This window comes from Vibrio echinoideorum, assembly GCF_024347455.1.
In the GTDB taxonomy this organism is placed as follows: domain Bacteria; phylum Pseudomonadota; class Gammaproteobacteria; order Enterobacterales; family Vibrionaceae; genus Vibrio; species Vibrio echinoideorum.
Genome location: NZ_AP025484.1, coordinates 1383748 through 1499090 on the forward strand (window position 1 = coordinate 1383748; position 115343 = coordinate 1499090).

General features: G+C 43.5%; 98 protein-coding genes (1 of these 98 running past the window's edge). 43 read left to right on the forward strand and 55 right to left on the reverse strand.

What is annotated here, in order from left to right:
- Nucleotides 1-233: 233 nt before the first annotated feature.
- Both OCV36_RS22285 and OCV36_RS22290 read right to left on the reverse strand, forming a co-directional pair.
- Nucleotides 234-3386, reverse strand: a complete 3153-nt coding sequence (locus OCV36_RS22285; RefSeq protein WP_135457325.1) for an efflux RND transporter permease subunit — start codon at nucleotides 3384-3386, stop codon at nucleotides 234-236.
- Nucleotides 3387-3397: 11 nt separating this feature from the next.
- Entirely contained in the window at nucleotides 3398-4537 is a 1140-nt protein-coding gene (locus OCV36_RS22290) for an efflux RND transporter periplasmic adaptor subunit (RefSeq protein ID WP_029225033.1), read from the reverse strand.
- 259 nt (nucleotides 4538-4796) lie between these two features.
- On the opposite strand from OCV36_RS22290, the gene OCV36_RS22295 reads away from it, so the two are divergent.
- Complete coding sequence (locus OCV36_RS22295; protein WP_135457327.1) at nucleotides 4797-5240, forward strand: dCMP deaminase family protein; 444 nt, start codon at nucleotides 4797-4799, stop codon at nucleotides 5238-5240.
- Between the two features lie 172 nt (nucleotides 5241-5412).
- On the opposite strand, the gene OCV36_RS22300 is transcribed toward OCV36_RS22295, so the two are convergent.
- The 3 genes from OCV36_RS22300 to pepT all read right to left on the reverse strand — a co-directional run bounded on the left by OCV36_RS22300 (nucleotide 5413) and on the right by pepT (nucleotide 8198).
- Nucleotides 5413-6255: a mechanosensitive ion channel family protein gene (locus OCV36_RS22300; RefSeq protein ID WP_017074833.1), complete on the reverse strand. Its 843-nt coding sequence runs from the start codon at nucleotides 6253-6255 to the stop codon at nucleotides 5413-5415.
- Nucleotides 6256-6420: 165 nt separating this feature from the next.
- Nucleotides 6421-6888, reverse strand: a complete 468-nt coding sequence (locus OCV36_RS22305) for a DM13 domain-containing protein (RefSeq protein WP_135457329.1) — start codon at nucleotides 6886-6888, stop codon at nucleotides 6421-6423.
- Between the two features lie 77 nt (nucleotides 6889-6965).
- Complete coding sequence (pepT, locus tag OCV36_RS22310) at nucleotides 6966-8198, reverse strand: peptidase T (protein WP_135457331.1); 1233 nt, start codon at nucleotides 8196-8198, stop codon at nucleotides 6966-6968.
- Between the two features lie 348 nt (nucleotides 8199-8546).
- Between pepT and OCV36_RS22315 the strand changes: the two genes are divergently transcribed.
- The 3 genes from OCV36_RS22315 to OCV36_RS22325 all read left to right on the forward strand — a co-directional run bounded on the left by OCV36_RS22315 (nucleotide 8547) and on the right by OCV36_RS22325 (nucleotide 11006).
- On the forward strand, nucleotides 8547-8693 hold the full coding sequence (locus OCV36_RS22315; RefSeq protein WP_017074830.1) for a hypothetical protein: 147 nt from the start codon (nucleotides 8547-8549) through the stop codon (nucleotides 8691-8693).
- Between the two features lie 410 nt (nucleotides 8694-9103).
- Nucleotides 9104-10096 (forward strand): aldo/keto reductase, encoded by a 993-nt coding sequence (locus OCV36_RS22320; protein ID WP_245300934.1) that lies wholly within the window; start codon nucleotides 9104-9106, stop codon nucleotides 10094-10096.
- Between the two features lie 175 nt (nucleotides 10097-10271).
- Entirely contained in the window at nucleotides 10272-11006 is a 735-nt protein-coding gene (locus OCV36_RS22325) for a TrmH family RNA methyltransferase (protein WP_135457336.1), read from the forward strand.
- Nucleotides 11007-11103: 97 nt separating this feature from the next.
- Here the strand turns inward: OCV36_RS22325 and fdxA are convergent, their stop codons facing one another.
- Nucleotides 11104-11427 (reverse strand): ferredoxin FdxA, encoded by a 324-nt coding sequence (fdxA, locus tag OCV36_RS22330; RefSeq protein ID WP_017074827.1) that lies wholly within the window; start codon nucleotides 11425-11427, stop codon nucleotides 11104-11106.
- Between the two features lie 255 nt (nucleotides 11428-11682).
- On the opposite strand from fdxA, the gene OCV36_RS22335 reads away from it, so the two are divergent.
- Nucleotides 11683-13314 (forward strand): NAD(P)/FAD-dependent oxidoreductase, encoded by a 1632-nt coding sequence (locus OCV36_RS22335; protein ID WP_135457338.1) that lies wholly within the window; start codon nucleotides 11683-11685, stop codon nucleotides 13312-13314.
- Between the two features lie 132 nt (nucleotides 13315-13446).
- On the opposite strand, the gene bluB is transcribed toward OCV36_RS22335, so the two are convergent.
- The gene (bluB, locus tag OCV36_RS22340) at nucleotides 13447-14115 is read right to left on the reverse strand and encodes a 5,6-dimethylbenzimidazole synthase (protein ID WP_135457340.1); all 669 of its coding nucleotides are present in this window, start codon (nucleotides 14113-14115) and stop codon (nucleotides 13447-13449) included.
- A gap of 167 nt (nucleotides 14116-14282) precedes the next feature.
- Between bluB and OCV36_RS22345 the strand changes: the two genes are divergently transcribed.
- The 3 genes from OCV36_RS22345 (at nucleotide 14283) to OCV36_RS22355 (ending at nucleotide 16691) form a co-directional block, all read left to right on the forward strand.
- Nucleotides 14283-15482 carry a DEAD/DEAH box helicase gene (locus OCV36_RS22345; RefSeq protein WP_135457342.1) on the forward strand — a complete coding sequence of 400 codons (1200 nt, stop codon included), beginning with the start codon at nucleotides 14283-14285 and terminating at the stop codon, nucleotides 15480-15482.
- Nucleotides 15483-15591: 109 nt separating this feature from the next.
- On the forward strand, nucleotides 15592-15996 hold the full coding sequence (locus OCV36_RS22350; RefSeq protein WP_135457344.1) for a PPC domain-containing DNA-binding protein: 405 nt from the start codon (nucleotides 15592-15594) through the stop codon (nucleotides 15994-15996).
- 71 nt (nucleotides 15997-16067) lie between these two features.
- On the forward strand, nucleotides 16068-16691 hold the full coding sequence (locus OCV36_RS22355; RefSeq protein WP_135457346.1) for a 3'-5' exonuclease: 624 nt from the start codon (nucleotides 16068-16070) through the stop codon (nucleotides 16689-16691).
- Between the two features lie 89 nt (nucleotides 16692-16780).
- Here OCV36_RS22355 and OCV36_RS22360 read toward each other — a convergent pair whose 3' ends face one another.
- Nucleotides 16781-17617, reverse strand: a complete 837-nt coding sequence (locus OCV36_RS22360) for a DUF6279 family lipoprotein (RefSeq protein ID WP_135457348.1) — start codon at nucleotides 17615-17617, stop codon at nucleotides 16781-16783.
- A 303-nt stretch (nucleotides 17618-17920) separates the two neighbouring features.
- Here OCV36_RS22360 and OCV36_RS22365 point away from each other — a divergent pair, with 303 nt between their 5' ends.
- Complete coding sequence (locus OCV36_RS22365) at nucleotides 17921-18094, forward strand: RNA helicase (RefSeq protein ID WP_065207028.1); 174 nt, start codon at nucleotides 17921-17923, stop codon at nucleotides 18092-18094.
- A gap of 122 nt (nucleotides 18095-18216) precedes the next feature.
- On the opposite strand, the gene dbpA is transcribed toward OCV36_RS22365, so the two are convergent.
- The 9 genes from dbpA to OCV36_RS22410 form a co-directional block, all read right to left on the reverse strand.
- Nucleotides 18217-19596: an ATP-dependent RNA helicase DbpA gene (gene dbpA, locus OCV36_RS22370; RefSeq protein WP_017074818.1), complete on the reverse strand. Its 1380-nt coding sequence runs from the start codon at nucleotides 19594-19596 to the stop codon at nucleotides 18217-18219.
- A 176-nt stretch (nucleotides 19597-19772) separates the two neighbouring features.
- Nucleotides 19773-20681 (reverse strand): aldo/keto reductase, encoded by a 909-nt coding sequence (locus OCV36_RS22375; RefSeq protein ID WP_108118039.1) that lies wholly within the window; start codon nucleotides 20679-20681, stop codon nucleotides 19773-19775.
- A gap of 217 nt (nucleotides 20682-20898) precedes the next feature.
- On the reverse strand, nucleotides 20899-21483 hold the full coding sequence (locus OCV36_RS22380; protein ID WP_135457350.1) for a hypothetical protein: 585 nt from the start codon (nucleotides 21481-21483) through the stop codon (nucleotides 20899-20901).
- A gap of 210 nt (nucleotides 21484-21693) precedes the next feature.
- The gene (locus OCV36_RS22385; RefSeq protein WP_135457352.1) at nucleotides 21694-22638 is read right to left on the reverse strand and encodes a PstS family phosphate ABC transporter substrate-binding protein; all 945 of its coding nucleotides are present in this window, start codon (nucleotides 22636-22638) and stop codon (nucleotides 21694-21696) included.
- On the reverse strand, nucleotides 22638-23276 hold the full coding sequence (locus tag OCV36_RS22390) for an OmpA family protein (RefSeq protein WP_065207025.1): 639 nt from the start codon (nucleotides 23274-23276) through the stop codon (nucleotides 22638-22640). The genes OCV36_RS22385 and OCV36_RS22390 overlap by 1 nt, the downstream gene beginning before the upstream one ends.
- Nucleotides 23276-24589 (reverse strand): TolC family outer membrane protein, encoded by a 1314-nt coding sequence (locus tag OCV36_RS22395; protein WP_135457354.1) that lies wholly within the window; start codon nucleotides 24587-24589, stop codon nucleotides 23276-23278. Before OCV36_RS22395 ends, OCV36_RS22390 begins: the two co-directional genes overlap by 1 nt.
- A gap of 34 nt (nucleotides 24590-24623) precedes the next feature.
- Nucleotides 24624-25949: an HlyD family type I secretion periplasmic adaptor subunit gene (locus OCV36_RS22400; protein WP_135457356.1), complete on the reverse strand. Its 1326-nt coding sequence runs from the start codon at nucleotides 25947-25949 to the stop codon at nucleotides 24624-24626.
- A complete protein-coding gene (locus tag OCV36_RS22405) occupies nucleotides 25942-28101 on the reverse strand; it encodes a type I secretion system permease/ATPase (RefSeq protein WP_135457358.1) in 2160 nt (719 codons plus the stop codon). The genes OCV36_RS22400 and OCV36_RS22405 overlap by 8 nt, the downstream gene beginning before the upstream one ends.
- A gap of 33 nt (nucleotides 28102-28134) precedes the next feature.
- Complete coding sequence (locus OCV36_RS22410) at nucleotides 28135-39438, reverse strand: T1SS-143 repeat domain-containing protein (protein ID WP_135457360.1); 11304 nt, start codon at nucleotides 39436-39438, stop codon at nucleotides 28135-28137.
- Nucleotides 39439-39691: 253 nt separating this feature from the next.
- Here OCV36_RS22410 and OCV36_RS22415 point away from each other — a divergent pair, with 253 nt between their 5' ends.
- Complete coding sequence (locus OCV36_RS22415) at nucleotides 39692-41539, forward strand: M3 family metallopeptidase (RefSeq protein ID WP_135457362.1); 1848 nt, start codon at nucleotides 39692-39694, stop codon at nucleotides 41537-41539.
- Between the two features lie 94 nt (nucleotides 41540-41633).
- On the opposite strand, the gene OCV36_RS22420 is transcribed toward OCV36_RS22415, so the two are convergent.
- The 3 genes from OCV36_RS22420 to OCV36_RS22430 form a co-directional block, all read right to left on the reverse strand.
- The gene (locus tag OCV36_RS22420; protein ID WP_135457364.1) at nucleotides 41634-41945 is read right to left on the reverse strand and encodes a hypothetical protein; all 312 of its coding nucleotides are present in this window, start codon (nucleotides 41943-41945) and stop codon (nucleotides 41634-41636) included.
- A 151-nt stretch (nucleotides 41946-42096) separates the two neighbouring features.
- Complete coding sequence (locus OCV36_RS22425; RefSeq protein WP_135457366.1) at nucleotides 42097-43131, reverse strand: porin; 1035 nt, start codon at nucleotides 43129-43131, stop codon at nucleotides 42097-42099.
- Between the two features lie 155 nt (nucleotides 43132-43286).
- Nucleotides 43287-44207: a DUF3187 family protein gene (locus OCV36_RS22430; protein ID WP_135457465.1), complete on the reverse strand. Its 921-nt coding sequence runs from the start codon at nucleotides 44205-44207 to the stop codon at nucleotides 43287-43289.
- A gap of 261 nt (nucleotides 44208-44468) precedes the next feature.
- On the opposite strand from OCV36_RS22430, the gene OCV36_RS22435 reads away from it, so the two are divergent.
- Nucleotides 44469-45263, forward strand: coding sequence for a response regulator transcription factor (locus OCV36_RS22435; RefSeq protein ID WP_102551455.1), 795 nt, complete (start codon nucleotides 44469-44471; stop codon nucleotides 45261-45263).
- 71 nt (nucleotides 45264-45334) lie between these two features.
- On the opposite strand, the gene OCV36_RS22440 is transcribed toward OCV36_RS22435, so the two are convergent.
- Both OCV36_RS22440 and OCV36_RS22445 read right to left on the reverse strand, forming a co-directional pair.
- A complete protein-coding gene (locus OCV36_RS22440) occupies nucleotides 45335-46168 on the reverse strand; it encodes a regulatory protein RecX (RefSeq protein WP_102551454.1) in 834 nt (277 codons plus the stop codon).
- Nucleotides 46169-46377: 209 nt separating this feature from the next.
- Nucleotides 46378-47982 carry a mechanosensitive ion channel family protein gene (locus OCV36_RS22445; protein ID WP_017074804.1) on the reverse strand — a complete coding sequence of 535 codons (1605 nt, stop codon included), beginning with the start codon at nucleotides 47980-47982 and terminating at the stop codon, nucleotides 46378-46380.
- A gap of 253 nt (nucleotides 47983-48235) precedes the next feature.
- Between OCV36_RS22445 and OCV36_RS22450 the strand changes: the two genes are divergently transcribed.
- The 5 genes from OCV36_RS22450 to OCV36_RS22470 all read left to right on the forward strand — a co-directional run bounded on the left by OCV36_RS22450 (nucleotide 48236) and on the right by OCV36_RS22470 (nucleotide 52918).
- Nucleotides 48236-48484: a hypothetical protein gene (locus OCV36_RS22450; protein ID WP_017074803.1), complete on the forward strand. Its 249-nt coding sequence runs from the start codon at nucleotides 48236-48238 to the stop codon at nucleotides 48482-48484.
- A gap of 390 nt (nucleotides 48485-48874) precedes the next feature.
- Entirely contained in the window at nucleotides 48875-49351 is a 477-nt protein-coding gene (locus OCV36_RS22455; protein WP_167853043.1) for a hypothetical protein, read from the forward strand.
- Between the two features lie 95 nt (nucleotides 49352-49446).
- Nucleotides 49447-51510 carry a protein-disulfide reductase DsbD family protein gene (locus OCV36_RS22460; protein ID WP_135457467.1) on the forward strand — a complete coding sequence of 688 codons (2064 nt, stop codon included), beginning with the start codon at nucleotides 49447-49449 and terminating at the stop codon, nucleotides 51508-51510.
- Nucleotides 51511-51513: 3 nt separating this feature from the next.
- Entirely contained in the window at nucleotides 51514-52110 is a 597-nt protein-coding gene (locus OCV36_RS22465) for a protein disulfide oxidoreductase (protein ID WP_017074801.1), read from the forward strand.
- Between the two features lie 88 nt (nucleotides 52111-52198).
- Nucleotides 52199-52918 carry a DsbA family protein gene (locus OCV36_RS22470; RefSeq protein ID WP_135457368.1) on the forward strand — a complete coding sequence of 240 codons (720 nt, stop codon included), beginning with the start codon at nucleotides 52199-52201 and terminating at the stop codon, nucleotides 52916-52918.
- Nucleotides 52919-53301: 383 nt separating this feature from the next.
- Here OCV36_RS22470 and OCV36_RS22475 read toward each other — a convergent pair whose 3' ends face one another.
- Nucleotides 53302-54321, reverse strand: a complete 1020-nt coding sequence (locus tag OCV36_RS22475) for a succinylglutamate desuccinylase/aspartoacylase family protein (protein WP_017074799.1) — start codon at nucleotides 54319-54321, stop codon at nucleotides 53302-53304.
- A gap of 374 nt (nucleotides 54322-54695) precedes the next feature.
- Here OCV36_RS22475 and OCV36_RS22480 point away from each other — a divergent pair, with 374 nt between their 5' ends.
- The 3 genes from OCV36_RS22480 (at nucleotide 54696) to OCV36_RS22490 (ending at nucleotide 57424) form a co-directional block, all read left to right on the forward strand.
- Nucleotides 54696-55694, forward strand: coding sequence for a porin (locus tag OCV36_RS22480; RefSeq protein ID WP_135457370.1), 999 nt, complete (start codon nucleotides 54696-54698; stop codon nucleotides 55692-55694).
- A 153-nt stretch (nucleotides 55695-55847) separates the two neighbouring features.
- On the forward strand, nucleotides 55848-56738 hold the full coding sequence (locus OCV36_RS22485) for a DMT family transporter (protein ID WP_017074797.1): 891 nt from the start codon (nucleotides 55848-55850) through the stop codon (nucleotides 56736-56738).
- A gap of 68 nt (nucleotides 56739-56806) precedes the next feature.
- Nucleotides 56807-57424, forward strand: a complete 618-nt coding sequence (locus OCV36_RS22490) for a glutaredoxin domain-containing protein (RefSeq protein WP_135457372.1) — start codon at nucleotides 56807-56809, stop codon at nucleotides 57422-57424.
- Between the two features lie 157 nt (nucleotides 57425-57581).
- On the opposite strand, the gene OCV36_RS22495 is transcribed toward OCV36_RS22490, so the two are convergent.
- From OCV36_RS22495 to OCV36_RS22505, 3 genes are all read right to left on the reverse strand, one after another.
- Nucleotides 57582-57716 carry a hypothetical protein gene (locus tag OCV36_RS22495; RefSeq protein ID WP_017074795.1) on the reverse strand — a complete coding sequence of 45 codons (135 nt, stop codon included), beginning with the start codon at nucleotides 57714-57716 and terminating at the stop codon, nucleotides 57582-57584.
- Between the two features lie 303 nt (nucleotides 57717-58019).
- Entirely contained in the window at nucleotides 58020-58370 is a 351-nt protein-coding gene (locus OCV36_RS22500; RefSeq protein WP_135457374.1) for a hypothetical protein, read from the reverse strand.
- Between the two features lie 99 nt (nucleotides 58371-58469).
- Nucleotides 58470-59675 (reverse strand): multidrug effflux MFS transporter, encoded by a 1206-nt coding sequence (locus OCV36_RS22505; protein WP_102551450.1) that lies wholly within the window; start codon nucleotides 59673-59675, stop codon nucleotides 58470-58472.
- A 108-nt stretch (nucleotides 59676-59783) separates the two neighbouring features.
- Here OCV36_RS22505 and OCV36_RS22510 point away from each other — a divergent pair, with 108 nt between their 5' ends.
- Nucleotides 59784-60698, forward strand: coding sequence for a LysR family transcriptional regulator (locus tag OCV36_RS22510; RefSeq protein WP_102551449.1), 915 nt, complete (start codon nucleotides 59784-59786; stop codon nucleotides 60696-60698).
- 156 nt (nucleotides 60699-60854) lie between these two features.
- On the forward strand, nucleotides 60855-62699 hold the full coding sequence (locus tag OCV36_RS22515; RefSeq protein ID WP_135457377.1) for a putative bifunctional diguanylate cyclase/phosphodiesterase: 1845 nt from the start codon (nucleotides 60855-60857) through the stop codon (nucleotides 62697-62699).
- A gap of 167 nt (nucleotides 62700-62866) precedes the next feature.
- Here OCV36_RS22515 and OCV36_RS22520 read toward each other — a convergent pair whose 3' ends face one another.
- The 3 genes from OCV36_RS22520 to OCV36_RS22530 all read right to left on the reverse strand — a co-directional run bounded on the left by OCV36_RS22520 (nucleotide 62867) and on the right by OCV36_RS22530 (nucleotide 65608).
- Nucleotides 62867-64159: a peptidoglycan DD-metalloendopeptidase family protein gene (locus OCV36_RS22520; RefSeq protein ID WP_029225025.1), complete on the reverse strand. Its 1293-nt coding sequence runs from the start codon at nucleotides 64157-64159 to the stop codon at nucleotides 62867-62869.
- A 371-nt stretch (nucleotides 64160-64530) separates the two neighbouring features.
- A complete protein-coding gene (locus OCV36_RS22525) occupies nucleotides 64531-64830 on the reverse strand; it encodes an isoamylase early set domain-containing protein (protein ID WP_017074789.1) in 300 nt (99 codons plus the stop codon).
- A 124-nt stretch (nucleotides 64831-64954) separates the two neighbouring features.
- The gene (locus OCV36_RS22530) at nucleotides 64955-65608 is read right to left on the reverse strand and encodes a hypothetical protein (RefSeq protein WP_135457379.1); all 654 of its coding nucleotides are present in this window, start codon (nucleotides 65606-65608) and stop codon (nucleotides 64955-64957) included.
- Between the two features lie 32 nt (nucleotides 65609-65640).
- Between OCV36_RS22530 and OCV36_RS22535 the strand changes: the two genes are divergently transcribed.
- From OCV36_RS22535 to OCV36_RS22550, 4 genes are all read left to right on the forward strand, one after another.
- Entirely contained in the window at nucleotides 65641-66123 is a 483-nt protein-coding gene (locus OCV36_RS22535; RefSeq protein WP_210114727.1) for a GFA family protein, read from the forward strand.
- A 152-nt stretch (nucleotides 66124-66275) separates the two neighbouring features.
- On the forward strand, nucleotides 66276-66950 hold the full coding sequence (locus OCV36_RS22540; RefSeq protein WP_135457383.1) for a YoaK family protein: 675 nt from the start codon (nucleotides 66276-66278) through the stop codon (nucleotides 66948-66950).
- A gap of 229 nt (nucleotides 66951-67179) precedes the next feature.
- Nucleotides 67180-68550: a YjiH family protein gene (locus OCV36_RS22545; protein WP_017074785.1), complete on the forward strand. Its 1371-nt coding sequence runs from the start codon at nucleotides 67180-67182 to the stop codon at nucleotides 68548-68550.
- Nucleotides 68551-68985: 435 nt separating this feature from the next.
- Nucleotides 68986-70857 (forward strand): methyl-accepting chemotaxis protein, encoded by a 1872-nt coding sequence (locus OCV36_RS22550; protein WP_135457385.1) that lies wholly within the window; start codon nucleotides 68986-68988, stop codon nucleotides 70855-70857.
- Nucleotides 70858-70987: 130 nt separating this feature from the next.
- Here the strand turns inward: OCV36_RS22550 and OCV36_RS22555 are convergent, their stop codons facing one another.
- Both OCV36_RS22555 and OCV36_RS22560 read right to left on the reverse strand, forming a co-directional pair.
- Nucleotides 70988-72394: an alpha-amylase family glycosyl hydrolase gene (locus tag OCV36_RS22555; RefSeq protein ID WP_102503633.1), complete on the reverse strand. Its 1407-nt coding sequence runs from the start codon at nucleotides 72392-72394 to the stop codon at nucleotides 70988-70990.
- Between the two features lie 408 nt (nucleotides 72395-72802).
- Complete coding sequence (locus OCV36_RS22560; protein ID WP_017094865.1) at nucleotides 72803-73702, reverse strand: LysR family transcriptional regulator; 900 nt, start codon at nucleotides 73700-73702, stop codon at nucleotides 72803-72805.
- 108 nt (nucleotides 73703-73810) lie between these two features.
- On the opposite strand from OCV36_RS22560, the gene OCV36_RS22565 reads away from it, so the two are divergent.
- Nucleotides 73811-74638, forward strand: a complete 828-nt coding sequence (locus tag OCV36_RS22565) for a pirin family protein (protein ID WP_065681654.1) — start codon at nucleotides 73811-73813, stop codon at nucleotides 74636-74638.
- Nucleotides 74639-74657: 19 nt separating this feature from the next.
- Nucleotides 74658-75251 (forward strand): isochorismatase family protein, encoded by a 594-nt coding sequence (locus tag OCV36_RS22570; protein WP_017095634.1) that lies wholly within the window; start codon nucleotides 74658-74660, stop codon nucleotides 75249-75251.
- A 134-nt stretch (nucleotides 75252-75385) separates the two neighbouring features.
- Here OCV36_RS22570 and ppiC read toward each other — a convergent pair whose 3' ends face one another.
- Entirely contained in the window at nucleotides 75386-75664 is a 279-nt protein-coding gene (gene ppiC / locus OCV36_RS22575) for a peptidylprolyl isomerase PpiC (protein WP_004731852.1), read from the reverse strand.
- Nucleotides 75665-75943: 279 nt separating this feature from the next.
- Here ppiC and OCV36_RS22580 point away from each other — a divergent pair, with 279 nt between their 5' ends.
- Nucleotides 75944-76858 (forward strand): chemotaxis protein, encoded by a 915-nt coding sequence (locus OCV36_RS22580; RefSeq protein WP_135457387.1) that lies wholly within the window; start codon nucleotides 75944-75946, stop codon nucleotides 76856-76858.
- A gap of 93 nt (nucleotides 76859-76951) precedes the next feature.
- Here OCV36_RS22580 and OCV36_RS22585 read toward each other — a convergent pair whose 3' ends face one another.
- The 4 genes from OCV36_RS22585 to hutW form a co-directional block, all read right to left on the reverse strand.
- The gene (locus OCV36_RS22585; RefSeq protein WP_135457389.1) at nucleotides 76952-77494 is read right to left on the reverse strand and encodes an ATP:cob(I)alamin adenosyltransferase; all 543 of its coding nucleotides are present in this window, start codon (nucleotides 77492-77494) and stop codon (nucleotides 76952-76954) included.
- 178 nt (nucleotides 77495-77672) lie between these two features.
- On the reverse strand, nucleotides 77673-78203 hold the full coding sequence (gene hutZ / locus OCV36_RS22590) for a heme utilization protein HutZ (protein WP_017074765.1): 531 nt from the start codon (nucleotides 78201-78203) through the stop codon (nucleotides 77673-77675).
- A gap of 142 nt (nucleotides 78204-78345) precedes the next feature.
- Entirely contained in the window at nucleotides 78346-78867 is a 522-nt protein-coding gene (gene hutX / locus OCV36_RS22595) for a heme utilization cystosolic carrier protein HutX (protein ID WP_016784265.1), read from the reverse strand.
- Between the two features lie 57 nt (nucleotides 78868-78924).
- Nucleotides 78925-80334, reverse strand: coding sequence for a heme anaerobic degradation radical SAM methyltransferase ChuW/HutW (gene hutW, locus OCV36_RS22600; protein WP_135457391.1), 1410 nt, complete (start codon nucleotides 80332-80334; stop codon nucleotides 78925-78927).
- A gap of 161 nt (nucleotides 80335-80495) precedes the next feature.
- Here hutW and OCV36_RS22605 point away from each other — a divergent pair, with 161 nt between their 5' ends.
- From OCV36_RS22605 to OCV36_RS22630, 6 genes are all read left to right on the forward strand, one after another.
- Nucleotides 80496-81299 carry an energy transducer TonB gene (locus OCV36_RS22605; protein WP_135457393.1) on the forward strand — a complete coding sequence of 268 codons (804 nt, stop codon included), beginning with the start codon at nucleotides 80496-80498 and terminating at the stop codon, nucleotides 81297-81299.
- Nucleotides 81300-81301: 2 nt separating this feature from the next.
- The gene (locus OCV36_RS22610) at nucleotides 81302-82003 is read left to right on the forward strand and encodes a MotA/TolQ/ExbB proton channel family protein (RefSeq protein WP_135457395.1); all 702 of its coding nucleotides are present in this window, start codon (nucleotides 81302-81304) and stop codon (nucleotides 82001-82003) included.
- Entirely contained in the window at nucleotides 82000-82413 is a 414-nt protein-coding gene (locus OCV36_RS22615) for an ExbD/TolR family protein (protein ID WP_017074760.1), read from the forward strand. Before OCV36_RS22610 ends, OCV36_RS22615 begins: the two co-directional genes overlap by 4 nt.
- Nucleotides 82414-82591: 178 nt before the next feature.
- Entirely contained in the window at nucleotides 82592-83488 is an 897-nt protein-coding gene (locus OCV36_RS22620) for a heme/hemin ABC transporter substrate-binding protein (protein WP_135457397.1), read from the forward strand.
- A 125-nt stretch (nucleotides 83489-83613) separates the two neighbouring features.
- The gene (locus OCV36_RS22625) at nucleotides 83614-84651 is read left to right on the forward strand and encodes a FecCD family ABC transporter permease (protein WP_029225022.1); all 1038 of its coding nucleotides are present in this window, start codon (nucleotides 83614-83616) and stop codon (nucleotides 84649-84651) included.
- Entirely contained in the window at nucleotides 84651-85433 is a 783-nt protein-coding gene (locus OCV36_RS22630) for a heme ABC transporter ATP-binding protein (RefSeq protein ID WP_017074757.1), read from the forward strand. Before OCV36_RS22625 ends, OCV36_RS22630 begins: the two co-directional genes overlap by 1 nt.
- A gap of 408 nt (nucleotides 85434-85841) precedes the next feature.
- On the opposite strand, the gene OCV36_RS22635 is transcribed toward OCV36_RS22630, so the two are convergent.
- Entirely contained in the window at nucleotides 85842-86303 is a 462-nt protein-coding gene (locus OCV36_RS22635; RefSeq protein ID WP_017074756.1) for a TetR/AcrR family transcriptional regulator, read from the reverse strand.
- Nucleotides 86304-86834: 531 nt separating this feature from the next.
- Here OCV36_RS22635 and OCV36_RS22640 point away from each other — a divergent pair.
- Entirely contained in the window at nucleotides 86835-87134 is a 300-nt protein-coding gene (locus tag OCV36_RS22640) for a YfcZ/YiiS family protein (protein ID WP_102551528.1), read from the forward strand.
- A 36-nt stretch (nucleotides 87135-87170) separates the two neighbouring features.
- Here the strand turns inward: OCV36_RS22640 and OCV36_RS22645 are convergent, their stop codons facing one another.
- Entirely contained in the window at nucleotides 87171-87473 is a 303-nt protein-coding gene (locus OCV36_RS22645) for a YnjH family protein (RefSeq protein WP_017074754.1), read from the reverse strand.
- 103 nt (nucleotides 87474-87576) lie between these two features.
- On the opposite strand from OCV36_RS22645, the gene OCV36_RS22650 reads away from it, so the two are divergent.
- Complete coding sequence (locus OCV36_RS22650) at nucleotides 87577-88176, forward strand: hypothetical protein (protein ID WP_102551526.1); 600 nt, start codon at nucleotides 87577-87579, stop codon at nucleotides 88174-88176.
- A 177-nt stretch (nucleotides 88177-88353) separates the two neighbouring features.
- Here the strand turns inward: OCV36_RS22650 and OCV36_RS22655 are convergent, their stop codons facing one another.
- Nucleotides 88354-89460, reverse strand: coding sequence for a 1-acyl-sn-glycerol-3-phosphate acyltransferase (locus tag OCV36_RS22655; RefSeq protein WP_029225020.1), 1107 nt, complete (start codon nucleotides 89458-89460; stop codon nucleotides 88354-88356).
- A gap of 175 nt (nucleotides 89461-89635) precedes the next feature.
- Here OCV36_RS22655 and OCV36_RS22660 point away from each other — a divergent pair, with 175 nt between their 5' ends.
- Nucleotides 89636-90262 carry an AraC family transcriptional regulator gene (locus tag OCV36_RS22660; protein ID WP_135457399.1) on the forward strand — a complete coding sequence of 209 codons (627 nt, stop codon included), beginning with the start codon at nucleotides 89636-89638 and terminating at the stop codon, nucleotides 90260-90262.
- A gap of 193 nt (nucleotides 90263-90455) precedes the next feature.
- On the opposite strand, the gene OCV36_RS22665 is transcribed toward OCV36_RS22660, so the two are convergent.
- Together OCV36_RS22665 and OCV36_RS22670 are read right to left on the reverse strand one after the other, a co-directional pair.
- Nucleotides 90456-90947 (reverse strand): hypothetical protein, encoded by a 492-nt coding sequence (locus tag OCV36_RS22665; protein WP_017074751.1) that lies wholly within the window; start codon nucleotides 90945-90947, stop codon nucleotides 90456-90458.
- Between the two features lie 22 nt (nucleotides 90948-90969).
- Nucleotides 90970-91491, reverse strand: a complete 522-nt coding sequence (locus OCV36_RS22670) for a nicotinate-nicotinamide nucleotide adenylyltransferase (protein WP_135457400.1) — start codon at nucleotides 91489-91491, stop codon at nucleotides 90970-90972.
- A gap of 109 nt (nucleotides 91492-91600) precedes the next feature.
- On the opposite strand from OCV36_RS22670, the gene nadE reads away from it, so the two are divergent.
- Nucleotides 91601-92431: an ammonia-dependent NAD(+) synthetase gene (gene nadE / locus OCV36_RS22675; protein WP_135457403.1), complete on the forward strand. Its 831-nt coding sequence runs from the start codon at nucleotides 91601-91603 to the stop codon at nucleotides 92429-92431.
- A 101-nt stretch (nucleotides 92432-92532) separates the two neighbouring features.
- On the opposite strand, the gene OCV36_RS22680 is transcribed toward nadE, so the two are convergent.
- Complete coding sequence (locus tag OCV36_RS22680; RefSeq protein WP_017074748.1) at nucleotides 92533-94404, reverse strand: hybrid-cluster NAD(P)-dependent oxidoreductase; 1872 nt, start codon at nucleotides 94402-94404, stop codon at nucleotides 92533-92535.
- 218 nt (nucleotides 94405-94622) lie between these two features.
- Here OCV36_RS22680 and OCV36_RS22685 point away from each other — a divergent pair, with 218 nt between their 5' ends.
- Together OCV36_RS22685 and pyrC are read left to right on the forward strand one after the other, a co-directional pair.
- Nucleotides 94623-94781, forward strand: coding sequence for a YqaE/Pmp3 family membrane protein (locus OCV36_RS22685; protein ID WP_135457405.1), 159 nt, complete (start codon nucleotides 94623-94625; stop codon nucleotides 94779-94781).
- 197 nt (nucleotides 94782-94978) lie between these two features.
- Nucleotides 94979-96007: a dihydroorotase gene (gene pyrC / locus OCV36_RS22690; protein WP_135457408.1), complete on the forward strand. Its 1029-nt coding sequence runs from the start codon at nucleotides 94979-94981 to the stop codon at nucleotides 96005-96007.
- 156 nt (nucleotides 96008-96163) lie between these two features.
- Here the strand turns inward: pyrC and OCV36_RS22695 are convergent, their stop codons facing one another.
- The gene (locus OCV36_RS22695) at nucleotides 96164-97069 is read right to left on the reverse strand and encodes a DUF808 domain-containing protein (RefSeq protein ID WP_135457410.1); all 906 of its coding nucleotides are present in this window, start codon (nucleotides 97067-97069) and stop codon (nucleotides 96164-96166) included.
- A 175-nt stretch (nucleotides 97070-97244) separates the two neighbouring features.
- Here OCV36_RS22695 and OCV36_RS22700 point away from each other — a divergent pair, with 175 nt between their 5' ends.
- On the forward strand, nucleotides 97245-98171 hold the full coding sequence (locus OCV36_RS22700; protein ID WP_135457412.1) for a M14 family metallopeptidase: 927 nt from the start codon (nucleotides 97245-97247) through the stop codon (nucleotides 98169-98171).
- A gap of 181 nt (nucleotides 98172-98352) precedes the next feature.
- On the opposite strand, the gene OCV36_RS22705 is transcribed toward OCV36_RS22700, so the two are convergent.
- The 10 genes from OCV36_RS22705 to xsc all read right to left on the reverse strand — a co-directional run bounded on the left by OCV36_RS22705 (nucleotide 98353) and on the right by xsc (nucleotide 110662).
- Nucleotides 98353-99960, reverse strand: a complete 1608-nt coding sequence (locus OCV36_RS22705; RefSeq protein ID WP_135457414.1) for a BCCT family transporter — start codon at nucleotides 99958-99960, stop codon at nucleotides 98353-98355.
- A 534-nt stretch (nucleotides 99961-100494) separates the two neighbouring features.
- Nucleotides 100495-101067, reverse strand: coding sequence for an aldolase/citrate lyase/malate synthase family protein (locus tag OCV36_RS22710; protein ID WP_135457416.1), 573 nt, complete (start codon nucleotides 101065-101067; stop codon nucleotides 100495-100497).
- 236 nt (nucleotides 101068-101303) lie between these two features.
- Nucleotides 101304-102224 carry a cache domain-containing protein gene (locus OCV36_RS22715; RefSeq protein WP_135457418.1) on the reverse strand — a complete coding sequence of 307 codons (921 nt, stop codon included), beginning with the start codon at nucleotides 102222-102224 and terminating at the stop codon, nucleotides 101304-101306.
- An 11-nt stretch (nucleotides 102225-102235) separates the two neighbouring features.
- On the reverse strand, nucleotides 102236-103576 hold the full coding sequence (locus OCV36_RS22720) for a TRAP transporter large permease (protein WP_017074741.1): 1341 nt from the start codon (nucleotides 103574-103576) through the stop codon (nucleotides 102236-102238).
- 37 nt (nucleotides 103577-103613) lie between these two features.
- On the reverse strand, nucleotides 103614-104156 hold the full coding sequence (locus OCV36_RS22725; RefSeq protein ID WP_017074740.1) for a TRAP transporter small permease: 543 nt from the start codon (nucleotides 104154-104156) through the stop codon (nucleotides 103614-103616).
- Between the two features lie 164 nt (nucleotides 104157-104320).
- Nucleotides 104321-105322 carry a TRAP transporter substrate-binding protein gene (locus tag OCV36_RS22730; protein WP_065100043.1) on the reverse strand — a complete coding sequence of 334 codons (1002 nt, stop codon included), beginning with the start codon at nucleotides 105320-105322 and terminating at the stop codon, nucleotides 104321-104323.
- Nucleotides 105323-105439: 117 nt separating this feature from the next.
- A complete protein-coding gene (locus tag OCV36_RS22735) occupies nucleotides 105440-106906 on the reverse strand; it encodes an NAD(P)/FAD-dependent oxidoreductase (protein ID WP_135457420.1) in 1467 nt (488 codons plus the stop codon).
- 48 nt (nucleotides 106907-106954) lie between these two features.
- Nucleotides 106955-107392: a nuclear transport factor 2 family protein gene (locus OCV36_RS22740; RefSeq protein WP_135457422.1), complete on the reverse strand. Its 438-nt coding sequence runs from the start codon at nucleotides 107390-107392 to the stop codon at nucleotides 106955-106957.
- 271 nt (nucleotides 107393-107663) lie between these two features.
- Nucleotides 107664-108479 (reverse strand): FRG domain-containing protein, encoded by an 816-nt coding sequence (locus OCV36_RS22745; protein WP_135457424.1) that lies wholly within the window; start codon nucleotides 108477-108479, stop codon nucleotides 107664-107666.
- A 371-nt stretch (nucleotides 108480-108850) separates the two neighbouring features.
- Nucleotides 108851-110662: a sulfoacetaldehyde acetyltransferase gene (xsc, locus tag OCV36_RS22750; RefSeq protein WP_135457426.1), complete on the reverse strand. Its 1812-nt coding sequence runs from the start codon at nucleotides 110660-110662 to the stop codon at nucleotides 108851-108853.
- A 262-nt stretch (nucleotides 110663-110924) separates the two neighbouring features.
- On the opposite strand from xsc, the gene OCV36_RS22755 reads away from it, so the two are divergent.
- Together OCV36_RS22755 and OCV36_RS22760 are read left to right on the forward strand one after the other, a co-directional pair.
- The gene (locus OCV36_RS22755; protein WP_167853044.1) at nucleotides 110925-111908 is read left to right on the forward strand and encodes an AAA family ATPase; all 984 of its coding nucleotides are present in this window, start codon (nucleotides 110925-110927) and stop codon (nucleotides 111906-111908) included.
- 3 nt (nucleotides 111909-111911) lie between these two features.
- Nucleotides 111912-113630, forward strand: coding sequence for a cobaltochelatase CobT-related protein (locus tag OCV36_RS22760; protein WP_135457428.1), 1719 nt, complete (start codon nucleotides 111912-111914; stop codon nucleotides 113628-113630).
- 166 nt (nucleotides 113631-113796) lie between these two features.
- On the opposite strand, the gene OCV36_RS22765 is transcribed toward OCV36_RS22760, so the two are convergent.
- Entirely contained in the window at nucleotides 113797-114564 is a 768-nt protein-coding gene (locus OCV36_RS22765; RefSeq protein WP_102363544.1) for a TSUP family transporter, read from the reverse strand.
- 73 nt (nucleotides 114565-114637) lie between these two features.
- A protein-coding gene (pta, locus tag OCV36_RS22770) for a phosphate acetyltransferase (protein WP_135457430.1) crosses the window boundary here: on the reverse strand, nucleotides 114638-115343 show its 3' portion. It continues 374 nt past the right edge of the window; the window shows 706 of its 1080 coding nt (coding positions 375-1080); the start codon falls outside the window, past its right edge — the gene reads right to left on this strand; the stop codon is at nucleotides 114638-114640.

Genomic DNA, 115343 nt, shown 5'->3' on the forward strand with positions numbered 1-115343 from the left:
CACTCGTTCGCTGAACCATGATATTTCATTAATAAACAGTAGCTTAATAATAAAACATCATTTTATTACAAAACCCAAATTAGAGTGTTAGCTCCATCACATAATAAAGATCTGAGTATATAAAAAGCGTTTTTATTCCACTTGTGAATAAAAAAAGGCTTAGCACAATGCTAAGCCTTCGTTTTTATGAGGGGCTAGTTTACGAAAAATAAGTTTACAGGGAATTAAATTCTCTATTCATCATCAAGCGGAACTAACTTGGTATTACCACCGTGTGCCTTCTCTCGCTTACTTTGTATGAATGCATAGAAGCCTGGAATTAGGAACGTACCAGCCAATAACACACATAACAGACCGCCGATTAGGGAAATACCCAACGAGTTCTGACTCACGTGACCTGCACCCGCAGCGAAGATTAGCGGGAAGATACCGAGTATGAATGACCAAGACGTCATGTTCACAGCACGGAAACGCAACGTACCTCCCTTCACAGCTGCATCTTCGATTGATGTATTTTTCTCTTCACGCTCAACTTTCGCGAACTCCACAATCAAAATTGCGTTCTTCGCGGCCAAGGCTATCAAGAGCACCAAACCAATTTGTGCATAAAGGTTCAGCGGTGTACCAGTTAAGTTCAGAGCTAAGAAGGAACCTAAGGTTGCGACCGGTACTACTAAGATAATTGCTATAGGTATTGTCCAACTCTCGTACTGAGCCACCATAAACAAGTAGATGAAGATCAGTGCCAGTGCGAACGCAAAGATAGCTTGGTTGCCTGCCAGTACTTCTTGGTAAGCCATGCCTGTCCATTCGTACTGATAACCCTGAGGTAAGACGTCAGCGGCTACACGCTCCATTGCTGCAATCGCATCACCACTTGAATAGCCCGGTGCAGGTTGCCCTTGAATCACCGCACTGCGGTACATGTTGTAACGCCATGCTACATCAGGTTCAAAGATTTGATCGTAAGTCACCAAAGTACTTAGCGGAATCATTTCATCGTTAGAAGAGCGTACGTGGAATCGTTGTAAGTCATCCATGCTGCTACGGTGTTCACTATCAGCTTGCATAGTTACACGGAAGTTCTTACCAAACATGGTGAAATCGTTCACGTAAAGCGAACCCAGATTACCTTGTAAAGTCTGGAAGATTTCCGATAGTGGGATACCTAATTGTTGCGCCTTCTCACGGTCAATATCGACATAGTAGTGAGGCACGTTCGCACGGAATGTACTGAATGTATGTGAAATCTCAGGCTGTTTAGTCGCCTCAGCAATCACATCATTCATTACTATTGCAAGATCAGTACGGCTACGACCTAGCGTATCTTCTAGAACAAATTCAAAGCCTGATGCTGCACCCATGCCAGGTACTGCAGGTGGGCCCATCGCAAACACAATCGCTTGAGGCAGTTCAGTTGCCGCTCGGCCATTGATACGACGAGAAATCGCAGAGGCAGAATGTTCACCATCTAACGCGTTACGCATATCCCAATCGTGGAGCTTGATAAATAGCGACGCACCATTTGACGCGGAAGCGCCAGTCATGAACGCGTAGCCATTAACCAATGTCACTCCATCAACACCCGGTTCCTGCTCTACCATCTCTAACAGTTGCCCTGTCACGTCTTCTGTACGAGATAGCGATGCCGCATCCGGTAGTTGTACGTTGACCAGCAAAATACCTTTATCTTCTTGAGGTACGAACGCTGTAGACGTCGTCTTCGCAAAGTAAGTAACGGCAGCCAGTGCTACTACAAAGAAGGTAAATAGCAAAACGCCTTTCTTCACAAGGAAGCCAGCGATTTGACCATATTTGTTAGTAACGTTTTCTAGACCGCGGTTAAACGCTTGATACCAACGCGACGTATTACCACCGCCCTGTTTAAGAACCAATGAACACAACGCAGGAGAAAGCGTTAATGCGTTAATCGAAGAGATAACAACCGCAATACAGATGGTCAGAGCGAACTGACGGTACATGATGCCGGTAATACCGGGTAACATGGCTACAGGTATGAAAACGGCTAACAGAACTAAAGTTGAAGTAACGATCGGGCCAGTTACTTCTTTCATTGCGATTAATGTTGCTTTACGTGGGGAGATCGTTGGATCTTTGGCCATGGTGGTATCAACGTTCTCGATAACCAAGATCGCATCATCTACTACGATACCAATCGCCAATATCAAACCAAACAGCGTCACCGTGTTGATGGTGAAACCCGTCATCTGCATGATCGCAAAGGTACCAATCAAAGATACCGGAATCGCAACCACAGGAATCAAGGTTGCACGCGCACTGCCCAAGAACAAGTACGTAACCGCGATAACCAGCAAGATAGCTTCGATGAGTGTTTTGACTACGCCTTTAATCGATTCAGCAACGAATACCGTGGTGTCATAACTCGCCTCGTAAGCCACACCTTCAGGGAAGTTAGTGCTTAGATTGTCGAGCATAGCCATGACCGCTTTACCACTTTCCAACGCGTTTGCGTCTGACTGAAGTGACAGCGTTACGATTGAAGCGTCTTGTCCTCGGTATTTACCATTGCCATCGTAGAACTTTTTACCCAGTTCAACACGTGCAATATCTTTTAGATAAACCGTTGAACCGTCTTGATTTGCTCGAAGTACAACATTTTCAAACTCATCAGCCGTTTCTAGTCGGCCTTTTGTTACCAAGTTGAACTGTACTTCTTGCGGGTTACTGTAAGGTGCAGCACCAATACGACCAGCAGCCACTTGAACGTTCTGTTCAGCCAATGCGCCATACACATCTGATGTCGTTAAGTTCAGGTTAGCCATTTTTTCAGGATCTAACCAAACACGCATCGAGTACTCGCCGCCGCCTAAAACGTTAACTTCACTAATGCCTGACACACGTGCCAATTGGTCTTTAATGTTTAAGTTTACGTAGTTGATCAAGAACTGGTCATCATACTCACCGTTTGGCGAGTAGAAGTTCAATACCATCAAAAGGTCAGGCGAGCGTTTCTTCACCGTCACACCCACCATTCTTACTTCTTGTGGTAGCTTCGATTCGATTTGAGCAACTCGATTCTGAACGTTGACTTGAGCCATATCAGCATCAGTACCAACGTCAAAAGTTACGTTAAGATTGTATGAACCATCGTTAGCACTTTTAGAAGACATGTAGATCATATCTTCTACACCGTTAACCGATGTCTCTATGGGGTCAGCTATCGCTTGTTCTACAACTTCAGCACTTGCACCTGTGTAGTATGCCGACACGCTAACAGAAGGAGGGCTAATTTTTGGATATTCAGCCACTGGTAAGATAGCGAGAGAGATCGCACCTGCCAGCGTTAATATTATGGATATTACAAGGGCAAACTTAGGCCTTTGAATAAAGAAACGACTTAACATAATTACGCCCCTTACTCGGCTTGTTCAGCAGCAGAAGGTTGAATGCGAACAGACATACCATTACGCACACGCTGTAAGCCTTGAGTGATGACCGCGTCGCCCTTCTCTAATCCAGAGTGAACGATCACGCCGCCTTCAACCTGTCGACCCATCTCGATATTTCTGCGCTCAGCTATTGGTGTTGCGTCGCCTTCTACTAGCACCATCACAAAGTCACCCTCTAAATCGGTTTGAACCGCACGACGGGGAATCGTCACGACATCAATAGATTGTTTATCTCGAAGATCGATACGAACATGTTGGCCTGGTAACAATTGTTGCATTGGGTTATCAGCAATGGCGCGCATCGCGATCGTGCCAGTATTTAAGTTAATGCGGTTGCCTAAAAAGTCGAGTTGGCCTAGGTGTTCGAATGCTTCACCATTTTCCAACACGATCTCTACTTCAACACGAGCAGAATCACTGCTGCCATCACCTTCAATACGATCCATACCTAACTCAATGCGTTCGCGCTCACTAATACTGAACGAAGCATGGATTGGGTCTAAGCTAACCAATGTAGTCAGTACACCTGAAGACGGTGAAACTAGATCACCTTTACTTACTTTAGTGTCACTGATTCTTCCAGAGAAAGGCGCAACGATTTTAGTATGAGAAAGCTGAACATTCGCGGCGTTTAACTGAGCATGGCTTGCTTCAAGTTGTGCTTGAGAACCGAGTAATGAAGCTGTCAATGCGTCAAATTCCGATTGAGAAATACTGCCTTTTGGAAGTAGGTTCTTACCACGGTTGAAATCAAGCTCGGCTTTTTTAAGGTTGGCATTCGCTTGAGCAACAGATGCTTTCGCACTCGCAACTTCAGCTTCAAATGAGGATGGCTCAATTGAGTAAAGCAATTGACCCTTTTCGACCATTTGACCTTCTTTGAAATGACGGCTTTGTAAATAACCTGAAACCTGCGCAGTGATCGCAGTGTCTTCAACGGCTTCAATACGACCGATGTATGACTTACTTTGCTGGTGAGAAATAACACTAACATCCTGTACAGCTACGAGAGGTAAAGGCGCTTGTTTGGCATTTTGGGCATCTTGCCCGCATCCAGCAAGAAAAAGAGAGCTTGCAAGAGCCGTAAGGATTAACTTTTTACGCATGGTTATACCGTCACTTATGAGAAATTGAACAGCATAAAAGTTACGTAACACATCCGTCACCATTGTCCGAGGAATATCAATTATAACTAGCCAAAGTGTATCAATATGTTAATTGAAACTAAGTGCTTATAAAGTGATTACAAACGCGTTACAATTCCTAGGTAAATCAACCCCTCAGCTTTTGTTCTCTATGGATATTGTCTAACATCATGTATTGTCGGACAGATAAGCATTCACATTTAATTGTTAAGGAATTCTCATGATTTCAAAATGGGCTAAACGTTTCTATCAAATGGCGGAATTGGTCGGTTCTTGGAGTAAAGATCCTTCAACTCAAGTCGGCGCCGTAATCACTAAGCACAACCGAATCGTATCAGTAGGTTTTAATGGCTATCCTCATGGTGTATCTGATAGCGCTGATACTGATGATCGTGAAATGAAATACCTCAAAACACTGCATGCTGAAGAGAACGCAATTCTATTCGCCAAGCGTGATTTAGATGGCTGTGAAGTTTGGGTAACTCACTTCCCTTGTCCAAATTGCGCAGCAAAGATCATTCAAACTGGTATCTCCGCTGTACACTGCCCAGAGCAAAGTGAAGACTTCCTTTCTCGTTGGGGAGATAAGATCAAGATAAGCCAAGATATGTTTGAACAGGCTGGAGTAACCGTTGATTGGCTACCACTCACCGATCTAGACTAATTTCAGTAGGTTAACCTAAGAAAATGAACTTCTAGGATATAGCTCGATTTCAAATACAAAAAAGCCGAGAGTGATATTATCGCTCTCGGCTTTCTTTTTATTCTCTATATCTAGTATCTAGTATCTAGTATCTAGTATCTAGTAAGCATAACACGCATAACGCCTAAAGGTATTAAGCGTTGGTCGGGAATTCTATAGCGTAGGCTTCCATAAAATCCTTACGAATGTCTTGTTCCAAGTGAATCGCTTTTTCTGTTGGGCAGAAAATCATAAAATGTACTTCTTGCTCACCCGTTGAACTGCTTGTGATATGGATGTGAGGCTCAGAACCTGGAAGGTCAACACCAGCGTGCTTTTCAATCACCCCATTATAACGGCGCGCAACATCAATAAATTCTTCACAATGCTCTTCAATTTTTTCGATAAGACCCGGCACCATTGGATATAGGTTGACGAAATCTTTTACCGTCACAAAGAAGTTGTGATAAACATAGCGCTTCATGAAGTTAAGATTTTTCACTGGATAAGTGAAGAACATACTGTTTGGTAATGTCGCAGTCTTACCAGTAAAGTGATATTGCCCGTGATAGAGATCGATTTCCTGAATCACAGTCGCCATCAAGTTGTGCTCAATCACCTCACCACTAATTTTACCCACTTCAATCCAGTCACCAATTCTAAATGAACGTGAACTCGCACGTTGAATAGAACCGGTAAAACACAAAATGATCTCTTTCGATGCAACGACTATAGCAACTGCAATTGCCGTCACAGACAGTGCAAACTCGCTGATTTCAGATTTCCACAGCACAAATAAAGTGACCATAATAATGGCAAAAGTACCGTTCTTGGTGCGTGACATCCAGTTACGTTGATCTTCACTGAGAAAAGCGACATCACCACGGATTCGAGACAAAGTGATTCGTCGGATTATTAATATAATGCAGATGATCAGCACACTAAAAATAAACTTATTAGCGAGTAAGAAATCGATCACTTGCCACAACTTTTCCATTACGTATTCCTTTGTATTACAACAATTAATCTTTATAACGACGAACTTTACAGCAACGAGCTTTACAACAATTAGCATTTGAAGAACTGGCTGAGAAAGCATTATAAAAAAGCGCTCAAAAATAGAGCGCTTTTTTGCGTGCCTAAATCAGCTTAGCTAAGGCTATCATTTTATTTTGGCAGAAGTAATAAATTGGCCAAAAGTTTCACACCAAATCACAACCGTATTAAATCGATTAAGATCAGTACCTTCAGGCAGCTCAACCATAAATCGGTCGAATGTTTTTACATCTCCGACTCTCAGTAAATCGCTTTTACTATCATTGAAGGCCTGTTCGGTTTCAATGAACTTAGGTGATAGGTAAACTTTATAATCCGGTCCCGGTGCCAGTTCACCTTCAAAAGCGATCGTACTTTCAGTGACTGATACTTTCCCTTCTCCCCAATGCAAAAAGTCACTGTCTTGTCGGTCTTTGCTAAACTCACCGGTATAAATCGCCTGCTGGCTGATCACTTCAACAGAATTTATTGAAGGTGAATCTGGCTCTATCAAGATAGGCAGAGCATAAACACCAAGCCCAAAACCAAAAGCACCCACGGCTAAGTGGGTGCAAAGTAAAACTAACTTTTTCATCGCGTACTCCCTTATGCTTAAGGAGAGTATTATTGAATACTCTCAAAAATACAAAGAGATATCGCGTTTTAAAATGGCTATTCTTGGTAGTGCGTAGCCGTACGTTGGGAAAGCGCAACAATCACTTTTGCTGCTTGTTCCATCCCTTGAATCGTAATGAACTCATGAATACCGTGGAAGTTATAGCCACCAGTGAAGATATTCGGACATGGCAGTCCCATGAATGACAAACGCGCTCCATCAGTACCACCACGGATAGGCTTGATCATTGGCTCAACATCGCATTCAATCATTGCTTGCTTCGCTAGCTCGATAATATGTTGATGTGGTTCCACCATCTCTTTCATATTGAAATAGCTGTCTGTTAGCACCAATTCAACACGTCCTTTTTCTAGACGTTCGTTCAACTCATCCACTTTTTGCTGCATGAAAGTCTTGCGTGCTTCTACGCCCTCACGCTCAAAATCACGAATGATGTAACCTAGTTCGGAACGAGCCACACCCATTTCTGCTGATTTCAAATGATAGAAACCTTCATAACCTTCGGTACATTCTGGTGTTTCTTGCGTTGGCATCATCAATTGGAATTGAGCAGCGATGTTCATCGAGTTCACCATCTTACCTTTTGCGGTACCTGGGTGAACGTTTACACCATGACAGATAACATCAGCACTCGTGGCATTAAAGTTCTCAAATTCCAACTCCCCTACTGGACCACCATCTATGGTGTATGCCCACTCGGCGCCAAATTTTTCAACGTCAAACAGGTTCGCACCACGGCCGATCTCTTCGTCTGGCGTGAAGCCAATACAAATATCGCCGTGTTTGATGTCTGGATTCGCTTTAAGGTAAGCAATCGCACTGATGATTTCAGCGATACCCGCCTTATTATCTGCCCCAAGCAGTGTCGTGCCATCGGTAGTGATGAGGTCATGACCATGCAGGCTATCAAGATCTGGGTATTGGCTTGGATTCAGGCATTCGCCGCTTGCACCTAATTCAATCGTGCCACCTTGGTAATCTTTAATCACTTGAGGTTTTACGTTCGCACCTGAAGCATCAGGAGCGGTATCCATATGTGCGACAAAGCCAATGGCAGGCACATCGTAATCGACATTCGACGGCAGTTTCGCCATCAGATAACCATTTTCGTCTAAAGAGACATCAGTTAACTCTAATGCGATCAATTCTGATTTTAAGGCTTCAGCAAATGTTATTTGACCCGGTGAACTTGGGCACTGCTGATTAGAAGGATCGGATTTAGTATCAAAAGTAACGTAATTCAGGAAGCGTTCTACAAGCTTTTCCATAATTCATCTCACCATGGATTAAGTAATTGATTTACTGACCTAATTATTATGTCGATAAGCGATGCATCGTTAAACAAATACGAACACAGAGTCAGTAACGAGGTTTTTCATCTTACGCCCCTGACCATCTATGTAATTGCTCTACATCATTATTGTGCGAAATTAGACGAGCTTCCTATACTTGAAATCAGAGGGTTTCGTCAGTTCAATATTGCATACGGATGATAAACGATGACTTTGTACACATTCTACGCCCTTCGCTCTCAGCCTAAAAAAAGTACAAAGTGGATGATGATCACTATTTATCCTTGATGCAGAATCTGTCATACGTTACACGGAGACACAGTTATGACGATTAATAAATATTTCATTTTATCTCCTCAAGCCTTTGAGGAAACGCTTCAACCAGTATTGACTGAGAAAGAAGTTCAAAGGCAGGAAGCTCTAAAACAGGCGCAATCTCAAGGTGGGTTTGACACCAACGCGACCTCGTAACTTAATCAATACTCAGACAGTATTTATAGAACCCCTAATAAAAGAGCTCTACTTCTCGTTGATGTAGAGCTCTTTTGTCTTTGACTCTTTATCCTCTATTTCTATAACGCCCTATTCAGGCGTCGAACCCATTCACGTGTTGTAACTCCGCTGCTTTATATCTATAGCTCCACGACTATGCAGCTAGCTCACTCGCTACGCTGAGAAATGACTCATTAAACTTCCCCCAGCCATACCTTGTCGTGCCATTTTGTGCTAATAATTCATATTCGTTTTCATTCCTCACTCGCCCCTTTTCAAAAACTATAATGCGAGTACCAGAGAACTTAACCACAGGAATCCCGAATTCAATGGAATATTCAAAACTAGGAAGTAGTCAAATTCCCGTTTCCCGAATCTGTCTTGGTAGCATGACTTGGGGGCTGCAAAATACTCAACAACAAGCCGACCAACAAATCGAATACGCCCTGAGCCAAAGTGTTAATTTTGTTGATACCGCAGAGATGTATGCTGTGCCACCTTCTCCTGATACCTACGGCAAAACAGAAGCGATTATCGGCAACTGGTTATCACGCAACCCTCAACGCCGCCAAGAATTAATCATCGCAAGTAAAATTGCAGGCCCGGGGCTACCTTGGGTTCGAGATGGCGGCCCTATAACCGGTGAAGCAGTGATAGCAGCTGTTGATGCATCACTAAAACGTCTACAGACTGACTATATTGATCTTTACCAGCTTCACTGGCCAAATCGTACAACACCTCACTTTGGTAAACATTTCCCCAATCATATTCGATTCAGTGACATTGACCGAAAGCAGCATGAAGCGGAGATGTTGGAGATCCTCCAAGCACTGGCGAGCTGTATTAAAGCAGGTAAGATTCGCTATGTAGGACTATCAGATGACACAACATGGGGCATTAACACTTACCTTAAGCTCAGTGAGAAGCATGATTTACCGCGAATGGTCTCTATTCAGAATGAATTTAGCCTGCTGCACGCGAAAGATTGGCCTTATTTGATTGAAAACTGTGTGCATGAAGACGTCGCTTACCTACCATGGTCGCCTTTGGCTGCTGGTATGTTAAGTGGCAAATACATTGATGGTGCAAGACCAGAAGGCAGCCGTTGGACTTACATGCAACGTAAAGGTATTTTCCGCGACACAGAATCTGCCAATGAAGCCGTAAAAGGATATGTTGAAGTAGCGAATGCTCACGGATTTACTCCGAGCCAACTGGCTTTGGCATGGTGTAATCAGGTCGATGGCGTGACTTCTACAATTATTGGAGCAACGACCATGGAACAACTGAAAGAGAACGTGGTCGCTTTCAGTAAGCCGCTATCACAAGAGATTCTCACCGATATCAACACCGTCTTTAAGCGCTACCCTGCTCCGTATTAAATAATAGGGCTAGCCTAGTCTTAGGCAGTAATTCACGCAAGAGCGCACTATTTAGTGCGCTTTTCTTTGTTAAGTGGGTCGCTTTTGCTTTTTATGTGGATCGCATTGAGCTATCACGCTTTTGGTTCTCCAACCTTTGCTCTATAATGCGCGGGCTTATATCTAGGATAAAAACATGATTTCAAAAAACCAATTAAAACTCCTTCGTGCTTTGGGCCAAAAGAAACAACGTAAAGCCCACGGCTTGTTTCTAGTTCAAGGTGAAAAGAACGTTCTTGAGCTGTTCAATAGTGACTTAGTCGTGAAGAACGTCTTTGCTACCGCTGATTTCTTATCTGAAAATCACGCTTCACTGTTTGAGTTTGATTGTGTTGAAGCCTCGCTGGATGACCTAACCAAAGCGAGTACTTTGGTGAGTAACAATGCGGCGATTGCTGTCGTTGAGATCCCAACATTTGAACTGCCAGAAGCAACTGGGCTGATGATTGCACTGGATGGCGTTTCAGACCCGGGCAACCTAGGTACGATTATTCGTGTAGCAGACTGGTATGGCATTAAGCATATCGTTGCGAGCAACGATTGTGCAGACCCATACAACCCTAAAACGATCAGTGCAACCATGGGTAGCTTTGGCCGAGTACACGTAAGCCAAACAGACTTACCTGAATACTTAGAGCAAGCGAACCTGCCTGTTTACGGCGCGTTTTTAGAAGGCGTAAGCGTTCATCAGACGGAATTTACTGCCAACGGTATTTTATTGATGGGCAGTGAGTCTCACGGCATTCGTGAACATGCGGCTAAATACGTAACTGATAAGATTACGATTCCAGCATTCGGTGGCGCAGAATCTTTGAACGTGGCAATGGCGACAGGCATCATTCTCGACAACATGCGTCGTCAGCATAGCTAGATCTCATAAGCTAACGAGCCAGTCGACAGTGTTCAGACATTAAAAAAGGCGTATTGATTAAATCAGTACGCCTTTTTATTTGAGTTCGTTTTAATCGTTACTTTTCTAGCATTGCCAACTTATCAGACACACCATTCCACTTTTCAGCGTCATCCATCGGTGCTTTTACTTCTGTTTGTACAGGCCAGATTTCTGCAAGCTCGGCATTCACTTCAATAAAAATCTTTTGGTCTTCTGGAAGATCATCTTCTTGGAAGATCGCTTGAGCGTCACATTCAGGTACACACAACCCACAATCAATGCATTCGATTGGGTTGATTACCATGAAATTCGGGCCTTCATGGAACGCATCTGCGGGGCATACCGCCACACAGTCTGTGTATTTACATTGGATACAATTATCGCCTACGACAAATGCCATGATGCTCTGCTCTATAAGTTAGTCAAAATTGAAGAATGGGGGATAATACTCATCCCAAAGCAAAATTCAACATCATAAGGCTCTAATATCGAGTCTATTTGCCCCATGTTTCCAAATTAGTATGACAGATAAATCAATTTCTCGTAAAATGCGCGCCATTGTGAGCTTATCGCTTCTTTCAACATCAGCGTTTTCATCAAACTCTGTATTAAGAATACGATCGAGCTAAGACACCTATAAAAACGAGACATCAAAATGATACGTTTAACCGAAATTAAACTCCCACTAGACCATGAAGAGTCAGCCATTCAAGACGCGATTGAAGCGAAGCTTGGCATTAACGCTGATCAGGTACTTTCTTTTAATATCTTTAAACGTGGCTACGATGCTCGTAAGAAATCAAAAATCTTACTTATCTACACGCTTGACGTTCTCGTTGAAAACGAAGCTAAGCTGCTAGAGCCATTCATCAGCGACCCACACGTAAAAGTGACTCCTGACATGGAGTACAAATTTGTGGCGAAAGCGGTTGAGAACCAAACCGAGCGCCCTGTCGTTATCGGCTTTGGCCCCTGTGGTTTGTTCGCTGGCCTAGTGCTTGCTCAAATGGGCTTCAACCCGATCATCGTTGAGCGCGGTAAAGAAGTTCGTGAACGTACTAAAGATACCTTTGGTTTCTGGCGTAAGCGTACACTGAACACTGAATCAAACGTACAATTTGGTGAAGGCGGTGCTGGTACCTTCTCTGACGGTAAGCTTTACAGCCAAGTAAAGGATCCAAAGCACTACGGCCGTAAAGTAATCGAAGAATTCGTTGCAGCTGGCGCACCAGAAGAGATTCTATACGTAAGTAAGCCGCACATCGGTACCTTCAAACTGGTTACTATGATCGAAAAAATGCGTGCTTCTATCATTGAACTAGGCGGTGAAATCCGTTTCAGTACGCGCGTAGACGACGTTCATATGGAAGATGGTCAAATCACTGGCTTGACGCTTTCTAACGGTGAAGAGATTAAATCTCGTCACGTAGTACTGGCTGTTGGCCACAGTGCTCGTGATACGTTTGAAATGCTGCACGAACGTGGCGTTTACATGGAAGCGAAGCCTTTCTCTGTTGGTTTCCGTATTGAACACAAACAAGCAATGATTGACGAAGCTCGCTTCGGCAAGAATGCGGGCAACCCAATCCTAGGTGCTGCGGACTATAAATTGGTTCACCATTGTAAAAATGGCCGAACTGTATACAGCTTCTGTATGTGCCCGGGTGGCACTGTAGTTGCTGCAACGTCTGAAGAAGGCCACGTGGTAACGAATGGCATGAGCCAATACTCTCGCGCTGAGCGTAACGCAAACAGCGCCATCGTGGTGGGTATCGACCCTGAACGTGATTACCCAGGTGATGCATTGGCTGGTATCCGTTTACAACGTGAGCTAGAAAAAGGGGCTTATGTACTTGGTGGTGAAAACTACGACGCCCCAGCACAGAAAATCGGTGACTTCCTAAAAGGCCGTGATCCAAGCGAAATCGGTGAAGTAAAACCATCATTCACACCAGGTATCCACCTAACGGATATTTCAAAAACGCTACCTGATTTTGCTATCGAAGCGATTCGCGAAGCAATCCCTGCGTTCGAGAAGAAGATCAAAGGCTTCTCTACACCAGACGGCCTACTAACAGGTGTCGAGACTCGTACGTCGTCTCCTGTCTGCATCAAGCGTGGCAAAGACTATCAAAGCATCAACTTAAAGGGCTTCTTCCCTGCAGGTGAAGGTGCAGGCTACGCAGGCGGTATCCTGTCTGCTGGTATCGATGGTATTAAGGCTGCAGAAGCACTAGCACTGTCTATGGTAGAACAGAACCAAGCTGAGAAGATTGAGATCGCTTAAGCTCTCAATTTGCTTATCTAAATTGGTCTGTATATCTAAATTAGATAACAACTAGCAAATATCAAAAAGGGCTCAATGAGCCCTTTTTTAGATCTTGATACTAACCGCTGAGATTGATGTGAGTAGATACCATTACTCTTCGTTTGACTTGATTTGGCCTGAGTTCCACTTCCCTTCATGAATCGCAGAATTGACGTCTCTTCTTGGTAACCAGCCCATGGTTTCAAGTTCGGGTTTATCTTTGAAGTGTTCAACGTAGCCGATACATAAGTACGCCACGATATCGATGTCTTCCGGGATATTTAATGCGTCTCGCAATGTTGAGTCGTGAAGAATACTCACCCAGCCTAGTCCTAGGTTTTCAGCTCTTGCTGCGAGCCACAGATTTTGAACTGCACACACGGTGCTATACAAATCCATCTCTTGCTTGATGGTTCGGCCTAGAACAACCTTTCCGGTTCGATTGCGGTCGCAAGTCACGCAGATACCGATAGGTGATTCAACGATGCCTTCAAGCTTTAGACGCTTATACATCGCCTGCTTTTCATCGGTGAACATTTCTGCAGATTCGGCATGAGCCTGATTGAAGCCTGCTTTGATCTGTTGCTTGGTTTCGATATCACGAACGACGACAAAGTCCCAAGGTTGCATAAAACCGACACTGGGAGCATGGTGCGCTGCGGTTAACACTCGCATCAGAACGTCTTCAGGGATCTCATCAGGAAGAAACTGACCACGAACATCTCGGCGAGAAAAAATCGTTTTATATACTGCATCGCGTTCATTCGGCGTAATTTCCATACATCCCTGTCTTATCGTCGTCTTATTGAGTCAGTATTATCCAACTAAAGTGTCTATGTTACTAGCGGTACACAAGCAACATGGTAGAATGCCGCCATTAATCTTATCCTTGTATAAGATTGTTAAACCTTTCCATCGCTATTTAGCCAAATCATACCGAGAAACTTATGCCATTTTCCAAGCTTGGATTAAGCTCACCTATTGTTAAAGCCGTTGCAAAACAAGGCTATGAAAAGCCAACCTCTATTCAAGAAAAAGCAATTCCGATTGTACTTTCTGGTAAGAACCTTATTGCTGCTGCACAAACAGGTACAGGTAAAACTGCGAGCTTTGTTCTCCCTATCTTAGAAATGCTAAGTAAAGGTGAAACACAGCGTAAAAAACGCATTCGCGCCGTTATTCTTACACCTACGCGTGAGCTTGCGGTTCAAGTTGAACAGAACATTACTAAGTACGCGAAATTCCTAAACCTTACATCATTAGCGATGTACGGTGGCGTGTCTTACCAACACCAGAAAGATCGTCTTATTGAAGGCGTAGATATTCTTGTGGCAACACCAGGCCGTTTGATCGACATGTACGGACAACGTGCAGTTCACTTTGATGAAGTTGAAGTTCTGGTTCTTGATGAAGCTGACCGCATGCTAGACATGGGTTTTATTGAAGACATCAACAAGATCATCGCGCGTTTACCACAAAACATCCAAAACCTATTGTTCTCAGCGACGCTATCAACGCCTGTCCGTGCCCTAGCGAAAAGCGCAATCAATGAGGCAGAAGAGATTTCTATTGCCAAAACTGACGCTTCTAAAGCGAACATCGAACAGTGGTTGGTGACAGTAGATAAAGATCGTAAGTCGGCACTATTGAGCCATATGATTACTGACGGTGATTGGGACCAAGCGCTTATCTTTATTGAAACCAAACACGGCGCGGCGAAGTTAGTTGCTCAACTGGAAAAACGTGGTATCCAAGCAGAGGCTTTCCACAGTGGACGTAGCCAAGCGATTCGTGAAAAAATCTTAGCTGATTTCAAGAAAGGTAACCTAAAATACTTGGTTGCGACTGGTGTTGCTGCGCGTGGTATCGATATCGATAACCTAAGCCGCGTAGTTAACTACGACATCCCATTCCCTGCGGACGATTATGTTCACCGTATTGGTCGTACAGGCCGTGCGGACGCGTCTGGTGAAGCGATCTCTTTCCTATCGAAAGACAACTTCAAGAACCTATGTATTATTGAAAAACGTCTTGGTCACTTGATTGAACGACGTGTAGTTGAAGGTTTCGAACCACGTAAAGAAGTGCCAATCTCTGTATTGAACTTCGTGCCTAAAAAGAAAAGAGACCTGCAGCAACCTGAGTAATTTCAAATTTAGACAATGCGAGAGTCGCGTTAATCAAAATATAAATGAAACGAAGCCCAATACGGCTTCGTTTTGTTCTTTGAAACACGAATACAAGGCAGGTAACTAGATGATCACCCCTATCGTAACGAGATTAACTAGAGGCCAAGATCTAAAGCTTGAGATCCAAAAACTAGTGACAACGCACAATATCTCGGCAGGCTCTATTGCGTCTTGTGTCGGGTGTGTTTCACAGCTCAATATTCGTTTAGCTAACGCGAACAACACTAAGCTCATAAAAGCTCCGTTCGAAATCGTATCTGTGATGGCAACGCTAACCCCGAGCCACCAACATGTTCATATATCCGTTGCTGATGAAAATGGCAATGTAATTGGCGGGCACTTGCTTGAAGGGACGATTATCGCGACCACCGCTGAATTGATTGTTCACCGCTACAACACTTTGACCTTCAACAGAGAGCATGATGATTCGACGGGTTACACTGAGCTCACTATTAGCAGCAACACGCAATAGATTTGCCCCATAGCAACACCAAGCGCTCCATATAAAGCGATACAACTAAATAAATAGTATTAGGAAACACGATGGCTCCAAACTCCGCAGACTCCGTTATCGTTCTCGATTTCGAAACCACAGGCTTATCACCAAACATGGGTGACCGAGCGATTGAAATCGGTGCGGTTAAATTGGTTAACGGCGAAGTCGTCGACACCTTCCAGCAGCTCATGAACCCCGGATTTCGCGTGAGTGGATTTATCGAAAGCTATACCGGAATCAGTAACCGTATGCTAAGCACCGCAGCAAGCTGCACAGAAGTCATGGATGAGTTTGCCGACTTTATCCAAGACAGCCAACTGGTTGCTCACAATGCGTCGTTTGATAAACGCTTTCTAGATGCGGAATTAGACTTTATTGGCCGAGACTACACAGGCAAGTTCGCTTGCTCAATGTTGATTGCTCGCCGCCTGATTCAAGACGCACCCACTCATAAACTGGGTGACCTTGTACGTTTCAAAAATATCGACAACGATGGTACTTTTCACAGAGCGTTAGCCGATTCAGAAATGACAGCACGCTTATGGTTATTGATGATTGATAAACTGCAAAGTGACCACGGCATTCAACAGCCGAGCTTTCAATTGATGCAGAAAATATCTAAGACCGCTAAAGGATCTATTCCAAAGCTGCTAATGAGTAATCGAAATTAAACGCTCAAACACAAACCCTAGAATGAAATAAAGGCTGATTCGTTTCGTGAGATCAGCCTTACAATATACAGATTTTGCTTAGAGGCGCACTACTCTTGCAATGTAATCAACGTTGACTTGAGGCTCTCTAACTCATTCATGAGATAAGACCATTGCTTATCACTACTCACTGCCGCGATATCGACCAAAAACTTAGCGGATGTCTCCATGTTCTTGGCAAGTGTAGCCTCAAGATCATCAGGATAATAAGCTTCATGGTTAAGCAGAAGCTTCATAATAATCGGCTGAGCAATATGCAGATCGGTCTTCTTTTCAACAAGTATCGATAAATCTTGATAGGTATTATTTTGATATTGCCGCCAGTTGTCGTTGGTATTTATCCACTCTTGTGACCAAGCCATAATAATATTTTTTTGTTCTTTCGATACCGACCCTAACCATCGTTCTAGCCTGTCTTCTAATCGATTTCGGTATCGCTCTCTAGAGTCTTCGTCATTCAATGACAAACTTTCTTGGTAATAGTCTTGTTGTTTCTCTCTAAAGTTCTTTAAGAATTCGTTATCTTGCTCAGGGGTAAGCTGCATACTTAACGCGTAAATATCGGGAGCGAACTTATTAACGATTGAGCGAATATGATTTTTAGTTTGTTCACTTTGGTCAATGATAAAAGTAGAGTTCATATCAGAACGATCTAGGTTTTGAATCGCTTCTAATTGCGAAATATACAGCGGCAATTGAGTTTCTTTGTGCCATTGCTGTAATAAGTCGAGGCGATCTTCGAGCTCTGATTCTTGACTGTTGGATAGAGAAACAAAGTCTTCAATATAGCTAACCGCAAACCAGCTTATATTGTTGTAGGCAAATTTAGTCCCGCACCCAGCGAAAACAAAACAGACTAATAAAACTAACCATCGACACTTTCTCATTTAACCCTCCCACGGTATTCATCAAAGCCACAAATCCATTAACTCACCCTTTTAAGGCTAGCTCTAATTCTTATAACGCTAATTCTAGCTATTATAAAAGTAGTCTTAATAAGCAGTGGTCGTAAAAACTTTGAGATAAATTGAGACTCAGACTTGCTAATCTAGCTATTTCGGCAAATGATTAAACTAAAAATAATTAATGGCAGTGATGTAACTTGATTTTTATTGCTCATTTGATGTAAACGAACCCTATAAACGAATGGTTTCTTTATTTTCAAATGATTAATATTTGGGAGGTAAGCTATGGCCGCTACTCCTCATTATACAAGCGAGTTAGAGTACGAGCTTTGCTATTTTGACGATGGAAAACTAACCACAATTACGATAAACGCGAGTAATCGACAGGAAGCGATGACTTGGTATCTTAGTGAAGGGAAACATATCAACGATATTTATTCGCTCAGACCTGACGAATAATTATTTTCTGGATATCCCTGGTAGGCGAACCTTGGCAAGAAAGCCTAGGTTAAAAATTGTGGAGAGCCCTTTACTGCGATGTCATTAACAAGACACTTACAATAAAGGGCTACAATCTTGAACTACTTCAGAATTCGGGCGCGGAATTGACGACCCTTCATTTTACCTGATTCGATTTTACCTAATGCTTTCTTAGCCATTGATCTTTCTACAGCAACGTAAGCGCGCATCGCGAACAAGTTGATCTTACCTACTGATTTACCATCAATACCGCCTTGGCCTGTCAACGCACCAAGGATATCACCTGCGCGAAGTTTCGCTTTCTTACCACCATCAATCTGGATAGTTACCATATTAGAGTAATATGGCTTAGCGATTGGCTTAGCTGGCAACTGTGACGGTTCGATTGGCATATCCATGTACTCATCAATTTGAGCAACACGGTGCATCTCTTTTTCGCTAAAGAAGCTAATTGCGACACCTTTGCTTCCTGCACGACCAGTACGACCGATGCGGTGCACGTGTACTTCAGGATCGCGAGACAACTCAAAGTTGAACACAGCATCTAGGTTATCAACATCAAGACCACGAGCAGCAACATCTGTTGCAACCAAGATAGAGATGGTTTTGTTTGAGAACTGAACCAAAGCTTGGTCACGTTCACGCTGTTCCATGTCGCCATGAAGCTCGATAACACTGAAACCACGGTGGCTTAGCTCATCATTTACGTTCTGTACTTCTTTCTTAGTATTACAGAACACAACCGCTGACTCTGGTTGATGATGAAGAAGCATTAGCTCTAGTGCGTCATCACGAGCTTCAGTACCTTCAACCTTATAAAAGTGTTGTTGGATGCTTGAGTGATCGTGCGTTGATTCAACCTTCACCATTTCAGGGTTATTCATGATGCGGTCTGCAACAGATTTAATCTGTTTAGGGAAAGTTGCACTGAACAATAACGTTTGACGATCTTTTGGTGCTGCTTCAATAACAGCATCTAGTGCATCTTGGAAACCCATTTCCAGCATGCGATCGGCTTCATCTAACACAAGTGTGTTCAACTCAGACAGGTCAATACGCTCTCTCTCTAGGTGGTCCAGGATACGACCAGGAGTGCCCACAAGAATGTGTGCGCCATGCTCTAATGAACCAATTTGTGGCCCCATTGGCATACCGCCACATAGTGTCAGCACTTTAATATTGTGAATGCCACGAGCAAGAGTACGGATCTCTTTTGCTACTTGGTCTGCAAGCTCACGAGTCGGACATAACACTAAAGATTGAACACGAAAACGCTTAACGCGTAGGTTTTGCAGCACGCCTAAACCAAAGGCAGCTGTTTTACCTGAACCCGTTTTACCCTGACCGATAACATCCTTGCCATCCAGAATAATAGGAAGACTTAACGCTTGAATAGGCGTCATTTCAGTATAACCAAGAGAATCTAACGTATTTAGAAGCTCTGGCTTAAGGGCGATTGAAGAGAATTTTGAAGTGCTCAATGGAAATATCCAACTGGTGAAAAACAGAGTGCATTATGAGTGTTTTTGAAAATTATTCCACCTTAATCACAGTTTTGGAGCAACATGTTAGGCGAATACAAAAAAACCAGCTGGGGTGCTGGTTTTTTACGTTGAAACATCTAAGTCTGAGGATAAATGCCAGACCCCAAAGGTCTCTATGGCACACCGTGGCCTTTAGACGCAACCCATACGCGATACCACTGCTCACGAGTCAGTTCGATTTTCAGTGCATCAACGGCAGTCTTCACACGTTCAATCTTTCCTGAGCCAATAATCGCGATCGGGTTAGACGGTAAACGGCGAACCCAAGCGTAAATCACTTGGTCAATGCTGTCCGCACCCACTTCTTGGCGAATCGCTTCTAGCTCATCACGAACGCGAATTGCTTGTGCTGAATCGCCACTGAAGATGCTACCACCACCGAGACAAGACCATGCCATTGGACGAATACGGTTCATCTGCAGTTGATCTAGCGTACCATCGTGGGCTACTTCGAAGTTCAATGGATTGATTTCAACTTGGTTAGTCACCAGTGGCTTACCTAGTCGAGATTGCAGTAAGTCGAACTGACGTGGTGAAAAGTTAGAGACACCGAAGTGCTTAACTTTACCGACCTTATGTAGTTCAGCGAACGCTTCTGCTACTTCATCTGCATTCATCAGTACATCTGGGCGGTGAATCAGTAATACATCCAGTTCGGTTACACCCAAGCGCTCTAGAGAATTATTTACTGATTGGTAAATATGGTGCGCGCTAGTGTCATAGTGATTGATCTTGCGATCAGGAGTGTGGTCACCACACAAGTTGATGTCGCACTTGGTGACGATTTGGATATCATCACGAAGGCTTGGCTCAAGCGCCAATGCTTCACCAAACAACTTTTCACATTGGTAGTTACCGTAAATATCCGCGTGATCAACAGTTGTGATACCAAGATCAATGTGCTGCTTCAGGAAAGTCAGGCGTTGTTGCGGGGTCATGCCCCACTCTGCTGTACGCCAGTATCCTTGCACCAACTCAGAAAGTTCTGGGCCTTGTGGCGCTGTCGTTACTCTTGCAACCATGGGTTGTCTCCTTTATCAATACTGAACGTATCGTAAGCTCGTTTTACCGAGGGCTCAACGTATAACAAATGGCAAAGGTAAACGCTTACTAAAAATGTGAGAGCGACAGAAAAACGAACACTTAAATCAATAATAGCTTGCTGTCTGCCAGTCAGCCGTTCTCCCAAAAGGCTTGTTTACCCTAATGAATTACGAAACTATCTATAAATTTGAGCAATTAAAGACGATTTAGTTCAACCGTTAAGTTGTCACCATCACTATGTAATTGAATCCAAGGAACTGAAGAATATGAGGAAGAACTAGGCACATTCCATAAACTCATTTGCTCAGAGGAATGATGTGGAGTATTGATGAATTTGACGAGTTGTTTATCTACCATGTCGTAACCAACTCCCTCACGCTTCGCTTGTTCGAGTTGAGCGGCCACATCAAACTCAGCTTCCCCAATACGAATAGAACTGAGAGCAAAGCCATCTTGGCGAAGGTATGCCTGAAGCTTTGTGTAACTTAGGTTCGAATATGGCAGGTTTAAGCGAACCACCTCGACGCTTGAGTCGCCCAACTCCAATTCAACATAAACATCCAGATCGTAATACCGCGTCAAATCACTGCACAGAAGAGCACCTTCGATCTCGCCACAATCCATTAGGTCATTATCGTTAACATAATTTTGAGAACTAGGTTGAGCTGAACTGCTGTTGAATACCGTTCGCAACCACCAACTTTCACTCGCTTGCACAGAAAATGAAAAGGTATTCAGAGCCAATAACAAAGGTAAGATTAAAACAGGAAGAGTTCTCATTAATTGTGTTTATTTCGCGCGGTATGAAGCGTTCATTATACGTGACCAATCAACAAACACCCGCTCAAGCCACAAACTTTAGGCGAAAAAAACGGGCATATATGCCCGTTAGATAAATTCTATCGCCGAATAACGTAATCCGTCACATTGAGAACCATTACGAAATTAACAATTCCATTCCGCAAATCCAATTACAGAATGTTACACCAATCATTTATAACCACCTTCGATCGCAGGCTCTTCAAGCGATAGTCTTACTTTATTCCGTTGGATAGCTTCTGGCGGCAAACTGATGAAACCGTATTGGTTCAACACACCTTGATGTTCTTCCGACAGAGTAAGCCCAACAAAGAACTTCTCCTGTTCCGTAAAGTCTTTGCGATGCGCTGGAATATTCAGGTACATATAGTAAACCGTTGCTAATGGGTAACGACCTGAGAGAATCGTTTCTTTGTTCAAGTCGTAGTTCACACCTAGGTTGTCGACCACGCTTAACCATTTCACATCAGAGATTTGATCCGAGTAAACGGTGTAACCAATAGCGGCATCTTCGTCCTCAATCTTATTAATCAGATCCGGCAGATCTGCTAAGAATTGAGTATTCGCATATTCCCCGTCAGTTCCACATTCGACCCAATTTGAAAAGGTGGTATGGCCTTGCAAGTTGTGGTCGATAGCGAAAGGCAACATGTGTGTGTCTAGGCTTTCTCCATCACGAACGTCGCTGCTTGGAGTCCATTTCGGATGCTTAGGGTCGCTAGAGCACCCAAACACATCGATAAGTTCAGCAACGCTGATGGATGTGGCTGGGTTATTCTCATTCGCCAAAATCGCAATTACATCGGCGGTAAACATCAGCTCGGTCGGTCTGTAGCCGTAGCGCATGTCGAACCTAGCCATCTCTTTGTCAGTCCACTTTTTGGAAGTAATACCAACACGTGAGCGTTGCATGATCATCTGCTCAGGGACGCTATCACTCAGTAAAACCTCTAGATCGATCTCTTGGCTCTTAAGCAGATCTTCAACGAGCCCTTGCATATTAGGCTCAATCGCGACCAAACCAATATCACTCACGTCATTCGCTAACGTTGATACAGAAAAAAACGCAGGTACAGCCGCAAGCAGTAAGCCCGATTTATTAGATAGACGTTTCATTACTGGCCTCCTACTGGGTCAATCGATGTCTTAGATTCAACATCGCTATTGCTGTCGAGCTGCATCTCTGAGGTAAAAATATTCCAAGATGGGTTTACTTCCATGCTCTCTGTTTTTAACACCGCAATGGTTCTACGCTTACGCTTATGAAGGTGCTGAGTTAAGCTGGTTATCTGAGTAAATTCTTGTTCGAAGATTCGCTGACCATCAATACCTCTATTAATCAGTGCATCACGAATCACACCTGTTCTTTTCTTTGCCAACGCTTTGTTATAAACATTAGTACCTTCTGAACTCGTATCACCGACTAAGGTCACTGAGGCATCAGGTTGCTCCCCAAGTAAACGCACCAACTCGTTTAACACGGTGGTGTGTTCTGGTTTAAGAACGTATTTGTCGAAATCAAATGCCACGCTTAATACTTCAACGTCTTCAACAATTTTCCAGTTGGCACAGCCTTTAATGTCTACCGTCACACCTTCAGGTGTATCGGCACACAGATCTCGCTGATTGATAACACCATCACGATCATTATCTGCCAAATCATCAATCTGATGACGAGTCATCGTCGTATCGGGCGTTTCTGCACACCCCATCAGCAAGATAGAACTAAGTAGCGCTAATTTAAAATATCTCATTACTTGTTCTCCCCTTGCCACTCTTCTGGATGCTCAATTCTCAACGCGTAGGTCAACATGCCCATCGCGTTCAAAACTCGGTATGCCGCCAACGTTTGATCGTATTCAGTGCTAATAAAGTTTCTTCGAGCCAAGAAGACTTCTACTTTCGCATCAAGTACGTCTAATAGGCTTCGTCTTCCTACATTGAATTGTTGGATATAACCAAGCTCTGCAATTTTTGCTGCATCTACGTTTTGTTGAAGTAGCGATTTTTGCTGCTCAAGCATTTTGTAGGCGTTCCAAGCGAGCTGAGTGCCCTCTTTAACCTCACGCTCCGTTCGTAATCGTATCGCTCTTGCTTCTTCAACTCGCCAAGCAGATGATTCAACTCTGGAGTCGGTAGAGAAGCCATTAAACAAGTCGTAATCCATCGTTAACATGATACGCGCATCTTCATCGACACCACCCGGTGGGTTAGACACGTTGTCATTTTTGTTGGCATGAAGCTCGAGCTTAAGCTCTGGGTAGTAATCCCCTTTCTCGCGGCGCATCTCTTTACGAGCGGCATCAATATCAAGCAAAGAGGCTTGGATTTCAGGGTGATTCTCAACAGCTTGTTCAAGTGCAACCTGTGCTGAGCTTGGTAACAAAGCATAATCAAAACGTGGATAAACCAAGTTCACAGCAGGTTTACCGACTAAGCGCAGGTATTGAGTCTGTAGATCAAATAGGTTGTTTTGAGCAGCGATTAATGAAGATTGTGCTGTCGCAACACGAGCAGAGATCTGAGCCAGATCCGAATTACTGCTCAAACCTTTACTCTTCTTGTCTTGGATATCTTGATAGATCTCTTGGTGTTCTTTTACGTTACGCTTAGACAGTTCAAGTAACGTCTCTGCCTTGAGTATATCGAGGTAGTTTCTCACCACATCTAACGATACGTTTTCAGCGCGTGAAATCAGAGTTAAACGTTCAGCTTCTGCTTCAAACGTTAGTCGGTCGACATTCGACGTCGTTTTAAAACCATCGAATAACAACTGGGATACTTTAACGCCAATCTCAGTTCTCGTTAGGCCACGATCATCGGTATCAAGCTTGCTGCCACTGTTGTAGCGAGTCTCTTCATAACCTGCCGCCGCGTACAAATTGACTTGTGGCATATACAAACCACCCGCAGCGTCCCCGTCTCTAACCACCGATTGGTATCGGGAGTACTGCGCCAATATCTCTGGACTGTAGTCGATGGCAAAGGCCACGGACTCTTCTAATGAGGCTGCTTGAGACAGCCCGCTCACTAATAAGCAAGAAGAGAGTAAGAATTTTGAATGCATTACACTTCCTTTTATATTTATGCTTTAACACACTTCATCGCTCGCGAAGTGAGTTTTCCTTAGCTCGTAAAATTGGCTTCAACCAATAACTCAATACTGTTTTTTCACCCGTTAATATATCCACCGCAACCTGCATCCCCGGGATAATACTGAACGCAGAGTTGTGTTGTTGATCTTCATCTAATTGAATGTGGGCTCGGTAGTAAGCATTACCGTCTTCTGTTTGTAACGCATCGGCGCTGACATAAGTCACTTTACCTTTGAGACCGCCATAGATAACAAAGTCATACGCAGAGAATTTGACGGTTGCGCCTAATCCGTTATGAACAAACGCGATGTCTTGAGGTGAAATTCTAGCTTCAACAATCAAATCACTGTTTGATGGAATGATCTCAATAATCGGCTCGCCGGGACGAACGACACCGCCAATAGTACGAACAAAGATCTCTTTCACCGTGCCATCAACAGGCGCTAAAATTTGAGTCCGTTTTAGTTGGTCGGCAATCGCCTGTTGGCTTTCGTTCAACTGAGCTATTTTGCTGGCAACTTCGTTTAACTGACCTTGAACTTTGGCGCGAAAATCTAAAGCTATGCTTCTGTGATCGGCTACCGATTCTGAATAGGCTGCTCTTTGTTTCTGGGAGGCTACTTTTGAACTGGCAATATCACCTTTTAGCTTTACTACATCGCGGTTTAACTTAAGCAGTTCAACTTCTGCAACCGCACCACTGGCAACCACGTCTTTCAGCATGTTGCGCTCTCTAATAACAATATCTAAGCTACTTTCTAGAGTCTGAATGTTATTGAGTGTATCGAATCGCGCTTGATCTTGTTGCTCAATGCGAAGTGCCGCCTCTTCCAGTTCAGATTTCAATTGTCCCAGACGTTCTCGATAGTTGGCTTTCGCATTCATCAAAGCAGGGTGACTTGATGCGTCGATGACAATATCTTGCGGGACTAACATCACTCGCTCATACCACTCTTTCGCATCGTTATTTAAAACCACGGTCGACAGTTCAGCCTTCAATCTCAACTGTTGAGCAAGCAAAGTATCGGCCTGTTGAGCCGACTCTAAAAAGGCCGCTTTAAAACGCGTGTCTTCTAACTTAGCCAGTGGTTGTCCTTTCGCCACAGATTGACCTTGTCGCACCATGATCTCTTGGACTAATCCGCCTTCTAAACTTTGAATAGTTTGCACAGAAAGACTAGGGACAACTTTGCCCTCACCAATGACGACTTCTTCTAAAGTTGCCCATGTCGCCCAACCAATAATCGAGATAATGAGTAGCGCACTTAACCAAATCAGCTTGCGAGAACGGAATGCCAAGTGATTGTTGGTCCATTGAATATCATTACTCATGACGACCTCCCTTAACCACTGAAACCGTTTTGAAGCGACTGGTTCCTTTGGGTGCACTTTTCTTCTGTAGAGAGAGAATATCTTTTGGCTCACCCTCAGCCACGATCTGACCTTTATCCAATACAACCACGCGGTCGCACATCATCAAGAAGGAAGATTTGTGCGAGCTGATCAGCATTGAGGTTTCTCTCGGCATACTTTGCAGTGCGTTGAAAAACTGTATCTCTGCTTGATTATCCAAAGCGCTGGTTGGCTCATCCATGATCAATAATTTCGGACAGCGGTATAGCGCTCTTGCAATCGCAACGGCTTGTCGTTGGCCTCCTGAAAGTAACCGGCCACATTCACCGACTGGCGTTTCTAAGCCATTGCTTAAACGTCCCATATAACCGTTGAGACCCGACTGTTGCAGCGCTTGTCTTAGCTTTTCTTCATCAACATTGGTTGCGCCCAAGGTGACGTTGTCGTAAACACTGCCAAAGATCAAATTAGTGGTTTGCCCTACCCAACCCATGCCACTGCGCAAGACACTGGTTGGCCATAACTGCCCATCAATCTCTTGATAGAAAGCTTGTCCTGTTGTTGGCAAATACTGTCGAGCAACAATCGATAAAAGCGTGGTTTTACCTGCACCAGCAGCGCCAACAAGGCCAACTCGCTCACCCGGTTTTATCTCCAAAGAGATTTCCTTTAGCGCGGAGCTTTGAGTCTCTGGATAAGTAAACGTGACTTCATCCAGCCTTACTCCACCATCGAAATCACCCTTATCAATCACTTGGTGCTTAGACTCTTCTTGAGGTAAGTCCATGATCTGATTGAGCCCTTCAACAGCCGAGCGAGTTTGTTGGAATCTCAGCAGTAGAAGGGAAAGTTGATTCACCGAGCTCGCGGCACGTCCACTCAACATCACCACAGCTATCAAGCCACCCATGCTCAGCAAGCCTTCAGAGATCTGATACACGCCGAAGATAATCAGAGTGATGGTAACGATCTGCTGACTCGACTGAATGGAATGAGTCACGATATTGGAATAGTGACGAGACTGAGTCTGCCATTGAGAGAGCGAAGAAATAGTCTGCTCCCATCGCTTCTGAGTAATACCTTCAGCGTTGTTTTGCTTGATATCTGGAAGAGTTGTTAAGCAATCAAACAGCTGTGCTTGTCTTTGTGTCGACAAACGTGCGGTTTCATCGAATGTTTTCTCGACTTTACCTTTCATCGCAATGCTCAGCACAATCAATACCAGCATAATTGCGACTGGGATGAACATCATCGCGCCACCGAGCCAACCGATGAGGAACAGGAACAGCAAGGTAAATGGGAGGTCGACTAACGTGACTAAAGAGATGGAGGTGAAGAAGTCTTTCACGCTATCGAAATCTTGAAGCTGTCTGGCAAATGCACCTACCGATTGAGGTCGATTTTCCAACTTCATACCAAGGACTTTTGAGAACAATTGGGAAGACAACTTGTTATCAATATAGCGCCCAGCCATGTCAGTCACAGAGCTTCGTGAGCTTCTCAATACCCAATCAAAAATAACGACAATACCAACGCCTGCCGCCAGAACCCAAAGCGTGTTAAACGCTTGGTTTGGCACCACGCGGTCGTACACATTCATGGTAAAAAGAGGCACGACTAGCGCGAGCAAGTTGATCAAGAATGAAGCGATAAACAGGTCTCGATACCAAGGTTTTACTTCTTTGACGACACGCCATAACCAACGGGTGTTGGATTTATTCTCGCTACGTTCATGGGATTGAACACGCGCATCATCAAGAGCTTGAGCACCCACTTGCCACACATACGATTCGACTTGAGCAACCAAGTCTTTTAACGATGTTTCTTGGCTTGAGTTGCTTTCGCAATCCAATACTTGAAAGTGGTCACCGGCGTCTTGCGTGACGACAACAGGATTTCCTGTCGCGGAATTAACAGCAACAACGGGGAACGGACATTGAGTCAGTAATTCTTTTTTTACATGGCTCAGCGTTAACCCCGATTTCTCAATGGCTCTTGGGAAAAGGGATTCATTGAGCCTTCCTTCATTTAAAGGTAGGCCAGACACTATTTTGGAAGGATGGCTACGAACATTAAAATGCTTACATAACCATTCAACACAACCTAGCCAGCTGTCTTTTTGTTCTACCAATCTAAACTTCCTTTTATAGACTGTACCTCTAACTTACAGCGTTAAATTATTGTCTTCTATCATTTTTTGTAAAATTTGTGCTTCTAATGCACTGCTACTGTCGCCTTGATACAGATCGTCGTACGTGACATCGGCTAATAAGATGTTTTGTTGAACGTCTTCGTCTCCATTAGGTTTAATAGAAATGGTCACACCTTCACCAGATTCTTCTAAATCTAGATATTGTGTTGCCCCTAACCCAGTATTAAGCCCTAGGCTTCCTAAAATGCCCGAGAGGTCAATTGCATCAGTGTCTGGAGACGCATCAAAATCTTGAACTACATCGTAGCTTGGGGCTTCTGTACTCCCTAAGCCTGAAGAGGCGAACACAAAATTATCAGAGCCCGTACCGCCAACCAGCAAGTCGTTATCATCTGTCGCGGTAACCGTAGAATTCCCTTCAGCAACAAACTCAACCGATACCGTTTGAGGTAACCCTACCGCTTGGTTGTTGCCTATCTCAGCAGAAGGTTCGATGGTAAGTTCAAATGGATCAACACCAACATAGCCTCCAGTAATAGCCAAATTAGGTACATCCGCTAAATCCACCACATACTGACCATCGACCATAGAACCGTGTGAGAACGTCAAACCTGCGGGAATATCATAGATGGTGATGAAGCCCACTTCTGAGTCGGCAGGGTTTACAAGAGAAAGGTCTAAACCAAGAGGAATCGTGCCACTCGCTTCTGCCACAATCGAAGAATATTCAACACTCAATAACGGAGCATCAGGCTCTGGTGTGATGATAAGCGTCATATCTTGTGAACTTGGGTCACCCGTGTCGACCACTAACTCACCGAGTACCGTATTTTGATCAACCGTTCGGCCTGTAATCGTAATATCAAGGTTACCAAACGCGTCACCCGCAAAGAATTCGAGCTCATCAACAGAGCTTGCTTTAACGAGGATCGTCGCCTGTATGATGCCACCAACACTAGTGAAAGAGCTGGTTTCTGATCCAATTCGAATTCGATCTAGCCCAACTAAACCTGATGGATCCGAAGTCGAATTCACCGTTACGGTAATTGCTAAGAATTCATCACTGTTGGTTTCAAAGCTATTAGCATCGAGAGGAATCACGATGCCATCATCTTCACTTCCAGTGAGCTGTTCAGGTAAATCGAAGAACTCCACTTTATCGCCGATAGGGTTTACACCAACGGTAAATTCAGATTCGGTATAACGAATATCTGTCGTGCCGATTTCCTGAGTAATCGCCTCAAGGACTAGATTCATATCACCACTAAAATCTCGTGGCGGCAGAATAACAAGATTAGCAAGCTGACTTGGATCGAGCTGCCACTCATAAGTAGGGTTACCATCAAAGGTACCGCCATCAACGCCATTATTTGGAACTAATTCGTAGCTATCGCCCACCTTTATCGCAACAACCGCGCCTTCAGGCACGCCTTTCAATGCCAAGGACATATTTTCAGAGCCATCTTGGTCAATCAGCTCCGCGCTAAGTGATGACAGTGAAATGTAGTTGTCTTCGTCGCCTACTATATCCTCCGTCACCAAGTTCGCCGCATCCGCAACAGGTTCAACGGTGATCGTCACCACGGTCGTCTTGTCTTGAGTATCGGTTTCAACGACACAATCCGCTTCATCGGTAATATTGGCCGTCACTGTTAAGGTAATTTCGCCGCTGTAATGTTCTGGTGGTGTTACCAAAACATCACTTAATCGGCTAGGATCGGTTACCGTCCACTCACCATTGCCGTTATCAACCAACAAACCAGTATCAGTAGGGCTTTCCGATAGCGTGCCGCCATTTGATACCGTTATTGTTAGAGAGTTAACGGTCTCTTTACCGGTAGCACTGTTACCCTCTCCCGTGATTAACTGCCCGTCTTCAACACTATCACCGAGAACTAACTCAAGGTTAAGGTCGGTTGTAATATCTTCCTGGATTGTTGTCGAATCCGTGGCAACGGTAATGTCATCTACGACTGGCAATACTTGAATACTGATGGTTTGATCTGTTGTGACGGTATCTCCGTTACAAGGAGAGGTCTCAATGGTTTTAATCGTAAAGTCGATACAGCCGGCAAAGTCTTCATCTAATCCTGTTAGCGTTAGTTTGGATAGTCCATCCGCTGTAATCGAGTAACCGACAACCTCACCAGAAGCGTCGTATTCGGCAATAACACCATCACCTGAAATCTCGACGCCATCAGGCAGAGAGTCCGCAGGAATATAGAAAGAGATCTCATTGTCCGGATCACTACCTACATTGGTATTCAATAAACCGGTAAGGTCGATGTCCTCTCCCTCAGGCGTTTTGATATCACCATCAGGTTGAATTGGGCTTGGAGGCCCAACAGGATCACAAGTACCCCCGCCGCCATCATGACCCGTGATCTGAATTTGGAATGAAGTATCAATATACTTCGAATCTTCACCGTCAATGACACGAGCACGTACCACTATATCTAAAACAGGCGTGTCGCTTGGGCTCGAGATAGTCATGCCACTTAAGATTTCTTGCGCCAACTCTTGGATAGAGTCACTCGTAAGGCCATTTGCAGAGATAATCCAGTTTCCTGAAATATCTTGAGCGGCTCCGTTCGGGTGTTCAATAATCAACGAATAACCATCAGGCACATCGATCAAGATATAATCTAAGTATTCTGAGCCATCCATATCTGCGTCAACAAAAGTAACCGCATCCGACACGTTGACCGGAGAACCGTCCTCACTGATATATAGCTGACCAGAACTTTCCAAACGAGTATCTGACTCGACCCTCGCATCGACCGTGACACTGATTGACCCCGAGATATCTTTTACATCAGTTGCGCCTGTCGGCGAAGTATCAGTAACTTCATAGGTAATTGGGATCGAAAATGTACCGCTCAAATCTTCAGTAGCGGTTACTGACAGTCTTCCGCTACTTAAAAGCTCGGATAGTGTTGGTGTCGTAGAGTCTAATAAACTTTCTAAATCTAACCCTGAAACTGGCACTGCAATAACACTGCCATCGAAATAAAGAGTCAGATCAGCAGGTAGGCTATCAATCACATACCCCGTTAAAGACTCACTTCCATCAACATCTTGATTCACAGCTGGCTCAAGGTTCAATCCAATTTGGCTGTCTTCAATACCTTGAGTGCTAACCACCTGACCATCTTCTTGATCGACAATCGGTGCTAACTCTACCTTCAACGTCATCGGGAATTCGCCCGAATCACCATCAGGTTCAGTTGAGATAGCAATAACAGTCAGTTCCATCTCACCACTGAAATCAGTCACTGGCTTGAGATACAAATCATTAAGTTGTGCGTTAGAGACCTGGAATACCGGGCCTGTTACATCGTCAATGTAAGCGATGGTTAGCGACACGGGCTCACCCAATGAATCCACCAGCAAGGTGCCGTCAGGAATATTGGTCAGGAGTATATTGATCTCTTCAGAAGCATCGTCATCGGTTGTTTGGACGACAAAGTCGAGTTGAATCAAGCCATCTTCATTAAGAACCGATTGATTGCTGATGACTTTGGTATCGCTGTCATATTCCCAATGCGCGTTTCCTCCATCCACAACAGTAGGTTCATCAACAACGCCTTTGAGGAAGATATTGATGGTTTGAGTATCGCTTAACGCAGTCACATTAACAGGGTCTAACGAGTCAATTGTCGATTCATAAGAAACGGCAGTCACGTTTATGAATAGGTCTTCCGTAAAGGAACTGATGTCTTCTTTTGGTATTAGATAAGCAGTGCCGTTCTCTATCGCTTCAGCAGAAACGAGATAAGTATTAGGACCAATTAGGTCAAACAATCCACCTTGAATCGCCCAACCGTCTTGTACTTCAATTTGATAACTTAACGACTCTGAACCATCGGTATCAGTCAATGCACCATTGATTACGTTCTTGAGGAAGATGCTTTCATCTTCCAGACCTTTGTAATCTTTAACAGATAAAATTGGAGTATCAGCATCCGGTGAGATCTCTACAACGACAGTATTAACAATATCGGCCGTTTTATCATCGGGGTCAGCGAAGGTGCTCCCCGCTTCGGTTGCAATAGCAGTAATCTCAAACTCAAATCGACCTGCAAGGTTTTCATCAGCTCTGATTTCCATTTTGTCGATTTGGGTCTGGGTGTACTCTTTGCCTTCTTTAACCGCGTTTCCGTTCAAGGTGATATTCAGCCCATCTGGAATGCCGCTAATGGTGTAAGACAGTTCTTCAGATGTATCTTGGTCAACCAACTGAGCTGTGATATCTAATTTAATTGGGTTTGCATCATCTTCTACGGATTGGTAGGTAAATACAGAATCTGACCAATCTGGAGCATCGGCCACCGGTAAAACAGAAACAGAGACATCTGCGGTCAGCTCTTTTGGAACCGTGTCAGTACTTATAATGGCATTGATCGCTAGAATAACCGTTGAGGTCGTATTCGATTCATGGAGTGCAGGTCGATAAGTTAATTGACCATTCGGGCCGGTAAACTGACTGTCAATCGCCGTTAACTGATTACCTGAAAGCGTCACCTTGCCATCAACTACTTGAAGTAATACGCCATCTAAATACAGACTACCGCCTTGCAAAGAAGCTTCTGAGAATTCAATAGCCGTAACGGTTTCGCTTTGGTCCACGTCTCCAGTAGAAACGCTCACAACAATAATGGCATCGTTATCTTCTGTAGTTTCAGAATCCTCATAACGAATAAAGCCCTCGTTATCATCTAGGACAAGCTCTGCAGTACTCGTGACCTCATCACCATCCGCATCTCGAACCAAGTAATCAATGTCATCGACGATCTTAGGATCGGCAGGATTAGTCGTCACATTTGGATTAGTGGTTAGCTGGTAGCTACCATCTGGTGAAAGGGTAAACTGACCGTAAATAGAATTACTGTCGTAAACATTAATGAGGTCAATGGTGATTGACGTATCTGCATCTACAAAAGTGTAAGTCGTTCCACGATAATCAAAACTGACGATGGTTGCGCCATCCGCACCAGCAAATTCTTCTGTTAAGAACTGCCCACTAAGATTATCGCCTTCCACCATTTCAATGGATCCAGAGCGAGAAGTTGGCACTGCATCCGTAACATTGACAGCATAAATAGCCGGATCAGAACTATCACCATCGGCATCAGTGACAACCAATTCAAAATTCACAGCAAGATTATTTTCACCATCCCCCGTAGCATGATCAAGCGGCGTATATAGGTTGAACTCGGTTGTGCCATCGTTGTTAAAACGAATTCGGAAGATATCGTTACCCGACGTATCTTGAGCGTAATACCAACCATCAGCATTCACTGCCTGCAATGAAATGGCTTGCCCACCACTGGTATAGCCTAATGCGTCAAAAGCATCGGTATTAACTGAAACTGATGCGATATCGTCTGAGCCTTGAATAATCGCTATCGATGGACTTGGGTCTTCTGTGCCCGTTTGTTCATTATCACCAATTAGCCCATCTTCATCGACAGATAGACTACCTACTACTGAGAATGCAGGGTCCTTACCATCATAGATCTTAATATCTGATTCTTGCGTTGAACGTGAACCGTCTGAATCAATAACGACAACCGTGGTCGGTATGCTCAATTCGGTATCTTTTAGCCCAGCACCATGATCAATAGAGCGATATAAATCAATCTCAACGGCAACGGTGCCTGAGATATTAGCTTCTAAAAAATAATCAGATGGCAGACGAATCTGCATAATGACATCGCCATTACTTAATATCGCATCAAAACTGCCATCACCATTATCTCTCCAAGATAAAGCCTCGCCATTATGGGTGACTGCTTCACCGTCGCTATCCAAAACGGCTTGACCGTTTGTCACATCAATACCAAGATAAACGATAGGATCATGCGATGCCGTGATATCCAAATTAACCACTGCACTCTGTTTTACGCCATCAGGAGTAGTATCCGCAATTGGGGTTTCAGACAATTCAACCGTACCGCTGCCAATCGTTGGCTCACCACCGTCGGTAATAGAAACGGTTAAATCTAGTTTAGTTTGGTCGTTATCGGAATCACGGGTTGTAACCGTGAACGGAATGGTATCTGTGCCATTGGCTTGATCCAAACCTTTGTAGAGTGTGAATACATAATCCACGCTGCTATCTACATCATCAGAGAGAGGCGCAGTAAAGCTGACCGTGAAAGCAACATCACCACCAGCGACAGGTCCCGCATAACCCGTCAACAATGTACCGTCATCCGATACGGTATAATAAACCTGTTCTCCACCACTGAAGAGTTGCGGTTGATCGGCTAGCTCAAAAAGCACACTGTCTAAGTAATCACTACCAATCCCAACACTGAAGGTTCCAGTACTACTCACCTCACCGACAGGATCGTTACTAAAATCCGATTCGTTGATAGTAACATTTGAATCAAGAACTAAACTCGGATCATTGCCGTCCTCTATCACCCATGATATCTGACCGTTTTCTAAAGCCGTGCCATCAGTATCTGTACCAATAATATTCAATGGAATCGTGAGCAAATCGCTCGTCAGCACATGATCTAATGGACGGTCAATAACCAATACAACATCCACAAGTAGATTGTTCCCATCGACCGTTGTCGTCATTGAAAACGAGAACACATCATCCTCGCCTTGCTTCGCAAAGATCGTTAGGCCATCAGCGCTAAGAGTGTAAGTCAGTGGGGTGGAATCGCCTCCAGAGGTAATGCCTAACGCTTCCAATTGCGCCGCGGTTTCAGGGCTAAATTGTATAGAGTCAGGATCTGGGTTATCCGAACCACCTAATATCGTAAATTGGGCATTGATGGTTTGCGGGCCGGATGTTACATCCACTTCCGTTGCCGTTTCAGATCCATCCAATATTTGTCCAGCAGCACCATCCATAATATCAATGGTCGCCGTTGCCGAACCGAAATCACCACTAGAATCAGCGGCAACATAATTAAAAGTAACGATATGATCTTGCTGATGATCTAAGTTTCGATTCGCTTCAAAGGTCCACTGACCATTAGCAAATACGGTTAATACACCATCGCTTGTCGTGAATACAGCTGGAGTCGCGCCTGAAATGTCTTTACTGACTCCCCCGACTTCAACGCTGCTAATAGTCAATGCGGTATCAAGGTCAATGTCATTACTAAGAACATTGCCAGATGATGTCTCTCCTTCCACCATCGAATAGGATTCACCGAATAAGAGTGGTTCAGAATCTAAAATCGTAATCGGTAGTTCACCTAAAACCAGCTCAGTGGTCCCGTCATCATCAATTTGGAGACCTTCGATAATGATCGCTGTTTGAAGTAACTCTTCACCAGCTTGTTGGTCAACCGCTTGATAGAAAGTGATTTCAACGGTATCGCCGACAATCTTTGCTTCAAAAACCAGTGTTCCATCGGTTCGTGTTGCTTTAAGCACTTGTCCATCAGACTCTAATGCAATAGCGATAGATTGACCTTGAGATGTCACTCCCTCAGCAGAAACTTGGTTTGCACTAAAAGCGAATTCGTCAGCAAACTGAATATTGATGTCAGCGACTTGGGTTTGATCTCCGAAGATCCCGACCGTGCTTTCAGAAAATGAGACTGAACCTGGCAGTATAATACTTGGCATGTCATCGCTGACTTCGTTACCAATCGAATTGGCAACTCTTGCATCGATAATCCATTCTGAAGATGAGTCTAAGCTAGAAACATCAATATTCTCAACTAGCCAACCACCTGACGCATCCACGACTCCAACAAAAGTCAGCGTTTGAGTACCATCATTGATCTCGACGTAAACAGGTAAGCCTTCGGAGACATCGGTTGTCCCTTGCATAGTGGTTAAATCGCCACTACGGAAATCCAAGATGTTGAAACCAGACAAGGTATCAATATCAATAACAGGCGGTACGGTATTAATTTGCCCTGTGCTGTCAGCCCCCGTCGTTTCATTACCCGCAATATCAACGGTAACCGCCTCTACCGTAATGTTGCCATCAGCAAATGCAGACAGATCAACATCATCGATGCTCCAAGCACCCGCAATAACTACGGTTTGTAACGTTATAGATTGATTGTTGCTATCCGTAACTGTGACGGTAATAGGCTGTCCATTTTCTACATTTTGAACAATGCCTTGTAGACGAACAGATTGAACCTCTTCAGTGTTGAGTATGTTATCGACATCATCAAATTCTGCGGTGATACTGGCTAGCGTATCTTTCACTATGGTGTCGCTAGAAGTGACCGTGTTTCCCGCAACATCCGTAACGCTAGCCTCTACGGTCAAAATCCCTTCTGCAAAACCCGAATAGTCTTGACCTGTCAGCGTCCAGTTTCCGCCAGCTACTGTGGTCGTATAAACTTGGGAGACATTAAGACTATCGGTGATAGTAATAGTGATAGTTTGACCGTCTTCAACGTCCGCGACCGTTCCGACCAAGGCACCATTAGTAATTTCGGCTAAGTTGTAGTATTCATCATCCGATGCAGAGAAATCCACATCGATGCTTATAAGCGTATCTTTGACGATGGTATCGCTGGAGGTTGCAGTATTGCCCGCAATATCCGTTACGGTCGCTTCAACCGTTAACGAGCCTTCTGCGAAATTAGAATAATCTTGATTGGTCAGCGTCCAAGTTCCACCAGACACTGTCGCTGTATAAACTTGGGATACATTCTGGCTATCGGTGATTGTAATGGTAATTGTCTGGCCATCTTCCACATTAGAAACGGTACCAACTAAAGCCCCATTACTTACCTCTGTTGAGTTATAATATTCATCACCAAAACCATCAAAATCGACACTGATGTCTGTCAGTGTATCTTTGACGATGGTATCGCTAGAAGTTGCAGTATTGCCCGCAACGTCCGTAACCGTTGCTACTACCGTTAAAGTGCCTTCAGAAAAAGTGGAATAATCTTGATTGGTCAGCGTCCAAGTTCCACCAGAGACTATCGTTGTATAAACTTGGGATACATTCTGGCTATCGGTGATTGTAATGGTAATTGTCTGTCCATCTTCCACATTAGAAACGGTACCAACCAAAGCTCCATTAACTACCTCTGCATAGTTATAATACTCATCATCAGATGAAGAGAAGTCGACCCCAATACTCGCTAGCGTATCTTTGACGATCGTATCTGTAGAGGTTGCCGTATTTCCGGCCAAATCCGTAACACTAGCTTCAACGGTCAATTCGCCTTCCGCGAAGGAGGAATAATCTTGACCTTTTAGAGTCCATTCGCCACTAGACACTATCGCAGTATAAATTACTGATTTGCCATCAACATCAGTAATGGTGATTGAAACGGTTTGGCCATCTTCAACATTGGTAACCGTACCAATCAGAGCGCCATTCATGACTTCAGCGGAGTTGTAATACTCATCACCAAAGCCATCAAAATCGACACTGATACCCGCTAACGTATCTTTGACGATTGTATCTGTTGAAGTCGCCGTGTTTCCTGCGATATCCGTAACACTGGCTTCAACAGTTAATTGACCTTCGGCAAAACTAGAATAATCTTGATTAGTAAGCGTCCAAGTACCGCCTGAAACTGTTGTTGAATAATCTAAAGATGTGCCTGCACTATCGGTGATGGTAATTGAGATTGTTTGACCTTCTTCAACATAGCCAACAGTACCAACCAACACACCATTTAGGACTTCTGCTTGGTTGTAAACCTCATCGTCAGATCCAGAGAACTCAACTCCTATGTCCACTAGCGTATCTTTAATAATGGTGTCAGTGGACGTAATAGTATTACCCGCTATATCTGTAATACTCGCGACAACGGTCAACTCACCTTCCGCAAAGACAGAATAATCTTGGTCTTTTAAGCTCCATAAGTTGCCTGAAACAACCGAGGTGTAGTCGGCAGACAAACCGTTACTATCAGTAATCGTTATATTTATCGCCTGACCATCTTCAATATTGAAGGTTGCACCGATAAGGGCCCCCTTACTCACTTCACTTTGATTGTAATAGTTGTCACCGAAACCATCGAACCGAACGAGAATTCTATCCAGAGTGTCTTTAACAATGATGTCAGTAGCGGTAGTAGGGTTTCCAGCTATATCAATGGTGCTTGCAACTACAGTAAGTTCACCTTCTGCGAAGTTTGAGTAATCTTGATTTACTAATGTCCAATTGTCGCCAGACACAACTGTCGAATAATTTACGGATAAGCCTTCACTATCCGTTATTGTGATTGAGATAGTTTGCCCATCTTCGACATTTGAAACAGTACCAACCAAAGCACCATTATTTACTTCTAATTCATTATAAAACTCATCACCAAAACCATCGAAGTCAACATTAATACTCGCAAGCGTGTCCTTAACAATGGTATCGGTAGCTGACGTAGGGTTTCCGGCAATATCAATGGTGTTAGCAACAACCGTCAACTCCCCTTCCGAAAAACCTGAGTAGTCTTGAAGTGTGAGTGTCCATGTGCCACCGGATACGGTCGTTGTATAGTCTTGTGTTAGACCTTGGCTATCCGTGATTGAAATGCTTATCGTCTGGCCATCTTCAACATTAGCAACAGTACCGACTAACACCCCATTGGAAATTTCGAATTGATTATAAAACTCATCACCAAAACCATCAAAATCAACATCAATAGAGGCTAGTGTATCTTTGATCGTGGAGTCATTCGCTGTGATGCTATTACCAAAGTCATCGGCAATGATCGCGTCAACTTGGAGGTCGCCTTCAGCTAGCGAAGTAAGATCGACACCGTTTACAACATAAGTTTCGTTACTGGTAATAGCCGTAGTAGTAACCGTGTTGCCATTAACATCGGTGATGGTAATAACAACAGTCCGCCCATCTCGAACGTCAATGGCTGTGCCAGTGATGGTGACAGAAGGCACTTCAAACTGATTTTCGTACCCATCACCGCCATCTAATATATCAACGGTAAGCTCGGCGCTAGGTAAAAGCGCATCTAGGTTACCGTCATTTGAGGTCGTCTCTTCTTCTTCATATTCGGTCGGTCGAGTATCAAAACCTGCTTCTGCAAGAGTTTCATCTAATGTAGAGCGAACATACGCAATAAAAGAGGCACTGGAGCTGGGTTGATCATTGGCAGCGTTAGGTTGTTGAGGTGAGCTTTCAATACTATTAACAAGTTGAGTGACCACCTCTTCAAGTTGTTGTTCAACAGCCGCTATTTGCGGTTCTGTGAGCGGTTGAGTCTGATCCAAACTCTGAGGCTCAATACTAACAACTTGCACACCCTCAACTTTAGGTTGTGATGCCGGTACTTGCAGCCAAGTACCATCAGCCAGCACCTGCCACACAACACCACCAACTTCGATATATAAAATAGGATCCATCCTAAACCTCTTCCTTACAAAAACGCTGACATTGAGAACATCAATTTACTCAATAAAAGGCAAAAAAATCAGCGAATGCTCTCTAAACAATACTAGCAAAAAACAAATCGTTAACAGTTAATTAATTTACACACATACGCCGTAATGTAAACCTAGTTCCTGTGACTTACATTCCGTTATATGCAACGTCACAAAATACGTCCCATGAATGTGTCATAATCTCGAAATTCAGGCATTATTTTCAAGGGACATCATGACTGCAACTCATTATCTCAACCAATTAAATCAAAATTATCTTGCGACTCACAAAGCGAAAGAAGACTTCTTTTGGGATACTTACATGGGAATAAGTGATGACCACGATGGTTCAACACTTGCACAAACCCAGTGGACCCAGTTTCTTAGTTCTGCCGAGCAAATTACTGCTATCCAAAAACACATTGATGCAATCGACGAGATTCAAGACATTGAAGAAAAAGAGAGCACGCTAACCGGGTTAAATGGTTGGCTAGCGACTTTTAGATCTCACGCAATCGAATCCGAACAATCTCAGAAGCTGAAAGCCGATCTCATCAAATTTGAGGCCGAATTATTTGAGAAAAAACAAAATCATGTAATGACTTACGTAAATGAAGCGGGTGAAGATACCGAAGGATCATTGCCCGTTCTAGGTTCCGCAGTTAGAAGTAACAGCAATGAAAAAGTCAGGCTTTCTGCGCACCAAGCATTATTAGATTTAGAGCAATGGTTACTAGTTAACGGCTTCATCGAACTCATCAAAAAGCGCAACCAATTTGCTCAATCGCTTGGTTACAAAACCTTCTTTGATTATTCGGTGGTTAAGACTGAACAAATGACAACACAACAGTTGTTCACGATTCTGGATGACTTCGAAACACGTACGCGTGATAACAATCTAAAAAGCCTGACCAACTTAGCAGAGCAAAAAGGTCAGAGTGCACTGGAAACCCATAACTTTATCTACTCTTTTGCTGGTGATGTTATGAATGACTTGGACCCATATGTTCCCTTCTCAAAATCACTGAGACGCTGGATAGAATCTTTTGGTCGCCTCAACATCGAATACTCTCAAGCCACGTTGAAATTGGATTTGCTTGATCGTAAAGGAAAATACCCTAATGGCTTTTGTCATGGACCCATTCCTTCTTTCTACGATCAAGGAGCTTGGGTTGCAGCTCAAGTAAACTTCACCAGCAACGCAAAACCCGATCAAATAGGCAGTGGTTATGACGGGATTAACACGCTGTTTCACGAGGGTGGCCACGCCGCGCATTTCGCTAACGTTAAAATGAATGCGCCTTGTTTCTCTCAAGAATTTGCACCAACCTCAATGGCTTATGCCGAAACCCAATCGATGTTCTGCGACAGTCTGCTGACCGATGCCGACTGGCTAAAACAGTACGCTCTGAATTCAGAAGGCCAATCTGTGCCAGACGAATTGATTAAAGCTATCATTGATAACAAACAACCATTCAAAGCCTATGAAGAACGCAGCATTCTTGTGGTTCCTTACTTTGAACGCGCGCTTTACGAATTGGCTGATGAAGATCTTACGCCGGAAAAAATCACAGCTCTTGCTCGCCATAGTGAGAAAACGATTCTTGGATTGTCTTGCAGCCCACGTCCGTTAATGGCGATTCCACATTTACTGTCCGATGAGGCTTCTTGCGCTTACCAAGGTTATCTATTGGCTCATATGGCGGTTTATCAAACTCGCGCCTATTTCACCGACAAGTTTGGTTATTTAACGGATAACCCAGAGATTGGTCCATTACTGGCTAAACACTACTGGCATAAAGGCAATAGCGTTGACCATAACGGAACAATCAAAAGCCTGACCGGAGAAGGGTTTAATGCAAAATATCTTGCTGACGAGTGTAACTTATCATCAGAAGAAGCATGGGTGATTGAAGAGAAGAAAATCAAACAACTTTCTGAGAGAGAACAAGCACCAGCTGCCGATTTGAACGCCAAAATATCGATAGTCGATGGGGCGTTAGAATTAGCAAACAATAACAAATCAAATCATCAAATGTGTGACGATTTTGAGCATTTTATTATCGAACAATACGGCCGATAAGTAGCGAAACGACATCTAAACATCCCTAAAAAGCAAAAAAGGACGATCATTGATCGTCCTTTCTTTTGTACTAATCTTAGCTTTCTACTAGGCGTTATATCGTGACACAAGCCGGTTGAGTTTCGTTCTCGAAATCAATATCGACAGAATCAACGCTTCGTAAAGACTTTCTGTGAATACCAAATACTTGTCCCGTCAAAACAATATAAAACTTTTCTGTTTTGAGTAAATGCCAAGCTTCATCAAGAGATTCAGCATAAACCTTGTTTTTGAGATCTTGCGGGCGAGTACCAGCAACTCTTCCATGTTTACGTGCTAATTCAAATAATCCATTTCGATTAGGCTTACACGTAAATAGGGTATCATTTCCATAAATAACACCCCTAGCCGTAATGCTCTTAACCATTACATTTCTCCAAATAATAATTCCACTCGTAATACTTGAGTGGCATACCACATGTCGATTTGTGGATGCTTAAACTGCATAAAGAAGAGAATATGGTGTAACGACCGGGCAAGCGATTACACCATAGCATTCAGTTTCAGTATTTGAGATCTTAGAAGTAGTAGTAAGCTGCTGCGAATACGTGTGTCTCTTCGTCGTATTGTGCGCTAGTCTCACCAACACGGTAACCATCTAGATCTTGTTTGATATCTATACCCATGTCAGCGTTATCAGCGATACGGTACATTGCAGCGATGTTGATGTAAGAAGAATCTACGTCAGATTGACCATCTAATTCATTGCTGTTAGATGCGTAACCCGCTGCAATTGTTAGGTCTGCAGAAAGCGCGTAACCACCTGAAACGTAGTAACCAGTGTCTTTCTTAGAATCGCTTTCATCAATCCAAGAGTTCATACCTAGTGTAAGGTCGCCAACTTTTACGTTACCAGACACCGTATATACTTCGTAATCAGCATCGTTATCACGTGATTCATAGCCAGCGTAAAGGTTGAACACCTCTTGCTCTAAACCGATGTAACCGTTAATACCTTTGTCAGCATCGTTATGATCGTCGTCAGTTTCAAAGTAAGAAACGCCGTAAGCAAAACCATTGGTTGCACCTTGGAACTTAATAACGTTGAACGCATCAGAAGCGTCGCCAGCAGAAGCACCAAACTCGTAAGTTGTATCACCAGCGCCATCTACTTTGTCTAACGCCGTATCGTTTTCCCAACCGAATGAAGCGATACCGAAACCAGTATCAAAACCAAGCCACGCTTTATCTACGTCAGTTGCTGGACCAGTATCGATACCGTTTGTCCAACCCGCCGTTGCTGCGTCATTCGCTGAAACGTTGTTGTCTGTTGTGTAGTTCACCATCAAGTCAGTTTCGAAGTAACCAACAATACGGTTGTTGCGGTAGTTTACTGCAAGAGTAAGACCTGTCGCCCAGTCATCATAAAACGCTTTAGAACCTGTGTCGTAGTAACCACCAACACCGAAAGAACCTGATACTGAAAATTGATCTTTATGCATTGAATCAAATGCAAACATGTCTTCGTTTTGGCTGTTTTGGCTGCTTGTGCTTACAGCGAAAGCTGAACTTGAAATGCTCGCAATCGCAAGTGCTACTAATGTCTTTTTCATGATAACCACTACCTATATATTAATTTGGCCTTGTTAAACCGGCCTTTTGGAATGGCGCTATTGTTCAAAAAAATACGTTATTGATATACCGTAAAACTACTGAAATTTCATACCTTCGGTGAATTTAATTAAATAAAGATATATTGGCGCTTACTTTACATTGAGAATCTAAATCCGAGCGTAAAGCCGATATCGGTAGTGTTATCCATGTTACGGATATTTTCGATCATCAGAGCTTCAACCGCGAGTTGATACAGACGATATCGATACCCTACGACCACTTCGTTAGAGGTTTCAGAAAAGTCAGGGTCATTACTCGCCCAACCTTGATAGTTGAGAGATTCGATAAGTAAACTGTGACGTTGACTCAGGCGATATTCATACCCTATCGCCCAACTTGTACTGAGGTTTTCAAGGCTTAGGTTTTCATCTCTAGAGGAAGAGCCATCGCTGTTTCGATGTACGAGCCCGAGAGTGGAGAATATGCTATGCCTTGGCATGATGTAGCTGTAATTGAGTTGAACACCTTGCTCGAAGCTTGTTCTCGCAAACTGTCCATTTTTTACATTGTTATAAAACAACGAACCACCCGCCGAGAGCGACATTGGCCCTCTAGAATACAGCAGTAGTTCATTGTAAAAAGTCAGCGCATTAGTTAAATCATCACCTTCAAAGTCAGACACATGAACGCCCGCATTGTTAAAGTCCATTGTGAATTGATCTTCAGCCACTTCATCACGGCCATTCTGTCCAATACCGAATAGATCATGAAATCCCATAACAAAGCTGTCTAATCCATTGTCTTTAGCAGTAACGACTCGATAATCTAACTCTGTTTTCCATATTGGAGATGCTTGCCACTGAACGGCAATGTTGGATTGATTCTGATAATAATCGAGTGAATAAGCGCCTGTATGAGCCCATATACTCGCCTGAGTATAAGAGGACTTGAATTCAATGGTTCCCACTCTATTAGGTTGAGCAGAACGAAGCTGAGTTGAAAGCACATTTGAATGTATTGGAGATTGGGCATAAACAAACAGAGGAGACGCTAGTGCTGTACGAAAAGTTAGCATCAACAATGATAAGGTCAGTAGTACTCTTAAAATAATCACGGTTTTTATTCGGTGGTATTAAATGCCGTGAGCCTATAAAAAACACCGTTCAATTGCTGCAGTAAAAGTACGGCTTTTCGCTATGCCTCATATAATAAAGCGTTATAAAAAAAGAGAACTTAGAACACCTTCGCGATCTTGTAATGTTAACTTGCGCTGTCGTGCTTTAGCGAATATCTTCAGCGCGTGAATGAGTAGCCGAACTATTGATAAGGAAAAAATGTGAGCGCTTCTAACTATAGCTTTGAACAATTATTAATGAAGCAATCTGCAACTTTGATCAATAGTGACCCAAACAACTTTCAAACAACTTGGTCGCAAGCGAGCTTTGACGTACTTGATTGGTTTGGTATTGATCGTCTTACACTTTACCCAAATTCAATGGTCTTATTAGAAGATGGCAAGACGTGCTCAGTCTCCAAAAAACACATTCCTCCAGTTAACAAGAAGAACCTTATTGGTGGTAATTATCTTGATTACTTGAAGCTTTTGAAGACTAACGAGACCTATCTAACCTTCTCAAAAGATGAGCTCATAAACAGCGATAACTATGTATTAAAGCAGTTGTATAAAGAAGGGGGACGATGGCACTGTATCATACCACTACAGCTATTTAATCAACGTTGGGGAGCGTTGTCTTTTACTAATTTTCACGATGCCGACACCAATTTCGACCTAGAAGACATCAAACGCTTAAAGTTAGTCTGTGAAGTTTGGCTTTGTTACTGGCAACATTCCACACTAGCTAGAACGCTAAAACAAAATGAGAACCGACTAGAAGACGACAGTGATAAGCTACTATTACTGACAAAAAAGCAGACCAAAGTTTTAGCGCTGATTGCTCAAGGGTTTAGCGCAAAAGATTGCGCAGAGCAACTTCACTTAAGTTCAAGAACCATAGAATCTCATAAGTATAGAATGCTTGGACTGCTCAATTTAAATAACCACAACGAGCTCATTCAATTTGCCTTACGCAATGGCCTAGGTCTTACAGAAAACATACACACGACACGTTAAAATAAGGCACTCAATATTTCTTAGGCTCGATGTGTCTCCAACTAGATATGTCTTAAGCTCGATACCGCCTGCTACTCGTTACCTTCACTCAGAGCAAATTTGATCTCATCAGAAGAGAAACCTTTTCGACTCAACATTGCATAAGCTTTAGAGCGTTCTTTATGGTCATTAAGATCATAGGATTTTTTCTGTAACTGCTCTAAACAAGAAGAGTAGAAATCCAGTTGCTCTTCATTAATCAATCGGTCGATTAACGATGGCAGTTCACTGGTGTCGATTTGTCGTTGTCTCAATTCTTGCTGGATAGCAGTCAAGCCTTTACCTTTACGAGCATACTTAAGCACTTCTTTCTCTAAGTCAGCCTTCTCTGCTTTAATTTGCATGTTACTCATAAGCTCATGGGCTTGCGGATGCTGATCAATCGCCACTTTAACTTGTTGATAGCTAAAGCCGCGCTTTTGCAGTGTCGCCACAAGCTTTTCACGGCTCATGGTAAAGCTTGTGTAATAGTGGTTAATTCGATCTATTAAGATGGTTTGTTCATCAATAGATTTTTCAAAGGACACCTTATGGATGGCATCAGAAATCACGGAGTCCTTTAGGCCCTTCTTCTTCAATTTTTCAACAATATATCGAGAACCAAACTCACCAGAAAAAGCTTGTTCCACAAATTGTTCTGCAAACACTTGGTCAGACTTGAGATACCCAAAGCCTTTCAAGGTGCCCAAAGTTTCATCGATCCATTCTTGATTGTCGGTTTTCACTTTGAGCTTTGCAATCAGCTCGCTTTCCGTCATATCTCTTTGAGTTAAATGCCACATCGCAGAGTTCATAACACTTTCAATTCGCGTCGCTTTTCTTACCGTTGTATTTCTAGTATTCGTTTTTTGCTGTGGATTATCCATTCGATTTCAACTGTCCAGACTGAGCCTACCCCATCATAACTTAATTCTAAGATGGGGAAGTGACATAAAAGAACGAGATTCAGATAAACTGATAGCCATTAAAAATGGACGCGTATTCACGCGTCCATTTAATTTCACATTAAGAGGTCGCCTATCAGCCGAAAATAGCTCTCTCTGTACTCGCTATTTTCGTACTAGCCCTTTCCGTATTAACTCTCTTCGTGATTGTAAATGTGTACATCGCGTTGTGGGAATGGAATCGTGATGCCTTCTTCATCAAAGCGTTTCTTCACGGTTTCCGTCACATCCCAATATACATCCCAGTAATCCTCAGTCTTAACCCAAGGTCTCACTACGAAATCAACCGAAGACGTATTCAAGGTGTGAAGCTTGATCATATGTTCTGGTTTTTTAAGCACTAAAGGGTGCGCAAGAATGATGTCGTTCAACACGCCTTTCGCTTTATCGATGTCATCGGAATAACCAATACCAAAAACCATATCAACACGTCTAACGCGCTCTGCAGTAATGTTGTTGATCACATCACCCCAAATCTTGTTATTCGGGATCACCAAGCGTTGGTTATCGATGGTTTGAATCGTAGTAGACACTAAACTCATGTCTTTTACTGTTCCTTGAACGCCAGCAACTTTAACCATGTCTCCAACATCGTAAGGGCGATAGATTAAGATCATCAAACCTGATGCAAAATTGGACAAGGTATCTTGTAAGGCAAAACCAATGATGACACCCGCGACTCCAAAACCAGTAAGTAGCGGTGCAAGCTCTATCCCTATCTGAGACAGGGCAATAAGCAAACCGATAAACACGACGGCTTTGGAAGCAATTGATACAAAGAACTCTTGCATCAAAACACTGAAATCCATTTTTGAATGCGAAACGCTCTTACGAACCGTTTTACGAGCAACGTTGGCAATAAGGCGAGTCACATACAAAATACCTAAGAACAGCGCGAGCTTGACGACAAAAGAAGGGGTATTGTCAAACGCCCAAGAACTAAACGAACGCAACCAGCCATCCAATAGGTCTAACGCGACATCAACATCCAGTACGTCAGCATTAATATCCCCTGTGGTTGCCAATAAAATGCGCTTGTAAGACGTCACATCCACACCAAACGGGCTCATCATAGAGATATTGTTCTCTAAGCTGGCAGCCATTACACTGGTTCGTTCACTGAAACGTATTAGCTCAGTTTTAATCGTCGCCTTTTCTTCTTCGCTAACAAAAGACAAACGACGCTCTAAATCCTGACGTTGAGTGTCTGTGTAAAGAATCGCATTGATCAGATATTGAGAACGAGAAATCAAAGCGGCTTTTAGCTGATCTTCCTCAGCCGATACCTCAACGCCTCTTTCTTTCGACCAACTTAGGGTTTTAGAGAGCTGTTGATAATAAACATCCATCATCCCAATGCGCTTTTGAATCAGCAGCTCAAGGCGCTTTTTCGCATCTCCCTCCGCCGAACGGTTCTCTTGACTCATCGAGACAATTTTAACTTCATTCAATGAAAGCAAATGTTGTAAAAGCTCAACCTGTTGAGCAAGAACAGCATCTAGGCCTTCCTTTTTATCGGATGATAATTGGGAAAAAATCTCTTCACGCAACGCTTGGTTCTTTCGTCTCAAGATATCTTCTAGAAAAGGCTTTTCAGCATCGTGGGCGGTTTCTAGAGTCGTTAGGTCCAGCATTAGCTGGTCTTGTACTTCTGTTATTTTATCAACGCTTTGTGCAAAACTTCCAAATGCGACAAGCGTCAACATTAACAATAGACAACGCCAAACCTTCATCATATTAATTCCTATTATTGTCTAAATTGACCCTATAAATAGTAGTAAAAAGAAGATGGATAACAAGCATTTAAACGTATGTTGTGTTAAAAATTCGCAAAAAATCAATCCGTATCTAATATTTGAGAGTTCCAATCCCCTCTTATGACCTGTAAAGTACGCACCCAACAAAGAACAACGAGCAATGTCATCACTTGGGCGCATGCACTAAAGCACCTTTAATCCGATGTTGGCTCACAGTAAGAGAGCATAAAAAATGAACAACGAACTTGATATTATTGAGTCTCTGGAAGAGCTAGAAAAATTCCTAATTTCGGTTGAAGCTGGTGGTTTAGGCCTCGAAGGCGTGGAAGGCGTAGGCATGGCAACCAATAACTCTGATGGCCGTCACTTCGTTGCTGTATTCAACAGCAGCCACAAAGTTCTGCTTGCTCGCTGGATCACTAAAGAAGTCTTTGAAAATGGCAAAGACTTAGTACGTAACGGTCCACGTCGTTCTCACTAAATCATCCTAACTAAACCTTGGAATCCCAAGAATCAGTTAACAAAGTCGAATGAAGTAAGCCCAATCTGGTTCCTAGCGAATGATTGGGCTTTTTTATGACTGTTTTTTACTGCTGTCTTAACTGCAATCAAGACCACTCTTTCCTTAACTCGCCCGTATAATTAGCTCGTAGGTAACCATTACTTTGGTGAACAAGTCAGCGAAAAACCGAAAAGAGCAGATTATTATGAACTTAAGTCAGACCTCGATGCCTGAGTTGTTGGCGCTGACATTAATGCAGCCCTGTTACTTTGACAATTTTATGACTTGTGGCACGAAGCAAAGTTATCTAAGCTAGCCGCAATTCGACTAGCTAGCTTTAATTATTAACTAATTCAACGACTGACTGATTTGCAAAGCACACCACTACTTTTCTTATCCAAACAGAATCGCCGACAAAAGCATTCTCTTTGGGCGCTTTTTCTTACCGGACTGGTTATCGTAACTTGTCTGGCAAGTACTCTGTCTGCAAACAAAGTAACCACTTCAGCTTCCTTAATTGGACAATCAATACTTGTCGGCGCAGAAACCAGCCACCCACAAGCAAACGTCGCATCTTTCGATAAAATGTCTGAGCTCTATGCCAGTGTTTTCGGTACTGAAGCGTCTAAAATGCTGACAACACCAAATTCAAGCTCCTGCAGCCTAAGTTCAAAAATGCTCACCTTTGCCACGCCTAAAACGGGCTGGCTGACCCCTTTTGTTCTGCTTCTCGCTGTCGCATTTAACTTACCACCTCACATCTCAAGGTTATCAAGAGATAATCATCGCTCTTCCAGACCAACAAAACTTCGGTTACATCTAAAGCACTGTATATTTAGAGAATAAATAACCGGGCTATTCCACCCTTTTATTTATTTTTTGGAGATACATTTGTGTACAACACACTACTAAATAAGTTTGTCGACTCGTTGGCACTCTGCATGCGTACATGCACGAAAACTATAATCATTACCGTTTTGGTTATGACATCATTTACCGCTCTAGCACAGACTACGGGCTGGATAAGTGCACCTGAGCATCCACCTGTAAAAATCCGAATGATGTCGACGGGTGAACAGTCGAATGACGGTTCAACAATTCAAACCATATTGGATGTTGAGCTCGACGGAGACTGGAAAACCTATTGGCGTAGCCCTGGTGAAGGCGGTATTCCACCAAGCTGGGACTGGTCTGATTCAACGAATATAGAATCAGTAGACTGGCACTGGCCGATTCCTAAGTACTACGAACAACTCGGTGTAATGACGTTAGGTTACAAAAAACACGTCAGCTTTCCAGTTACCTTAACGCTGAAAGACAACACGCAGCCTGCTGTATTCAGAGCCTCTCTCTCGTTTCCGTCGTGTACGAACATCTGTGTTTTGACTGACTATGACATCGAACTCCCTATCGACACGCAAACATTGCAGCTCGATGAGGAAGCAATGTTCTTATTCAACCAAGGCATGAGCCAATCTCCACGAGAAGCGAATCGTACCTCAGTTAACGGACTGTTCTGGGACAAGAGTAAACAACAACTGGTTACTCAGTTAACGAGCAAAGAAGGTTGGGATAAGCCTCAGGTTCTGATCGACGGCCAAGAAGTGATCGATGACTTCTTCGCTCAACCAGCGGTCCACATTACAGGTAATACGTTGACCGCGGTCTACGATGTCAGCAACTGGCTTGGAGAGGTCGACTTAACCGATCGTACTGTGAGCATCACTGTTTCTGACACCAACTTCGCGGAAGAAATGGTTGCACCGGTTGGTTCTAAGCCTATTGCGTACCAAGAGAGCAATAATGGCTTTTGGGTGATGCTTGGCTTTGCCCTCATTGGTGGTTTGATACTCAATATCATGCCATGTGTACTGCCAGTATTAGGGATGAAGTTAAACAGCATCATTCACAACCAAGGCGCATCAAATCGTCACATCCGAATCTCATTCTTAGCCTCAGCTATGGGGGTGATTACCTCCTTCGCGTTGTTGGCCTTTGGCATGACCGTTCTAAAAATGGGTGGCAACGCGATTGGTTGGGGAATCCAATTCCAAAATGTTTGGTTCATTGGTTTCATGTTGATCATCACTTTATTGTTCTCGGTTAACTTGCTCGGTCTATTTGAATTCAGATTGCCATCAAGCATGAACACTTGGATGGCCACCAAAGGTAATGACTCCCACAGCGGTCACTTTGTTCAAGGTATGTTCGCGACACTGCTTGCTACTCCTTGTAGTGCGCCATTCTTAGGTACGGCTGTGGCTTACGCATTAGGGGCGAGTTACCAAGAACTGTGGGCGATATTCATTGCTTTAGGTATAGGTATGAGTGCGCCTTGGTTAATCTTTGCAGCTTTCCCAAGCTTGACCAAACTGCTCCCAAAACCTGGAGCTTGGATGTTCAAGGTCAAGCTAATCTTTGGTTTGATGATGTTTGCCACTAGCTTATGGCTAGCAAGCTTGATGACGCCGTTTATTGGCAAATTCCCAACAATATTACTGTCACTGTTTATTGTGATATCAGTCTTGATTTGGATTGGCCGTAAGTTAGGTCGCAAAGTACTTATTCCTATCGTCGCAACCACAACCTTGGTGTTTGGCGCTGCGTTAATCATAGGAAGTGTTACCGCTGATAATTGGTCAACACCAATTGTTGATGACCTTGCTTGGCAAAAGCTTGACGCGAAACAAATCCCTCAGCTCGTTGAGCAAGGCAAAACGGTATTTGTTGATGTAACAGCAGAATGGTGTATCACCTGTAAAGCCAACAAGATCGGTGTCATTCTTCAAAATCCTGTCTACAACCACCTACAACAAGAAGACATTGCCTTGATGAAAGGCGACTGGACAACACCCAGCGAGAGTGTCACTCAATATCTACAAAGCAATGGACGGTTTGGTGTGCCATTTAACATCGTATATGGGCCAAGCTACACCAACGGCATCCCATTGCCTGTCATTTTAGACAGCGCGACGGTCGTTCAAGCCATCGACGCTGCGAGGTAATGGATGAAGACTCCCAAAAACGCTCTCAGAAACGAAGATAAAGCCGCTTCGACTATAGACAACGCTGTAAGTAATGAGGCTCTGAAAAATGAAGCCAACAAGCCAAGTCGTCTTAAGAAGTGGGGTAAAGAACTCGTCTCAATGATACTGATTGTTGGCGTGGTGTCATTTGCCATGGACTTTTATCACAGCAGGAATATGCCTCAGGGAGACGCCATTTCAATCGTTGGCCAATCACTCCAAGGTGAGGATATTGATGTTATCGAGCTAAGCAAAAATGGTAAGCCCGTCATTGTTTATTTTTGGGCAACATGGTGTGGTGCATGCAAATTAGTGAGTCCGACCATTAATAGCTTCAGCGACTCGCATCAAGTGGTGTCAGTCGCCTTGTCATCTGGGTCAGACGAACGTGTTCAGCGGTTTTTGGATGCCAAAGAATATCAATTTCCGACTATCAACGATATTTCAGGATCGATCAGTAGGGATTGGGGAGTCAACGTCACTCCAAGCATTGTCATCATCAAAGATGGAAAAATAAGCAGTATCGCAACAGGCGTTACTTCCCCTATTGGGCTTTGGCTAAGAACCTACTTTTCCTAATAAACCAGGTAAAAGATAAGCCACTTATTAATAGATTTAAATCGCTAAAGACGAACCTCTAGCGGTTACACAAAATTAGAGAATAGAAATGAAAAAGCATCTTATAAGCACATTGATTATTAGCTCATTGATGAGTAGCAGCGCTTTTGCCGAGTTAAACAAAGAACAGACTCAGCAACTTGAAGAAATTAACCAATTTCTAAAAGACAACCCTTCAACGATCTCAGGTTTACATACCAGCTTAGAGCAGTATGTCGCAGGACAAGAGCAAGCGATGAAGGCTCAAGTAGAGAGTCACGACTGGCTGTATAACAATGATGCTCACCCAATTACGGGCAACCCAGATGGTAAATCGGTCATCATTAACTTTACCGATTATAACTGCCCTTACTGTAAACGCTTGGAAAAGGGCTTGGTTCAATTAGCTTCTGAAAACAACGACATCAAAGTGATCAACGTGTACTTATCGTTTAAACAGCAGCAAGTCGACGGCCTCAATACCAATGCCGCTTTATACGCGATGAAAGTATGGAAAGACAACCCAAAAGCATTCCCTGAAGTTAACCGATTACTGATGGCTAAAAGTGGGATTCATTCGAAAGGCTCACTAGAAGCCGTTGCTAAGAAGACGGGAACAGAGGCGGAACTAAAAACAACTCAAGAACAAAGCCAGGTTCTAACCACTAACCATCAAACGTTCAGTGCACTAGGCTTAACGGGCACTCCAACCATGATGATGAACGGAAATACTTTACCGGGATATGTGCCTTACGATCGACTAAAAGACATCGTGGATGACGCTTTTTAATCAATTGTAAATAAGAGAGAAAAAGCTCCAAAACTGAAACCGATAAAGCCTACTTGCACAAACTTGCAGTAGGCTTTTTCATTGCTTCGAAATAATAAAACACTTTGAAACAGTAGCTCACTTTAAAACAACAGTTCACTAGTTCACTTTGAAACAGCAGTTCTGAAATCATGGTTTTGAAACAAAAAAGCAGTCGAAGTGTCACCATCTCGCAACGGGATCTTAATGTATCTTAGTTACTCTGAAAGCAGTTCTGTCGAAGAGTCCATACATGTGACAACTCTAGACAACTGTCCTTTGACCGAGCCTTGCGAGGTCTTTTTTTTTTGCTGATTTTAAATGACAGAAAATCGTACTGGTTCATCAGCTTAAATCTAACCTAACTAACTCAACAAGCGACATACAAGAGCGCCCGGCTCCCTTAATGCATCGACGTTATAGCTGAGTACACGTCCTACCGATGGTGCATGATAACGACGACATTCATTACCAAAAGCATCGTATTGAATTGCTAACAGATCATCCTGCTCCACACTTTGTAGCAGTTCTACCTGAGGTAACACAAAACCACCAATATCAGCACGAATAGAAACCACATTATTCCCTTCTATCCAGTCCATTTGAGGCAATGGCTGATTCGACGAAATACGTGCTTCATTAGACTCAAGCATGTCATAGTACGACAGCATATTAACAACGCCATCGACAGCTCTTTGAATCATCTCCGGTTGAGTAAATTTACCCATCCCCACTTCTACCGTAATGCTCGGAATCCCACTGCGATTCCACACCGTTTCAAGAATACCTGGGTCGCCGGGATCATTGAGCACACAATCTGGCTGCATCAATCTAGCCATCTCCAAGCATTGCTCAATTCGGTAATCCGCAAAAACATAGAGAGGATAAACGGCGCCACGAGTTTGGGTATGCAGATCAACAGCAAAAGTGGCATTGTGTTTGAGCAAGCGATCCCACAGAGACGCAACAAAGCGTTCCGCCGCCAAACCTTGCGCATTACCCGGAAAAAGTCGGTTTAGATTAGCAGGGCATGATCCTGGATCAGAAGAGATGAAATCGCGGCTGTGGTTTAACAAACCAGACAAATTCACAGTAGGTACAACGGTCACCGTGCCTTTTAGCTTTTTGCCCACTAAGTCTCTGACAATTTGTTGAGCAGCTAACACACCATTAAGTTCATCACCATGAATACCCGCAGTGACCATCAACTTAGGGCCGTCTTGGCTACCCTTGAAAACAGACACCGGCATATTTTTAGGTTGCCCTAGACCATCACTGGTGACTTGAAACCAGAACTGATGCTCTCCAACGGGTAAGTCTTCAACATTCAAGGAGCCAATAACCTGCCTACCTTGTAAAACATCGCCTAAGTACTCTGTTTTCATCAAACTTCTCCGTCCTGTTGAGCAAAATCTATTCTTTCTGAGTTTTTGCATCATAGAGGATATCTTAATCAGTACAAACAGTTAATCGGATTACAAGCGCTGTTCCGCCCATAAAGCTCGCCCACATCATCACCACTTATCCCAAATTGAAACTTGGTAAAGTTAGCAATTCAACACACTTAACCTACCTAACCATTCACAAACAGCTCAGTCCATTGAAATAAAAGTGCAATAAAATCAACACTTAAAAAGTTCCCCATTCACGAAAATGTAATTTTATAGAAATGAAAGCTTAATTTATCTGCTCTAAATTAGCTTCATATCGAAACGGAGAGCACATTGCTCACGGATTTTAAAATACAAGGTAAGTGATTATGAAAAAGGCAGTTCTAGCTTCTGCAGTGGTAGCGGCACTAGTTTCAGGTTCATCTCTAGCAGCAACAGTTTACAGCTCTGATGGTACAGAACTTAAAATTGGCGGTCGCGCAGAGTTCCGTGGTGATTTCATCGGGTCAGGCGGTAAAGAAATCGACGGAACCATGAAGAATAAAAGCCGTGTGCGTTTAAATGTTGGCGGTACCACTGAAATCACTAGCGACCTATCTGGTTTCGGTTTCTACGAAGCAGAACAAGGCGTAAATTCATCAGCGGATAACGATGAAACTGATAACTTTAAACAACGCTACATGTACGCTGGACTTGAAGGTAACTTTGGTGCTGTTTCGGTAGGTCGTCAAGATACAGCCGCCGCTCAAATCTCAGAAATGTCGGATGTTACTATCTACTCTGGTGATCAAAAAGCCTTCATTAACGCAGGCAACGAGCAGGTCAACAACACGTTTGTATACGCTTATGATGCTGATGCGCTTTCTTTAAAGGCAAGTTTAATCGCTGGCGAAGATAAAGATACTGACGGTTACGGTATCTCTGGTATCTACACATTGCCAATGGGCTTAGGTTTTGGTCTTGGTTATTCTGGTAACGACAACGGTGCTGGTAACGGTTCAGCAACCGCCGTGATCGCTGGTATCAATTATAAGATGGATGCTCTATACCTAGGTGCTACCTATACAATGGGCGACCTAGACGACAAAGCTAAGACTGAGTTTTCCGGTGTAGAAGTCGCGGCTAAGTACAAACTAACAGACCAATTTGAATTGGCTGCTTTGTACCAAAAACAAGAAAAAGACGCGACACAGAACATCACTGTAGATACAGCTGATTTCTTCGAGCTAACGGGTACATACAAGTTCAACAAGTCTATCCGTACTTACGTTGCTTACCAATTAAACAACCTAGACGATGTAAAAATTGCGGGTCTAGAGACACAAAGCGAAGATTCTCTTCGCTTAGGTGTTCGTTACGACTTCTAATCTAAATTGACTTTAGATAAAGACAAAAGGTTGGGCAATTGCTCAACCTTTTTTCATATTCAAATATTCTGACCAACTTCATCAATGCTTTTTCTGGTTTCATTGTGTTAAATCCGTATCATAGGTTAACCACATCAAATAATTAGAAGCATCATGTCACAACACCATCCGATTCAAGGCGCTAGCTGGATGCTAACCGCTGGTTTAGCCTTTGCCGTTATTAACAGCCTAACTCAAATCGCTAGTATTCACTTCGGACTTACTTCTACCACTGTCGCCGTTATCCAATATTCCATTGCTTTGTGCGCCATTCTCCCTTACCTAAAAACTTTGGGTATCCGCCGAGCTCTAAGAACCGACAACCTCAAAATGCACGTGTTCCGTGTTTTGTTATCCGTTATCGGTATTCAACTTTGGATCTGGGCTCTCGCTTACCCCGTGCCAATTTGGCAAGGCATTGCCCTTCTCATGACCTCTCCACTGTTTGCAACCATAGGTTCTGGCCTTTTCCTCAAAGAAAAAGTTGGAGCAGCGCGTTGGGGTGCAACTTTGGCAGGTTTCATTGGTGCGATGGTCATTCTTGAACCGTGGGGCGAAGATTTTAACTGGGCAACATTATTACCCGTTGGCGCTGCTTTCTTTTGGGCTTGCTACTCACTAATGGTGAAAAAGCTCTCTTCACAAGACAGTCCTTCAACCATGGTGGTCTACCTTTTACTATTGATTACACCATTTAACATCCTACTTGCTGCTCCAGATTGGCAGACTCCCAGCGGCGGTACGATTTGGGCTATCTTAATTGTCATCGGTGTTATGACGGCACTCGCTCAATGGGCAATTGTAAAAGCCTACTCAGTCGCTGATGCTTCATTCGTACAACCATTTGACCACGCAAAATTACCGCTAAATGTCTTAGCAGGTTGGATTGTATTTAGCTGGGTTCCACCGGGTCGTTTATGGCTCGGGGCTGCTATTATTATTGCGTCAGTCGCATTTATAACGCACTGGGAAACGAAAAAGCCGTCAAAACTGAAGAAAGTTTAGGGTTAGTGAAATAAATAGTTCAACTGTCCGTTCTATATGGATAAGAGAATTCAAACGAGGCCGTAACCATGAAGAAACCAGTCAAGATTACACTATACCGTTGGGCAGGCAGCTGGGGTCCATTTAAAGTTAATATCCCATGTGGGGAATGCACCCTTACCAAAGACATTCTTAAGGATACTTTTGAGAATGAGTTATCAGATGTCGATGTCGAACTGGAAGTGAAAGATTGGTTGTCTCACTGGTGGGAGCCTCTAAAACTGGGCTCTTGGCATGCTCCAATCCTTGTTGTTGAAGGCAAGGTTGTTAGCCAAGGTGAGGCACTCAACCGCGGCGTGTTAGTTCAATCGGTAATTAAAGAATGGACGAAACGAGACAGCTTGAAAGGTAACATTGTTTACGGCAAAGCGACCTGTCCGTTCTGCGTCAAAGCAAAGAAAATGCTTGATGAGGCAGGTATCGAATATCAATACCACGATGTCGTAAAAGACAGCGCGGCCTTGTATCGAATGATCCCTGAAGTGAAAGCGCACATTGGTGAGAAAACGCCGGTAACCGTGCCTCAGATCTGGCTTGATGGTAACTACATCGGTGGAGCTGACAATTTGGAAGCATGGATGAAAGAAAATGGTTTAGACACCATCCCTAACAATGTTGTCGACTTGTCCAACCAATCCGCTAGCTGATCTCGCTCAGAAGAGTCATGAGATTGATGATTAGCGAATAAGTTTTTTGTGTCCATCCACAAAAACGTACAACGATGAAATCATCCATCGTTAATACGAAAAAGGCCTTAAACTTCATCGAGTTTAAGGCCTTTTAAAATTCCGTTTTGGAAAATGCTTACTTAGCCATTTTCTTCATCATTCGCTTAAAGAACGACACTTTCTTCGGCTTTGATTTGCCGTACAATGCTTCATGCATCATGTTTTTTGCTACCATTTGACCAAGGTATGCGTGGCCTAGTTCGTAATTCATGCTTATCTCCGCACATCATCTACTTTTCTTGTGTGCGGATTCTACACTTAAAGCACTCAAAAAAAGATCTAAATCACACTTTAGTGCAATTAAGCTCCTCAATTTCATAATATAGCTTTCAATTGCAGCCTCAAACAAGATTATTTTTAAACAACAATAAGTTAATAGACATGTCCATGTCGATTTAATCATCGTATGTAAAACCATTAAAATCTATTTAACAGCCACTAATAAACCAAGTGTAAACAGTCATAAAAAAAGCAGCTCAAGTGAGCTGCTTTTTTAAATACTAGTACGAAAACGTTAGCTACGCTTTGGCTGCTTATAGGTTTTACCAGCAATTTGGTATGTGTCTTTTTGCTTTAATTCGAACATAGTTTCAAAGAACCAAGCGGCAAATTTGATTAAGTCATCGCCTTCATTCATTACATGCTCGATAAACTCTTGCTCTTCGCCTTGTTCGTTTTCTTGAAGCGTCACGTGGTAAATACGCTTTTCGCCTTCGACTTCAGCTAACGCAAATTGACCAGTCAGTGATGCGGCAGCCTCAGAGATCTCGGTATCCTCACTAGATTTCAATAACTCAAGTGCTTGAGGCAGGCCATCTAGTGCGCAGATAGCTTTTACCAGTACTTCAAATTCATTTTGCTGCATGTTGTATTACCTATTAAATGGACCGAAGTATTGTAGGAAACCATCCATACAAATACAACATCTTAACGATGGCACGTTGGACTATCGCGCATTAAGTATTTAACTATATTCCACTTCGGTAGCACCAACTTTCTTATTCATTCTAGTTGAAGACCAAAGTACCCAGCCCATACCAGCAGCAATGATCAGATAAAACACACCAAGTTGCAGATGAGTCGTCACCCAACTTTCAACCAAATATCCACCCAATAAACCAGCCAAACACATTTGAATTGAGCCCGACAAAGCCGATACGGCGCCAGCTTGCTTCTTGTGAGGTTCCAGCAACATGCTAATGGATAGAGGAAAAGATATCCCCTGCGCTATCGCTAACCAAGTAAAGGCCCACACAAGGTTGAAGATGGTTAGCTCATGAGTGAGCAGCCAGGTGCCTGAAGCCAAAATAATTAAAATCGCAAGGCTCATCAACTGTGGCGTACTGAACCGACGATTAAGCAAGTTTAACGCGACACTACCAATCAATAGCCCTGCCGAAGGCACAATCATCAAAGAACCATATTCAGCAGCGGTTAGTCCAAGTTGTTCTTGCATTAAAAACGGAAACAACGAAAGCGACACCAAACTCGCCAAATAACTCATCCAGTTGTAACTCGCACTACTGATCACTTGTCGATTAGTCAGCAAACGACCATAGTTCTTTACAACTTGAGTAGCGTCGAAGCGGCTTTTCCCATAAGGGAGAGTCTCGGGCAACACAAAGTAGCCTAAGGTAAATATTGCTAACAAATACAATAGAACAAACAGGAATACGGCCTGCCAGCCTAGGTGAAACGATATCCACCCACCAAACACTGGTGCGATAATGGGCATAATAGACGCGGTCACTGAGATGTAAGACAACGCTTTCGTTAATTGGGGACCATCATAACTGTCCCGAAGCACACTTCGTCCTAATACTGACGCACTACCCGCGCCCAACCCTTGGAGTAATCGTCCTACCTCTAAGGCGTTCATATTGTCAGAAAAAGCAAAACAAACGATAGTACCAACCAAGTAAATACCTTGACCCAATAAAAAAATCGGCCTTCTTCCCACGGCATCAGACATTGGGCCATAGAAAAGCTGAGACAAACCAAATCCCACAAGGAACAATGTTACAAGTAACTGCACATCCACCTGAGTAACACTTAAGTCAGAAGCAATTAATGGCAACGATGGCAAGTAGATACTTACCCCAACTTGTCCTGTTGCAATGATCATCATCGCGAGAAGTAATGGTGTTTTCTTAAAGGTCGATTGGCTCAAAAACTTTCCTCATTGTCTGATTTTTATTCGTAAAATGAGTTTACATTCAAAACTAGTAATTGATAATTAGCTAAATTGGAATTTAATTAAGTCCCAGCAGGAAATAATATGGATTGGATACTCAACGTGCAAAGTTATGTAAGAGTGGTAGAGGAAGGCAGCTTCAATGGCGCCGCACGCAAGCTTAATACCACCAGCTCAGCGATCAGCAAAAGGGTCAACTGGCTCGAAGAACGTATTGGCACTCAACTACTCAAACGCACTACCCGTTCGATTAGCCAAACCGAAGCCGGCGCCCTTTTTTATCAAAGAGCCAAAGATCAACTTGATAGTTGGCAGTCGATTATAGATGAGACTCGCTCAGTCAACCAAACTCCTGCAGGCTTATTAAAGATAGGCGCGACCATTGCTGTTGGCTCCAAATTTCTCGTGCAATACCTGGATGATTTCTTAGAAAAATACCCAGATATTAAGGTTCAACTCATCACGACTACATCAGGTCAACTACCCGAGCTTAGCTTGGACCTTGTGATCAGTCGCGAACTGGAGCAACTCAACTCTTTAAGCTTTAAAAAGACCGCATTGTTTGAACACAAAGCTGGGTTCTATGCCGCGCCAAGTTATTTAGCCAAACACGGTTACCCCTCCTGCGAGCAAGATTTGGAGAAGCACAATTCGTTGATTTGGGGAGAACGTCCTATTCGTGAAGTGACGCTAACCAAAGGCCAACGAATTACTCTCAAAGGCAACTTTGCCACCACCAACCCAGAAGCCTTGTTTCATGCTGCAAAGAGAGGAATGGGCGTGTTGTTAACCATCAAAGCGATGATTAAAGAGGATCTGAAGCAAGGGACATTAGTTCCAGTTTTGCCAAATATAACAGCTGATGAGGTGATGGTTTACGCGTACTACCCTAAGCTTGATTACTCACATACAAGAACAAAGCTATTTTTGGATCATCTGAAAGATAGACTGGATAAAGAACGGATCACTCAGGTTTTTGAATTAGATTCTGTGAAATAAGTCGCAATTTAATTTGAAAAATTATACAACACGGCCAATAATAAACTAGACGCATATCGATAAGCTTACACAAGAACATCAATATGCGAAATCATACATATACAGCTATACAAACACAGCTTACATACTGAATCTGGTTAGCTACGGATGGTGACTATGACTCAACATACGCACAACAGCATGATAGATATGGAACGCATTGGGCGCTTACTTAAATTGGAAGGTATCGACCTTTTAGAGTCGGCCGTGCTCACTTTGCACCAAACATTTGGCACTCAATACACCAGTATCATTGAGAAAAAGTACTTTCCAGATCAAACGGTCCCTTTGGTAATTGCCCATTCAGACCATGTATTACACGACAAAATAAACGCCCGCCATGGTCAGATCTACCAACAAGCTGTGAATCAAAAACATCCCGATTGCTCATTTGCACAATACATCATTCAATCGTTACCTACATCGGCGTTTAGACAAGAAATAACCTCTCAGAATTCAATCGCTATTCCTACTCGGACTCAAAGTGGTGAAGTAATGGGCGTGTTATTTTCTACGTTTACTTCCCCTCTAAGCCCTGATCAACAGCAAGATGTGATAAAGCACCACCAACTTTTTGCAGATATCATCATCCACACATTAAGGGAAATGTGGTTTAACGATCGTTCTGAACAACTGGTCAATCAACTCAGTTATGAAGTTTCGCACGACAACCTTACTGGCTTACAAAATCGCAGTTGTTTATCCGATACTTTAGAATCAATAACTCAACAAAGTATTACTCCATTCACCGTGGCTTTACTCGATATAAATAGTTTCAAAGCCATCAATGATATACATGGCAATTACATTGGCGATAAAGTACTTCAATATGTCGCAGAGACCTTGCGCCGAAATCTGCCCGAGAACAACTTAACGTTCCGGACAGCAGGAAACGAGTTTGCCTTCATTACCTACCACTCAGACCCCATTGCTGTGTGCGAACAAATACTGGCCAAGATAAAGCAAGGGTATAGTAACGTCGACATCAAGATCGATTTCGACGTCAGCATCGGTATTGCTCGCTCCGACGGAGATAACAAAGACGTTGAGCAAATAATCTTCAACACCAGCTTGGCGTTAAAAGAGTGCAAAAAGAGTCAAGATACACACATTCAATGTTATGACACTCACCTAAGAGTTCGCTATCAAAGAAAGACGGAATTGATCGCCGCTTTACGAAATGAACTTGAAACACCAATTTCGCACAGCTTTGTACCTAAAGGGAATGGGATGTACGTGGTTGTGCAGCCAATCGTTGGTCAAAGTGATACGCAATGGAAATACTTCGAGGTACTCACCCGTTGGAAGACTGCCAGACATGGTGATATATCTCCGGTGGAGTTCATTAAAGTAGCAGAGGAGTCGGGGTTAATTGTTGAATTGGGTGAGCGCATTATCGAACTAGTGTGCCACGCAAAAAAAACATTAGAACAAGGCTTAGGATACAAAATTAAACTTGGAATAAACTGCTCTGCTCATGAGCTTACCGACTCTAAGCGTTATATTTCCTACCTCACTCGCACCATTGAACAGCATCACTTTAAAGCAAATGAGTTTGTAATTGAATTAACTGAAACAGTGTTGTTATCTCCAACTCAAGAGACGAAATCAGCGCTCAACTATCTAAGAGAGCAAGGTTTTACGATTGCCCTCGACGACTTTGGTACCGGTTATTCCAGTCTAAATTACATCCACAGCTACCCTATCGATTGCATTAAAATTGATGCCATTTTCATTCAAAATTTACTCACTAACTCGACCTCAGAAAGCGTTGTATGGCTGATCATTCAATTAGCTCATAGACTCGACGTAACATTGGTTGCTGAGGGTGTAGAGAAGCGAGAGCAATTAGAAAAACTGCATGCTATGGGGTGTGACAAAATCCAAGGCTATCTTTACTCACCGCCGATGCGACCAGAAGCCATCGTCAGCTATATTACCCACTCAGAACCTCTCACTTAACAACCAAAGCGAGTAACCTTTGATCTCTTAAAAGACGAAGCCGCAATTCAAAACCAATAATAACGATCAAAAAAGCCGCGAGCACCACACTAAATATTTGACGATTTAGCAAGGCGTTCACGGCTTTATAAGTTGGCTTAGTTAAGCGCAGCCAACAAGTAAATCAGCTAGCTATTATTGGATTGCACTTCTAATGCTTTCTTTAATAGCTGATCAGCTTCATCTCGAGCGGCTACAAACGTTGCTTTTTCCTTTTTAGGCACTGAATCTGCCATCGGAATATTTGCTGTCATCGCGTTAACAGGACGACCACGTTCGATCAGCTCGTAATGCAAATGCGCACCTGTCACTCGGCCAGTTTTTCCCGACAAACCAATACGCTGGCCACGAGATACCGTTTGTCCTTTACGAACAAGTATCTTGCTTAAATGCAAATAACGCGTTTTGTAAGTGCTTCCGTGCTGAATAACCACGTAATTACCCGCATAAGGGTGTTTACGCGTCATGATGACTTTGCCGTCACCCGTTGCCTGAACTGGCGTTCCAATTGGAGTCGCGAAATCGGTGCCATTATGTGGCGAAACTCGACCTGTCACTGGGTGTAAACGCTTCGGATTAAACTGAGAGCTCTGACGCCAGCCACTGCTTACTGGATAACGCTGGAAAGCACGTTGTAAACTATCACCTTTCGAATCGTAGTATTGCCCATCGGTATGAAGATAAGCGGAAACCACTCGATTACGGCTAATAATCTTAATCGCTTCAATTTCACGCTTCCCGGTTGCAACACCATCAACAAATTGAGCTTTCTGAAGAACTTCAAACTGGTCGCCAGCACGTAAATCTCGGCTAAAGTTCAGCTTGTCTTTGAGCAATGTGACAATGTGGTCAATCTCAAGGCTGTTCAGGCCAGCTTTATTCGCCGACATAGAAAAGCTACCTTGAATGTCACCCACTAGAGGCTTTTGCTTCCATACGCCGGGAATAGAGATATCTTCAAATTCATAAGAACTATCTTCAAGTCGTCGGTAAACCACTTTATCAGCAACGCTAAATTGAAGTTCCATTTTGGAAAGATCACCCGTCGCCTCATTACGCCAAAATCGCAATGTATTACCAGGGCGAAGCGTGTCTAAAGCAAGGAAGTTTAAATCGGTTTCCATCACGCTCATCATCGATTTATACGAAAATCCAAGTTGAGTGAAGATGCTACTCAAGTTATCACCCGTTTGAATTTGGTACTCAAATGTCGGCGGTTCAATAACAGTAACAGAAGAAGGTGACAGAATTGACTCAATAACCGTTGAGTCCGGTAAATTCAGATCGACGGTTTTCGTCAGATCCGATGGCGAAGATTGCAGAGCAACACCAATCGCTGCAATAAGTGGCAATCCTAAAATAGCTACTTTTTTAACAGATGAAAGCTCAGCAAACGGAGAGGAAAATATTTTTGAATACACGGTAAACAGGTCTTTCTGCGATATAAAGGCATAGGATATGCTTTTCAAACGCATAAATCATCAATGCATTGTCATAATATGATGTGAATCTGCCCACTTTGAGCTAAGTCATTGAGTTACCGTAAGCGAAAAACCACTTCACGATGAATAAAATTAATCGCCGAATTTGAAAACAAAAAAGCAGAAACGGCTAGTTTCTGCTTTTTATTGATTGACGTTATTCCGTTTAGCCTAATTAATAGCCGAAACAAATCAGTTACTATTTTAATAAAAAGAAATACTTAAAACAGTAACAACCTCTTCCTTACGGCAAGCAAAGGGGTTTAGACCAGCGCATAACATTTCTTATACCGACAACACGCTGCGAGCGATTAAGCACTAACCGTAGATACTAGGCAGTTGTCTTCACCAAACTCATTCGCGATGTAACGATCAGCATTCGAGTCATTTACCCATTGTTGGTCATCAACGAGGTAACGGAATTGAAACTCCCCACCTTTAGGTAGGCGCGTTTTGAATTTGTAAACTTTACCTTTTGCCAGCTTTTTCATTGGCGTTGCTTTCCAATCAAGAAAGTCGGCAACAATAGAGACTGAATTCGCTTCTTGAGCTTCTAGCTCGAAGGTCACTTCAACTTCATCTTTCGTCTTAAAAAAACGTTTGTTAATCATTCGCAAGCTCCATTTGTAAAAATAAGCAGACACAAAGCAAAGTGTGTCTAAATTTCATTCATCTACTTAAGATAATATGTAATTTAGCTCACATAAACAACAGATCCTTGCACTAACAAAAACCTTATTGCTTACCAATAGATTGCGTATCAAAATAAAAGCTCATTAATACCTTTTCAGATGGCGGTTCTGTAAATGATTGTTCCGAAGAATGCTGAGTAAAGCCGATAAAACCTTCCCCAGTGAGTTTATTCTTCGCTTGAAGGTTTTTCTGTTCCATAACGTCTAAAGTTTGAATCTGTATACGATCACCCAAGAAAAGCTGATCAACCAACACGACTCGGCTTCGCTGTTTATCGTGTTTAAACAGACCTAGGTAATAAAACACGCCGCTGCCTTGATTTGAGACCCACATAGGCGAAACAAAGAAGCGTGCTTTGCCAAGCGTGACAGCTGAAAGGTTATTGGTGTCTACGGTGACCACACCACGCTCAACACCTGAATCATAGCGTCCAAAGGCTAAAGCTCTAGGTTCATCGACTTCATTGATAAAAGCGTACGCATTAGTTTCAGGAACTTTAATTGTCCATGGGTTGGTTGTCTTCAAATCAAAAACGGTTTCAACAACAGGGTCATAACTGACTTGAGAAGAAGGAAACTTCGCCAAGATCTCTTCGTCACTTAAGCTAAAGCGATAAATACCCGCCAGTATCACCACAACCAACATGACAATTGGAATCAGTAAAATCAGAGGTATAGGTAAGATTTTCTTTTTCATAAGCAATTATATTCTTTTGTTTTCATCCAGTTGTGCAGACCATAAAGGGCTTTAGTATAATTATCAATACAGGGTTAACTAGAAGTGGAGCATGGATGGATATCAATCATATTAAAGATAGAAATATCAGAAGTTGCGAATGCCGCTGTGGAGCCGTCAACCTAGTATGCAGAGGAGAACCTCAACGAATATCTGTATGCCATTGCTATGAATGTCAGAAACGCACCGGAAGTGTGTTTGGTGTTCAGGCTAGATACCCAATAGAGCAAGTGACATTAAACGGCGAAGTGACCTCCTTTTCTCGCATAAGTGATACCGGAAATGAAGTCACTTATCAATTTTGTCCTAAGTGCGGCACAACTATGCTCTTACAATCCGTTGCTGCTGCCGATTTTTATATCGTCCCATTAGGGCTATTTAAGGAGCAAGATTTCCCCTTACCAAGCTTTTCAGTCTACGAAGAAAGGAAACACGGTTGGGTCAAATTCGACCATCAAATGAGTCACTACAACTAGCTTTTTACTGACCTTTATCTCTATAAAGCAGCAGCATTAAAACAAACTGCAATACTGTTGCCTAAGATCAAATATCAATGCTCCACAACGCTAGCGTATCTTTTCGCTAGCGTTATAATCTTGCTCCTCCTTTTTAACCCGGAATGAACCACATGATTTCTAAGCTACCTCGCTGGGTTGAATACGGCGCCTTATTGCTAGCTGGCCTTGCTGGTAGCGTTAATGCTATTGGATTACTTGGTTTCCAGCATCAAGCCATCTCTCATATCTCAGGCACCTTGTCTTTGTTAGGCAGTAGCTTGCTCACTCCAACGTCGGCTTCTGTACACCTTTTACTGGTAGTAATGAGCTTTATGTTAGGTGCAGCTTTCAGCGGGTTCTTTATTGAGAACCAAGCACTAAAGCTAGGACGCCGTTATGGTGTCGCTTTGTGTATTGAAGGTGGGTTGCTATTTTTAGCGCTTTGGGCGCTCTTACAAGGCTACACGTCAGGTCAATACTTCGCTTCAGCCGCATGTGGCTTGCAAAACGCCATGATAACGACCTACAGCGGTGCGATCATCCGAACAACGCACATGAGCGGAATCATCACTGACCTAGGAATAATGATCGGTGCTCGCTTGAAGGGCATGCCTTTCGACCGCCGCAAAGCCAAATTGCTTCTGTTTATTGTGGTTGGCTTCTTGTTTGGTGGCTTAACTGGAGCTTGCCTATTTCAACGCTTTGAAATTTTGGCGCTCGCTTTCCCTGCCTCTTTCGCATTCATTATTGCATTTAGCTATTGGCTTTATCTTACCTACCGAACTGAAACACCAGCCAATTTATAAATATCTGGCAATGTATTCTCAATATACGTAACATTCGCAACACTTTATTCTAAACTCTTAATGAGTTGCAGAAGATCTAGTTTGAATATTTAGCGATATTTGATGAATAGTATTGCAAGAACTATCAATACTGGGTAATCTTGCAGCCAATGAGAAAATACGGATGTTTAGAGAATAAAAATGCCAAGGATGTGGCTTTTTTACATGTAGAAATACGAGAATAATTAACATGTCTAACAACACGAATACTGCTCAACCAGAGAAATCTAAAGGCAGTTTCTGGGTTTTCTTAATCCCATCATTGATTGGTTTGTTCCTTTTCATGGCTCCAATTAGCTATCAAGGTGATCTAACCATCCCTGTCGCTATCTTGGCCAAATCAATTCAAGCGGTTTTCGGTGAGTCTCTAGTAGCTATCATCACTGCAATCGTTGCCTTCATGTCTGTAGCTTCCGTTTTAAGCACCATTTTCAAGCCTGCATTCATCACATCAAATTCATTTCTAAACGGCCTTTTCAACCCGTCTCCACTGTGGTTGTTGGTTCGCGTGATTGGTGGTGCTGCGGCATTCATGGCTTTCTTCCAAGTAGGCCCTGAATTTATTTGGGAAGAGAACACGGGTGGCTTAGTTTTAGAAGGGCTATTACCGACTCTATTTTCAGTCTTCATCTTTGCTGGTTTGTTACTGCCACTACTGCTTAACTTTGGTCTGCTAGAACTGTTTGGCACCTTACTAAGCAAAGTGATGCGCCCAATCTTCAACCTACCGGGTCGTAGTGCTATCGATTGTATGGCTTCCTGGTTGGGAGATGGCAGTGTTGGTATCCTACTGACAAGCAAGCAATACGAGAAAAAATTCTACACTCAACGTGAAGCTGCGGTTGTTGGTACGACTTTCTCTGCGGTATCAATCACGTTCAGTCTTGTGGTTATTGCTCAAGTAGAACTAGAGCACCTGTTCCTACCTTTCTACGCAGCAATCTGTTTGGCTGGTATTGTGGCAGCGGTCATCATTCCTCGTCTTCCGCCATTAAGCATGAAGAAAGACACCTTCATTGATGGCACTAAGCCCCACAAAGACGCTGACGCTATCCCTGCAGGTCACTCAACCTTCTCTTGGGGTCTTGAGCTAGCAGTAAATAAAGCATCACAAGTTAAATCAGCTAAATCTGTATTTGCCGAAGGCATTCGTAACGCTGTAGATATGGTATTTGGTGTACTACCGGTTGTTATGGGCCTTGGTACGATGGCATTGGTTATTGCAGAATACACCTCCGTATTCTCAATCTTAGGCCAGCCTTTCATTCCGTTCCTTGAGCTACTTGGTGTACCTGAAGCGGTAGCAGCATCTGAAACAATCGTCGTTGGTTTTGCGGACATGTTCATTCCAGCAATCCTCGCCGCTTCTATCGACAATGAGATGACACGTTTTGTTATCGCTGCAATGTCGGTAACTCAACTGATCTACATGTCTGAAGTGGGCGCTCTGCTTTTAGGCAGTAAGATTCCAGTGAACATCTTAGAGCTATTCATTATCTTTATTCTTCGTACTCTAATTACGCTTCCAGTTATTGCTGGTGTTGCGCATCTAATATTCTAAATTAGACGCAGCTGATATAGCATGATGAATCTGCAATTCTATAAAGCCTCACTCTTGTGAGGCTTTTTATTTACATTGAATATATTCACACCTCCGCTTAAAATTCCGTCAATATATAAAATTGGCATATCATTCAATTTCATATTAATTATTGCCCTCTACTCTTTAAAATAGAAAACTACTCTCATAAACGTCTAATTAATAAATTCTCAATTCCCACGAACTCGAACTTAGCCAACTCTTCAACTCATTGAACGAAATAACAAAAGTAACAATTGTGTGATTAAGTGAATTATACATTGTCTGGGTTGTTGTATTTTTGTAATCTATTTTGTGAAATTACATTCAAGTAAATTTCAATCTAGTCGATATATATAATTACAAAAACACGATTAACTTTAGTCTTAGCAAAGCCAGTGAGAAGGGGAAAACTCAATGAAATTTAGCCATAAGGTGGTCGCAGCATCATCAGCCTTGCTGCTAGTGACAGTATCATTGCTTTCAATACAACAACTTTACACCGTAAGAACTGCGGTAGAAAACCACGTCAGTGCGAGCGTTAAAGAGATGGTCGCTGGTGTTAAGAACACCGTGGTATCAGAGATGAACGCTAAGAAAGCATTGGCTCAATCAACAACTGAAGTCATCGAGATCAATCCAGAAGATCGTACTTACGTAAAAACTATCCTTGAAAAGCCAAAGCTTAAAAACAGCTTTCTCGCGGTTGGTTTCGGCTATGAAGCAAACGGTTTCGTCATTGAAAATGATGACGGATGGGAAGCAGGCCCAGATTACGATCCTCGAATTCGTCCTTGGTACATTGATGCTAAATCCAAAAACAGTTTAGTTGTTACCGCTCCTTATGTGGATGCATCAAGTAAAAAAGTCATCATCTCTGTCGGTACGCCAGTGAAAGACAACGGTCGATTCACTGCCGGTATGTTCTACGACCTTGAATTGACTAACCTTGCAACCCTGGTAAACCAAGTGAATTTGTTTGACGCAGGTTACCTATTCCTCGTCACCGCCGACGGCACAACCATTGCCCATCCGAACGCTAACAACAATGGTCAAACGCTTTCAAGCTATATGCCACAAGCTACGATTCGTGAAGGGTCTCAAGAAATTGAAGTCGATGGCAAAACGTTCCTAGTTAACTTCACTCACATCCCAAGTGAAGATTGGTACATTGGTGCAATCCTCGATGAAGCGATTGCTTTCCAAACCGTTGAAGACTTGAAAAACAGCTCAATGATCTACTCTTTGATTGCCGTTATTCTCAGCATCATTGCACTAACGGTTTTGATCCGTGTGTTAATGCGTCCACTTGATGTGCTTAACCAAGCGATTCAAGACGTGGCGAGTGGACAAGGTGACTTAACCAAACGACTAGACACCAACACAGATAAAGAGTTTTCTGACCTTGCTAAAGGCTTCAATACCTTTACAGAAAACCTGCAAAATCAAATCATTCAATCCAAAGCGATTGGTGTTGATATTAAGCGCGGGACAGAAATCACGGTTAAAGGCGCAGGCGAATCAGCAAACGCGATGAATACGCAACTGCAGGAACTAGAGCAGTTAGCAACCGCAATGAACGAAATGGCGGTGACTGCAACAGAAGTAGCGAATAACGCTCAAGGCGCAGCAGCAGCAGCCCGTGAAGCTGACGAAGCAACGCTAGACGGTACATCTGTAGTCAGTGACACCACTCAAGCGATTGATAACCTTTCAGCTCGTATCGACCAAGCGGTTGCAGAAGTACAAGTACTGGAATCAGCAACAGCCAACATCGAAACGATTCTTAAAGTAATCAACGATATTGCAGACCAAACTAACCTACTCGCATTGAACGCAGCGATTGAAGCGGCACGTGCTGGTGAGTCTGGTCGTGGTTTCGCAGTCGTAGCCGACGAAGTTCGAACTTTGGCACAACGTACTCAAGAATCGACCACTGAAATCCGCAACATGATCGAGCAGCTCCAAGCGGGTGCAAGCTCAGTATCGAACGCGATGAACCAAAGTAAAGACACAGCCACTGACGCCGTTGAACGCGCTCAGCAAGCAAACTCTTCACTTGACCGCATCCGTGACGCGATTCAGCGTATCTCAGATATGAATATTCAAATTGCTTCAGCAGCAGAAGAGCAGAGCTTAGTAGCGGAAGAGATCAACAACAACACAGTTAAGATTAAAGACCTTTCAACACAAGTATCTAACGCGGCTCAAGAAGCAAACACGGCAATGCAGGTACAAACTGACAATGTTCGTGCACAGGATGAACTATTGAACAAGTTCACGGTTTAACAGAAGTATGTGTTAATCAACGCATAGCTTAACCAACGTTCAGCCAAGAACCTAAAAAACAAAAGACCCGTTTACTAGATGCTAGTAAACGGGTCTTTCTTTTTCGACTTCTCTTTCTAACCGATCAGACTTAACTCGTCACAGGTTCGAACTCATTAGTCGTCAGCATCATGCACTGATTAGATTCAACCTGAATGGTTAGCGTCTTATCGACACAATCAAACACTGCACCAGACAATAAATCCGTTACTGTACCAGTCCAAGTCAGGGATGCCGTTTTACTTCGCTTCGACTTGTTGATCACCACAATGCCTTTGTCGCCACGGACAAACACCAGCAAATCATCATTTGCCTCAACCACACGCATCGCTTCTCCATGAACATGGTTATGGAACTGAATCATGTTTTTCATGTAAGGCGCTTGCCAATCGTTAAGCCAACGAGGCTGACCACTCTGATCCAGAATGCCGCTGGTACTCAGTTCACTGTAAACAAGCGGCACACCGCCGTCTCGACCAAGAATAAAGGCATGCGCTAATCGCTCGTCAACTTCACCCATTACGTGATCCAAAAATACTTCATTATTTGGAATATCATGAGTGACGGCAAAAGTGATTGCTCGCATATTCGATAACGCCTGACCAAAACAGTAAGGGTTGATCAGAGATTTAAAGCTGCCCTGCTCTTCAAAGGATTTGAAGATAGTATTGAACAGAGGGAAATCGTAAGCGCCTAAGCGAGTGTGTTTGAGGTAAGGCTCAAGGAACAACTCATACTCTTCTTTGGTCGCACCACCATCAGTAATGATCTCGCCAAAGATGTGCATTTCTTCGCAGATATCATCAGTCCACACCTTGCGTAGATGTGACAGTGTCATGTGTTTCGCTGCGTCTATGCGAAATCCTTTCACGCCAATCTCTTTTAAGGCTTTTAGGTAAGCTCTCTGCTGCGCGACCACATTGTCGTTGTCTAACAGCGTTGGCAAGCCAGGGTCACTAACTCCACCGGTAATACGCCCGTTCTGTACTTCCCAAGTGTCTTTCCAGTTTTTGATACCAAACGCTTCAACAAAATCGTTTTCATCAAATAAAGGCTTAGAAAGATCGCCAAACAAACGTATGGATTCGTAATAGTCAGCATCTTCTTGATAAGACGCCATGTCTTGCTGATTTGGATACGTTAAATCGCCACGGATACCCGACTCATTGGCCATGTGGTTAAACACGACGTCCACATAGGTACGAAGCCCGTGTTGCTTTAACGTGTTCACCATCGCAGTGAAATCTTGCGTGTCACCCAACTGATTATCAATCACACGGTAATCTTGTGGTTGATAGCGCTGCCACCATTGGGTGCCAGAATCACGGTCGCAACCTTTAGGTCCGCGTAACGACTTCATTGCCGGTGATACTAAAACAGATTTATAACCCAATTCTTGGATCAGTGGGGCGTTCTTCATTACGTCAGCGTAGCACCAGTCAAAGGCATGCAAAATCACATCTGTCGCTGGGTTGCTTAACATAGCTGAACTATCCATGTTGTTCTCCTACCAAACTTGTTTACAGCTTTCTAGATAAATACAAAGGCTAAAAGGCAAAGCTGCATAAATTTCCTTAAGAATGGTATTTATTATATGAGTTACTCATTAAAAACCCTCCTCCTCCCACCGATTAGTCACGGCGGATAGTTAAGGGCGTAGTGCCAATTATCGCATGACGTCTGGGATGAACACTCAGCCATTGTGCTTTTAAATGCGCAAAAAAGTGACAAAAAAGGAGCGTATAAGCTCTCATTTAAATTCCATTCGATGCATATGATACAACAGTTTTACGACAGAACTTCAGTTACATACTTTTGCAAAGGCAGTGCCTTGAGGCGAGATATTCTTGATAAACGCCCTGAAACAAACATCGAACAATCCAAACAAAATGCAGAATAAAGCGCATCAACCTTCCCAAGGCGCATTTGGCGTCACTTTCTCCATCACAAAATCGACAAAGAGTCGGGTCGGTTTCGCCATGTATCGATGAAATTGATAGACCACAAACATGTCTGAGGTTGGTGTGTCATAGTCAGTTAGCACTGGCACTAATTGGCCATTTTTAAGGTATGGGGTCGCTAATGCAATTGGAATATAAGCGACGCCGAGCCCTTGCAATGCCGAGTCGATAATTAACCTGGCGCCATTCGCCGCGTAGAAACCAGTCACTTCGACATGATGAGCCTGTTCAGCTTTTGTAAAATGCCATCGGTTATGGGCTATTGAGTGGCCCATAACCAAACAATTAACTTTCTGAAGGTCCTCTGGCACTTTGATCTTCTTAGCCTTTGTCAGGAACACTGGGCTAGCACAACAGATATTCTTCTTGGGACCAATCCTTCTCGCAATGAGCGAAGAGTCTTGCAGCGTCCCAGAGCGAAACGCGATATCCATTCGCTCTTCCACCATGTTGATATAGTCATCTGAAGTATCGAGTTCGATACTGATATCCGGGTATTGATTTAAGAACTCGACGATCCAAGGTTGTACGTATTGAATCGCAAATTCTAATGGCGACGTAATACGAATTTTGCCTTTTGGCTCTAGCTGAGTTTGCTTGATCTGTTCATTAGCCTCTTCTAGAGCAGCAAGATGTTGTTGGCACGATTGGAAGTATTGGTGCCCTGCTTCTGTCATAGAAAGCTTACGAGTACTTCTATGAAGGAGCTTAACGCCTAAGTCAGCTTCGAGCATCTGCACCTTCCTACTTACCGTCGTAGAAGGCATATCCAAAACTTTACCTGCACCAGCAAAACTCCCAGCCTCTACAACGTCAATGAACACCTTGATGTCATTCAGATTCATCCTTATTACCTTTAATAACGGGATTAACAAAACCAAATATACCATCTAATCAAGTAATGATTCTTTTATTAATATTATTTTCAGCAATCAAATTTAAGGACTAACAAAATGATTAGACAAATACATGAAATCAGAAATGGTCGAAATCACGGCCCCGTAACGAGCTATGTAAGCTCATCGAACCTGAAAGATCTCAACCCTTTTGTGCTGTGGGACCACTTTAAAATGTCGAATGTGAAGGGAACCGCCGGTTTTGACTTTCACGGACATTCAGGCGTAGCGACCATAAGCTATCCACAGATTGGTGCTATTGCTCACAAAAACACCGGCGGACATTCAGGCTTATTAGAAGCCGGAGGCATACAAATCATGTCTGCAGGTTCGGGAGTGCTGCACAAAGAGACCGTTCATCCGGACAACAAAGTTGCGGATGCATTTCAGCTCTGGGTTGCCTTACCCGAAGACGAACATGAATTGGGGCCTGTCACTTATTCAACCCAACAACAAGAGCAACTCCCTGTCGTTGAAGAGGCTCATTCAACCACCAAAGTACTTGTGGGACGATTTAACGGCAAACAAAGCAAGGCTCTCACTCCTGTTGATATGACGTATTTACACATCAACTTAGATGCCGAATACACATGGCAATACGCAGGAGAACCATCACAGACAACAGCCTTTATTTTTGTACGCCATGGCTCTGTCAGAGTCGGAAGTAAAGACGTATCAGCGGGTGAATTAGGTGTGTTTGATAAGAATACATCGCTAATCGCTGTCTCTGCATTAGAGAGTAATGCTGAGTTTGTGATCGTCTCGGGAACCCCATTAAAACAAGACTTCATTAGTAATGGAGCATCATTACACAGCAGCACTAGCAACTTAATCGCAGGTGTTAGACGAATAAAACAACTGCAATCCCAGCAAGTAAACCAATAACTAAAAAAGGAAGTCCATTATGAATACTACAACATTCACTCCAGAAAACTCTGTCATGCTACTGATCGACCATCAGGTTGGCACCATGGGTTGGGTTGGCTCGGCTAACCTAGAAGAGATCAGAAACAACACGGTCGCATTAGCTCGCGCTGCACATGTGACCAAGATGCCGCTGATCCTAACATCGAGTATGGAAGATCAAGCACAAGGCCCTCTTTTTGATGAGCTGATTAACGCAGTACCAGAAGCTTACGAGAATCGTATTCTTCGTGGAGGAGTTGTCGATAGCATGAAAGATGAAAACTTTGCGGCTGCGGTTAAAGCAACTGGACGCAAAAATATCATCATTGCAGGGATCACCACGGATGTATGTGTTGTTTACCCAGCGATCACAGCCATAGCTGAAGGTTACAATGTACAGGTCGTGGTTGACGGGTCTGGGTCTCCAACAACATTAGCTGATGAAACAGCACTAAGAAGAATGGAAAAACACGGCGTTACCCTAACTTCAACCAATCAGTTGATTGCAGAACTGGCGCAAGACTGGAGCACTGACCATGGTAGCAAGCTAATCCAAGTTTTATTCGAAGAGATCATCTCGAAACAACATTGATTCACTAAACTGCCGCTACATAACTTTGGTTGCCTTAGAACAACCAAGTTACATAAGCGTTTAAAGTGCGGAAAATGGATACAAAAAAGGAGCGTATATACGCTCCTTTTATTCAATCTAACACATATTTATAGCTAAGTTCTGTAAAGAACCTTCACGACGTGCCAGCCAAATTTTGTTTTCACAAGGTGGGGTACAAGCGTCTCGCCAGAGAAACAAACCTTATCAAACTGAGGCACCATTTGACCTTTTTTGAACTCGCCTAGGTCGCCGCCCTTTTTACCAGATGGACACGTTGAATGCTTCTTCGCTAGCGTTTGAAACTTAGCGCCTTTTTTAAGCTGCTTGATGATGTCTTCTGCTACTTCTTTGTGCTTCACCAAAATATGAAGCGCTGCTGCTGTTCTTGCCATGATAATTCTCAGTGTGTTGCGGTCAGTTTACTTACGACGGTTTAGAACATCGTTAATAAACTGACTGTTGTAATTCTGTTTATCGCTAACGACTTGTCGACATAAAACCATCGACAGCGCGCGTTTAGCGTGATTTTAACCCAAGAACTGTCAATCTTCACTCTATAACCGAAAACAACTGCCTTAAAGCCCCTAAAAACCGTATAGTGACTTGCCGACACCCCTGTTTCCCTTTAAATTAATCCTTATAAATTAAGCGCGTATTAAGTAGGAGCCACTATGGCCAAACCGATCAGTAAAGCGAGTCAGTCACAGGGAATGTTGATGTTCAAATTATCCCTTACTCAAAGTTTTGCGATTGGCACGCTTAAGGTAAGAGAAATAGTGCCTTTTCAGCCGATGACTCAAATCCCATACTCCCATCATCACGTGATTGGTACGGTGACCATCCGCGATCTTACCGTTCCAGTCATTGATATGTCTGCCGCGATTGGCTTTCGACCGATAACACCCGCTGAATACCAAGATTGTGTACTCATCGTTACTGACTGTTTGAGAACAGTTGTGGCCTTTTTGGTTCGTTCGATTGATAAAATCATTGAATGTGATTGGAAAAGCATTGAATCGCCACCCGCCAGTGTGGGTCGTAATGTGTTTGTGACGGGTATTACGCGTTTTGAAGATCGTATCGTGCAAATGCTCGACGTGGAGTTATTACTTTCTAAGATCTACCCGGCTTATGAAAACGCACATATTCCAATGCTGACCGATGTAGAAAGGGAGCGTCTCAAAGCGCTGAATATCTTATTGGTTGATGACTCTTTAATCGCGCGGAAACAGCTATCAGATGCTTTAGACAGCATCAACATCCCTTACAGCATTTGTAATAACGGCTTAGATGCCATCGATCTGATGCGACGCGAGGCCAGCAGAGGCAATGCGATTGATCTTCTCGTGAGTGATATTGAAATGCCTGGGCTAGATGGTTACGAACTTGCGTTTGAAGTACAAAATGACAGCGCATTGAGTCATGCTTACTGTATTTTACATACTTCATTATCGAGCGAGATCTGTGTCGACCGAGCCAATCAGGTGGGTGCACATGAAGCGCTTGAGAAGTTCAATGCAGGCGAATTAATCGAAGCCATGCTACGCGGCGCAAAAGTCTTAAACGAGGCTTCGACGGCTGCTTAAGCGCTATTTTGGAAGCTAAACCTGGCATACTGCTCAATGGTTTAGCTTCTTATCTTCTTAAGCATTAGAGATGAATCAGTGTAGAACTCTTCCTTAAGATTTCTTTGGCATAGAGTAACTCTTACTCACAAACTCCACTTCCTCTACCTCATTGATATGATTGGTTAAAGACGCCAATGCATAAAGTGTGTTCGCCACTAAGTTAGCGTATTTAAAAAGAATCGGGTCGGGCGACTTCTTGCTTTCATGATGCTCAATACTCACCAATGCTCGCACGACTTTTTTAGCCTGACAGCGGCATAAATGAAGCTCGCTGGATACTCGATGCCCACCGGGTAAAACAAAACCTCTGAACCCGCCTTCTAGCTGATCACGAACATGATGATAATCTTGCTTGAGCTCGACCAATTCAGATTCTGTGATGGCGAGTTTCCCACGTACAGACCCATTTAAGTGATAGATATTCGGTTGTAGGCGTTGCAGGATTTCACGAACCTGAGGCTCCAATTCCAAAGAAAGCACCAACCCAACTCGACAACAGAGCTCGTCCGATAAAATTTCAAAATCACAGATAGGGCTGTCTTCATAAATAAATGGGTAACAGAACTCGTCCCAATCTCGACTTACTGGTTTCACGTATCGATCCTTAAACTTTAATATTAATCAGACGCCAATATACCAAACTCTTTGATTTAATCTGCTTTTTCTCGAGTTAAAGTCTCGTATTTACAACGTGGCCTTAAGAGACAGCGACAATATTTAGGCATAAAAAAGCCCTCACATTAGAGGGCTCTAAACATTAGATTAAACGAGATTACTCGTTAGATACTTTTTTGTGGCCTTCTTCCAGGTGAACGAAATCCACCAGATCGTCGCCAGATACTTGGTATGCCTGACCAAAACCTTTAACGAACAGGCCGTTTTCTGCTTTAAGGTTGAACAGAGAGAAGTCTTGCAGCTGGCTCAAACCATCAATGATTTCACCAAAACGCTCTTGCATCTGACCGATCACTTGAGTCCAAAGCTCAGTTTCACGCTCTACAACACTTGCTTGAGCATCAAACGTCAAACGCTTGCGTGCGTAAAGTTGCTTCGAGCTCTCTTCATCTTCAATCATCATCAACGAGACTTGAGGGTTTGCTTTCAAGTTACGCGCATGACGAGCAATATCAGAAATGAGAACAAAGTAACCCTCTTGGTTTTGAACGAAAGGTGCGTAACTTACGTTCGGGCGACCTTCTTGATCAACCGTTGCAAGTTGAAGGGTACGGCGCTCTTGGCGAAATTCTTTAATTTCTGGACCTAGGCGACCTTGTAGACGTTCTTGTTTTACTTGCTGTTCCATGGGTAATTCCTTTCTTCACTTTCTCTGATTTATTATTTTTCGCCCGAGGTTGAGCGATCATTAGCAAACTAAACGATCCTCGAGCATTGATGTACTGTTCTAATGACCTGGCAACCTTATTTAAGCTTGCCGTTAATTGTGCTTAAGCTTGTTCTTTTAGCGCTTTGAAGCGTTCTACTTGGTCGGCAATCAGCTCACGCTTTTCATTGCGGCCTAGGTAGATCTTAAAAATGTTCTCGCCGGTTTCACTGAAGAAGCCGAAGTAATGACTTTCACGACCCATGAACGCCTTGCTCACCAAACCGATATGTTTAACGTTATCAAGCTTTAGGTGACCATGAAGCTCGCCCTCTTTGCCCATCAAGTTGTAGTAACCACGTGCTACTTTTCCTTTCGGGAATGGTGCTTTTACTTCAAAGATAGAACCAAATGAATGCACGATAGTGGTCACAGGGCCCCAACCAACTAAACCTTCTAGAATCTCTTGAGCACGGCTGCCATCTAGCATTACCGCCATGTCGTTTGGAAAAGCAGCAACCACTTCAACTTCTGAAACACCTAGCTTCTCAGCAATTGCTGTCGGCAGTAGTTTTGGCTCTTCTTCTAAAATTAGAGCTACACGTTGTTCTAGAGTTTCTGTCATTTCTAATGTTGTATCTGTCATTGAATATGTTCCGTATAAACGAGTAATTTACGTAAGTTATAAACTAAAAATTCGATATTAAGCGTGCTTCAAACTTACATGCGGGTGAACGCCCGAAGCTGACGCTTTCGGCGCAGGGTGCATAGCCTGATATTCAGCGTTAAGCACTTGAATCACACTTTGAGCGAGGCTTACTGCCCAGAAGCTGCCAGCAATAGTGAGGGTCAGATAATCTTCCGAAAGCTCAACTAGACCATTCTTTTCCCAATGCAAAAACAGAGGCTTCAGATAATCGAACGTGTCTTGCCCCATAAAGGTCGGTAAGGTACTTCTTCTCACAACACCAGAATCAAAACCGGCCTTCAATGAAGAGAAAGTTGGCTCTAATGAGCTTTGTTTCGTCATCATGGCTATTGGCAGTTGACCTTGCTTTATAGACTCCATGTAGCTGTCTAAAGTTCGATGTTGCATCACACCGTGGCCACCAATGTTGCCACCAGCGCCACAACCAATAGGCAGAACTTCGGCGTAGGTTTTCGCTAAGCTGTTATAAATACTGCGTTCACGGTTATCACGAGTCCAATGATTCACGCTCAGTTGCTTGACCTTATTTTTTGCCATGAACTCGACACCCGCCAAGTACATGCTCGCTTTATCTGGCGTATTGGCCGGTGGTGGAATTTTTCCTTTCTCAACAAGATTAAGCATAGGTGCATTGCCCGAAACAATCAGTTGGTAGAGGTCAATACCGTGTGCCCCAGTAGACATGTAGTCTTCTAAATCTTGTTGGAACACTTCCATCGACTGATGTGGTAACCCATATAGCAGATCAAGAACGATAGGCGCTTGTTCAGTACGGCTCAGTGAACTGATACGTTCCATCACAACCTCTCGGTCATCTAAGCGCTTAGCACTGCGCCTAACCTGAGTATTGAAACTCTGAATACCGAATGAGAAACGGTTGAAGCCACCCTCTAGTGCACGATCAAACATTTCATCGCCAAATCGATTAATGCGCCCTTCCAAGGTCATTTCCACATCGTTTGCCAGTGGGAAATATTGGCGAATAGCCTTGCCTAACTGCTCTACTTGTTGAGGAGATAAATCGGTTGGTGTTCCACCGCCAATATATACGGCGTGAAATAATCCAGATTGCGCCCAAGGGGTTCTGGCTTTTTGCTTCAGCTCTACCATTAGTGCATCGAAATACTCATCCACTAGTTTGCGGCTTGCAGCATTTTGGAAAAAGTTACAGAACGTACACCGCACGCGACAGAAAGGAATATGGATATACAAACAACGTTTATCCTGTTTTTTCCCTTCAATTAGCATCAGTTCATCAAAGATCTCTAACTTCTTACTCGGATCGACCGGAATTGAACTTCCACCGGCATGTGCAGAATGCTTTTTTGCAAACGCAAAACGAAGCGGATCAGGGCTAGAAACACCCAATACTGATTCGTCAAACTTATAAACATCAAGACTCATATAATCTCTCTAAACACTTACATAGCAAAGTCTGGAAGACTATTCGCTAAAAACTGAGAGAATCATAAATAGACGTAAATGATAATGCAATTGATAATTGATCTTATTTAGATTCTAAGCAATAATCCAATACAGATTTTAGATTTGGTAAAGGATTGAATGTGAACGTTCCTAGATATGTTATTGCAGGCGGTGCATCATTAGTGATTCATGCAGCGCTGTTATTTGTCGCTCAAGAATCCAAAGTCTTTGCGATGCCTGCAGGTAGCCAATCGAACACGGTATCGATCAACTTCACGCCGAAGAACACACCTTCCCCGGCTCAACAAAAAACCATCACAGAGCCGGTTGAACCAGAGCCAATCAAGGAAACGGTCTCACACCCAGAACCTAAACCAATCGAACCAAGATCGGTTGAGCCAAAGCAAGTTAAGCCAACTCCAAAGAAAAAAGCGATCACCAATAAACCTCAACCAAAAAAAATTGAGAAGAAGGTTGCCGAGAAAAAGCAGGTTCAAAAGAAACCGGTGACTGAGAGAAAGGTCGTCAAGAAAGAACGCCCAGAACAAAAGTCCAAGCCAACCACTCAACCAGAGAAGCTAGCCGACAAGAAAGTCGATAAGAACCTAGACGATTCAGCTAATCAGCCTCAGCAAGTCAATCAAGGTGTATCGAACAAAGAGCCAGTCTTAGTCACTAAGCCTTCTTTCTCTTCTCGCCCTACACCACCGAATTACCCGCGCCAAGCAAGACGTCGTGGTGTTGAAGGTGTCGCAACTTATGAGGTCTGGCTCGACGCAGAAGGCAAACAAATTAAACAAGCATTAGTAAATTCATCAGGCGCACTAATGCTAGATAGCGCCGCATTAGATGCCATTAAACAATGGAAATTCTCACCTCATACTGTCAATGGTCGAGCGATTGCTCACCGAGTACAAATACCTGTTCGTTTTAGGTTGGATTAATCATGCAACAAATCAGTTACTTACAAGATCAACTTGGCTTAATGACTTGGCCTCTTCTTATCTGCTCAGCATTAACAGCAATGATCATCGCTGAACGTGTCTTTCAAGTCATACTAAGCATTGGCGTAGGCAAACGAGCCATTCGTCGTGAACTAAACCTGATCTCACCAACCAACAGCAAAGAGATTGAAGCACTCGCCCAGTCTATTTCAGGCAAAAGACCGCTGCTGTACAAGGGCGTTTCAATGCTGCTGGCCCACCACTCTTTTTCAAAAGGGTTACGTGAGGATGCCGCAGGGATCTGGCTACAAGAAAAACGCCATCAGCTGCATGCCGGCTTAAGATTACTTGGTTTAATTGGCGTGATCAGCCCACTTATCGGGTTGCTTGGTACGGTATTAGGGCTTATTGAAATGTTCAAAGGCGTAGCAGCCACCACAGGAAGCATTACGCCAAACGATCTCGCAGACGGATTAGGTCTAGCGATGAGAACCACTGCCGCAGGCTTGATGATTGCACTTCCTGCTATCTCTGGTGCTCAACTGCTTGGGCTATGGGCTGATCGTGTACTAGCGCAGCTAGAGCATACCTTGAACTATGTAAATGTGTGGTTAGAAGGCATGTCAATTCATACCAATCAGTCGAGCGATATTGAAAGCTTATCTGTAAACAAAGCCTCTGTTGGTGATACGAGTCAAGCATGATTAAAACGCCTCAATCATCTCAAACACAGAGTTTAGCGCCGGACTTAACACCGCTTCTCGACATCATTTTTATTGTGATGGTTTTCCTGTTGCTTACGGCCTCGGTGAAATTGGAATCTTTAGAAGTAGAACTTCCAAGCTCTGACATTAAAAGCGTGTCTGAAGTCCACAAAGATTCGATTAGCGTCAATATTTTAGACCACGAACCCTACTGGGCAATTAACGGCAGAGAATACATCGATTGGGAAAATTTTAAGTTGGCATTGCTTGAAGAGACAGGTTCAACGGACAAGAAACCGATCATCATTGGTGCTGATAAAGCCGCCAACGTTGAGAACCTAGTGAAATTGCTGTCATTCCTTCAAGAAAATGGAATACCAGCAACCCAATTGCTCACTGAAGGTGGCTAGAACAACACTTAATGTTTGAAGATATAGCGCCTTTTATAAGGTCTGATTCTTTATTCATTAGACCAAATAACTAGGGCTAAGCCTCTATCGATTCGAATTCGAACTCAAATGCGAACGGATTGCTCACTGAGTACCTTCGCGATTGCTCTCCATCAAAAGAAAGTATAAAGAAATCATTATGAAAGACTTAAAAGTGCTCAATAAATTTAACCTAAAGACCAAAAAACACATACTCTCAATGGCAGCGATGAGCTTGGCACTGAGCGCGCCAACTGCAATGGCCGATGACGTTGAACAGCCTCGAATCATCAGTGCCGGCAGTGCCGTAACTGAATTGGTATTGGCATTAGGCGCAGAAGAACAGTTAGTGGCTATTGACGTAACCAGTCACTTCCCTCAATCAGAAAACCTGCCGAAGATCGGTTACCACAGAAACTTGTCTGCTGAAGGCTTGATTGCCTTAGAGCCAACAACACTCATCGGCTCAGATGAGATGGGGCCAGACAACGCGATTTCTCAATTGAAATCTGTGGGCATCGATGTAGAGATCGTTAACACCGAAGCGAACGTTGAAGGACTGTTAAAGCGTATCGACCAAATCGCAAAGATCACCCATACCGAAGACCACTCACAGCAAGTGAAAGCCGAAGTGAATCAAAAGATCGCAGCACTAAAAGCGAATCAGGTTCCAAGCAACGAAGCGAAGAAAGTTCTATTCCTGTTGCTACATGAAGGTCGCCCTGCGAACGTTGCTGGCGGTGAAACATCGCCAAACGCAATCATTGAACTTGCTGGCGGCGTAAACCCTGCGGCTAAAAGCCTGACGTCTTACAAACCACTGTCGATGGAGTCATTGGTTGAAATGCAGCCTGATGTCATCTTAGTGAGCGGCCGTAGCTACCAGAAAATGGGTAGCGCTGATGCCATTCTTAAATCGTTACCTATGTTAGCGGCGACTCCAGCAGGTATGAACAAGCAAATCATTACCGTGAAGGGCAGTGCCTTAGTCGGAGGGCTTGGTCTTGAAAGCCTTTCAGAAGCTAAGCGATTAAACGCACTTATCTATCCGCTATAACTTATCTACCCGCTATAACTCGACTACCCTATTTCTACTGTTGCTTGCTTAATACTCATCACCGTCTCGTTTTTTGCGAAGTCGGTGATAAGTATTGAAGCGGGTGATAGACATTGAGGCCTTTTATGTTGCTACGATCCGTCCCACTGAAAACATCGATGTTAAGCCTCGGCGCTACCCTAGTCTTCGTCGCGCTGTACTCGATCACTGTTGGGCCAATGAACATTAGCTTGGCTGACAGCGCAGCCAGCCTACTTCAGCCCAACAATGACTTAGCACCTCACATCAACTTGGTGATTCAAGAGATCCGCTTACCCCGAACGATATTGTGCATGCTAATCGGCGCGATTCTCGCTTTATGCGGCGCAGTCATGCAAGGCTTGTTTAGAAATCCACTTGCCGAGCCAGGAATCATCGGCGTGTCTGCCGGAGCCTCATTAGGTGCAGCATTAGCCATCGTGCTTTTCTCTGAGCTTTCACTGCAATACCCTGCTTTCATGAACTTTGCGGCTGTGCCTATATTTGCCTTTCTAGGCGGAGCCTTGACCACGCTGCTCGTTTATAAGCTGGGTACGGGAAAATTCGGTACTTCAGTCACCATCATGTTGTTAGCGGGTGTAGCGATCAGTGCACTATCAGGCGCAGGTATTGGCTTTTTGAACTTTATTGCTGATGACCAAATGCTGCGTGATCTTTCATTGTGGTCAATGGGTTCATTAGCAGGCGCGAAGTGGTCAGGCATTTTGCTTGCGGCAGTCACTTTGGGCGCACTATTTATTGTCTTCTACCGTCAAGCAATGTCACTGAATGCCCTGTTACTGGGTGAGTCAGAAGCGCAGCATCTTGGTATCCCAGTACAGAAGCTTAAGCGAAGATTGATTCTACTAACGGCCGCAGGTGTTGGCGTCACGGTTAGCCTATCTGGCATGATTGGCTTCATCGGCCTTGTTATCCCTCATTTGGGTCGCATGTTAGCTGGCCCAGATCACCGTATTCTCTTACCCCTATCGGCGGTACTAGGCGCATTACTACTCACAGCTGCAGACATGTTCTCACGCGTGGTACTTGCACCAGCAGAACTGCCGGTAGGCATTGTCACTGCAATCATCGGTGCTCCATTCTTCTTGTATCTACTATTTCAACAGAAAGGGAGAATCCTTTAATGTTTCCTTCAGCATTAAAAGCGACCGACATCGAAGTGAAGTTCGGTAGTAAAGTGATATTAGATGGTGTTTCTATTGAGATTGAAGCAGGAAAGGTAACAACACTGCTTGGACCAAATGGGGCGGGGAAAAGTACGTTACTCAAAGCCTTGTGCCAAGAGATATCAAGCACGGGTGATATCCAATACTTTGGACATACCAAGGACAAATGGCCTTCACAGAAACTAGCAAAGCATCTGGCTATGCTTCCTCAGCACAGTACGCTAACCTTCCCATTCCTTGCTCATGAAGTTGTTGAACTTGGGGGGATCCCTCTGCAAGAATCCAACAAGAAGCTCACTAACATTGCTAGCCAAAAAATGGACGTAGCCGATGTATCTCATCTAAGTGAAAGGCTCTACCCTTCTTTATCTGGCGGCGAAAAACAGCGTGTTCACTTGGCTCGAGTACTAACTCAGCTTCACTATTCTGGTGACCAATGTATCTTGATGCTCGATGAGCCGACATCAGCACTGGATCTAGCCCACCAGCACAACACCTTGAAAATCGCGAGAGAGTTAGCCGACAACCACAACGCAGCCGTCATCGTGGTATTGCATGACCTAAACCTAGCCGCTCAATACTCAGATCGATTGGTGGTATTGAAAGACGGTAACTTGGTTTGCGACGGAAACCCTTGGGAAGCACTCAAGCCTTCGATGATTGAAAATGTGTATGGCTACAGAAGTATCGTAGAAAAGCATCCAACCATGAGTTTCCCTCAGGTTCATCCAGCACAATAAACTTTACTAAGGTTCTGCGCATTTTTAGGATTCGTTCCTCTAACAACCACTTTATGTTGAGCCTCGATTTTTTCGGGGCTTTTTTATTGGCTCACAGCCACTCTCTCGCCTTAAACTTCATTTTATTAATAACCATAGCAACCAACCCAAAAATGTCTCACTCTGAGCGTTTGAGGCTCTAGAGATGTACAGTAACTATTAGTGTTGTTGAGTTTTTATAAGTGGACACAAAGGTAAGGAATGAATATAAGCATATAAAAAGAAAAGAAATAAACATTTTCAAGGCGGGAGCAAAACAGTCACACTAAAATGAGAACGACAGAATTAGAACGATAGGAAAAGATTAAGATAAGTGAAATTTCAGGCATAAAAAAAGCCCCCTCAGGAGCTTCTTTTATGGTGTGTTGATTATTGGCTCATACGAATCAATGATTTGCCAATCAACCACTCTAGTTCTTTACCGCTAGTATCACCAAACTGAGTTTCAGTCAGTTTGTATAGACGGTCAATACCGTTTGCAGCAAACTCGTGTGCGCTTTCAGCAGTAACGATATGATGGAAAAGTAGACGTAAAATTGCTAGGAACTCAGCGTCTTCAAGCGCGCTAACCCAACTAGCAGAAAATGCATCAAGACCATTTTCAAAGTCAATATGTTCCATGAACATCTTAAAAATACGGCCGTCTAGAGCAGCAGTAAAATCAGTTTTCTTTGGAAAATGGTGGCTTATACCTGTACGAGAAACGCCCGTTTGCTGACTCAACGTCGTGTATGACATCTTGTCGTAACCCAACCTTAGTAACTGGTCTACAACGGCATCCATGATCTTCTGGATAGTGATTTCTGTATCTTCTTTACTACGCTTTGGCATATTCAGGCTCTTCTCTTTGTAAATCCATCTAACTCAATCAAATAAAGTCAGAATGCAAATCGTTATCAGCATTATGTGAGCAAAGTGATTTTTCGCAAGTATTTATAACTAAATTCACATAAATACTACATCCGAATAATTCTACAGTGACGCCTCTTTGGGCGCTTTGTCTAATTATTGTCCGAATAATCACCTTACAATCCTAAGTCGGTAATTTTAAATAACTACTTAGAATATGAAATACCCAACGAAAAATTCATTGTATAAATACCTATCAAGCGATAGATAGTCTTATAAAATCATTCCTGACGCAACTAAGTGAATGATATTCTGACAAATTAATAACATTAATCTTCGGCAAAACATGATAGAGATCACATACATATTTTGCGTCGCGAATGTTCATATTCATTTCACCTCTAAACAAACAACATAGCATACCAGTACAAATTAGTTCAAAGATTTTAATTTTTGTAGATACAGTTCAAATTGCTCGTTAGAATAACCTCAGACTTTGTGAGAGGATTATTTATGAGCCAAGATGTTGGTAACAATGATGTATGTGAAGCTTGCGGTTGTGCAGGCGAAATCGGCTTCATCATTAAAGAAGGCGACGAGGTTGCTGAGGTAACGGTTTACGGTAACTCTAAAACCCTTATTGAAACTGAGTTTGCTAAGTATGTTGAGTTAGCAAAACAAGTGTCTAGCAATGTCGAATTTGAAGTATCAGAGATGACCGAAGAAAGTACTGAATTGCAAGCGCGCTTTAAATTTGAAGTAAGCGCTGAGAAAATTATTTTCGAACTTAAGAGTCGCTCTCTAGCGCGTTAATATAAGCATCAGTACACATACAATTAAAAGACGAGCTCACCGCTCGTCTTTTTTTGTCATTTCAATCCATCCCAGTGCACCATTGGTCTCAAAATCATTTTCCTCAGCACATTTAATCACCACGCCTGAAACCTCAACCACAGCACCTATGCTGTAAGCCTTATCATCGTAATAACAAACTCGTTGCGGAGAACCACTCTGAGTGACGACCACTGCCGCCTTTGCGGGCGTTGAGATTATTTTATTAGCACTCGCTGATACTGAACAAAACACTGATGTTAGAATCACAAAACCTTTTAGAATCTGATGCTTTATACCAATCACAGATTTACCTTTCATTGTCGTTCTATTCCTTTTTTACCTACCAACAAATGAGTAAAACACTATGCGTGAATAATTTTTTCATTATAGTGTTCAAGTCTATCGTAATAAGAAGCTTGTTATGCTCCGAATAATTGCACTTATTATTGGTTCTTTAACCATAACAAATGTGACTGCAGAACCACTCGATCAGTATCAAATATTGAACCATCTGGATAATTACGGAAACTTATATTTACGAAATAAACCGTACACATCGCTCCCAACAGGCCTGATTGTTGACGGTAATTTGAACATAGAGAACACACCGATTACCCGTCTACCGAAAGGTTTAGAAGTAAACGGAAGTCTAAAAGCATCTAATAGCCAACTCGCTAGAGTCCCTACTGGGGTTAAGATAAAAGGCTACGCGGACTTAATCGGCAGCCAAATTACCAGTTGGCCCCGAGGTGTGCGAGTGGGAGGGTTTATTAATCTCACTGATACTCCGTTACAGAGGCTTCCAAATGGCTTTAGAGTGAAGGGTGACTTAAGCGTGATTCGCACGCCTTTAACTGAGCTTCCAAACGGGATCGTTATTGACGGTGATCTGTATATTGGCGGCTCTGCAATTACAGTTTTTCCCGACACCATGACGGTTAAAGGCAATATCTATCTAGGTGGCAACACGGTGACGACTTGGCCAACCAATTTAGAACTTGGTGGTGCCGTCGCTCGCTAGTTCAGCCAAAGCTCGGATTTTAGCTCTTTAGAGCAATAGAACCAGAAACAAAAAAGGAGCCTGAGGCTCCTTTTTCAATTCAATTACTTGTTAGTTAGCTAATGTGCTCGCTAGTCTAACCAAGCTATGAGCTAGTATGTTAGTAAGCTAACGTGAGCAGATTAACCCATAAGCTAGTTAACCAATGTTTTTCACAGGGTTCGCATAGCTATCAATCAAGTACTGACGAGCGCCTTGTGGCAAGCTCGATAATTTGTCTGCAAATTCTTTCTTAACCGAAGCAGTAATCGATTCGTCTTCTTTTTCTGCTGCCAGTAGGTTTACTGGGAACAGTTTGTAGTTATCGTGTATTTGACGATCGATCTCTTCAGCAAGCGCTTCAGGTGTATCAAAATCTTGGTCGATAACCTGACCGAAACCAACATGAACACGGCCTTTATTACCGATGATGCCTTGAATGATACTTTCGATATCTTCAAACTCACCCTTTTCGTAGCTACCGTTTACGTCTTTCTCAAAAAGCTCTATCGCTTTAGCGATGTCGCATGGGTCGTTTTCATATGAAATAGCCACAGGTACTATCTTCAAAGATTTCACGTATTCAGGGAATGCAATTTTTTGCTTACGCCCTTCAACATGAAACATTTTTAGAATTGCAGGCTCAGTAAAATCATTACCATCTTTAGCACGGCCTTCCTTTTGAGCGATCCAGATAGAGTTGCCCGTTTCTAAAGAGTGCTTGATGTAAGAAGAGAGCAGGCCTAAGGCCTTCATCATTTCACGCGGCCCTTTCAAAGAACGCTTTACGATAAAGCTCTTGTTGAGACGCATCAATTCAGTGGCACATGGCTTCTTCAACAGGTTGTCGCCAATCGCAATACGACAAGTCTGATGATTTTTTTGATGCAAAGCGTAATTGACTAACGCTGGATCCATAGCAATGTCACGATGGTTTGATACAAACAAGTAAGCTTGATTGGCATCCAGCGACTCTAAGCCCGTATATGTCACACCATTAGTGGTTTTAGCTAACGTGTCGCGTAAGTACTTTTTCACTTCAATCTGAATGGATTCAACGCTAGTCAGCTTGCTCCATTTCATTTTTAAGTACACGCGTAAAATTGGACTCATTAATGTTTTGAACCAAGACGCATGGTTTGAAAAACGGTAGTGCAAGATCGCACTGATAAATTCTTCATCATTAATAAGACGGTTTAGTGCCGCAGGAATTTCATCATCGCCGTAAGGACGAATATCAACATATGGATCGCTTGGAGAGGTCATTTTTTAATTCATATAATAAAAATCTTGCTCATTCTACGCGTTGTTTTGACTTATCGCAGCTACAGAGCCCATACTTTTGACAAGGTCAGACCAGAAACATTGAAAATCCCCTGTTATTGTTGGCATTCTTTAAGATTAACGGTAATCTTGACGCCCCAAAATTAAGGTACTATCTATGAACTTCGCTATTGAATATACATCGGCTTACTTTTCACACTTGGTGATTACACCAAGAAAGAAAGTACTTAAACATAGCCTTGTATCGGTTCAAAGTGGCTTGGTTTTGATAAAGCTGGGTAAACAAGAATATGCCGTCGAGCCAGGTCAAAGTATCTGGATTCCCTATGATTGCTTAACATCACTGACCTACTTTCCCAATACCCAGGTGAATCGTGTCGACTTTTCTGTACGTTTGACGGATTCTTTCCCAAGACAGGCGGGTTACATCACTCAAACAAACTTGTCTTCAGCGCTACTAGAAAAGTTAGAACTCACCAAAGCTCGTGCTTCAAAAGCAAATAATACCGAACAAGCATTCAAAGATATGCTTTCTGTGCTTAAACAAGAAGTGTTGGCGTTCAAACCGTTGCTTTGCGAAAGCGCCCTGTCTCAACGATTCAACCAGTGGAACATCGACGATTCGAATCTGCCACAAGAACACACCTTGGTGATGGTAATGCGCGAAGCGAAGAAACGCATGCAGTCAGGTCAGAAACGTACGCTTGTGATTGATGATTTGTTCTCTGGAAAAGAAGAAGAGTTCGAACAGCTGTGTATGCTCGTGTTTGGTGAAGCTCTCTAGCCAAAGGGATCGAGCATCGTTATTCACTCACTAGAGCCCAACTTCAAGTCACTCTCTAAGCCGAGTTTTTAAACCAAACCAAAGACACCAAACACTAAAAAGCCGCAAAAACTCAGTTTTTGCGGCTTTTTTAATTCTTAGCATTTCAACTTTTAACTCTCAACATCTCAACATAGATTAATAATCTACCAATCTAGAATGGCAATTCAACCTGCATCATTAGATCTGCATCTCGTGAGTCATGCCAGCGGTAATCAAAGCGCATACGAGGTTGCCCTTCGACTTTCTCACCAAAACCGATACTCAATTGAAGACCATGATTCATCAACCATTCTTCAGTAGACATATCATATTGATCGTCTTCCAGATCTTCAGGGAACCACATACCTAAGCCAACATAATTAGATTCAAGACTTTGCGTTAACAAAGGGGAATCTTTGCTTTGGATTACCCAATCGGACCAATAGTCTGGTTTGTTTTCTGGTTCTGCATCAGCGAGACCACTGATTTCTAACATGCGTTGGCCGAAGGACTCAATGCTCGTAGAAAAATCTAAACAGCTATTTTCATCATCAGAAGTCAGCATTATTGAATCTAAGCTAAAAAAATCACAATCAGCGTGTGCAGGCATACTGCATGCCGCAATGATTATCGTCGCTGGTATCGCGCCCTTTAGCATAGTCATCAGACCTCTCGAATTAGTGAATCTACATTATTGTATACAGTTCACTGTCTTGCAATATCCTTGTAACTGACTTTGTACTCAGTTTTGCAACATTGCTCCCATTTTGCAAAGCATGGCGAATATCAGTGCTACGAATTTTAACTTTTTCAGGACAAGCCATCACAGACCAACGTTCCGTTATTTCGTCCGATTTATAAAACGATGCAAACTTAAAGAAATTGTCAGGCCCGATGACAAAGGTCAGTTCAGCCTCTGGATGATGTTTTTGAAGCTGACTAAGCACCGCATAAGTCGTGACACTTTCACCTGGAGTAAACAACCCTTTCTCAACCAGTGAAAGTTCAACTTGCTCCAACGATAAATCAGAGATAAACGCCTCGACCAACTGACATCTCGTATCAAAGTCTAGCATCTCTTTTCCCCAAGCATGGGCAATACTGGGGACCAGAAGAATTTTGTCAAAGTGAGCCAACGAATCAATCACACTTTTGTGCCCTAAGCTCGGCGGATTAAACGCACTACCGAAAATGGCTATTTTTTCCATTATTTATTACTGCCTTCTCTTTCTAAGCTTGTGCAAAGAGGTTTTTAAATCGGATGATTTAGGTATGATAACACTAGATTTTTAATTTGCTTGCAGGAAAGGAATACGAATGGAACAGTTAATTCGTGACGAAATGCGCGTACTACCTTCAATAGACCCTCACTTCGAAGTGACTCGTCGTGTGGACTTTATCAAAACGAAACTTCAGCAATCAGGATGCAAGTCTCTCATTCTTGGTATCAGTGGTGGTGTCGATTCGACAACCTGTGGCCGCTTGGCACAAATGGCCATTAACAGCCTAAATGAAAGCTCTGGCAACAACGACTACCAATTCATTGCAGTTCGCCTTCCTTATGGCGAGCAAAAAGATGAAGATGAAGCACAACTTGCTCTGTCTTTCATCCAGCCTTCCCAATCTGTTTCTGTAAACATTAAAGCAGGCGTGGATGGGTTGCATGCGGCATCTCACGTGGCTTTAGAAGACACAGGTTTGCTTCCAACAGATTCTGCAAAAATCGACTTTGTAAAAGGTAATGTGAAAGCTCGCGCTCGCATGATCGCACAATACGAAATTGCAGGTTACGTTGGCGGCCTTGTGATTGGTACTGACCATTCAGCGGAAAACATTACTGGCTTCTACACTAAGCACGGTGACGGCGCATGTGATTTAGCACCTTTATTTGGCCTGAACAAGCGTCAAGTTCGTGAACTAGCAGCAACTCTAGGTGCGCCAGAGCTATTAGTTAAGAAAGTCCCTACTGCCGACCTCGAAGAGCTTGACCCACAGAAAGCCGACGAAGCAGCATTGAACCTTTCTTACGACCAAATCGATGATTTCCTTGAAGGCAAAGAAGTGCCTCAAGATGTATCCGATCGTTTAGTTGGTATCTACAAAGCAACACAGCACAAGCGTCAACCAATCCCAACGATCTACGATTAATCTTTTGAATTAGTCTCAGAATTTAAAAGGCCGGAAGTTCATTTCAATGATCTTCCGGCCTTTTCTATTTAATGCGTTTTTCTTTATGATCTAGCGAGCTATTAATCCACAACTTCGATATCAGTTTGCGGAACACTGCAACACGCCAGTATCTGCCCCATGTTACGCTCATGATCTTGCAACGCAGGTACATCTGGTTGGTGAACTTGCCCAGACTCAAGGGTCACTTTACACGCTCCGCAAAAACCAGCACGGCAGCTAGAAGCAATAGACACACCCGCCGATTCAGCCTGTTCTAATAGCGTTGATTGGTTATTACCTTCAAACAAGTAACCATTAACACTCAACTGCAGTTGCTTCACTGTTTCTTCAGTTGATTGAGCCACGCCAAATGCTTCTTGATGATAATGCTGAGGATTGAGCCCCATTTGGATTAACAGTTTTTTTGCGTTATCCATAAAGCCGTCTGGGCCGCACACAAACGCTTGACGCTTGTGTAGTGCTTCAATTTTAGCAATATGCGACACGCTCAAACGACCAGATAAACCATCCCATTCTTTAGTTGGTTGGCTTAACGAGTAAATCACACGTAATCCTTTATGTTCGTTGGCAATCTTATCAATCTCAGCTTGATAAGGAATATCCTCTTCGCTACTGCATTGATGATAGAAAACCACATCATCGATTTGACCATGGTCGGCTAAGTAACGAAGCATCGACAACATTGGGGTAATTCCGCTACCTGCAGACAAAAGCAGTAACGGATGGGTTGGGTTTGCTTCTAAGTAGAACGCACCATCTGGGTTTTGAGCGACTAGAGTATCGCCCACTTGGAAATGATCATTGAGCCAGTTAGATATTTGACCATCATCTACTCGCTTCACTGAAATCGCCAAACGACCCGCTCGTGATGGGCTAGAAGATAACGTGTAACGACGCGAAATCGTCTCGCCATCAATCACCATCTCAATCGGCAGATGTTGCCCAGGTTGGTAACTTGGTAGTGAGTGGTTCTCTTTCGCAGGTTCTAACCAAAAAGTTGTAAAGTCACGAGCGATCTCTTCACGTTCAACACAGGTTAAATGCAATGATTCTACCCAAGTATCTTGGTAGTGCTCCTTCTCTTTGGTTTCTAGTACTTCAACAACATCACCGGCTTTAACTAAGCCTTCATTTTTAGCAACTAGATTTTGACCAAAGAAAACACCACCGCGCTCATTCGCTCTGAATTTAGAAAAGGTGTTAAGCGGCTCTTTTGTTTCTCTGAATTCTCCGCGTTCAACATCAACCGTTGTTAGAATACAGCGCTCACAAGGCTTAACGGCTTCGAATTCAACCTCACCGATACGGATACGCTTCCAGCTGTCTTCAGCAAAGGCTTCGGTATTAGAAACGACAAAGTTAGTGCGGAACTGATCCATTGAATGAGTTTCAGGGCTGCGGCGGTTTAACTCATCAAGAGAGGCTTGGCTGATCACCAACATTGGGTAACCATCGGCAAAGCTCACGTTGTGACCGAGCTTTTCACGAACACGATTCGATTGCTCACCTGAAAACAGGAGTTCAACTCGGACACCCAACACATCGCTAAACCAATCATCAGCTTCATCATTGGTGGTGTAAGCCGTAAAACTGTCCTTCCAAACTGTTGCTGGCGCTTCTTGCATCTTGAAGTTTGCATATTTTAGGCGCAGCGGTTCTTTACCTTCATAAGTGAAGATCAAACCGTCTGGTTGCAAGCTTGAAGATACCTTGACCATTTTCGGATACTTACGCGCCGTGATCATTGAACCGTCTGCCAATGCCAACATAAAGCGTCTGTCGAAAGTTAGGCCTTGTTTTTCGACCCAAGCAGAAGAGAGTGAAATCCCGCCTACTGATTTAACCGGAAACACATTAATTTGAGATAGAGAAGACACTTGCTCTGAAGCCTTTTGATCTTGAGCTTTTTTATCTAAAGGTAGCTGCGACATAACGATTCCAATGTTTTGTTGTTTGTCCCAATGCTAACAAATGGTTATAAATAGATAAACTGGCAGGCATTAAACACTTGATACTAAGCTAATATCTTGAGATGTTTATCCTAGTGTCTTATCTACATAAAGACAGCAATGTATTAACACTCTCCATACGTTCTATAATTTGAACACGGTTACCGCATTGAACTTTCATTGAATAAAAAGGATTTATCATGAACAAACTTGTCATTATCATCTTATGTGTACTACTCCCTCCTGTTGGCGTGTTCTTCGCTCGCGGCACAGGTAAAGATTTGCTGATTAACATCATTCTTACTTTCTTCTTCTGGGTACCAGGTATGATCCACGGATTGTGGGTAGCCACTCGCTAACCCTGACCATCTCCGAGAATTAATACCGAATAAAATACTCATAAAAACAAGCTCCTAACCCTGAAGGGTTAAAAATAGGATGAAATGAAAGTGCTTTTCCACTATCATCCTGTCGCCTAAACGTAAGCGATTGCTTTCACAGATTTCGCTGAGTTTAGGCTCCAACTACATAACACTTCAAATGGTGGGAGCCTTCAATGACACAACTTACGATTACTCGTCCTGACGACTGGCACGTTCATCTACGCGATGGCGACGTATTAAAAGATACAGTGCGCGATATCAGCCGCTACAATGGTCGAGCGTTAATCATGCCAAACACCATCCCACCGGTAACCGATACCGAAATGGCGCTTGCTTATCGTGAACGCATCATGGCAGAGCAGCCAAGTGAACAATTCCAGCCTCTAATGGCACTTTACCTAACAGACAACACAACTCCTGATGAAATTCGTAAAGCGAAAGAGTCTGGCGCTGTTGTAGCGGCCAAGCTTTACCCTGCTGGCGCGACGACAAACTCTGACTCTGGCGTAACTTCTGCTCAAAAGATTTACCACGTATTAGAAGCCATGCAAGAAGTGGGTATGTTGCTGCTTGTTCATGGTGAAGTAACGGCTCACGATGTTGATATCTTTGACCGTGAAAAGCAGTTCCTAGACACAGTTCTAGCACCGATTGTTAACGACTTCCCTAACTTGAAGATCGTTCTAGAGCACATCACGACTGCAGATGCAGCGACTTTCGTTAAGAACGCTAACGAGAACGTAGCGGCAACCATTACAGCTCACCACTTGCTTTATAACCGCAACCACATGTTGGTTGGCGGCATTAAGCCACATTTCTACTGCCTACCAATCCTTAAGCGCAACACGCACCAATTGGCGCTTATCGAAGCAGCAACAAGTGGCAGCAATAAATTCTTTTTGGGTACAGACTCTGCGCCACACGCAAAGGGCGCCAAAGAGTCAGCTTGTGGTTGTGCAGGTTCTTACACAGCACATGCTGCGGTTGAACTGTACGCTGAAGTATTCGATTTAGAAGGCAAGATTGAGAACCTAGAAGCATTCGCGAGCCACAACGGCCCAGACTTCTACGGCATGCCTCGCAACTCAGACACAATCACGCTCGTTAAAGAAGAGTGGAATGTATCTGAAACAATGCCTTTCGGTTCAGACATTGTTGTGCCAATCCGTGGCGGCGAGACGATTGCTTGGTCTGTAAAATAAACGCTTAGTCGGTAAATAAGCGCTTTATCGGTAAAATAAGCACTTGGGCTGTTGAATAAACACCCTCCATTTAACGAAAAGGGTCACCATATTAATTATGGTGACCCTTTTTTGTTTCGATGAAAAGCTGTCTTATTACAAGAAATAGTTTAACGATTATTTACCACGAATTTTTCCAATAGCAGTCCAAATCGCGACGACAATCAACCCTGAAAGAACACCAATCACACCATTTAATAGCGTCGGTACTACCGCTGTCGTAATCGTATGTCCACTAAAATCCATAATAATCGGTTCAATTAAATGATGAATCGCGGGAACGTTGTGAACCACAATACCCCCGCCAACCAAGAACATCGCAGCCGTGCCGACAACAGCAAGCATTTTCATTAGCTTGGGTGCAAATGCGACTAGCCCGTTACCCAATTGGGTTTTAATGGCACTCCCATTCGATGTTCGCTGGAGATAGAAACCTAAATCGTCCAACTTCACGATCCCAGCGACTAAGCCATAAACACCAATCGTCATCACAACCGCAATCAAACTCACGACAAGAATCTGAGTGACGATACTTGTACCCGTAACGGTACCCAGAGCTATCACGATGATTTCCGCAGATAAGATAAAGTCGGTACGAATCGCGCCTGCGACCTTTCTCTTCTCATATTCCTCTATGGATTCGCCAGTACTCGTATCCTCTCCCTTTTCATCATCTTGATGAGAATGAGGGAAAAGCTTCTCTAAGATTTTCTCTGCGCCTTCAAAACAAAGAAACAGACCACCAATCACGAGTAGTGGCATAATCAACCAAGGAATAAATGCACTGATCAATAATGCCGCCGGAACCAAAATCAGCTTATTTTTAAATGAGCCTTTTGCGACCGCCCATACCACTGGGATTTCTCTTTCAGCAGAAACACCTGATACCTGCTGAGCGTTAAGGGCTAAATCGTCACCCAATACGCCTGCGTTTTTTTTAGCTGCCACCTTAGACATCAGTGCAACATCATCCAACACGGTTGCAATGTCATCTAACAGTGTTAATAAACTTGCTCCAGCCATTTTATTGTCTCTTTATAAAGGATTGAACCATCGATGAAATGTAACATCATCAATTCACTCATCAAAGTTATGAGTCTGTAAAAAATAAAGTCACAAATTGTGTTTTCTATTGCTGTCTATGTTAGACAGGAATAATCTGTCTTAATCTTTCACGAACATAAAAGAAAAAGTATAGATGAAAAGTGAATCTACCTACCCGATTGGTAAGCCAGGACAAAAGTGGCAACAAGCAGAACGTGAAGCATGGTTCGCTCAAAGAACAGTTAAGCGTGAATATCAACAAGAAGTTGTACCAAAGATTAAGGTGCTCGCTGAACGTTTTGACATCGAGCAATACGGTGCACTGAGCTACGACGAAGATCGCTTCCCACTTTTCGCTATCAAAAGCAAAAACTGGGACGAGTCAAAGCCGACCATTCTCGTAACAGGCGGCGTTCACGGTTACGAAACCAGCGGTGTACATGGCGCAATCAAATTCGCAGCGACTCAGGCAGAAAAGTACACTGCGCACTTCAACATTGTTGTAGCACCTTGTGTGAGCCCTTGGGGTTACGAAGTGATCAATCGCTGGAACCCAAATGCCGTTGATCCAAACCGCTCTTTCTACGACGGTACGCCAGCAGAAGAATCAGCAAACCTACGTGCATTAGTGGCCTCTTTGCCAGAAGTCTTGGTTCACGTTGACCTGCATGAGACAACAGACTCTGATGAAACTGAATTCCGACCAGCACTCGCAGCACGTGATGGCATTGAGTACATCGAAGGTATGATTCCAGACGGTTTCTACACGGTTGGTGATACTGAAAACCCGCAGCCTGAATTCCAAGCGGCAGTAATTGCTTCAGTAGAAAAAGTAACGCACATTGCGCCTGCGGATGACGAAGGCAAGATCATTGGTTCAGACGTCACTCAACACGGTGTGATCAACTACCCAATGAAGAAGCTTGGCTTATGTGGCGGCGTGACCGACTGTAAGTACGGAACAACCACAGAGGTTTACCCAGACAGCGACAAAGTGACTGACGAAGAGTGTAATGACGCTCAAGTTGCAGCGGTAGTCGGTGCTTTGGATTACGTAATTCAACATGAATTGAACGCGTAAGCTAATAGCTGCTCCCTAAAACTAAAAAGAGCCACAAGTGATGATTCACTTGTGGCTCTTTTTTATCTTGTCTCTGATTTCTTCTACGAAATAAAAAAGCTCCCTTGCACCAAGTACAAGAGAGCTTTGAATCATGCAGAGTAAAGTAAATCCCTATCTAGCGACTTACTTAATTCACTATTTATTTTGTAGTTTGAGTAACAGTTTCTTGCCCTTTACCGACTTCTGTCAGTAGGCCTTTCACCAAACTCACACAACCAATCAGAAGAATGATCGTAAACGGCAGTGCTGCAATAATCGTAATAGATTGCAGAGCTTGGATTGATTGAGTACCACCAATCCACAGCATCACCATTGCGATAGCACCTGAGATAACCGCCCAAACGACTTTCTGTTTCACTGGCACTTCTAGTTTACCACCTGCCGTCATGCCATCGATAACGATAGAACCTGAGTCCAATGTGGTAACGAAGAACACGATGATCAGCACAACTGCGAGAACAGACAGAATGCTACCAAACGAGTAAGCATCTAGCATGTAGAACAAGCTTAGAGATACGTCTGTAATGCCTTGGTCGAGGCCAAGTTGCCCCACCTGATTAATTACTTGCTCGATAGCCACGCCACCAAAGATAGACATCCAAGCTGAAGTTACTAACGTTGGGATAATCAATACGCAAAGTAGGAACTCACGAACCGTACGGCCTTTAGAAATACGCGCTACGAACATACCGAAGAAAGGTGCATACGCTACCCACCATGCCCAGTAGAACACAGTCCAGCCATGCAGCCATGTTGTGTCTTCACGACCCGCACTTTGACTCAAAGCTACGATGTTTTTCACATAGCCCGTTGCCGCAGTTGCCATTGAATCAAGCACAGTTGTGAAGTTCAATACAGCGATAAGACCAAGGAATATGAATGCAATAACCATGTTCAGGTTACTTAGGAACTTAACACCACCGTCCATGCCACGCATAACAGAGATGATCGCCAAGCCCATGATCAGAACAATAATAGATTGCTGAAGGAAGATGTTGTTTTCCCAGCCGAACACGTGGCTGATACCACTTGCTGCTTGCGTGCCACCTAAGCCCAATGAAGTCGCTAGGCCAAACAGAGTAACCAGTACGGTTAGTACATCGATTACATCACCGGTTTTGCCCCACACACGCTCACCCAGAATTGGATAAAACACAGAACGCATTGATAGCGGTAAGCCTTTGTTGTAAACAAAGTACGCCAAGCAAAGCGCCGTCATGCCATAGATAGCCCATGCATGAAAACCCCAGTGGAATACGGTTGCGCCTAGCGCCAGTTCACGACCAGCGGCTGTGAAAGGTTCTGCGTCTAATGGCGTTCCGAACCAGTTCGTGAAGAACGCAGTTGGCTCTGCAACACCCCAGAAGATAAGTCCAATACCCATACCTGCTGCGAATAACATCGCAATCCAAGATGACATTGAATAGTCCGCCGTCGCGTCTTCGCCACCTAAACGGATTTTACCCAACGGTGAAAAAGCAAGAACAACAGCAAACGCTAGCATGATGTTAGCTCCCCACATAAACAGGAAGTCAAACTTAGATAAAACAGCACCCTTAATAGAATCAATTGCAGCTTTAGCATCTGCAGGAGGAAGAATAAGAAGAGTGATGATGAAGAGAAGAGACAAGCCTACTGAAGCTACGAAGACGGTGTTGTGGACATCCATGCCCCATTTATTGACGTTATCTTGACCAACTTGATAATCAGTAGAATCAATACTGTATTTTTTTGATTTAAAACTCATAAATTATGATGTTCGTATATCCGATTCAACGAATATTAGGACGCTCTCCATATCCAGTTACTACTTGATTGGCTCGCCGCACCACCTAAATAGAGGCGATAAAAATCACAATGATTGGTGATAAATGGACTTATTGGCTCAATCCCAAGGCGCGGATTATAGCACAGCTCAAAGCATTTTGACTGAGTTTTAGCTCAATAGTCACCCAAACCACCGTGAATCACGATAGTTAAACTCATAAACACAGAATAAAATAAACAAATAAAAATCTTTAAATACAGCATCTTAAATTCAAATGGCGCACTGTAAATTCTCATTCAAACTTTCTACAGATAATATTAACAACAACCTGATTTATTTATAGCTCTAATAAAAAAGCCCCGCTATAGGGCGGGGAAATTACCAAAGGTAAAAGAGAAATCTGTCTTCGAATATCGGTGCTACATTGCTTTACGTACTTCGTACCAGACAAGTGCTGCTCATTACAGAATTACAGCTCACTACAGAAGCACGACATTTAAGTCCGAAGCAATATTAGATCGCGAAGCAAAAACCTAGGTTATAGTCTTCACCATTCTTTTCTGTGAATTCTTTGTCTTCACTCGATGCGTTCGGTTTACCGCTTTCATCGCCCTTTACTAGGCTTACCCAGTGACGGATTCCTGAAGAACGGTTCGCCTCTGTTTGGCCAAACGTAGTGCATGTCTCTAGTTGGATATCTTGAATATCAACTAATTCCAAGTGGCCAGTACCTTTGCGAGCACCGATTGTCACTTCAACGTGTGTACCGCTTTCGTCACGGAATAATATTGCCGATGGTTTTGACTTGTCACCGGTGTAAGCCACAAAGTGTTTAGCACGTTTCAGGCCTGTGTGTTCACTGTTTTTGAAGTAAACCTGAACATGTCGATAATCAATCTCGTAGCTCACTGCATCTTCGTGTGAGCCAGTCTCAAGAGGAAATAAAGTATCAAGCAACTGCTTCGCCATTTTCTGTTTTTCGAGTTGCTTGTCTGCTTTCACCATTTCGACGGCAAAGACAGCTTCAGCAATAAATGTTGAATGGTTTCTGTGAAGTTCTGTTTTGTCTAGTGTCAGCATATTCATAGTTTTTCCCTCTTACGGCTTTGAATTTCATGTAGGTCAAAAATCCTGATTGACCCTTTTCAAAATTGTTCTTTACTGTGTTGCTTCCATGTATTTCATACTACTTGTATTTTCTAAACAATTTCACAACAAAAATTTCACACTGTGAATTTTACTAAATTGCTTTTTTACACACACCGGCATTTTGAGCCCCTAGCCCTTGATTAGCCTGGGCTGAGGGCTCACTAGAACCACTTTTACGTGTTGTTTGATTTTGTGTAATAACCGACCCCAACCAACTTATTGTCGATTACTCGATAATAGGTATGCTTGGTTTCGACTTTGCTCGACAGCGGATTCAACCATCGGTAGGTATAAACTCCACGCCCGTTTTCTTTTGCGAGGTTCAACATCTCAGTAAGAATCGGTTTATCGTCAGGGCTTAGGATTTCGTTGTGTGATCGCCCAACAAGTTCAGGAGATACACCGTGTGCGAGCAGCTTTCCAGAGTTCATGTCCATCACGAACACATACAAGTCTCCTTCAACAAAGCGACCTTCGCTATTATTGAACTCGGTAATGCTGTCTTGTTCGGATTCGACTATCGCCGTCATCGCTCTTGCCAACAATCGCTTAGCTTCTGCGGCACTTGAGCGTTCAGGGTAGTAACCCACAGCCACAATCACATCGCCCACTCGTTCAAAGAAGGTGGTCTTAGGCTCACCCATACGGTCAGTCGGATTTGTCCAATGGTACTGAACTTCGCCAAAACCGTTATGCACAGCCTTAGTGATCATTTCTCGGAAAAAAGGATTGCCATAAACATCTTGAGTGTCCAAAACGCTGTCGCCCACCAACACCATTGAAGATCCGCCACTGGCGAGGAATTGGCCATCAATCCCTAAAGCAAACACATAAAGCTCACCGTCTGTATATTCAGGGTCGCTCATGAAGTCACTCACACTCTCATCGCCATCCTTTTGCACATGTATAACCGCCTTCGCAAGCAGGGTTTTGGCTCTTCTTTCAGCGTCACTGACAACATGTGGTTCTGAAATGTCGAGCACATTGACTGGCTCGTTTTCTTTCGCTGTTTCTGAATGTTCGGCACGCAACCCAATGCCACTGATCACTGCAAATACGGCACAACCAATGAGGATAATTCTTGATATATTCATAGTGACCTCTCCTAATAGCCCACCAAGGACGGTAGCCAAAGTGTAATTTGCGGGAAGAAAGCGATAACGAACACGCCAATAACGGATGCAAGCACAAAGGGATGGATCTTAGCGGTGATCTGTTCGACCGTGGCTCCGCCTATCCCCGAGGCAACAAAGATATTTTCACCGAGCGGCGGCGTAGCAAATCCTATCGATAACGTACACACCACCACGATTCCTACGTGCGTTGGATCCGCACCGAGCATGTACATGATTGGCAACAAGACCGGCACGATGATCATGATCGCGGCCAAGGTTTCCATGAACATGCCAACGAAAAGCAGTAACACAATAGTCAATGCCCACACCATGTACATGTTGTCAGTGAACCCTAACAATGACTCCGCCACCACAACCGGAATTTTTTGTTCGATTAACAAGCGACCAAATACCGTTGCCGCGAATAGAATCAGCAACACACGTCCAGTGATCCATGTCGTTGTCGACAATGACTTAATCGTGCTTTTGAACGATAACTCTCGGTGAATAAACACTCCGACAAACAGTGAATAGAAGATAGCCACAACCGCCGATTCTGTGGGTGTGAACATACCGCTGTAGATACCTCCGAGAATCAAAAACGGAGCCAGTATCGACCATATACCTCGGCGCAACGAGTGTCTTACTTCGCTAAATGACCAGTTTTCAGTCAACCCTTTGTAGCCTTCACGTTTAGCAATAAAGTAGTTAGTGACGACGAGTGTCGACGCCATAATGAAGCCAGGCACAACCCCAGCAACAAACAGTTTTGGAATAGATAAAGAGGCAAACTGCCCGTGTTGAGCAATGGCCTCTGGCGGTGCCATTAATCCCATTGCGGAGATACCGAAAATAACCAAGGGAATTGAGGGTGGGATAATAATACCCAATCCCCCTGAAGCAGCAGTCACCGCGGAGGCGTAGCTCTTATCATAATCTCGCTTAACCATTGCTGGCACCATTAGCATACCTACCGCAGCTGTGGTTGCAGGGCCTGAACCTGAGATAGCACCAAAAAACAAACACGCCATCACGGTTGCAGCGCCAAGGCCACCCGTCACGGGTCCGGCTAAGCTCTCTGCAATATCTACCAGACGTTTGGAGATACCCGCCGCCTCCATTAATGCGCCAGCAAGAACAAAGGCCGGCAGCGCCATTAACGGGAAGTTACCCACCGAAGTAAACGCGATCTGTACTAAAGCGATAGGATTTTTGTCGAGCAACATATAGGCCGCCATTGAAGCGCCGGCCAGTGATACGGTGATTGGTGCACCTAGAATTAACAGGGTTAAGAAGCCACCAAATAAAATTAGAGTTAAATAGGATTCCATTATTACATCTCTCTATTACGACTATTCTCTATGACGACTACTGTGATGATTTTTGTGCCGTCATTTTGCGCAGTTCTTTGACTTCAGGATCTTCGTTTTTAGCGCCTTTGAACAAACGCTCATAGTTGTTCCAGATAATTCGAATCATCATCAACGAAAACGCGATAGGCAAAATCATATAGAAGTATTTCATTGGGATGCCTGTTGTCTGAGACTTCCAAAACAGGTTCATTTTGTTGAACACGAAATCGTAGCTGAGGTAGACAAAGTAACCGTTGAACAGCAACCATAAGAAGTCAGCGATAGTTTCACAGACGGTCTGAACAATCGGTGGGAAAAACTTGAAGTGAAAACTGACTCGGTTATGCGCTGACATTTTTGCCGCCACAACGGCTCCTAAATAAGCAAACCAAACAAACATGTAAGTAGCCACTTCATCACCCCAAGGTATGGAGTAATCAAAAAACTGACGAGTAAGGATTTGTGTGAACAGCAATAAGACAAAGCTTGCTAGCAACAGACAACAGGTATATTCCTCGATGTTGTTAAGATGCTTTTTTATCGTTTTAGCGACTGACATATAACCTCCAATGTTGATTTCCACATGACAACCAATCGCTCGCGGTACTAAAAAGATCAGGTACTGAACAGATCAACGAGTAAAGCCATGTAAAGGCCCTATCTCACTGTTCTATCGCTAGGTGATTAAGTAGCGGAGAACAGCAGATAGGGCGTATCTAATCGTTACTTTCTACCTAGTAACTCAAGAACGTCGTCTAGCTTGTCTTTGCCACCAATACTTGAATAGAACTTAGGCCAAACTGATTTCGTTACCTTGCTAATCCACTCTTGCTCATTGTCTGCTGGGTCTGTGAATACCATGCCTTTCGCTTGTAGCTCTTCACGGATCTTGTTTTCAGTATTCTCTAGATAAGCAAAGCTGTGTTCTGTTGCTTCCTGACCCGCTTCAAGAATGATCTTTTGCATCTCAGGTGTCTGTTGTTGGAAGACCGTTTCACTCACGATTAGCGGCTCAAGTGAGAAGATGTAACGGAGGTTTGTTACGTACTTCTGTACTTCATTGAACTTCATCGCATGAACAGTGATGTATGGGTTGTCTTGACCATCAACCACACCTTGTTGTAGCCCAGTAAAGGTTTCTGACCATGCCATTGGTGTTGGGTTTACGCCCCATGCTTGGTAAGACGCGATCATGATTTCGTTACGAGGGACACGAATCACTAACCCTTTTAGATCGGCTGGCGAAGCTACGGCTTTTTTCGAGTTAGTCAAAACCCTAAAACCAGAATAAGCCCAACCTACGATGCGAACGCCTGCGTCACGGATAGTATTGTCGACAAGGTCTTGACCGACTTGGCCTTGAGTTAATAGCACCGCTTCTTCTGCACTTTGAATAACATAAGGCATGGTCAGTAGACCAACCGTTGGAGAGAAAGGCGTCACGTTGTTGATCGCCAATACAGAGAAGTCGAGAAGGCCGATTGCCGCGTCGTTTACGGTGTCTTGCTCATTGCCCAATTGACCATTCGGGAACAGGTCGATTTTGACTTTACCGTCTGTTTTTTGCTCCATCAATTCAGAAAATGAGGTCGCTAATTCCCACTGAGTACCACCAGCAGCATCGCCGATAGCCATTTTAAAATTTGCTGCTGCCGCGGTATGAGATAGCATCGCTGTTGCTACAATTGTGACGCCAGCAATAATTTTATTTTTAATCAATTTCATAGTCTTAACCTTTCATATCATACAGACTTCCTGCCTGTACTTTGCTCACAAGGTGACCTGGTACAACTTTCCTGGTCGTAGTTCTATTTCCCTATTTTGGAAACAATGTTCGAGTAGTTAAAGCACTTCATCCTTTAACGAATACCACTGATAAAGGAACTGTTGCCCTACTCTTCGAAATGGTGCAAACATCTCAGATTCCACCACTTCCCTTACGTTGGGGAACGGAAGTTTTGATTCAAATATTGGCAAGTCAAGCTTATGACCTTCACCTGCAATCCACTGAGCAAGGCGCTTGCCTGCTTGAGCGGAGTACATCACACCATTGCCGCCATACCCTAGTGCGTAGAATATGGATTGCTTTGGATTCGGCTGATAGATTCTTGGCATCATGTCGTGGCTAACATCAACCCAACCCCACCATGAATAATCGATTTTGATCTGATCGAGAGAAGGGAATTTTCGGGTTAAATCCGATCTCAACATATCTTCGTATTTCTTTTCAGGTGCGTTCTTGCCACTGATGGCACTGCGTGTACCTATCTGCACTCGGTTATCGGGTAACAAACGGTAGTAATGACGCAAGATCCTAGTATCAGTAATCACCTGATTGGTTTTGAAGTTGCACGCGGCGATTTCGTCTTGAGTTAACGGACGCGTCACCATCGAGTTAGAAAGTACAGGTAATAGGCGATTCTTCAGCTCTGAATGCAAACCTTGGCTGGTATACCCACCGGTACAAACACCGACAGACCGAGCCTTAACCACACCACCTGGTGTTTTCAGGTAATGCACACCGTTGCGAGTTTCCCATCCCATCACAGGGCTTGCTGGGTGAACTTTTACGCCGAGTGCTCTCGCCTTTCTTAGATAACCAAATGCCAGTTTCCCTGCATGAATGCCAATACCTTCTGGCTCATGCATTGCGCCTGCCGCTTCTTGGTCACCAACGTAATCACGCTTTACGGTTTCCGCATCTAAGATCTGCGCATCGTAATCGAAGGTGTCACGCAACAACTTGGCTTCTTTCTCGAGTGTTGCCATCACTTTTGGACGGTGAGCAACGTATAAGTGGCCACCCGGCTGCGGGTCACAATCAATGTCTTTAATCAGAGACTTAAATGTGTTCATACCATCTACGCATTCGCGGTGCATTTTTAGCGCGGTTTCGAGTCCCCAGCGTTCAATCCACTGAGAACGTTTCAAACGTCCTGACGCACACTGAGCCTGACCACCATTTCGGGTACTGCAGCCCCAACTCAAACGGTTAGCTTCAATCACAGTCGCTTTAATGCCGTACATTTCAGCAAGGTGTATCGCGGTGCTTAGGCCAGTGTAGCCTGAACCGATTATCGCCACATCAACATCCATATCCGATGTAATTGGACCATCATCTTCAGGTGGCACGCCTGCGGTATCTACCCAATAAGTAGGGGCGTATTCCTTGCCGTGACCTGGGCTCTTGTCTTTAAGTGGATCGTATTTTGGATCGTATCTTTCTTTTGCTTGGGTACTTTCTTGTGCTTGGGTGCTTGTCACCTTTGGCGGCGCATCGGCTGCCGGTTGTTCCATTACTAAACTCATAATTCGACTCTCCTAGTCATAACACGTGAACGGGTTGTGGTTTCGTGTCTAGCTCTTGGGAGTATTGTTAGGAGTCAAAAGAGGTCGTGTTTTACGGAAAGCATTTTTTACGCTGATTTTCCCATCTTTCAGGGTAAACACATCAACCATACGAGCTTCGATGACAGTGCCATCAGGGTTAGTCGCAGAGAAAGTTGACTCACTCACCGCGCGGTCGCCACACACAAAGTGGACAGGGTCGCTCCAGGCTGCATCTGGAAAGTTCTGCCAAACCAATTCAAAGCTATTGCGAACGGCTTCGTACCCTTCGATAGTGTTTCCAAGTTCGCCTTCTCCTGCCACGGTGTGGAAGACACACTCTTCGGTCATAAACGACATTAGCGCTTCAATATCATGGTTATTCCATGCATCACTAAAAGACTGTAAAAAGGCGGTGTCGACTTGGTTTTCCAGCACGAATGTCGCTGCATTGGTTTGCATATTCATATTCCAGAATCCTTTATGTTTTCGTTATTGGTTTAAATTTCAGTAGCTTTGCGCCACTTTTTTATTAGAGTGTTTAAACTAGATCTGTGAAAATTTAACAACTTGATAACAAGATAACAAGATTCGCCACTCTAACTTCGAGTTACTTTATAAACAATCTTTAAGCTCACAGATTTCATCTTTTTATAAATTAATTGGTGTTCTAATTTTATTTTCTCGTAATCACTAGATTTATATGAGGTCCAAATAAAATCATTAGAAATATTAGACTTTAGTCGAAATCAAAATCTTGATGGTACTTTCGGCCATACTGCTCAAGCTGGCGATCATGAGTATTAACTTGTAACTCGATATTACCCTCACCTTTATTAATTACTTGATTTCTGTCTACATGGGCTTCATTTTTCAAATCAGCCAGCTTCTCTTCAATATATTCTGTCGGTTCATTTAAAACATTCATGGAGATTAATTCCTTTATCAGGTTTACTTTCGCTGACGGAAGAATATGAACGGATACTAGACCGTTTGAATATTCTTTCTCATCGTACAAAGGCTGAATGGCATCATTGCCACCTTCCTTAAATGGGTGAATGGAATACCACTTATCTTTTCGTTGCTCTTGTTGATCACAATCAGCCACATTGAATATCTGAGTTCTCTTCAGGTCACATGGTGAGTTGAAAACACTAACTTTATGATAATCAATGGCTTTAATAATATTGATACAGTCTTTACTTTGGCTATGACATACAGACCACAGCGCATTAATCAGGTTATCTGTCCATTCAAGTAAACGGGTTGGAAACCCCTGTTTCTTGGCTAAACACATCAGTAACCAATCGTTTATCTCGTGTGCACTCAACGAATGCCCACCATAAACTCTCACGGTCGAGAGAAGCTCTTGTTCGACACGGCGAATATTCTTTCGATTTGATTGGCCTAAGCTCGGCATCAAGTTATTATTTTCATAATCACACACGTTATAAATTAATCCACGGTGCCCACTACACTCTGTAATGAGTGAATCGATTATTTCATACAGCTCGTCGAGTGAGCTTATATAACGTTTATTTTTCACAACACTCATACAATAAGTCACTTAAATTTATATACGGTATAATCAAAAAATCAACAATCATGTTAATCAACGATCACGGTGATTAGTGGTGAAAATAATTTCAAAAAATGATAGTAGATATATATCTTCATTACTAACTAGTATTTACAGATCCATCCACTAATGAACTATTAATAATAATGAGTGACAAAGTGTATATAGCTAGAACCACTTATTTTCCTAATGAGCATTTAATTAGTGTTCTAATGTTTAACGAGAAATTATTGAACTAAGCGTTTACGTTCTTCACTTAAGCACTTTGCCAATACCCGTTAGTATTGCCCGACCACGCACTCGACAACATTCTCGATGATGCGGTGGCCGGACAAACTTCCTATGACTTATACGTAATCTTTGTATTTATCTAGGAAACGAACCGGTGTTGATAGTGCATCTCGGCGGAACGGGTCGCCCAATTCCTGAGTACACATAATTTCAATGATGGTTGTTTTGCCTTCGTTCATCTGCATGTCGATGGCTTTTTGCAAGGTTGGACCTACATCTTCTAGCTTATCAACCGTGATACCTTCAGCGCCCATTGCTCGTGCAATCTCTGCAAAGCTTTGGTTTTCAAGTTCACCGGCAACAAAGCGTCGGTTGTAGAAGTCGACTTGGTTCTTCTTCTCAGCACCCCATTGACGGTTGTGGAATACCACAGCTGTCACTGGAATGTTATGGCGAACACATGTCATGGTTTCCATTAAGCTCATGCCCCACGCACCGTCGCCTGCATATGAGATAGCGGGACGATGAGGTGCCGCTGCTTTCGCACCAATGATAGTCGGGAACGCGTAACCACAGTTACCGAAACTCATTGCAGCAAAGAAGCTACGTGGTTTTTCAAAGCGTAAGTAGCTGTTTGCCACTGAGTTGATGTTACCAATATCCGTCGAGACCATTACGTCTTCTGGCATCGCTTTTTCTAGCTCACGCAATACTTGGCGTGGGTGTAGATATTCACCACCAGAGAACGGAGTCTCGTGTGAGTTTTCCTCAATCATATCTAAGCTGAAAGAATCACGTTCGTGTGTCCACTCATCAAGCTCTTTTTCCCAAAGTGCTTTCTCTGTAGCGACTGTATCTTGGCGAGCGCCTTTGTTGTCATCACACAACAGTGCACGGCCTTCCAACCTTTCAGATAGAGCAACCGCAGCTGCTTTCGCATCACCACAGATACCAACTGAAATCTTCTTAACTAGACCTAGCATCTTGTTGTCTGCATCAATCTGAATGATTTTCGCGTTCTTCGGCCAGTAGTCCATGCCATGTTGAGGCAAAGTACCAAATGGACCAAGACGTGTACCCAAAGCAATAACCACATCCGCTTGAGCCATCAGTTTCATTGCAGCTTTCGAACCTTGGTAGCCTAGAGGGCCACACCATAATGGGTGACTCGCCGGGAAAGAGTCATTGTGCAGGTAGCTGTTCACTACAGGTGCACCTAGTCTTTCTGCTAATGCTGCACACTCTTGAACTGCATCTGCCATTACCACACCGCCACCAGAAATGATGACTGGGAATTTTGCTTCAGCAATAAGGTCAGCTGCTTCATTCAAAGATTTATCACCACCCGGACCACGATCTAAACGTGCTGGTTTAGGGATCTCGGTTTGAGTTTCACCGTAGAAATAGTCACGTGGAATATTCAGTTGAGTTGGACCCATTTCGCTCATCGCGCGGTCAAAACATCGGCCTGTGTATTCTGCCATACGGTCTGGGTGCGTTACGTGTCCTTGATACTTAGTAAACTCTTGGAACATTGGAAGCTGGTTACACTCTTGGAAACCACCTAAGCCCATTGTTTTTGTACCTGTCTCTGGCGTCACAATGACGACCGGGCTATGTGCCCAGAACGCCGCTGCAATCGCAGTCACACAGTTACTAATACCTGGGCCGTTTTGCCCGATAACCACACCATGGCGACCAGATACACGAGAGTAACCATCTGCCATGTGAGCAGCACCTTGCTCGTGTACCACTGGGACCAATCGAATGCCAGCAGGAGCAAAGATATCCATTGCGTCCATAAATGCTGACCCCATGATGCCGAACATGTCGGTAACATCATTAGCAACCATAGTTTCAACGAACGCTTCTGATGGTGTCATTGTTACTGTGCCGGAAACAACCGTACGTTTTTCTTGCTCGCTCATTCTTCCATTCTCCTTGAGTTAACCAAAATTTCATTTTTCGGAATAAATTGTCTCTTTTTCGAATTCAATTTCACCTTAGTAGTAGAATTTTTGCTCGTCAACTTTTTATATTAAATTGGAACAATTCATTCTAATTAATAAAACTGGATCACATTATTGGTAGTTTTTCGTACAAAAAGTGCCGTTAACTTTAGCGGAGCTGTTAATAATCGATGACATATCGCGATAGCAGCGACAAGTGGTGAGTTATATAGAGGGAAAAATGATGAAAGAGGCGGAATTGATACCAACGCAACCAGTAAGTGTGAGAGAACGCTTTGGGATCGACAGCAACCTAACCGTGATGGCATTTGAACATGCGGGCGAATATGTTCCTAAAGTCGATCCTAACTACTGTTTCGACCCCGAAGTGACGCTAGCGATATTAGCGGGGTTCACCTCCAATCGCCGCACACTGATTCAAGGCACACACGGAACGGGCAAGTCGTCTCACATTGAGCAGATTGCAGCGAGATTGAACTGGCCATGCTTGAGGATCAACCTAGACGGACACTTAAGTCGCTTGGATTTCATAGGTAAAGACAGCATCGTCATTAAAGACGGGATGCAAGTAACAGAGTTTAAAGAAGGCATTCTTCCTCAGAGTATTCAACAACCCATCGCACTGGTATTAGATGAATACGACGCTGGTCGCCCTGACGTGATGTTTGTGATTCAACAACTATTAGAGCAAGACGGCAAATACACCTCTTTAGAACAAAACCGAGTGATCACTCCTCACCCTTCTTTCCGCCTGTTTGCTACCTGCAACACGCTTGGCTTGGGTAATTTTTCAGGTTTGTATTCGGGTACTCAAGTACTTAACCACAGTCAATTAGATAGATGGAACATCATCGCTACACTCAACTATTTAGATCCACAACATGAAACTAAGATCGTGTTATCCAAGCTTCCAGATCTAAATAATGAAAGTGGCCGACAATTGGTTGAGAAAATGATCGCGACCGCCGGATTAACGCGTAACGGGTTTCGAGCTGGTGACCTTTCGACGGTGATGTCTCCACGAACGGTACTCACTTGGGCCGAAAACATCCAAATATTCGACGATGTAGCAACGGCATTTAGACTGTCATTCTTAAATCGCTGCGAAGACGAAGAGAAAGAGCTAGTCAGTGAATACTATTTCCGCTGCTTTGGTGAAGATTTAGAAACACCTACTCAAAACTATTCACACTCGGAGTCGTAAACCATGGTCAACGTTTCTTCTCAACAGAAAAAGATCCTCGATCTTGGCGTGTCTGTCGCAAGAGCGATCAGTGGTGAGTTGAGTCTGAATTATCGGGGAGAACGTCTCTATAAAGGCAATATCCCCTGTTATTACCAGTCTGCACACACTAACGATCTCACCTTTGTGTCTCGCCATGAGTTGAAAAACAGCAAGCTTTCGATGCAAGGTAAGATCGATTCATCGGCATTACGACTCTTGCTTTCAGATGCTGTTCTTCATTACTCATTGCGACCGAAAAACGAAGTCGAACGTCTGTTATATGATTTCTGCGAACAGGTACGAATTGAATCGCAAGTCCCGTCTTATCTGAAGGGCGTGATCACTAGTATTCAATTCAACTTTGCGTATTGGAGCGACCAATATCATCAAAATGGCTTTACCGAATCACGAATAGGCATGTTGCTGTTTACACTGATGCAGGTCATCCACACCCGCTTGACTGGCGTTCCGGTGTCTGAGCCTATCGCTGAGACCATTGAATCGACTCTCGCTGGCATCGTGCCTACTTTTGGTCACTGCCTGAAGCGCTTAAAGCAACATCGAGCCGACCAGCAACAGTTTGCCCACTATGCCAATGAGCTTGCAACCCTTGCACAAGAGTTAATCATCCAAGAGCAAGAAAGTGATAACTCGCCCACTCCAACGGTCGAAGAAGACATTAAGATCCTTGCGCAGCTAGCCTTGATTGTTGATGGTGACATTCAAGATGAAGACGTCGATAGCGACATAACGGGCAGTAGTAAGGTATTCGAACTGTCAGGCGCCAATTATCAGGTCTTTAATTCAGAATTTGATCAAGTCATCGCGGCAGGCAAACTCGTCAGGCGCGCCCTATTACTCGAACTGAGACAAAAGCTGACTGATGACATCATGGCGAGACAAGTAAACACTCGCCGTTTAGCCGCTATGCTCACTCGCTTTGTTGCCACGCCACAAAGGAACCGACGTCAGGATCATTTAGAAGAAGGCATTGTTAACGCCACTACCATCACCAAGCTCATCACTTCGCCATTGGATCGCACTGTCTTTTATCAACCTGACATCGGCGCATCTCACCAATGTGCCATCACGTTTTTAATGGATTGCTCAGGTTCAATGCAAAAGCACAGTCACAAGTTAAGCCTGTTGATGGATACGATTCTTAAATCCGTTGGACTGGCCAACATTCCATTTGAGATCATTGGATTCACGACCAATAACTGGAACGGTGGAAAAGTTTATCGACAGTGGCTTAAACAAGGCCAACCAAAGCACCCAGGCCGGTTGAACGAAGTTCGGCACATCGTGTTTAAGGATTTTGATACACATTGGAGACGATCTCGCCTTGGCATTGCTAGCCTTCGTAAAGCAGACATCTTTAAAGAAGGGATTGATGGCGAAGCAGTGCAGTTCGCTAGCCTGCGTTTAAAGCAGCACAGTGCACAACGAAAGGTTTTGATCGTGTTCTCAGACGGCTGTCCGATGGATACCGCCACCAGCACCGCCAACGATCAGTTCTATTTGGATAACCATCTCAAACAAGTCATTGAACGCGAGTCGACCAAAAACGGTATTGAGATTCATGGCGTAGGGATGGGCGTCGATTTAAGCCCGTACTACCGCAGTAACATCACCTTAGATGTGCAGGAGAGCTGCCTGTTCGGGTTATGTAAGAACGTATTTGAAATGCTAAAGCGTTAGGCTTTTTGTTTATACGTGCACTCAATGAGAAGTGAAATTTCGGGGAGCAGTGAAGTATTGGCTAGCAGGCCGCTAGCCTTTTCTAGAGGATATTCTTAAGAGATAGCAGCAGCTAAGAGATAACAAGTAACTAGGAAATAGCGAGCAACTAAGAGATAGCAAGCAACTAAAAGACAGCAAGCAACGACCATGCAGACACAGCCATCAGATACCCACCAATCAACATCAGCACCGTAAACACCAGCTTTCTTAATTGGTCATTAGACAACGGTGGCGGGAAACGTCGAGCAAACATCGTGACAAGCGCCACCAAGGGGACAGCAATAGCGGATAGCCACAGTATGCTCGGTTCCATGTCGCCTGCAACGTAGACATTGACAGTACGCGACATCGACGTACAAGCGAACACCATCAGCAGTGTGCTTCGCACCAGATCGAGTGTAAAAGGTTGCCGATAGAGATGATAAACAATCGGAGGGCCCGCCATCCCAAATAACCCGCCCGCTAAACCAGAGCTAAATCCTGATATAAGGAATGATACCGTTGCCGAACGATCCTTTCTGGTTTTAGGTTTGAACATAAAACTCAAACCTGCGAATAGCACCATCGCACCCAATAGCCCTCGCAAGATATTGGTCGCAGAGTCACTCAACTCGTCCAGCAAAAACACCCCCATCGATACACCGGGAATAATACCGATGACTAACACCACCAGAATTTTGAGCTCCCCAAGCAGTGGCTTACCCATCAAAGCGACAAAGCAATTAAACAAAGTCACAATACTGACCACAGCAGCAATAACGGGTAAGGAAACCAGATTAAGACTGACCGTTAAACCAATTACAATGATCCCAAGACCAAACCCCGTGACGGTTTGGAAATAGGTACCCACCGCGATGGTGGCAAGAATGGCGAGTAAAACAGGTAACTCCATCAGCAATCCTAATTAGGTTGTTTAGGGTTTTATTTTGGGTGCAAGATTCAGTATTAACTTCGGGAGCTAAATGTTAATACCTAAAATCAAACGTCGACTCTTCTCTTTCTTCAACATCAGCTTCAGTATCAATATCAGCGTTAGAATCAGACACTTTCCCTTGCTGCGCTTGTACCGCGGTCACCGCGATCACATTAAAGATATCTTGCGCGCTACACCCTCTCGATAGGTCATTGGCAGGTTGATTCAGGCCTTGTAATAACGGTCCAATCGCAACTGCCCCACCTAACCTCTCCGCAAGCTTATAACCAATATTACCGGCTTCTAAATTGGGGAATATCAACACGTTCGATTGACCTTTCACCTCTGAATCAGGCAGCTTTTTAGCCGCTATCTCAGTCACAATTGCGGCGTCGAGTTGAACATCTTGATCGACGGCGATTCCGGGGCAACGTTGTTTAACTAACTGAGCCGCGTTACGAACCTTATCGACCGATTCATGCTTGGCACTGCCGTTGGTAGAAAAAGAAAGCATCGCCACCTTAGGTTGCTCCATCAGTAACGTTTGGGCACTTTTCGATGCGGCAACCGCAATGGATGCTAATTCCGCTTCATTGGGATCAATCACCAAACCGCAATCGCTGAAAATCATGCCGCCTTTAAGATTATGGAAAGGCTCACACAACATCATCAGAAAGAAACTGGACACCAATTCACTGTCTGGCGCGGGGCCGATAATCTGAAGCGCAGCTCGCACCACATCAGACGTGGTATAAACC

What these genes read in the sequence shown, in the direction of transcription:
- OCV36_RS22285 (WP_135457325.1), bottom strand. Translation starts at nt 3,386, where the DNA reads ATGTTAAGTCGTTTCTTTATTCAAAGGCCTAAGTTTGCCCTTGTAATA.
- OCV36_RS22290 (WP_029225033.1), bottom strand. Translation starts at nt 4,537, where the DNA reads ATGCGTAAAAAGTTAATCCTTACGGCTCTTGCAAGCTCTCTTTTTCTT.
- OCV36_RS22295 (WP_135457327.1), top strand. Translation starts at nt 4,797, where the DNA reads ATGATTTCAAAATGGGCTAAACGTTTCTATCAAATGGCGGAATTGGTC.
- OCV36_RS22300 (WP_017074833.1), bottom strand. Translation starts at nt 6,255, where the DNA reads ATGGAAAAGTTGTGGCAAGTGATCGATTTCTTACTCGCTAATAAGTTT.
- OCV36_RS22305 (WP_135457329.1), bottom strand. Translation starts at nt 6,888, where the DNA reads ATGAAAAAGTTAGTTTTACTTTGCACCCACTTAGCCGTGGGTGCTTTT.
- pepT (WP_135457331.1), bottom strand. Translation starts at nt 8,198, where the DNA reads ATGGAAAAGCTTGTAGAACGCTTCCTGAATTACGTTACTTTTGATACT.
- OCV36_RS22315 (WP_017074830.1), top strand. Translation starts at nt 8,547, where the DNA reads ATGACGATTAATAAATATTTCATTTTATCTCCTCAAGCCTTTGAGGAA.
- OCV36_RS22320 (WP_245300934.1), top strand. Translation starts at nt 9,104, where the DNA reads ATGACTTGGGGGCTGCAAAATACTCAACAACAAGCCGACCAACAAATC.
- OCV36_RS22325 (WP_135457336.1), top strand. Translation starts at nt 10,272, where the DNA reads ATGATTTCAAAAAACCAATTAAAACTCCTTCGTGCTTTGGGCCAAAAG.
- fdxA (WP_017074827.1), bottom strand. Translation starts at nt 11,427, where the DNA reads ATGGCATTTGTCGTAGGCGATAATTGTATCCAATGTAAATACACAGAC.
- OCV36_RS22335 (WP_135457338.1), top strand. Translation starts at nt 11,683, where the DNA reads ATGATACGTTTAACCGAAATTAAACTCCCACTAGACCATGAAGAGTCA.
- bluB (WP_135457340.1), bottom strand. Translation starts at nt 14,115, where the DNA reads ATGGAAATTACGCCGAATGAACGCGATGCAGTATATAAAACGATTTTT.
- OCV36_RS22345 (WP_135457342.1), top strand. Translation starts at nt 14,283, where the DNA reads ATGCCATTTTCCAAGCTTGGATTAAGCTCACCTATTGTTAAAGCCGTT.
- OCV36_RS22350 (WP_135457344.1), top strand. Translation starts at nt 15,592, where the DNA reads ATGATCACCCCTATCGTAACGAGATTAACTAGAGGCCAAGATCTAAAG.
- OCV36_RS22355 (WP_135457346.1), top strand. Translation starts at nt 16,068, where the DNA reads ATGGCTCCAAACTCCGCAGACTCCGTTATCGTTCTCGATTTCGAAACC.
- OCV36_RS22360 (WP_135457348.1), bottom strand. Translation starts at nt 17,617, where the DNA reads ATGAGAAAGTGTCGATGGTTAGTTTTATTAGTCTGTTTTGTTTTCGCT.
- OCV36_RS22365 (WP_065207028.1), top strand. Translation starts at nt 17,921, where the DNA reads ATGGCCGCTACTCCTCATTATACAAGCGAGTTAGAGTACGAGCTTTGC.
- OCV36_RS22375 (WP_108118039.1), bottom strand. Translation starts at nt 20,681, where the DNA reads ATGGTTGCAAGAGTAACGACAGCGCCACAAGGCCCAGAACTTTCTGAG.
- OCV36_RS22380 (WP_135457350.1), bottom strand. Translation starts at nt 21,483, where the DNA reads ATGAGAACTCTTCCTGTTTTAATCTTACCTTTGTTATTGGCTCTGAAT.
- OCV36_RS22385 (WP_135457352.1), bottom strand. Translation starts at nt 22,638, where the DNA reads ATGAAACGTCTATCTAATAAATCGGGCTTACTGCTTGCGGCTGTACCT.
- OCV36_RS22390 (WP_065207025.1), bottom strand. Translation starts at nt 23,276, where the DNA reads ATGAGATATTTTAAATTAGCGCTACTTAGTTCTATCTTGCTGATGGGG.
- OCV36_RS22395 (WP_135457354.1), bottom strand. Translation starts at nt 24,589, where the DNA reads ATGCATTCAAAATTCTTACTCTCTTCTTGCTTATTAGTGAGCGGGCTG.
- OCV36_RS22400 (WP_135457356.1), bottom strand. Translation starts at nt 25,949, where the DNA reads ATGAGTAATGATATTCAATGGACCAACAATCACTTGGCATTCCGTTCT.
- OCV36_RS22410 (WP_135457360.1), bottom strand. Translation starts at nt 39,438, where the DNA reads ATGGATCCTATTTTATATATCGAAGTTGGTGGTGTTGTGTGGCAGGTG.
- OCV36_RS22415 (WP_135457362.1), top strand. Translation starts at nt 39,692, where the DNA reads ATGACTGCAACTCATTATCTCAACCAATTAAATCAAAATTATCTTGCG.
- OCV36_RS22420 (WP_135457364.1), bottom strand. Translation starts at nt 41,945, where the DNA reads ATGGTTAAGAGCATTACGGCTAGGGGTGTTATTTATGGAAATGATACC.
- OCV36_RS22425 (WP_135457366.1), bottom strand. Translation starts at nt 43,131, where the DNA reads ATGAAAAAGACATTAGTAGCACTTGCGATTGCGAGCATTTCAAGTTCA.
- OCV36_RS22430 (WP_135457465.1), bottom strand. Translation starts at nt 44,207, where the DNA reads ATGCTAACTTTTCGTACAGCACTAGCGTCTCCTCTGTTTGTTTATGCC.
- OCV36_RS22440 (WP_102551454.1), bottom strand. Translation starts at nt 46,168, where the DNA reads ATGGATAATCCACAGCAAAAAACGAATACTAGAAATACAACGGTAAGA.
- OCV36_RS22445 (WP_017074804.1), bottom strand. Translation starts at nt 47,982, where the DNA reads ATGATGAAGGTTTGGCGTTGTCTATTGTTAATGTTGACGCTTGTCGCA.
- OCV36_RS22450 (WP_017074803.1), top strand. Translation starts at nt 48,236, where the DNA reads ATGAACAACGAACTTGATATTATTGAGTCTCTGGAAGAGCTAGAAAAA.
- OCV36_RS22460 (WP_135457467.1), top strand. Translation starts at nt 49,447, where the DNA reads ATGCGTACATGCACGAAAACTATAATCATTACCGTTTTGGTTATGACA.
- OCV36_RS22465 (WP_017074801.1), top strand. Translation starts at nt 51,514, where the DNA reads ATGAAGACTCCCAAAAACGCTCTCAGAAACGAAGATAAAGCCGCTTCG.
- OCV36_RS22470 (WP_135457368.1), top strand. Translation starts at nt 52,199, where the DNA reads ATGAAAAAGCATCTTATAAGCACATTGATTATTAGCTCATTGATGAGT.
- OCV36_RS22475 (WP_017074799.1), bottom strand. Translation starts at nt 54,321, where the DNA reads ATGAAAACAGAGTACTTAGGCGATGTTTTACAAGGTAGGCAGGTTATT.
- OCV36_RS22480 (WP_135457370.1), top strand. Translation starts at nt 54,696, where the DNA reads ATGAAAAAGGCAGTTCTAGCTTCTGCAGTGGTAGCGGCACTAGTTTCA.
- OCV36_RS22485 (WP_017074797.1), top strand. Translation starts at nt 55,848, where the DNA reads ATGTCACAACACCATCCGATTCAAGGCGCTAGCTGGATGCTAACCGCT.
- OCV36_RS22490 (WP_135457372.1), top strand. Translation starts at nt 56,807, where the DNA reads ATGAAGAAACCAGTCAAGATTACACTATACCGTTGGGCAGGCAGCTGG.
- OCV36_RS22495 (WP_017074795.1), bottom strand. Translation starts at nt 57,716, where the DNA reads ATGAATTACGAACTAGGCCACGCATACCTTGGTCAAATGGTAGCAAAA.
- OCV36_RS22500 (WP_135457374.1), bottom strand. Translation starts at nt 58,370, where the DNA reads ATGCAGCAAAATGAATTTGAAGTACTGGTAAAAGCTATCTGCGCACTA.
- OCV36_RS22510 (WP_102551449.1), top strand. Translation starts at nt 59,784, where the DNA reads ATGGATTGGATACTCAACGTGCAAAGTTATGTAAGAGTGGTAGAGGAA.
- OCV36_RS22515 (WP_135457377.1), top strand. Translation starts at nt 60,855, where the DNA reads ATGACTCAACATACGCACAACAGCATGATAGATATGGAACGCATTGGG.
- OCV36_RS22525 (WP_017074789.1), bottom strand. Translation starts at nt 64,830, where the DNA reads ATGATTAACAAACGTTTTTTTAAGACGAAAGATGAAGTTGAAGTGACC.
- OCV36_RS22530 (WP_135457379.1), bottom strand. Translation starts at nt 65,608, where the DNA reads ATGAAAAAGAAAATCTTACCTATACCTCTGATTTTACTGATTCCAATT.
- OCV36_RS22540 (WP_135457383.1), top strand. Translation starts at nt 66,276, where the DNA reads ATGATTTCTAAGCTACCTCGCTGGGTTGAATACGGCGCCTTATTGCTA.
- OCV36_RS22545 (WP_017074785.1), top strand. Translation starts at nt 67,180, where the DNA reads ATGTCTAACAACACGAATACTGCTCAACCAGAGAAATCTAAAGGCAGT.
- OCV36_RS22550 (WP_135457385.1), top strand. Translation starts at nt 68,986, where the DNA reads ATGAAATTTAGCCATAAGGTGGTCGCAGCATCATCAGCCTTGCTGCTA.
- OCV36_RS22555 (WP_102503633.1), bottom strand. Translation starts at nt 72,394, where the DNA reads ATGGATAGTTCAGCTATGTTAAGCAACCCAGCGACAGATGTGATTTTG.
- OCV36_RS22560 (WP_017094865.1), bottom strand. Translation starts at nt 73,702, where the DNA reads ATGAATCTGAATGACATCAAGGTGTTCATTGACGTTGTAGAGGCTGGG.
- OCV36_RS22565 (WP_065681654.1), top strand. Translation starts at nt 73,811, where the DNA reads ATGATTAGACAAATACATGAAATCAGAAATGGTCGAAATCACGGCCCC.
- OCV36_RS22570 (WP_017095634.1), top strand. Translation starts at nt 74,658, where the DNA reads ATGAATACTACAACATTCACTCCAGAAAACTCTGTCATGCTACTGATC.
- ppiC (WP_004731852.1), bottom strand. Translation starts at nt 75,664, where the DNA reads ATGGCAAGAACAGCAGCAGCGCTTCATATTTTGGTGAAGCACAAAGAA.
- OCV36_RS22580 (WP_135457387.1), top strand. Translation starts at nt 75,944, where the DNA reads ATGGCCAAACCGATCAGTAAAGCGAGTCAGTCACAGGGAATGTTGATG.
- hutZ (WP_017074765.1), bottom strand. Translation starts at nt 78,203, where the DNA reads ATGGAACAGCAAGTAAAACAAGAACGTCTACAAGGTCGCCTAGGTCCA.
- hutX (WP_016784265.1), bottom strand. Translation starts at nt 78,867, where the DNA reads ATGACAGATACAACATTAGAAATGACAGAAACTCTAGAACAACGTGTA.
- hutW (WP_135457391.1), bottom strand. Translation starts at nt 80,334, where the DNA reads ATGAGTCTTGATGTTTATAAGTTTGACGAATCAGTATTGGGTGTTTCT.
- OCV36_RS22610 (WP_135457395.1), top strand. Translation starts at nt 81,302, where the DNA reads ATGCAACAAATCAGTTACTTACAAGATCAACTTGGCTTAATGACTTGG.
- OCV36_RS22615 (WP_017074760.1), top strand. Translation starts at nt 82,000, where the DNA reads ATGATTAAAACGCCTCAATCATCTCAAACACAGAGTTTAGCGCCGGAC.
- OCV36_RS22620 (WP_135457397.1), top strand. Translation starts at nt 82,592, where the DNA reads ATGAAAGACTTAAAAGTGCTCAATAAATTTAACCTAAAGACCAAAAAA.
- OCV36_RS22625 (WP_029225022.1), top strand. Translation starts at nt 83,614, where the DNA reads ATGTTGCTACGATCCGTCCCACTGAAAACATCGATGTTAAGCCTCGGC.
- OCV36_RS22630 (WP_017074757.1), top strand. Translation starts at nt 84,651, where the DNA reads ATGTTTCCTTCAGCATTAAAAGCGACCGACATCGAAGTGAAGTTCGGT.
- OCV36_RS22635 (WP_017074756.1), bottom strand. Translation starts at nt 86,303, where the DNA reads ATGCCAAAGCGTAGTAAAGAAGATACAGAAATCACTATCCAGAAGATC.
- OCV36_RS22640 (WP_102551528.1), top strand. Translation starts at nt 86,835, where the DNA reads ATGAGCCAAGATGTTGGTAACAATGATGTATGTGAAGCTTGCGGTTGT.
- OCV36_RS22645 (WP_017074754.1), bottom strand. Translation starts at nt 87,473, where the DNA reads ATGAAAGGTAAATCTGTGATTGGTATAAAGCATCAGATTCTAAAAGGT.
- OCV36_RS22650 (WP_102551526.1), top strand. Translation starts at nt 87,577, where the DNA reads ATGCTCCGAATAATTGCACTTATTATTGGTTCTTTAACCATAACAAAT.
- OCV36_RS22655 (WP_029225020.1), bottom strand. Translation starts at nt 89,460, where the DNA reads ATGACCTCTCCAAGCGATCCATATGTTGATATTCGTCCTTACGGCGAT.
- OCV36_RS22660 (WP_135457399.1), top strand. Translation starts at nt 89,636, where the DNA reads ATGAACTTCGCTATTGAATATACATCGGCTTACTTTTCACACTTGGTG.
- OCV36_RS22665 (WP_017074751.1), bottom strand. Translation starts at nt 90,947, where the DNA reads ATGACTATGCTAAAGGGCGCGATACCAGCGACGATAATCATTGCGGCA.
- OCV36_RS22670 (WP_135457400.1), bottom strand. Translation starts at nt 91,491, where the DNA reads ATGGAAAAAATAGCCATTTTCGGTAGTGCGTTTAATCCGCCGAGCTTA.
- nadE (WP_135457403.1), top strand. Translation starts at nt 91,601, where the DNA reads ATGGAACAGTTAATTCGTGACGAAATGCGCGTACTACCTTCAATAGAC.
- OCV36_RS22680 (WP_017074748.1), bottom strand. Translation starts at nt 94,404, where the DNA reads ATGTCGCAGCTACCTTTAGATAAAAAAGCTCAAGATCAAAAGGCTTCA.
- OCV36_RS22685 (WP_135457405.1), top strand. Translation starts at nt 94,623, where the DNA reads ATGAACAAACTTGTCATTATCATCTTATGTGTACTACTCCCTCCTGTT.
- pyrC (WP_135457408.1), top strand. Translation starts at nt 94,979, where the DNA reads ATGACACAACTTACGATTACTCGTCCTGACGACTGGCACGTTCATCTA.
- OCV36_RS22695 (WP_135457410.1), bottom strand. Translation starts at nt 97,069, where the DNA reads ATGGCTGGAGCAAGTTTATTAACACTGTTAGATGACATTGCAACCGTG.
- OCV36_RS22700 (WP_135457412.1), top strand. Translation starts at nt 97,245, where the DNA reads ATGAAAAGTGAATCTACCTACCCGATTGGTAAGCCAGGACAAAAGTGG.
- OCV36_RS22705 (WP_135457414.1), bottom strand. Translation starts at nt 99,960, where the DNA reads ATGAGTTTTAAATCAAAAAAATACAGTATTGATTCTACTGATTATCAA.
- OCV36_RS22710 (WP_135457416.1), bottom strand. Translation starts at nt 101,067, where the DNA reads ATGAATATGCTGACACTAGACAAAACAGAACTTCACAGAAACCATTCA.
- OCV36_RS22715 (WP_135457418.1), bottom strand. Translation starts at nt 102,224, where the DNA reads ATGAATATATCAAGAATTATCCTCATTGGTTGTGCCGTATTTGCAGTG.
- OCV36_RS22720 (WP_017074741.1), bottom strand. Translation starts at nt 103,576, where the DNA reads ATGGAATCCTATTTAACTCTAATTTTATTTGGTGGCTTCTTAACCCTG.
- OCV36_RS22725 (WP_017074740.1), bottom strand. Translation starts at nt 104,156, where the DNA reads ATGTCAGTCGCTAAAACGATAAAAAAGCATCTTAACAACATCGAGGAA.
- OCV36_RS22730 (WP_065100043.1), bottom strand. Translation starts at nt 105,322, where the DNA reads ATGAAATTGATTAAAAATAAAATTATTGCTGGCGTCACAATTGTAGCA.
- OCV36_RS22735 (WP_135457420.1), bottom strand. Translation starts at nt 106,906, where the DNA reads ATGAGTTTAGTAATGGAACAACCGGCAGCCGATGCGCCGCCAAAGGTG.
- OCV36_RS22740 (WP_135457422.1), bottom strand. Translation starts at nt 107,392, where the DNA reads ATGAATATGCAAACCAATGCAGCGACATTCGTGCTGGAAAACCAAGTC.
- OCV36_RS22745 (WP_135457424.1), bottom strand. Translation starts at nt 108,479, where the DNA reads ATGAGTGTTGTGAAAAATAAACGTTATATAAGCTCACTCGACGAGCTG.
- xsc (WP_135457426.1), bottom strand. Translation starts at nt 110,662, where the DNA reads ATGAGCGAGCAAGAAAAACGTACGGTTGTTTCCGGCACAGTAACAATG.
- OCV36_RS22755 (WP_167853044.1), top strand. Translation starts at nt 110,925, where the DNA reads ATGATGAAAGAGGCGGAATTGATACCAACGCAACCAGTAAGTGTGAGA.
- OCV36_RS22760 (WP_135457428.1), top strand. Translation starts at nt 111,912, where the DNA reads ATGGTCAACGTTTCTTCTCAACAGAAAAAGATCCTCGATCTTGGCGTG.
- OCV36_RS22765 (WP_102363544.1), bottom strand. Translation starts at nt 114,564, where the DNA reads ATGGAGTTACCTGTTTTACTCGCCATTCTTGCCACCATCGCGGTGGGT.